The organism is Bradyrhizobium algeriense, from assembly GCF_003062295.1.
Taxonomy (GTDB): Bacteria; Pseudomonadota; Alphaproteobacteria; order Rhizobiales; family Xanthobacteraceae; genus Bradyrhizobium; species Bradyrhizobium algeriense.
The window spans coordinates 1-112301 of the sequence record NZ_PYCN01000018.1; the positions used below are offsets into that span (position 1 = coordinate 1).

Sequence of the window (112301 nt, forward strand, 5' to 3'; positions counted from 1 at the left end):
GCGCCATCCGCTCCCACGCCGCGTCGCTCAAAACCAACCGATCCATCACACCCAAGACTGCCTCCCCAAAAGCAGTCTTGAATCTGATTTGCCCCTAAATGGGAATCCTTAGAGTCCACACCACCTAAGGCTTAGGGCGCCAGGGGAACCGATCGAATGATGACAGAGACGCTCGGCATCCACGAACTATGGCTGTTTATCCTCTCCGGTCTGCTGCTCAACATTACCCCGGGGCCGGATACGGCCTATATTATCGGCCGCAGCATCCAGTTCGGATGGCGCGGCGGGGTGGCCGCGGTGATCGGCATCTGCTGCGGCTGCCTGGTCCATGTCTTCGGCGCCGCCATCGGCCTGTCGGCGCTGTTGATGGCGTCATCGACGGCCTTTGCGGTCCTGAAACTGGCCGGCGCGGCCTATCTCCTGTTAACGGGCATCCAGATGCTGCTGTCGCGGCCGCAGCCGATTGCCGAGGTGCCGGCCGTCACCGAAACGTCACTTTCCCGCGTGTTCTGGCAGGGCGCGCTGACCAACGTGCTCAATCCGAAAGTGGCGCTGTTCTTCCTGGCCTTCCTGCCGCAATTCGTGGCCGCGGACTCCGGCCACAAGACGCTGGCCTTCCTGGCCCTGGGCATGATCTTCATCTCCACCGGCACGCTGTGGTGCCTCGGGATCGCAGCCTTTGCGGCGAGGGCGGCCGGCCGAATCAGGCAATCGGCCAATGTGATGGCCTGGATCAACCGCATGCTCGGCGGGCTGTTCGTCTATCTCGGTATCCGCGTTGCGATGCTGGAGGCGCGCTAGGTTCGTCCGCCCGTCTGTCCAGAGAATTCCTCCGCAAGGAATTCGCGGGGAAGTTACGACATCAGTTTCGCAAGCGCATTGGTGGCGAGGTAGAGGCCGAGAACGATCATGCCGATCTGGAACCAGCGCCGAAAGACATCCGGCTGCAGCCGCGTCCGCACCGCCTGCCCGATGAACATGCCGGCAAAGGACGCTGCCATGGCGACCGCGCCCGGCAGTGCGGTTGCAGCCGTCAGCAGACCGGCGCCGGTGAGGTTGAGGCCAAGCGCCAGGGTCGCGACCGTGAAGAACACGCCCAATGCCTGGATCAGCTCTTCCTTCTCCATGCCGATCGCCTGCAGGAACGGCACCGACGGAATGACCTGCACCCCGGTTGCCGCCGAAATCATGCCGGTGATCAGCCCGACGATGCCGCCGGCCCATTTTTCGTTTCGGCGGGCAATGGTGAAATTGAATTTGCAGAGGCCGATGATGGCATTGATCGCCAGCAACAGGCCGAGCGCGATCGTGGTGTAGCGCGCATAGGGCCCGGTCAGCGACCCCGCGTTCAGCCAGACGCCCGCGGCCGTTCCGGCCAGCAACGGCCATAGCCGCCGGAAAATATCGCGCAAGTACGGACCGCCGAAGGTTTGCCAGATGTTGGTGACGATCGCCGGCACGATGACGATGGCGATCGCCTGGGCCGGCGGCATCGACACCGCAAGCAGGCCCATCGACACCGTCGGCAGGCCGAGCCCGAGCGCGCCCTTCACGAAGCCCGCGAGCAGGAAGGTGGCGGTGACGAGGAGAAGCAGGGAATCGAACATGGGGCGACCTTGACCGATCGACGCATCGGGCACAATCTGGAGGTTCCGGAGATAGCCTTCGGTCTTAGCGAAGGCTATCTGTCTCCTCGTCATTGCGAGCGAAGTCGTAGGAAATCCCGATGCGTTTCGATCTGGTCGATCTTCAGCTCTTCGTCGCGGTGGCCGAGACGCGCAGCATCACCAATGGCGCAGGGCGGGTTCATCTCGCGCTGGCGTCGGCGAGCGAGCGGATCAAGGGACTGGAGGAGGCGCTGGGCGTTGCGCTGCTGACGCGCGGCCGTCGCGGCGTCGAACTGACGCCGGCCGGGGAAAGCCTGCTCGATCACGCCAGGGTCGTGCTCCATAATGTGGAGGCGATGCGCGGCGATCTCTTGGCCTTTGCCCGTGGCGCGAAGGCCACCGTCCGCTTCCTCGCCAACACGTCGGGGCTCTCGGAATATCTGCCGAAGACACTGGCTGCCTTCCTGGCCGCACATCCCAACATTTCGATCGACGTCGAGGAGCGCGAAAGCGCCGAAATCGCCCGAGCGATCGTAACAGGCGCGGCCGATCTCGGGCTCGCCGCCGAGCACGCGCTTGCAGACAATATTGAACGGAGCCCGTTCAGCGAAGACCGTCTGGTGCTGGTCGCCGCGCGGAGCGATGAACTTGCGAACCGGCGGCAGGTCGATTTCAGCGAAGTGGTGGAGCGCGAATTCGTCGGCCTGATCAGCTCGATTGCGCTGCACACCCATATCAGCGGACATGCGGCCCGGCTCGGCGCGCGCCTTCGCTTTCGTGCGCGGCTGAACAGTTTCGATGCGATCGGCCAGATGGTCGCCGCCGGCATCGGGATTGGCGTGATGCCTGAAGTCGCGGCAAAACGATGCGCGCGATCGATGAAGATCAATGTCATCAGGATCAGGGATTCGTGGGCCAACCGGCGGCTTGTGATCTGTGCCCGCAGTTTCAAGTCGCTGCCGAGGCCTGCGCAGCAGTTGGCCGAGCATCTGCGCAAATCGGCGCCGCGTTGAAGAGGCCTGACAGGAAGCCGGACGTTACTTGCCCGTGGCAAGGCCGGCGGCCTTGATGACGCGCGCCCACTTCTGGGTCTCGCTTGCGATGTAGTTGCGAAAATGTCCCGGCGTGTCGCCGGCGACAGTCAGTCCCTGATCGGAGAGCTTCTGCTTCACCTGCGGGTCGTGCATCGCCTCGTTGGCGATGCGATTCAAGGTAGCGACGATCGACTCGGGCGTTCCGGCCGGCGCGACCATGCCGTACCAGTTTTCGATCAGGAGGTCCGGCATGCCGACCTCCGCGGTGGTCGGCACGTCAGGCGAGGTGGGCGCGCGTTTCGGAGCGCCGAGCGCAATCGGGCGCAGGGTGCCGGCCTTGATATGCGGCAGCAGCACCGGCAAATCGAGGAACGCCATCTGCACCTGCTGGCCGAGCAGATCGTTGATGGCGGGCGCAGCGCCCCGATACGGCACGTGCACGATGTTGATGCTGGCCGTCTGCTTGAGCAATTCACCGGCAAGGTGCGGCATACCGCCGACGCCGGCGGATGCGAAATTGAGTTTCCCCGGCTGCGCCTTGGCGAGCGCGACCAGCTCTTTCATATCGCTGGCGGGAACGTTGCTGGCGACGACAAGCATTTCCGGCACCGTCGTTACCAGCGTGACGGGCGCAAAGTCCTTCGTCACGTCGTAGGGCACCTTTTCCATCGTCGGGTTGATGACCAGCGCGCTCGCGCTCACGATCCCGATCGTGTAGCCGTCGGGGGCTGCCTTTGCGATCGCATCGGTGCCGAGCACGCCGGCCTGGCCGCCGCGATTGTCGATCACAACCGGCTGCTTCGTGATCTCGGACATGCGCTGGCCGACCAGGCGCGCGATGATGTCGTTGGGGCCGCCGGCCGGGAATGGCACGATCAGGCGGATCGGTTTGTTGGGAAAATCCTGTGCGGTTGCCGCTACCGGTACCAGCGACAGCGCTAATGCGGCCAACAGCGTGCGTGCCGTTTTCATGCAAGCCCCCCTGATCCGGATCTGTTTTGGCGCGGGGCTCGCAAGAAGCGCCGCGCGTTCGTCCGTGATGGGGCGAGTATGCCGCTTGTTGCGCTTCGGTGCCAGAGGTTGCGGCCGATTCAGCCGGTTGCACCCCGTCCCGCCATGCGTGGATCAAGGCAGCAATTCGTCCGTCGCAGCGACCTTGATGGAGCGCCGGGTGATCAGGTTGCTCCAGACCCAATTGTGATGGCGAATGATGCTGAGGGCATCGAGGTGAGGACGGTCGCTCAGGGTGTGGCCGTCGGCTACCGCCACAACATCGTAATGATGTGCAACCGTCGAACGAACCGTGGAATCAACGCAGAAATCAGTTGCCCATCCGGTGATCAGGACCCGGTCGGGCTGGAACTCCTTCAAACGCGCCTGCAGGTCCGTGCCGGCAAAAGGATCGTTCAGAGTAGTCGGGACGATAATGTCGGCAGCTTCCCGGACAACTTCGGGAAGAAACTGCCATCCCGGCGTTTGCGGCTCAAAGGCGTCTCCCGTGCCGCCGCAATGCTGGATCAAAATTACCTTGCCGGTTTGGGCACGGACCCTGGCGGCCAGCCGGTTGATGCGATCCACGACGCCGTGCAAATCATGTTTGGGCGTGCCGCCGAGGAGCCCGACCTGCATATGGACGACCAACATCGCGTCCATCGAGGCCCCTAGCTGTTCAAGAGCTTCAGCGCCGCCTCGTGCACGCGGGCGTCGCCGGCGGCGACGATGCGGCCGCCGCTCTGGGCCGGCTTGCCTTCCCAGTTGGTGACGATGCCGCCGGCGCCGGTGACGATCGGGATCAAGGCTGCGATGTCATAGGGCTTGAGCTCGGTTTCGACCACGAGGTCAAGATGGCCGGCCGCCAGCATGCAGTAGGAGTAGCAGTCGCCGCCATAGCGCGACAGCTTCACTGCATTCTCGACCCGGCCGAAGATCTCGCGGTCGGCGGCGTTCATCAATAGTGGGCTCGTGGTGAAAGAGGTCGCTTCCTTCAGCGAAGCGCAGCGGCGCGTCGTCAGCCGTCGCTCGCCCGATGGCCCGGAATAATGCGCCGAGCCGCTATCGCCGGAAAAGCGCTCGCCGATATAGGGCTGGTGCATCATGCCGAACACCGGCGTGCCCTTGTGCAGCAGCGCGATCAGGGTGCCCCAGATCGGAAATCCCGCGATGAAGGATTTGGTGCCGTCGATGGGATCGAGCACCCAGACATATTCGGCGTCCTGGCGCTCGTTGCCGAATTCCTCGCCGACGATGCCGTGCTGGGGAAAGTTGGCCTTGATCAGGCGGCGCATGACAGCTTCGGCGGCGCGGTCGGCCTCGGTGACAGGATCGAAATCGCTCGCGCTCTTGTTGTCGATGGAGAGCGAGGTCCGGAAAAACGGCAGGATGGTCTCGCCGGAAGCGGTCGCGAGGCGGCCAATGAAGGCTGTGAAATCGATGACCGTCACGGCTGTCCCTTACCGGAATGAAAATACCGCCTCTTGCCTAGCTCAATCCGCGCTGCCGCGCACCGTCAACGGCGCGTTATCCCATTCGTCTTGAGGTATCGGCTTTCGAATCGGCTTTCGACTAAGCTTCGTTTAAGCGTGGATTTTTGGTTAGTGCCGCCATCACGAAGTTGCGAGTTTTTGGCATACCAGCACTGCGGTGCGGCCGTGGCTCAGTTGGTTTTTGAAGTAACATACTGATTTTATTGCGATAACCATCTTCCCTCGGCCCTGTGACCGAGCCACCAACTTGTTCCACATTGCGCCGGAGAGGCTCCAAAAACCCTTGCGTTTTGTGCAGCGCGGCCGCATATTGTTGCGGTGCGGTAGGGCCTCGCCCTATCGCTGCCCTCCTTGGGCGTTTCCTCCCTAGACTTGGGCCGCTTGTTCATTCAAGCGGCCCTTTTTTCTTTTGTGGAGTCATTCCGGGATGCGCGAAGCGCAGACCCGGAATCTCGAGATTCCGGATTCGCCCGCTTCGCGTGCGCTCCGGAATGACAGTGCTGAAAAAATCTACTCCGCCGCCGCCTGGAACGGCCCGAGATCCCCGAGCGGCACCTGGGCCAGCGCGTCGGCGAGCGCGGCGAAATCGGTGGCCACTTGCGCAAAGCGCGGGCTGCGTTCCCGGCGTCGCTCGTCCATATAGATCGCGCGGTTGAGTTCGAGCTGCACGGTGTGCAGTCCGCTCGCCGGGTTGCCGTAATGCTCGGTGATGAACCCGCCGGCATAGGGCTTGTTGCGGCCGATCGAATAGCCGAGCCCGCTCATGATTTCCTCGACGACATCGGGCAAAAGGCTCGCGCAACTGGTGCCGTAGCGGTCGCCGATCACGATGTCGGGCCGCCGTGGCTCGTCGCGCGAGACGCCGACCGAGGGCATCGAATGGCAATCCACCAGGATCACGGTTCCGAACGCCTGATGGGCCTTGTTGATCAGCCGCCGCAGCGCCCGGTGATACGGCTTGTAGAGCGCCTCGATCCGCCCCAGCGCGTCGTCGACGGAAAGCCGCTCGCGGTAGATCTCCTGCCCGTCACCGACCACGCGCGGGATGGTGCCGAGGCCGCCGGCCACCCGCATCGAGCGGGTATTGGCGAAGCTCGGCAGGCGTCCGGTGAACATCCGTGGATCGAGCTCATAAGGCTCGCGGTTCACGTCGACATAGGAGCGGGGGAAATTGACCCGCACCGTCGGAAAGCCCTGTTCGCTCAGGCCGCCGATCAATTCGTCCATGAACGAATCCTCGGAGCGGCGCAGCGCGGCGAGGTCGATCCGGGAGGCGTTGAGGAATTCGGACGGGTAGACCGAGCCGGAATGGGGCGAGTTGAAGATGATCGGCGCCCGCCAGCTGGCTGGCTCCACGATCTCGAAGGGAGGCGACAGTTCGCCATCAAACTGGGTCATCGTCGGGCGCCGTCCCTTGAATGTCCGCATTTCCCGTCGGCCGGTCGATGAAGCGACCGATTCTACCGGGAGGGGCAGGGGTTTTGTAAGGATGCATTGTCCGTAATCGTAATCATTCTGCCAAGCGAAAAAAGCCGCTGAACTACTGGAAGGCGTCGCAACCGCCCGAAAAGCGCCGCCTTGATCGATCTTGGTACATGCCGCTACAAAAATAGCGCCGCCCGCCATCGCCAAGAAGCCGTTACCTTTTAACTGAAATTTACCCTCTGTCGGGCTTAGTGGGCGGAATGATCCTCCAAGCCGGAAGCGACGACCGACCGCCATGCACAAGATCCTGCTCGCCGAAGACGACAACGACATGCGCCGCTTCCTGGTCAAGGCACTGGAAAACGCGGGGTTTCAGGTCTCGCCCCACGATAACGGCATGTCGGCCTATCAGCGGCTGCGCGAGGAGCCGTTCGAGATGCTGCTGACCGATATCGTGATGCCGGAAATGGACGGCATCGAGCTGGCGCGCCGCGCCTCGGAACTCGACCCCGACATCAAGATCATGTTCATCACCGGCTTTGCGGCCGTCGCACTGAATTCCGATTCGGAAGCGCCCAAGAACGCCAAGGTGCTGGCCAAGCCGGTTCACCTCCGCGAACTGGTCAGTGAAGTGAACAAGATGCTGGCGGCCTGATTCGGCCTCCTTTTTGGTCCGAAAACACTCCGGAAATTACGTCCAAGCATCCTTGCGGGGGCGCTTTGGAGCCGATATACGGACCCCACCCAATACGATTAAAGCTGGAGCGGGATTATCGGTCATCCCATTTCCAGGGCGCGTAGCTCAGCGGGAGAGCACTACCTTGACATGGTAGGGGTCACAGGTTCGATCCCTGTCGCGCCCACCATCCTTCGCTCGCGAAGCGTGCGAAGGATGCCACGCCGAAGCCCAACGGGCGCAGGCGGGCCTGCCGCCGCGAGCTTCGGCTAGGCAAGCCACGATAACTCAGCCAATACGATCGCTCACACCGGCAATCCCGCCTTGAGCAGGCCAGCCTCATGACGCGCGCGGTCGACGTCGTGCTTGTAGTGTTGCGTGGCGAGATAGCTCGTCACCGAGAAGCCCGGTTCGAGCTTCACCACTTCGGCCGCATGCGCCGCGGCCGCAACGCCATTGCCCATCTGCGCGAAGATGGCGGCGAGGAAGGCGTGATGCGTGAAGTCGGGCCGCGTGATCCGCGCGAAGGCTTCGGCGGCCTCCGCGTATTTCTCGGCGCAGTAGAGTGCGCGGCCGAGGTGATTCCAAAAACGCTCTGGGTGGTAGGGGTTGAGGCGCATCGCCTTTCTGATCCAGTCGATGCCTTCCTCGGGCCGGCCCAGCCAGGTCAGAAACTCGCCTTGCTGTACCACCACAAGGTCGTAATTGGGATTGAGGGCCAGCGCGCGCTCCTGATGATATGCGGCGCTGTCGTGATCGTCGCGGGTCAGATTCACCGCGGCCAGGATGCGATGAACATCGCTGTCGTTATCGTCGAGCGCCAGCGCAAGCTGCAACTCGGCGGCCACCTCTTGGAAGGTGGCGTCGCGATCCGCGCACCAGCCATAGACCCATGTCTGGCCCAGCACGCACGCCCTCCAGGCATGGGCGTGCGCATAGTCCGGATCGAGCGCAAGCGCGCGTTCGAGCAGGGCCTGTGCCTCGGCGTTGGCTTCCCGTTGCGAGCGGTGGTGCAGCACCTTGGCAGCCAAGACGTACTCATAGGCCGCCATGTTGTCGGTCCGCTTGCGCTTCGCCCGCTCGTGCGTGGCAGCCTCGACGCGGCCGGGGAGGGTGGCAACGATCGCGCCGGTCACTTCGTCCTGAATGGCGAAGATGTCCTCGAGCTTGCGGTCATAGCGTTCCGCCCAGACGTGCCGGTCGGTTTGTGCGTCGATCAGCTGCACGGTGACACGGACGCGATCGCCGACCTTGCGCACGCTTCCCTCGAGCACGTATTCGACGTCGAGCTCGCGGGCAATTTCCTGCACCTTCACCGCCTTGCCCTTGTGCACGAAGGTCGAGTTGCGCGAGATGACGAGAAGGTCGCGGAAACGCGACAGCTCGGTGATGATGTCCTCGGTGAGGCCGTCGGCAAAGAATTCCTGCTCGGGATCGCCGCTCATGTTGACCAGCGGCAGCACCGCGATGGACGGCTTCCTGGTCGTGATGGTCGCTGCGGCACGGTCCTTGCCGCTCATTGGCGTCTCGGCTGTTTCCGGCTCGAAGCGCACCCGAAAGACGTGGATCGGGCGGGTGATGTTTTTGACGTTCTGGTTGCCGAGATCCTCAAAGGCAATGTCGTCAAGCCGGTCGCCGACCTGATCGCGCACGGCACCCGAGACGCAGATGCCGCCGGGCTCGGCAAGCACCTCAAGACGCGCCGCGACGTTGACGCCGTCGCCGAAGATGTCGTTCTCCTCGATGATGATATCGCCCAGATTGATGCCGATGCGGAACTGGATCCACCGCGCTGGCGACACATCGGCATTGCGCCGCGCCATCCGGCGCTGGATCTCGGCGGCGCATGACACCGCGTCGACGACGCTGTGGAATTCCACCAGCATGCCGTCGCCGGTGGTCTTGATGATGCGGCCGCGGTTCTTGGCAATCGAGGGATCGATGAGCTCAAGCCGATGGGTCTTGAGGCGGGCAAGCGTCCCCGCCTCGTCAACCTCCATCAGCCGGCTGTAGCCGACCATGTCGGCGGCAAGGACCGCAGCGAGTCTTCGCTCGGGCCCAGGCGCGTGCATTTTCGCCTCTCCAGCAACAGTCTAGCAGATTTGCTGCGCTGGCCAAGGTTGCTTATCGGATGGCCGCCGAGCCGCGGCTCAATCTGGAGCAGTAGAAGTCCTGGTCCGGCAACTATACCGTTTCCGGCAGGGCGACCAGCATTGCGAGAACGGCAGGCGAATTGAGTGCCGCGAACTTTTCCCGCGCACTGAGAAAGCCTGTCGCATCCTCGAAAGTCTCCGCATCTTCGATTTTGGCGCGTGCGATTGCCAGATTCGCATCGACCTCGCCGCGCTTTCTGGGTTTTGGGGCGGACAGGTTGTTAAGATGCGCCTCGCGCAAGCCGGCGTCGTGGCGCAATTCGTGCAGCGGACAGGCGAGGGACGAATGCGGCGCACTTGCGAGCTCATTGGCTCTCTGCAGGACGCGCGGCGGCGCAGTCTGCTCGGGCGTTTTGAACAGTCGCGGCGTCCGGTTTGAACCGGTGGACGACGACAGCACGGCCATCGGAACAGCCAGCAACAGGCCAATGATCACCGGCGTCATCCAAAGCAGCAGCGGCAGCGACACGGCATAGGCACTGATGGCCATGACGACGCCGATCAACGTCGGCACCGAATAGGTGCTGACGATGTCGCGGTGCGAGACCGCGCCGTCGTCCCGACGCTGAACCTGCCATCCCGCATCGCGCCCGAACAGGATCTCGGCAACGGCGGACGACTGGAAGATCATCATGATGGGCGCGGTCAGGCCCGAAAGAACCGTCTCGGCGATGATGCCCGTGAACACGAGGAGGCTGCCGCCGAACTTCCTTCGCGCGTCGCTATTCCCAAGCAGCACGATGAAGGCCAGCAGCTTTGGCGCGATCAGCATGCCCATCGTGCCGACGAACACCCACGCCGCCAGGATCGGGTCCTGCGCCGGCCAGGTCGGAAACAGCGAATATCCTTTCGGGAAGTATTCGGGCCTGACGAACTGCGCCTGCAGCGATACCAGGATTCCAAACACCAGAAAGATCAGCCACAGCGGCGCGGTGAGATATGATCCAATTCCGGTCAGCAAATGAAGCCGCGATACCCAGTGAAAGCCGCGCGTCGGCAACAGCGCCAGATGCTGCAGATTGCCCTGGCACCAGCGCCGGTCGCGGGCGGCAAAATCCGAAAGCGTGGGCGGAGATTCCTCGTAGCTGCCTCGAAGCGTCGGCGCCATGTGAATGGCCCAGCCGCCCCGCCGCATCAGCGCGGCCTCGATGAAGTCGTGGCTCAGAACATGCCCGCCGAACGGCTTGCGTCCCCCGAGTTCGGGCAGCCCCGCATACTGCGCAAAGGCCCGGACACGAATGATCGCGTTATGTCCCCAGTAATTGCCTTCGGAGCCGTGCCACCATGCAATCCCTGCGGCCAGCATCGGGCCGTACAGCCTTCCTGCGAACTGCTGCCATCGCGCAAACAGCGACCTTGCATTGACGATAACAGGGAGCGTCTGAATCAGCGCGACCTTGGGATGCGCCTCCATCGCCGCGACGAGCCTGACGATGGTGTCGCCGGTCATCAAGCTGTCAGCGTCGAGGATCAGCATGCTCTCATAGCCGGCGCCGAACCGCTTCACCCAGTCCTCGATATTGCCTGACTTGCGCGCGGTGTTCTCGGGGCGATGGCGATAGAAGATCGCAGCCGCGTGGCCGAGGTCCTGTCGAAGTCCAAGAAAGCATTTCTCCTCGGCGATCCAGATCGCGGGGTCGGTGGTGTCGCTCAGCACGAACCAGTCGAACTGCGAGCTGTATCCGGTTTCCTCGACCGATTCATAAATCGCGCGCAATCTCGCCAGCACGCGATAGGGATCCTCATTGTAGGTCGGCAGGAGCATGGCGGTCCGGCTCTGGATCGCGGGCAGGGGAATGTCGGGGTCGATGCCGAGCTCGTTTTTCTTCCTCGTCAGCAGCACGAAGAAGCCGGCAAGCGCCGACATGAAGGAAAAGGCAATCCAGGCAAACAGCAGCACGAACAGCAAGAGGATGATCGATTCCAGGACCGTGACGCCTCCGACCTGGAGAACCCGGTACATCTCGTAACAGCCCGCCGCAGTCAGGATCGCGGTGCCGGTCAGGATGAAACCGCGCCGGGTCCACATCGGTGCAAAGTCGGGCGCCGGCGGTGGTTCGAACCGCCGCAATGGCTGCACCGCCATATCGATCGGTGCTTCCTTGGGAAGGAATTCGTGCAGCGGGATATCGCCGGGCCCGGACGCTCCACCGGCTTTCGCTAAGGTGTCCATCGGTAAACCCAGATCTCCGATATCGCCTCATTGTCCTGCATGAGCGATGCGCGGAGTTCGACCGGGTTCTTTTCCTTCAACAGTTCGAAGCTCAACCGCCAACCGCCGGTCGCCGGATTTGGTTGGGTGACGATGTTCTGGATCTTGGCCTTCTCGGCCGTCACGTCGCCGCGCAGCTTTTTCGGATCGACGGATTTCAGTTTCTCGCCGGTCACGTCGAGCACGAAGATCGTGGCGTTGTCGCCTCTCGCGCCGATGCCGGTTCGGGAAAACCGCGCCAATGACGTCGGCTTCGGAGTATCCGGTCCCCAGTGCAAACGATAGGTGTAGGTGTGTTCGCCCTTGGCCGGCAACGGCGCTTTGGGAAGCCAGAACGAGGCGATGTTGTCGTGAATCTCTTCCTTGGTCGGGATTTCGAGCAGCTTGACCGCGCCTTCGCCCCAATCGCCGATCGGCTCCACCCACAGGCTCGGCCGCCGTTCGAAATTGGATTCCAGATCCTGAAAGGCGGAAAAATCCTTCTGGCGCTGCATCAGGCCGAAGCCGCGTGGGTTGAGATCGGAAAACGAGGAAACCTGCAGATCGCGCGGATTATGCAGCGGCCGCCACAGCTCCTCGCCGCGGCCGTTGAAGACAGCTAGGCCATCTGAATCGTGGACTGCGGGGCGGAAGTCCTCGACGTCCTTGCGGTCGTTCGGTCCGAAGAAGAACATGCTGGTCATCGGTGCAAGGCCGGCATGATCCAGATCCACGCGCGGATAGATCGCCATCTCCACATCGAACACCGTGGTGCCGCCGGGCCGGATGGTGAAACGATAGGCCGCCGTTGCGCTCTCGCTGTCGAGCAGCGCGTGCACGACAATGGAATTGGCGCCTGCTGCCGGCTTCTCGATCCAGAACGTCTTGAAGAATGGAAACTCTTCGCCCTTGGCTTCGCCGGTGTTGATCGAGAGGCCGCGTGCCGAAAGTCCGTAGAGTTGGCCCTTGGCAACGGCGCGGAAATAGCTCGCACCGAGAAACACGCAGACCTCGTCATAATAGTCGGGCTTGTTGATCGGCGCATGCAGCCGGAAGCCGGCAAAGCCGAGGTCTACCGCCGGGCCCGGCGGCGTGAGTTCGCCGAACGAAAACAGATCGGGCTGGTAGGGGATTTTCGTCGCCTGGCCGTCCTTCACCTCGAAGATGTCGACCCGGTTCTTGTAGAAGAACCCGCGATGGAAGAACTGCGCCTCGAAGGGAAGTTTTTCGCCGCGCCAGAGCGCGCGCTCCGGCAAGAACCGGATCGCGCGATAATGGTCATAGTCGATGTTGGCGAGATTATCGGGCAACTTCTCACTCGGCGCCTTGTACGGCTTGCTGGCGAGATCCCGCGCTATTTGCCGGACGATGGATCGGTCGAACGGCGCCGGCTGGGCATGGGCGGGTGACAAAAACCCCGGCGCCACCCCGGATACCAACGGCAACGCGGAAGCAGCGAGGAAATTCCTGCGATTCACGAAACAACCTCGCGGTTACTAACAACGACCATCGGCAACGCATTGCACACCGGACGGTTCCTCACTTCGGAACAGAACTGCCGTTTTTCCAGGTTGCCTAAAATCCGGTCATGCGGACCGTGCTAGCTTCGCAATGTGTGGCTTATCCGGGTGACCACGCCGTCCCACTGGCGTTTTTCCCCAACGGGATAATTGATCATCACGCAGTCCATGGTGCCGTTGCCGCGGTTGCAGCGGTTGTACCAGATCCGGTCGTTGCGAATGCTGGACACGACAAAAAAATCAGACGTGATCCGTTTGTAGATGATGCCGGCCGGCGGCCGCTTCTTGGCCAGGAACGTGGCGGGCGAATCGTTGTCCGGATTGGGAACGGATTGCACGGTGAGATCCGCGCGATCGTCGTTGGTGAAAAAGCGCCGACCTGTTCCGCCTTCCGGCGCTCCGGCATCCCGGGTGAAGATCGAGACCGGCATGTCGACGCTGGTCCCGGTGCTCGGGATCACGTAGCGCCGCCATTCCGTGTCGCCGAAGGCGAACGGCGGAAGGAGGACCACTAGGACGAGAGCAGCAGACAAGCGCCGTGCATGCATTGAACGATCTCCAGTTCGATTCGAGATAATCGAACCGATCGATGTTCGTTCCAGCTCCGGACATTTCTAGGGCGCAGCTTTGTCGCTGATATGCTTGCCTGCGATATATCCAAATGTCAGCGCGGGCCCCAGCGTGATGCCGGCGCCGGGATAATTGCCGCCCATGATGCTCGCCATGTCGTTGCCGGCGGCATAGAGGCCTGTGATCGGCTGGCCGTGTTCGTCCAGCGCGCGGGCGTGTTCGTCGGTCCTGATGCCGGCATAGGTGCCGAGATCGCCGATCACCATTTTGATCGCGTAGAATGGCCCGTCCTTGATCGGGGCTATGCAGGGGTTCGGGCCGTGCAGCGCATCGCCCTGGTAGCGGTTATAGGCGCGCGAGCCCTTGCCGAAGGCGGGATCGCGGCCTTCCGCGGCTGGGGCATTGAACTCGGCGATCGTCGCCTCGAGCCCTTGCCGGTCGATGCCGGTGCGGTCGGCGAGTTCGGCGAGCGTGGTGCCGCGCTTGAGATAGCCGGTCGCGAGATGATGGCGCAGCGGCATCGGAAACGGTGGCACGCATCCAAGGCCGTACTTTCGGAGCGCGCGGTGATCGCACAGGAGAAACGCCGTGATCTCCTCGCCGGGCTTCGCCGCCTTCACCATCGCCTGCACGAAGTCGTGGTAGGAATTGCCTTCATTGGCAAAGCGCTTGCCGTCGCGCATCACGGCGATGACGCCGGGCTTGGCGCGGTCGATGAAATGCGGCATCACGCCCTTGCTGCCGTCCTTGCGCTCGGTGATCGAGACCGGCACCCAGGCCGCAGCGTTCGGCAAATTGTCCTCGATCCGGCCGCCCGCCGCTTCCGCCAATCGCAAGCCATCACCGGTATTGCCGGCAGGACCCGGCGAGAAATGTTTGGTGCCATCGCCCGCGTGCGGAAACATCGCCTTGCGCCTTGCGACGTCGTGCGGGAAGCCGCCGCAGGCCAGTACGACGCCGCGCTTGGCGTTGATGCGGATCAGCTTGCCACGGCGTTCGACGACCGCGCCGCGCACCGCGCCGTCCTCGACGACCAGTTCGTGCACCGGTGATGACAGCCACAGTGGAATTTTCAGGTCGAACGCCGACTTGGCGAGGCGGCCGGCCAGCGCATTGCCGTTGGTCAGTGTCATGCCGCGGCCGTGGCGCAGCACGTCCATTGCATGCTTCGACAGGCGCTTCGCCACATAGATCGCCGAGGTCAGCGATTTGGTCGCGCGCATGAAGTGGACGATGTCCTTGCCCGATCCCAGCATCATGCCGAACACCGTGAGTTCGGGGAGCGGACTGCCGAGGGTCTTGACGTGCTCGCCCAGTTCACGGCCATCGAACGGCCGCGTCACCATCGAGCGGCCGCCCTGCGCGCCGCCCGGGGCTTCCGCATGATAATCCGGAAAGGTCAGCGGCATGTCGAAGCGCACCGCCGTTTTGCTGGTGAAAAAATCCACCGCCTCGGGACCGGCGGAGAGAAACGCATCGACGCGCGCGGCGTCAAAGCTGTTGCCGGCCTCATGCCGCAAATAGGTCCGCGCCTGGTCCGGGCTTTCCTCGATACCCCAGCCGCGCGCCAGCGAGGTGCCGGGAATCCAGAGCCAGCCGCCGGAGCGCGCGGTGGTGCCGCCAAAGCGCGGCTCCTTCTCGACGATCAGAACATTGAGCCCGTGATGTCCCGCGGTGACCGCCGCCGACATTCCGGCGCAGCCCGAGCCGACCACCAGCACGTCGCATTCGTAAGTTTCTTGTTCGTTGCCTGCCACGCGCTCCGCCTCTGCCGTTGTTCGTTGTCATTTGGATGGGGAAAGATTTACCTGTCAATCGTGCCGTCGGCCATCGGCTGCGCGCTCCAGCGGGACACATAACCCCGACGCGTGCATGGCCAGAGATCGGTTTTAAGTGTTATCATCGCGACGGCATTACCCCGTCGAGAGGTTAGGATTAAGAGCGGCCCGCACCTTTATCAGGAGGTTCGACCATGACACGGCACCTTTTTTTCGCGATCACCCTCATAGGCACCGGAGTGCTCCTCAACTCATCGGCAGAAGCACAGCAATGGCTGTGTGAGGACAGAGCCGCGAATTGCCTGGGCAGGTGTTTCGACAAGACGGGAGGGGCAGGCGACTGGGAGGGCCGTCAGAGCACATGCATGCGCTGCGACCGGCAGCTGATCAGATGTTACATACGGCGGCACCGTACCTAGCGATCCCAGTAACCAAAATACAGAGGCTGCGCCGCCTCATTGCCCCGTCTCGAACGAGCAGCTGGCGCCGCCGCCCGCTTTCTGCCTGATCTCGGCCGGGTCGAGCGTGCAGTTGAGCTTTGAGAGGCTTTCGAACACCGATCCGGCGGCGCCATCAGGGGGAACGCCGGCCATGGCTTCGGTGGCAAATATCTCGCTGGCCCGCCGCCCTGTTACGGTTTGCTTGGCGCCCTTGAAGGTCAGTTCGCAGGAGCGCGCGGCGATGTCGACATTGCTGACACGGCAGACGATCTTGTCCGCGGTGACCGAAATCTTCCTGGCGTAACGCACGCCGCTCTGTCCGACGAAAAATGCGCTGACGGCTTCGCGTTCATCCGCCGTCAGCAGCGGCGAATACAGTGCCACGACGCCGGCCAGCGCCAGTGCTGCCGGTCCGCTGGCCGTTGCCGAGGCGGCGGAGGCGGTGGAAGCGCCGGCGGTAAGAAGCGAGACGACGACAACTGCCAGCCTGCCGGATTTCATTTTCATCTCCTTAGCCGATGCGCGCTCGCATTGCGTACCACAGAAGGCTTGCTTCGCCAGTGGCGAATATTTCGTGTCGCGAACGGCAGGCTCGATGCGCTGTGCAGTTCGGGCAGGGCGGCCCCCAAGTTATGCGCTTGCGCCGCCTTCGCATCGGCGGCACATTTGCGGGCGCGACGCCAAGATCGCTGAGACGAAAACCTTAAGGAAGCTCCATGGCGGCCACGCGGATCGACTGCGATATTCATCCCGCGGTGGGCCGAGGGCATGCTTTGCTTGAAAACGCGATGGCGGCGATCTCAGTGCGAGATTGCACTGAGATCCTTTGACGCCGCCAACACGGCCTCAACCGCAGACCTGAACGGGCTGCCGCCGCCAGCCATGCCTGGTGTGCACGCGGCGTTGAACCACATAGCAGCCGCCGTCATCATTGTAATAGGCGTAGGGGTCGTAGGCGTAATCATTGTAGTAGCCGTACGGGTAGAAGCCGTAGCCTAGCCCCGAGCCGTACACGAAGCGACGTCCATGACCGCCGCGGAATCCGCGACCGAAGCCGCCATTGTGGAAGGCACCGGCGAAACCGCCACCGTGGAAACCTCCACCGTGGAAGCCGCCACCGCCAAAGCCTCCGCCATGGAAGCCGCCGCCACCCATGCCGCCACCATGGAAGCCGCCACCACCACCAAAGCCGCCGCCATGACCGCCTCCACCTCCACCTCCGCCGCCACGCGCCAGCGCCATTGTCGGCGAAACGAGGCCGACTAGCGCAACTGCCGACAACGCGATTACCAGCTTTCGAAACATGATCATTCTCCGTCAGAAAGATCGCTCCCAACCAGGACACTTCGTCAGGTGGCGATGATTGCGAGGAATCACCATTCGCTTGGAGCGATCGGCTATTCAACTCCGTGCGAGACTGGCTAAATTTTGATTCATGAAGCGCGGTGCGCGCGAGCTTCGTCGAAACTCAATCATGCATCGCCGTCAGCCCATCGACCATCGCTCCAACGATGATCGCAATCTCCTCGCGCAACGCCTCGACCGGCACCGCGATCAGCTTCTGTTCGAGGCCGAGCAGCACCATGCCGTGCGCGGCGGAGAAAAGACTGCGCGCCGTCACGCCGAGCTCCGCCGGCGAACGGTTTGGAAACAGCGCGGCGAGCGGCCGATAGATATGGCGGAACAGATCCATCTGCTCGCTGATCGCCCATTCCGGAACAGGTTTGCCCGGCGCCATCCGGTGTTCGAACAGCGCGCGCCATAGTTCGAGATTTTCCGCGGCGAAATTGCAATAGGCGACCGCGATACGCACCAGCGTTTCGCGAGGGGAGGCGGGGCCATCGCTTTCAGCGGCTGTCAGCGCGGCGTCGAGCCGCCCAAGCGTGCGCGACCCCACCCGCAGGATCAGTTCGTCCATATCCTCGACGAGATTGTAGACCGCGCCGTTGGCGACGCCGATTTCCCGCGCCAGCTCCCGCGTCTTCAGGCCGGCCAAACCGCCCGCGGAGATGCTTCGCTCCGCCGCCAGGATCAGTTCCTCTCGGAATTTTGCTCGTCTTTCCATTGCTTTAGACATAATTTACCAATTTCTTGAGCGACGCTCAAAATAGTTCTTGAGCAATGCTCACGTTGGTGCTACAAACTGATTCATGAGCGATGCTCATAACACAGGGAGTTACCAATGTTCAAAACTGTTTTGACGCTCTTCCGGGGCAGCGTGGCTGCCGCGGGAGAAGAACTGGAAGACCGCTCGGCGCTTCTCATTCTCGACCAGCAGATGCGTGACGCGGCCGCGGCCGTCGAGCGTTCCAAGCGCACGCTGGCGCTGGCGATCGCAGGCGACCAGCAGGAAGGCCGCCGTCTCGACGCCACCAACGCCAGGATCGCCGATCTCGAAGTCCGCGCCACCGCAGCGCTCGATGGCGGCCGGGAAGACCTCGCCCGCGAAGCGGCACAGGCGATTGCCAATCTCGAGGCCGACCGCGATGCCGCGATGACTGCGCGAACCCTGTTCGCGTCTGAAATCACGCGCATGAAGCGGCAGGTCGCCAATGCCGAAGCCCGGATCACCGAGCTTGATCGTGGCCGTCGCATCGCCCGTGCGTCGGAAGCGGTTCGCGCGCTTCGCCGGGGCGGCATCGAGGCCGCGCGTCCTTACGAATCCACGCTGCCGGAAGCGGAGAACACGCTGAAGCGGCTGCGTGAACGCCAGATCGAGGCCCAGGCCGCTTCTGACGCCCTGATCGAACTCGATGCCGCGAGCGGTCCGCTGGCGACCGCCGAGAAGCTCGCCGAACAGGGCTTTGGCCCTCGGCTGAAATCAACCGCGGACGACGTACTCGCGCGGCTGAACGCCAAACGCACGCAAGCTGCCTGAAACTGAATTTGATCGATTTAACCTATATCAACAGGAGATTGTCATGAACCAGAACGTCCAACCGCATAGCGGTGCCTGGGTTACCTTCACTTACGCTTCGTTTTCCGCATCGGCCTTCATGGTCGCCGTCGGCGTGTTCTTCCTGCCGCTCGATCTCTGGATCAAGGGCTATCTCGCGATGGGCATCGTCATGCTCGTCCAGTCCTGCGTCACCCTGACCAAGACCGTGCGCGACATGCACGAGAGCGGCAAGATGGTGAACCGCATCGAGGACGCCAAGGCCGAGCGGCTGCTGATGGAAGTTTCCAAGGCTGCCTGATTTCCAAGGCTGCCTGATTTCCGAGGCTGCTTGGTCTCCAAGGCCGCGTAACCTGTGACGCGGTGCTGGCGAAGGCGGACGGCGGATGTTTCGGCATCCGCCGTCCGTCGGCGGCCATGGCCCCGGATGACCGGCATGATCCAGAAATAACTGCTGTCCGGCTTCGCGTCGGAAGACTCAAAGGAAGGATCGACTTCAATGAAACGACCCGTGATGTTTCTTCTGCTGGGGCCCTCGCTGGTCGCGCTTGCGGTGTGGATGGTTGCCGTTGCCATCGCAGGTCGGATCGACGACGCTTTCGTTGCATTATGCACGACAGCGTCCTTTCTGCTCACCTTGCCCGTATCGGCGATTACCGGGCTCGTGGACGGATATCTTGCACCGGCCATGCCGGCGCCCTTGAGGGCGCCTCTGACCGCAGCTATCGGCGCGGCTTTGGCCAGCGGCCTGTTTCTCATCTTGTTCACGATGATGTTCTCAAGGCCAGTGCCGCCAGAGATCATGAACGGCGCACTCTGCGCCGGCCTTTTCCTGCTGCTGCCGATGGGTGTGTGCTCGCTGTTGTCGAACGACGTCGACCGGCAACGGCGTTCGATTGAACCGGCCTGCGCTTGAAGAAGCGATGTGCAGACCGCGTAACCCGACCTGCCGGCCCCGCGCCTGACTATGCAGAGCGACCGGCCTGATTTGCTTCGCATCCGCTGCGTGTCGTTGAAGCCTCGTTTACCCTGCTGCAACCTGAGGGTGATCGGGTCATCGCTCCTTAACCGGCGCGGGCGCAGAAATGCCGGGCGGATCAGGTTGCGGCGCGGCTTCGCGAAGCGCATGCTGCCCGTCTGAGACCGATATTTCATCGCATAATCTCATTTGCAGGATGGCGCCATGAATCAGAATTCCCCGCACCACAGCAACGCCTGGGTCACCTTTACCTACGCCTCGTTCGGCACCTCGGCCTTCCTGGTCGCCATCGGCGTGTACTTTCTGCCGGTCGATCTCTGGATCAAGGGCTATCTCGCGATGGGCATCGTGATGCTCATTCAGTCCTGCGTCACCCTGACCAAGACCGTGCGTGACGTGCATGAGAGCAGCCGCTTTGTGAACCGCATCGAGGATGCCAAGGCCGAACGGCTGCTGATGGAAGTTTCCAAGGGTTCGTAGTTTCCAAGGGTTCTTAATTTCCAAGGCTTTTTGTTTCCAAGGCCGCGTAACCTGTGGCGCGGTGCTGGCGAAGGCAGGCGGCGGATGCTTCGGCATTCGCCGTTTTCCTGCCTTGCAGAATGTTTGACGTCGCCAACACATCGTTTACCCTCCTGCCACAGTAACGTCTCGCACTCATGGCTCCTTAACGGGCCCGGCGCACAAATCCGGACCGAGTGCGGGCATTGACATGGCGTCCTTCTTGAGCGGCAATTCGGCGATCCGTCATGCCTTTGGGCGGACTTTGGGGCAGGTCCGCTCAGCGGCCGCAAGTCTTGGCGGCTATGGCGTCTTCTGGATGAAGGCGCTGCGCCAGCCGACCATCGATCTCACCATCCGCACCCATGCCGGGCTGATCACGCGCATTGTCGAAACTCCCGGCCTGTCGCTTTCGGAAGGCGAACTCGGCGAACTGGTAGCGCAACTGCGCGTTGTGGCCGCCAAAACGCTGCCTGAGGAAAGCCTCACCTACGGCATTTTCTCCGGCGACCGCGAAAGGTTGTCACGCGCCATCGTCACGCTGATCTCCGAGGAAGCGACCGGGCGGCCGATCGCCTTCAACGCGCTGTCGGTGATGGATGTCGAACTCGATGGCGAACCTGCCGAAGTCACCCATCTCGGCCTCGTCATGGTCGATCCCGACGAGCGCGGGCGGGGGCTGTCCTGGGTCCTCTATGGCCTGACGGCGCTGGTTCTCTTTGTCCGTGACGGGCTGCGCCCGAAATGGATATCGAACGTCACCCAGGTGCCGTCAGTCGTCGGCATGGTCAGCCAGACCTTTGTGGACGTTTTTCCGTCGCCGCATCCGGACGCCCGCCAGAGTTTTGCGCATCTGCAACTGGCGCGCGGCATCATGTCGCGTCACCGCGCTGTGTTCGGCGTGGGTGAGGAAGCCGGCTTCGATGAAGCCAGATTCGTCATCACCAATGCCTATACCGGCGGATCGGACGCGCTCAAGAAAACCTTCGAAGCCGCGCCAAAACATCGCGACGAGCAATACAACGCGTTTTGCGCGCGCGAGCTGGACTACGCCAGAGGCGACGACGTCCTGCAGCTCGGCCGCATCGACCTCACGGGCGCGCGCCGCTATCTCCTGAGCGAAGTGCCCTCCGGCTCGCTGCCGGCGCTGCTCGCAACCGGCACCGCGCTGGCCCTGCAGCGGCTCGTGCTTCCCGCCGTTCACTGGATGGACGATACGCGGCCCTTCGGCATCTTGCGGCCGCGGACATCCGGAAATGGGGGCGGCCCATGACGCCGGGAATGATCGCCGATTCCATCGTCAACCTGTGCGGCGCGATTGGCCTTGGCGTCGCCATGGCCACGCTCTACCGGCGTGATCCCAGGAGCCCGCTGACCCGGCGCCTGCTGGTCGCGCTCGGCATCATCGCGTTGCTGTTCCTGGTACGTGGCGTGGCGTGGTGGAGCGGCAGCGGGGCGCTCGACAACCTGTCGATGATCCCGGCCGCGCTGATCCCGCTGGGCGCCTTGATCGTCACCGAAGGGATCCTGCGGCGTCATGCCCCGCGCCCGGCCAAGATCGTCATTCTGGCCGGCGGCATCGCGCTCGGTCTCGCCGGCGCGGTTGGGTCGGAGCGCTTTGCCGCGCCCTTTGCCATCCTGCTTGTGCTGTTCCAGCTTGGCGGCTTTGCAATCTGCGCCTGGCTGCTGGCGACGCGCGACAGGGCCACGCTGATGGCGTCCGAGAATCGCAGCATCGGCCGCCTCGCCGTCGGCGCCGTCCTCGTCATTCCCTTCATCATTACGGACTTCAGGGTGCTGATGCCGGATATCCCGGTCAGGCTCGGGGCATTGGGGGCACTGTTGGTTGTTACCGCGATCCTGATCGCGGAACGCGGCGCGGAGACGCAGCGTCAGGCGCTGCTGATGACGGCGTTGCGACTGTCGAGTTCGGCGCTGCTCGGCATTGCCGCGGCGTTTGTCGCGCCGGAGGTCGATGCGGCGCAGGTCATGCGATTTTGCGCGATTGCGATCGCCGGCGTTCTCACCATCGGATTGATGGTGGACGCGCTGCGCGCCCACTTCGAATCGCAGGTGCCCGGCGTTCTCAATTCCGTCGCGGCGTCGCCGGCCAGAACCCGCGACGCGCTGATCGCGGAACTCGCGCGTCACCCGATCTTCGAAAGCGCCCGGCGCTATCGCGAGGGTGAACTCTTGAGCTACGATCCGCCGCTGCTGCGCGATTTCCTGTCGAGCGTGCGGGTGCTGCGCCGCCCTGACGCGCCGTGGGGCCTGACATTGTCTGATCCGGCCGTCGAACGCGTGATGTCACTGCTGGCCGCCAACAGCGCGACGCATCTCATCGTCCTGTCGCACGACCCGATCGACGTCATCGCCCTTGCGGTTCCCGTGATTTCGGCCGATCCGGCCACGGAAACGGCGCTGGCCCTGGTGCGGCGGCTGCTGGCGCTGACGCCGGAGACCATCTGACATTCTGTCACGCAAATTTTCTTGTCCGGCTTACGAAATGCATCGTGACTGTGATAAGACCGCCGCCGTAACGGTTCATGACAGGGCAGGCCGATGTCGAAGCAAGCGATGCGTGAGGAAGCCGAGCGCCTGATCCGCGAGACGATGGAAAAGAAGGCCCTCGTCGTCAAACAGGGCAACACCCGGATCGAGGCGGTCTGCGGCAAGTGCGGCGCGCCGAACCGCGTTCAGGCGGAAAAGGGCGCAACCCGCGTCAAATACGTCTGCAAGCAATGCGGCGACAAGCAGGTGACGCTGTAGAGGGCACAGCTTTCTTCCTTCTCCCCTTGTGGGAGAAGGTGGCGCGAAGCGCCGGATGAGGGTTTCTCTCAACGAGCAGGAATCGCGGAGACAGACCCCTCACCCGTCTCAATCGCGCTATCGCGCGATTGATCCACCCTCTCCCACAAGGGGAGAGGGGACGAGGGCACGCCGCTCATTCCCCCTTTACAAACCGCGCGAACGCCTCCGCATAATCCGGATGCCAGCGCGACAGCGCGGGACGATTTTCCACGATATCGCCGGCCGCCCACAGCATGCGCCGTTCGTCGAGCGGCCGCGGCACGTCATTGTCCGGGCACAGGATGTAGAAATCGCCGGCCTCGATGCGCGCGATCATGAAGTCGACGGTCTGCTCGGCCGTCCAGGCGCCGGGCGGCTTCTCGGTGCGGCCGCGCGCGGTCAGCGCGGTGAAGACGTGACCGGGGATCATCAGATGGGCAGTGATCCCGCAGCCCGGTATGTTGCGCAACTCGTGCTGCAGCGCCTCCGTCTGTGCCTTCACGCCGGCCTTCGAGACGTTGTAGGCGGGATTGCCGGGCGGCGTCGTGATGCCCTGCTTGGAGCCGGTGTTGATGATGAGACCGGGCCGCCCGCGTTCGACCATGTGAGGGGCAAACGCCTGCGTGCCGTGAATGACGCCCCACAAATTGACCGCGAGAATGCGCTGCCAGTTTTCCAGCGGGCCAAAACTGTTGCTGTCGGGGCCGATGCCGGCATTGTTCATCAGGATATCGGTGCCGCCGAACCGCTTTTGCACTGCGGCTTCCAGGTTAGCCAGGTCGTCGAAGCGGCTGACGTCGACCGAGGCTGTCATGACATCGGCAGCGCCGCCCTTTGCGACGGATGCCAGTTGGGCCGCCGCCTCGGCGAGCCGGTCAGCCCCGATATCCGCGATGCAGACCCTCATGCCGATGGCGGTGAAACGCGTGGCGGCGGCAAGCCCGATGCCGGACGCGCCTCCGGTGATCACGGCAACATTATTCGGCGACATGGCGGGATGGGGCATGCAAAGTTTCCTGGACTGCTTGGGGAGGGGCGACCTCAGCGCGTCCAGTTATCGCATACTTTCCCCCTGTTATCAGCCCGCGCGTTTCTTCGCCCGGCCGATATCGGAACGCAATGCCTGCAATTCCTTGCGCGCCGCGCTTATGGCATTGCGTTCGATCTTGCGGTAGCGCGCGACCAGCGAGAGGCCGAACGGCGTCAGCACCGCGCCGCCGCCGTTCTTGCCGCCGGTTTGCCGTTCCACCGCGGCCTGGCGGCAGATTCGGTTGGTCTCGTCGACCAGATCCCAGGCGCGCTTGTAGGACATATCCATCGCACGGCCGGCGGCCGAGATCGAGCCGCTTCGGTGGATCGTTTCGAGCAACTCGATCTTGCCAGGACCGATACGCCCCCCTGCGTCGATATCGATGCGGACACTGAGTGAGGGAAGCGACTTGCCGCTCGGCTTTTGCATGGAAGATGTGCTCACTCGCTTGGAGGCTACACGTTGCGTCCCAAACCTTTTACGAACAAGCTGAAGCGGTTACATATCCGTACCAACACGGGGTTCTGGAATAGACATGAATTATCCATCGCTGTTTTCGCCGCTCAAGGTCGGCCCCTATCAGCTCAATCATCGTCTCGCGCTGGCGCCGTTGACGCGGATGCGGGCGGCAAAACCCTCGCTCGCGCCGCGGCCGCTGAACGCCGAATATTATGCGCAGCGCGCGACGCCGGGCGGGTTGCTGATCGCCGAAGCCTCGCCGGTGACGGAAACGGGCTTCGGCAGCCCCGGCGTGCCCGGTATCTATACCGAGCAGCAGATTTCCGGCTGGCGCGAGGTGGTCGATGCCGTTCACGCCAGGGGTGGAATCATTTTTCTGCAGCTCTGGCATGTCGGACGCGTCTCGCATTCCTCGTTCCAGCCTGATGGCGTGTTGCCGGTTGCGCCGTCGGCGGTGCCGATCGCGGACCTGAGAACAGCGACCGCGGACGGCAAGGCGGTGCCTTATGAGACGCCGCGCGCGCTCGAGACATCGGAGATTCCTGGCGTGGTCGACGCCTATCGGCAGGCGGCGAAGAATGCGCTTGAGGCCGGCTTCGACGGTGTCGAGGTGCATGGTGCCAACGGCTATTTGATCGAGCAATTCCTGCAGTCGCACACGAACCTGCGCACCGACCGATATGGCGGCTCGATTCCGAACCGCACGCGCTTCCTGATGGAAGTGACGCAGGCGGTGGTGGACGTGTGGGGCGCCGACCGCGTCGGCGTGCGGCTGTCGCCCTATGGCGTCGCCAATGGCAGCGGCGAGTCGGACCCGATGCCGCTCTACACATATGCTGTTGAACAACTCGGCTTGCTTGGCTTGGCCTATTTGCATTTCATCGAGCCGCGCTCCTCCGGCGCCGGCCGCGCCGAGGTCAACCATCAGAACGTGCCGTCGGCGATGGTGTTGTTCCGCCCGATCTGGAAGGGCGTGCTGATCACCGCCGGCGGCTTCACCGGCGAAGCGGCGGATGCGGCGATCCGGGATGGCCATGCCGACGCGGTCGCGTTCGGCCGCATCTTTATTTCCAATCCGGACCTGCCGCGCCGCCTGCAGCGCGGTTTTCCGCTGACGCCCTATAACCGCGCGACCTTCTATGGCGGCGACGTGGCCGGCTATACGGATTATCCGGAACACAACGAACTGGAGCAGGCATAAAAAGATCGTAGCCCGGATGAGCGAAGCGACATCCGGGGCCGGTATCAGCAGCGTTCCCGGATGTCGCTTTCGCTCATCCGGGCTACAAGGGCTCGCCATGTTTCCCGAAGAGGAATTAGAGAAGAAAAAAACCAAGGCCGTCGCGCTCGGCAAGCCTGCCGCCGGCCAATGCCTGTGCGGCAAGGTCACCTTCGAGATCGACGTGCCGGCGCGCTGGGCCTGGCACGATCATTCGCCGGCGAGCCGCCGCGCGCATGGCGCGGCGTATGCGACCTATGTCGGAAGTTGGCGCAAACGCTTCCGCATCACCAAAGGCAAGACCAGCCTTGCACGGTACGAAGACGAGGCCACCAAGACCGTACGCAGCTTCTGCTCGCATTGCGGCACGCCGATCGCCTATGAGCGCCCACGCTCGCCGCATATGGTCAACATCCCCCGTGCGCTGTTTTCGGGCCGCACCGGGCGGCAACCGCTCTATCACATCGCGATCGAGGAATTGCAGGAATGGGCCTACACCGGCGAACCGCTGGTGCCGCTGAAGGGATATCCCGGCGTGGTCTGGCAGCGCTCGAAAAAGAAGAAGCGCGCCGATCGTGAGGGGATGGTCTAGAGCAGGATGAGATCAGGTTGGGCTGTGACGACCGACCATCCCGTGCCCCGGACGCAAGCGGCCTAGTACTGCGAGCTGGGGCCTATTCTACTTTGCATGGGGTTGTTTTCACGATTTTTGTGTCTGGGCCTTGCGGCACACCGCTGCCGCGCTCCACCGCGTCCGGGACACGGAAAACGCATGTGCAGAGCAGCCATGACCGCGATCCATTGCTTACGCGCGCCAAGTTTGGTCATCTGCTTCCACCCCGCAGGTCTTCGAAGCGGCGGGTGGGAGGAACTATGAAAAACAAAATCACCGGCCGCTCTGCATTCCTCGCACTGCTGAAAGACGAAGGCGTTACCCATCTGTTCGGCAATCCCGGCACCACCGAACTGCCGATCATGCATGCGCTGAAGGACCATCCCGACCTCACCTATGTGATGGCGATGCAGGAAAGCCTCGTTGTCGCCATGGCCGACGGTTTCAGCCGCGCCTCGGGCAAGCTCGTCGCCTGCAACGTCCACGTCGCGCCCGGCCTCGGTAACGCGATGGGCTCGCTCTACAACGCGAGCTTTACGGGGACGCCGCTGATCCTGACCGCGGGCCAGCAGGAGCAGGGCCACGGCCTGACCGAGCCGGTGCTTTACGGCCCGCTGGTGCAGATGGCGGCGCCGCTGGTGAAATGGGCCGTCGAGGTGACGCGGCTGGAAGACCTGCCGCGCATCGTGCGCCGCGCCGCCAAGATCGCGACCACGCCGCCGACCGGGCCGGTATTCATCTCCCTGCCGGGCGATATTCTCAATTCCGAGGCCGGCATCGAACTCGGCCGCTCGACCCGGGTCGATACCCGCGTCAAACCGTCGGACGAATCGCTGCAGGCGCTGACCGCACGCATCCTCAAGGCCGAGCGGCCCGTGATCATCGTCGGCGACGAGATCGTGAAAAGCGATGCATTGAGGGAAGCGGCGCAGCTTGCGGAAACGCTGGGCTGCCCGGCGTATCAGTCTTCGACGCCCTATGGCGCGCATTTCCTGTCCGAAAGCCCGTGCTTCATGGGCGCGCTGGCGCGCATCCAGAAGATCGCCCGCGACACGCTCGCGCCTTACGACCTCATCATCGCGCTCGGCGGCGATCCCCTGCGGATGTCGGTTTACAGCGAGACCGATCCGCTGCCGGATGGGCTCTCGATCGTGCAGGTCGGCCTGGTCGATCACGATCTCGCCAGGAATTACGGCGTCGACATCGCGCTCAAGGCCGACGTGCGGGAAACCCTGCGCGCGCTGGTGCCGGCGCTGAAGGCCGCGGGCGGCGGGGCGCTCGAGACGCGGGCGAGACAGGGACTGGACGCGCTGGCGTCGAAGAACTGGACGGCCCGGCGCAAGCCGCTGGTCGAACAGATTTCGAAAGCGGGCAAAACCTCGCCGATCGATCCGGACTGGCTGGCGCTGCAGGTGGTCGAGGCGATGCCTGATAACGCGATCCTGGTCGACGAGGGACTGACGTCATCGCGGCAGATGATCGCGCTGCGGCCGCATCGCGACCGCTACGGCTATCACGCGCTCGCTTCGGGCGGCATCGGCTGGGGATTGCCGGCGTCCGTCGGTGTCAGTCTCGCCAATCCGGAGCGGCCAGTCGTGTGTTACTCCGGCGACGGCAGTTCGATGTATTCGATCCAGTCGCTATGGACGGCGGCTAACCACAAGTTGCCGCTGACATTCGTGATCGTCAACAATGGCGGCTACCGCATCATCAAGCAGCGGCTGCTCGCCTTCCACGGCGACGATCACTATGTCGGCATGGATTTCATCGACCCGCCGGTGGACTTTACGGGAATGGCGAAGTCGCTGGGGTTGGAGGCGACGCGGGTCACCGATCCCGGCCAGTTGAAGTCGGTATTGTCATCGGCTTTCGGCCGCCCCGGTGCAAAGCTGATCGAAGTTGTCGTGAGCAATTCGGTGAATTGATGCACGATCCATCAACGTCATTGCGAGGAGCGTAGCGACGAAGCAATCCATTCTTCCTTTGTGACCCGATGGATTGCTTCGCTGCGCTCGCAATGACGGTTGATAGATCTGTGCTTCTACTCCGCCGCCGCAGCGCGTGGCTTCACGCGATACCTTGCCGCCGGATGCTGCTCCGTTAACCGCGCCCGTCCGGCACCAAACAGCTTCTCCCGCAGCGTTCCTTCCGCATACGCGCTCTTGTAGCGTCCACGCTTCGTCAGCTCCGGCACCAGCATGTCGGCGATATCCTCGAAATCGCCGGGCGAGGTGGCAAACGCGACGTTGAGGCCATCGACGTCGGTCTGCTCGAACCAGGCCTCGATATCGTCGGCGACCTTCTCGGGCGTGCCGACCACGACCGGGCCGGCGCCGCCGATGCCGACATGCTCGACGACCTCGCGCACGGTCCAGACCCTGTCAGGATCCGCCCGCGTGACGTTGTCGAGCGCGGTGCGCCCGGCGTCGTTCTGGACGTGGCGCACCTGCTGGTCGAGGTCGTAGCCCGAGAAATCGACACCCATCCAGCCCGACATCAGCGCCAGCGCGCCCTCGGGCGCGATGTGGCGGCGATAGTCGGCGTATTTTGCTTTCGCCTCGGCCTCGGTGCGGCCGAGAATGATCGTCATCATGGAGAACATCAGGATCTCGGCCGGATTGCGTCCGATTTCCCTCGCAGCCGCGCGGATCGCCGCCACGCGTGGGCCGATGATCTTGGCTGACGGGCCGGACATGAACACGCATTCCGCGTGCTGGGCGGCGAATTGCCGGCCGCGCGGCGAGGTGCCGGCCTGATACAGCACCGGCGTCCGCTGCGGCGACGGCTCGCTGAGATGAATGGCGTTGAGCCGGTAGTTGCTTCCCTCGTGCTCGATGCGGTGCACCTTGGAAGGATCGGCGAAAATGCCGCGCGCGCGGTCGCGCAGCACGGCGTCGTCCTCCCAGCTTCCTTCCCAGAGCTTGTAGACCAGCTCCATATATTCATCCGCGATCTCGTAGCGGTCGTCATGCGCGGTCTGCTTGTCCTTGCCGGCGCCGCGGGCCGCGCTGTCGAGATAGCCGGTCACCACGTTCCAGCCGATCCGCCCTTCGGTCAGATGATCCAGCGTCGACATCCTGCGGGCAAACGGGTACGGCGGCTCGAAGGACAGATTGCTGGTGACGCCAAAACCGAGATTTTGCGTCACCGCCGCCATCGCCGGGATCAGCATCAAGGGCTCGTTCGCCGGCGTCTGCGCGGCATTGCGCAGCGCGGCGTCCGGGCTGTTGCCGAACACGTCGTAGACGCCGAGCACATCGGCGAGAAACAGCCCGTCGAACCGGCCGCGCTCCAGCGTCTTCGCCAGATCGAGCCAATAGGGCAGGCGGTTGTAGCCCAAGGTGCGGTCGCGCGGATGGGTCCAGAGCCCCGGCGATTGATGCGCCACGCAGTTCATGGCGAAGGCATTGAGCCGGATTTGTTTTGTCATGACGCGAACCTCGGTGCGTGCAGGGTCCCCCTGCGCGTTCGCCCGGTTAAACGCCGGGCTGTTGCCCGAAATTGTTGCATCCTCGCTGGTTTTAGCAAGGCCCATTCGGCAGTCCATGCCACTTCCAGCGGGCGGCTTATCCCGATAGGTTGCGCTCCACACATTAGCGAACAAGGGAAAGAAAAATATGGCCGATAGAGCCGACGCGATTGCGCGGGTACGTGAGCATCTGAATTCCGGCGCGTTTCTCGCCGAGCTCGGCCGCAGGGTCGGTTATAGGACCGAAAGCCAGAACCCCGGCAGCGGCGAGGCGTTGCGCGCCTATCTCGTCGATGACCTCCAGCCTGCCTTCGCCGCCCTCGACTTCTCCACCCGCCTGATCGAATCGCCGAGCGGCAAGGGGCCGTATCTGCTGGCCGATTATCGCGAGGATGCCTCGCTGCCGACCGTGCTCACCTACGGCCATGGCGATGTCGTCGACGGCATGGAAGGCGAATGGCGCGACAATCTCGATCCCTGGAAAACCACGACCAAAGGCGAGCGCGTCTATGGCCGCGGCACCGCCGACAACAAGGGGCAGCACAGCATCAATCTCGCGGCATTGCGCGCCGTGCGCGAGACCCGCGGCGGCAAGCTCGGCTTCAACGCCAAATTCATCATCGAAACCGGCGAGGAGATCGGCTCGCCCGATCTGCGGCAGGTGTGCGAAGCCCACCGCGAGGAGCTGAAGGCGGATCTGTTCCTGGCATCCGACGGGCCGCGGTTGTCGGCCGACCGGCCGACCATTTTCCTCGGCTGCCGCGGCGGCAACCGCATTCACCTCGACGTCAACTTGCGCGAGGGCGGAAACCATTCCGGCAACTGGGGCGGCGTGCTCGCCAACCCCGCGACGATCCTTTGCAACGCCATCGCGAGCCTCGTCGACGGCAAGGGGCGGATGAAGCTCGACGCGCTCAAGCCGCCGCGGATCTCGAACGCCGTCCGCGCGGCGCTCGCGGACGTGAAGATCGAGCCGACTGCCGATGAGCCGGCGCTGGCGGCCGACTGGGGCGAGGAGGGATTGTCGCCGGCCGAGCGGCTGTTTGCCTGGAATACGCTGGAAGTTTTGGCGATGTCGTCCGGCAATATCGAGAAGCCGGCCAACGCCATTCCGGGGCGCGCCAACGCCGTGCTGCAGCTCCGTTTCGTCGTCGGCACCAGATATGAAGAGGTCATCGACGCCGTGCGCGCGCACCTGCATGCCAACGGCTTTCCGATGGTGGAGGTCAGCGGCGCGCAGCGTTTCGCGGCCTCGCGCACCGATGTCGACAGCCCCTGGGTGAACTGGACGGCGAACTCGATCCTGAAGACCACCGGCAAGGCGCCGGCGATCCTGCCGAATTTCGGCGGTTCGCTGCCCAATGACGTGTTCGCCGAGGGGTTGGGGCTGCCGACGATCTGGGTGCCGCATTCCTATCCCGGCTGCTCGCAGCATGCGCCGGACGAGCACATCCTCCTGCCGGTGACCGAGGAAGCGCTCGCCATCATGGCGGGGGTGTTCTGGGACCTCGGCGAGATGAAGCGGGCGTTCTAGCTGCGGCTCACACCCCTTCATCGAGCGCGACCAGTTCGCGCTTCTTGCGCAGTGCCGGCAGCAGTGGGCCGACCAGCAGCACGACCGCGAACGCCAGGCAGACGGCCGAGATGGGCCTTTCAATGAAGGTCATCAGATCGCCCTGCGAGAGGATCAGCGACTTGCGCAGATTGTTCTCCAGCATCGGCCCGAGCACGAAGGCCAGAACCAGCGGCGCCGGTTCGTAGCCGAGCTTGCGCATGAAATAGCCGATAATGCCGAATGCGATCATCACATAGACGTCGAACACGTTATTGCTCGAGCAATAGACGCCGATGATGGTGAACAGGATGATCAGCGGGAACAGGATGTTGTAGGGCAATTTGAGGAGCTGCACCCACATGCCGATCATCGGCAGGTTCAGCACGAGCAGCATCAGGTTGCCGATATACATGCTGGCGACGATGCCCCAGAACAGGCCCGGGTTCTGCGTGATCATCAGCGGACCGGGCTGCAGCCCGTGAATGACGAAAGCGCCGAGCAGCAGCGCCATCACCACGTTCGGCGGAATGCCTAATGTCATCAGTGGAATGAAGGCGCCGCCGGCCGCGGCGTTGTTGGCGGCTTCGGGACCTGCAACACCCTCGATCGCGCCGTTGCCGAAACGCTCCGGTGTCTTGGACAGCCGCTTCTCCAGCGCATAGGACGCGAACGACGAGATCACCGCGCCGCCGCCAGGCAGGATGCCGAGGAAAAATCCAAGGACCGTTCCGCGCGACATCGGGCCGGCACTGGCTTTCCAGTCCTCCCTGCTTGGAAGCAGGTGCGTGATCTTGGTGTTGATGACGTCGCGCTTGATGACCTGCTCGGTGTTGAACAGGACTTCGGCGACGCCGAACAGGCCCATGACCACGGGGACGAGACCGATGCCGTCGATCAGTTCGAGGCGGCCGAAGGTCAGGCGCGGTTGCGCGGTAATGCTGTCGAGCCCGATCACGCCGAGCACGACGCCGATGCAGGCCATCAACAGCGCCTTCGCCATCGAGCCCTGCGTCAGGAAGGTCAGCACCACGAGGCCGAGCACCATCAGGCTGAAATATTCGGCCGGGCCGAAAGCGATCGCGACGCTGGCGAGCTTGGGCGCCACCAGCATCAACGCGATCAGCGCGAAGGTGCCGGCGAAGAACGAACCGAATGCCGAGATGCCGAGCGCAGGTCCCGCGCGGCCCTGCTTGGCCATCTGGTGGCCATCGATACAGGTGACGACGGAAGCGGCTTCGCCGGGAATGTTGACCAGGATCGAGGTGGTCGAGCCGCCATACATCGAGCCGTAATAGATGCCGGCCATCATGATGATGCCGGACTCCGGCGTCCCCGACAGCGTGATCGGCAATAGCAGCGACATTGCCGAGATCGGGCCGATGCCTGGCAGCACGCCGACCAGCGTGCCGATGAACACGCCGATGAAGCAGTAGATCAGGTTGACGGGTTGAAGGGCGACGCCGAAGCCATGGGCGACATTGATGAGTGTGTCCATGGTGCGATCAGCCGATTTCGAAAATGCCCGAAGGCAGTTGGATCAGAAGCAGGCGTTTGAGGACCCACCACATGCCGAGTGGAACGAGCACGGCAACCGGAACGGCCAGCGGCCAGCGGACCGGGTCGACCACGCGCAACAGCAGCAACATCAGCGGAATCGAGGACAGCAGAAAGCCGAGCGGGTTAAGGGCGAAGGAAAAAGCGATGAGGCAGACGATCACCAGCAGCGGCTTGGTCCAGCGCGTGTTCACCCAGCGCGAGCCGAAGGTCGGCCCGCCCTCGGTCAATGCGGCGATGGTGACCGAGGCGGCGAACAGGCACATCAGGATGCCGGTATAGAACAGCACGAACCCGGCGCCGGGGTCGTTGACGGTGCCGAGCTTTAGCTTGAGCCCGGACCAGATCACGAAGCCGCCGAGCGCAAACCCGATCAGCCCGCCCCACAATTCGGAATTGTTGAGGCGGAATTTGACGTCGGTGTCGTTACTCATCGATTACTCTTTCAGCCGTTCCCCGGACGGAGCGCAGCCCGGGGTCCATGTGCTTGCAGTTATATGGGTCCCGGCTCTGCGGAGCAGCGCGAGCGCGCTGCGTCGCGCCCGGGACACGGCGATTCAGTTGGTCTTCTTCGCCAGCCCGAGCTTTTCGACCACCTTCCGCTCGGACTCGGTGACCTCGACGACGAACTTCTTGTAGTCCTCGGTGCTCTTGTAGCTGGGCACCATGTCGAATTTGGCCAGCGTGGCGATCACGGCCGGATCGTCCAGCGCCTTCTTGAAGGCGTCGTGCAGCCTGGCGACGATCTTCGGGTCCATGCCCTTGGGGCCGGCGATGCCGAACGGGGAGTCATAGACCATGGGGTAGCCGAGTTCCTTTAACGTCGGCACGTCGGGATAATTCGGCGAGCGCGCCGAGGTCCACACCATCAGAAGCCGCAGCTTGCCGGCGTCGACCAGCGGCCGCCAGCCGGTCGAGTCCGCCTGCAGCATGGTGTGCTGGCCGAGCACTGCGGCATTGGTTTCCGCGCCGCCCTTGAATGGCACCTGCGTCAGCTTGATCCCCGCCATGCCGGCGATCTGCTCCATGCCGATATGCAGCGACGTGCCGGCGCCGGGCGTCGCATAGGTCACCTTGCCGGGATTCTGCTTGGCGTAGTCGACGACGTCCTTCCAGGTCTTGAACGGCGACTCGGCGCTGGTGGTGACGCCGAACGTGTAGCCGGTGAGGTGGACGATATAGGTAAAGTCCTTGTCCGGATTCCAGGAGACTTCCTGCATCAAGGGCAGGCGGAACACCGTGATCGGGATCTGGGCGATGGTGTAGCCGTCGGGCCTGGCGCCTGCCGCCATGGTGGCAGGGCCGACGGTGCCGCTGCCGCCGGCCTTGTTGTCGATGGCGATCGGCTGTCCGAGCACCTTGGAAGCGCTCTCGGCGAGCGCCCGCATCGAGATATCGGTCGAGCCGCCCGCAGGCCACGGGACGATCAGCGTGATCGGCTTGGTGGGATATTCCTGCGCGCCGGCGGCTGCTGAAATCAGCATGCCGACGGCGGCGACGGCGATCGTCAAACGGCGAGCTCTGGACATATTGAACACTCCCTTGCGGCCTCTTTTGTGGGGAGGCGCGCTTATCTTCTTTTTCTGGGTTCGATCTTCCCCGAAATCGCCAGAGAAGAAAAGCGTATTGACCGCAGCGAACACCGCCGAGGCCGTCGCAATCGGGTCGAAATGTGACATGCGACAAATTGGTCTGGCGCGGCCTCCCGAGATACGGAAATATGCCGTGGGCGGCAACCGCGCTTGCTTCACTGGCCTCCGGCTTGCGATCGATCATATCGGCCGTCAGCGATCGTCCGATCGGGCGAAGGGTGTCGCTCGCCAAATCAAGGCCCCCGGACGCCGCCATTGATGCCAGGTCTGCATGATGCAAAATTTGCATAACCTGCTCGCGACGTGGCAGGCTAATGAAGGCGCGACCTCATGGGTGAACGCGGACCGGCTCATATGACTGGCCGAGGAATGATCGGGATTGTCGCACTGATGACGGCACGGTGTGGCGATGCAAAGCTTGCATTGGCCAGCCTGCGGGCCGATCCGCTACGTTTGCCGGCATGGGGCTTCACATTTCGTATCGAGAACCAGCGCCGGTTGGCGTCCGCGGCCTTGCGCTGCCCCGAGGCGGGCTTTGCGGCCGCGCGGCGGGCGCGGCCCGCATCAAAGCGGGGAGCGTGATGGAGCTTCGCTGGCTTCAGGATTTCCTGATGGTGGCCGAGACCGGCAATTTTACACGCGCCGCCGAGAAACGAAATACGTCTCAGGCCGCGTTCAGCCGCCGCATCAAGTCGCTGGAGGCCTGGCTCGGCTTCGACCTGATCGACCGCAGCGTCTACCCGACGCAGCTCACGCCGCAGGGCGAGCGTTTCCGCGAACATGCCGGCGAGTTGCTGCGGCAGATGCTCGACAGCCGTCTCAAGCTTGGCGGCAAGCCGCTTCGCCGCAACGAACATATCCGCATCGCCCTGCCGTTTGCGATGGCGACCGCGCGATTGCCACGTTGGTGGCAGGCCTGGTCACCGGAGCGGCGGCTGAGCTGTTCGGTGGTGGTGGGCAACATCCACGATCTCGTCACCTCGCTGGTGTCAGACAATGTGGACCTGATGATCTGCTACCACCATGCCCAGCAGCCGATCCATCTCGATCCGGATCTTTACGAGTGTGTGACGCTCGGCACAGAATTCCTGCGGCCCTATGCCAGCGAAGCGCTGGTGGCCAAGGGAGGCGCGTCGCTGCCCGGACGGGCGTCGCATCCGGTGCCGCTCCTGATGTATTCGCCCGGCGTCTACTTCGCCCGGCTGGTCGATCTCATCCTCGAGAATGCCCCCATTGCCGGCGTCCGGGTCATCGAAAGCGACATGTCCGACGTGCTGTGCGGGATGGCGCTGAGCGGCCGCGGGGTAGCTTGGTTAACGGAGGGCACCGTGGCGGCTTCGGGCCGGAAGCGGCTGACCCCGATCGGCGGCGACAAATGGGCGTTGCCTTTGTCTTTAGTCGCATTCAGGGGTCGAATGCATGATGGTCAACGGGCACTAAATCTGTTTTGGTCCGAATTGTGCAGGCATAGTGCCGGGCACGCCGGGGGCGGTCTTGCGAAGACAGGTTCGAGACCGCCGGTGAAACCATCTGGCAAATTACTTCGTAAGCTACCCGGCAAGTCGCCAAATTCGGGTGGATGAGCAATCATCTGCAACCCTTCAAAGGAGAAGTTACGTGAAACATCCTCAGATTTTCGGCTATCTGCTCGCGGGCGTCCTGTGCGCCGGGCCGGCAATGGCGCAGGAACTCACCGGGACGCTGAAGAACATCAAGGACACCGGCGCCATCACGCTCGGCTTCCGTGACTCGTCCATTCCGTTCTCCTACCTCGACGACAACCAGAAGCCGATCGGCTACGCCATGGACATCTGTTACAAGATCGTCGATGCCGTGAAGAAGGAGCTCAAGCTCGACAAGCTCGAGGTCAAGCTCAATCCGGTGACGTCGTCGACCCGCATCCCGCTGCTCGCCAACGGCACGATCGATCTCGAATGCGGCTCGACCACCAACAATGCCGAGCGCCAGAAGCAGATCGCCTACACCAACACCCACTTCCTGACCGCGAGCCGCTACGTCACCAAGAAGGCGGCCAAGATCAACTCGATCGACGATCTCAAGGGCAAGTCGGTGGTCTCCACCGCCGGCACCACCAACATCAAGCAGCTCACGGAAGCCAACGGAGCGCGCAGCCTCAACATCAACATCATCCCGGCCAAGGATCACGCGGAAGCGTTCCTGATGGTCGAGACCGACCGCGCGGTGGCGTTCGTGATGGACGACATCCTGCTGGCGAGCCTGATCGCCGGCTCGAAGGCGCCGGCCGACTACGTCATCTCCAAGGATGCGTTCTCCAAGCCCGAGCCCTACGGCATCATGCTGCGCAAGGATGATCCGGCCTTCAAGAAAGTCGTCGATGCCGCGACCGCGGCGATCTACACAGGCGGCGAGGGCCAGAAGATCTACGACAAGTGGTTCACGCAGAAGATCCCGCCCAAGGGGCTGAACCTCAACTCGCCGATCAGCGCCGAACTGAAGAACCAGTTCGCCAAGCCGTCGGATTCGCCAGATCCGGATTCGTATAAGTAAGGGTAGACCCTCATCGTGAGGCGCCGCGCTATGCGCGGCTCCTCCGGCAACAGCGGCGAAGCCGTTATGCAGGGTAAAGGGCAATAGCTGGTCCGGCCATTTTTCAAGCGGAAAATGGCCGGACTTTTGCATAGGCGTAGTGACGGGTAAGCGATAGTGATACATAGGCGTTGATGACCAAGAGCATTATCGGCACTTTCGGGCAGGGTGCAGCGTGAACTACAACTGGAATTGGCACATCTTCTTCGAGCCGAACCCGACCGGGGCCGGCAATTATCTCGACATGTTGGCGGCGGGCCTAGTGCTGACCATCGAGACGGCGCTTCTTGCCTGGGTCATTGCGCTGATCTTCGGCACGATCATCGGCATCCTGCGCTCGCTGCCGTCGAAGACGGCATCCTGGATCGGCTTTGGCTATGTCGAATTCTTCCGCAACATGCCGCTCCTGGTGCAGCTGTTTCTCTGGTTCTTCGTGCTGCCGGAGCTGCTGCCGCGCGCCGCAGGGCTGTGGATGAAGCAGCTCCCCAACGCGCCGTTCTGGACGGCGGCGATCGGGGTAGGGCTGTTCATGTCGGCTCGTGTCGCCGTGCAGCTTGCCGCCGGCATCGCCTCGTTGCCGCGCGGGCAGAAGCAGGCGGCAACGGCGCTCGGGCTGACGACAGGGCAAGGCTATCGCTACGTACTGCTGCCAATCGCGTTCCGCATCATCCTGCCGCCGCTCACGTCCGAATTCCTCAACACCATCAAGAATACCTCGGTCGCGATCACCATCGGCCTGATCGAGCTGACCGGCCAGGCGCGGGCGATGCAGGAATTCTCGTTCCAGGTGTTCGAGGCCTTCACCGCCGCGACCGTGATGTATCTGGCGATCAACATCGTCGTTGTCACCGGCATGCGCTTCCTCGAACGCAGCCTGGCGATCCCCGGCTACATCACGGGGAAATGACGATGTTCGACAATCTCGATTTCGACGTCATCCGCCGCTCGCTGCCGTATCTCTTCCTCGACGGCATGAGTTTCACGCTGATGCTGACCGGGTTGTCGGCGCTGGGCGGCCTGGTCTTCGGCACGCTGATCGCGCTGATGCGGCTGTCGAGCTACAGGCTGCTCGGCCGCATCGCCGGGCTCTATGTCGACTTCATGCGTTCGCTGCCGCTGGTGCTGGTGATCTTCTGGTTCTATTTCCTGGTGCCCTATATCGGGCAATGGGTGACCGGCGCGTCGCGGCCCATTCGCGTCGGCGCGTTCACCTCGTCGTTGGTCACCTTCATCATGTTCGAGGCGGCGTATTTCTCCGAGATCATGCGCGCCGGCATCCAGTCCATTTCCAAGGGACAGCCGGCGGCCGCAAGCGCGCTTGGCCTGACCTACAGCCAGTCCATGCGCTACATCGTGCTGCCGCAAGCGTTCCGGAATATGCTGCCGGTGCTGTTGACGCAGACCATTGTGCTGTTCCAGGACACCTCATTGGTCTATGTGCTGTCGATCCCGGATTTTCTCGGCGCCGCCAGCAAGGTGGCCCAGCGCGACGGCCGGCTGGTCGAGATGTACCTGTTCGCGGCCGCGGTCTATTTCGCGATTTCCTGTTTCGCGTCCTACGGCGTCCGGCGCCTGCAGGCACGCATTGCCATTGTACGGTGAGAGCATGATCGAAATCAGCCATGTCAATAAATGGTACGGGCCGACATTTCAGGTGTTGAAGGACTGCACCACCAATGTCGCCAAGGGCGAGGTCGTGGTGGTGTGCGGCCCGTCGGGTTCGGGCAAGTCGACGCTGATCAAATGCGTCAACGCGCTGGAGCCGTTCCAGGAAGGCCAGATCATCCTCGACGGCATCAAGGTCAACGATCCCAAGACCGATCTGCCGAAACTGCGCGCCCGCGTCGGCATGGTGTTCCAGCATTTCGAGCTGTTCCCGCATTTGCGGATCATCGAAAACCTGTGCCTGGCGCAGGAGAAGGTGCTGGGCCGTTCGCACCAGGAGGCGATGGCCAAGGGCGAGAAGCTGCTCGAGCGCGTCGGGTTGACGGTGCAAGCCAACAAATACCCCGCCGAATTGTCCGGCGGCCAGCAGCAGCGTGTCGCGATCGCCCGGGCGCTGGCGATGGATCCGATCGCGATGCTGTTCGATGAGCCGACCTCGGCGCTCGATCCCGAAATGATCAGCGAGGTGCTCGACGTCATGGTCGATCTCGCCCATGAGGGCATGACCATGATGGTCGTCACCCACGAAATGGGTTTTGCCAGCAAGGTCGCCAATCGCGTGATCTTCATGGACAAGGGCGAGATCGTCGAGGATGCGCTGAAGACCGATTTCTTCGGCAGTCCCCGCAGCGAGCGCGCGCAGCAGTTCCTGTCGAAGATTCTGTCGCACTAGTTTCCCGTCATTCCGGGATGCGCCCATTTTGGGCGCAGGCCCGGAATCCATACTCCCGATCTTGGTTATGGATTCCGGGCTCGCGCCAAATGGCGCGCCCCCGAATGAAAGCACCCGTTCCTCGCCATTAACGAGTTGTATATAACGTCCGCCGCAACGGCGCCACTACCTCCAGGAGAACCTACTTTGGAACAGATCGCTTACGTCAACGGTTCGTACGTGCCACTTTCAGAGGCGAAGGTCTCGATCCTCGACCGCGGATTCCTGTTTGCCGACGGCATCTATGAGGTCGCCGCCGTGCTCGAAGGCAAGCTGATCGACAATGCCTCGCATCTGGCGCGGCTGGAGCGCTCGGTCGGCGAGATCGAGCTGGCGTTGCCGGAGACGACCGCACGCATCCAGGAGATCCAGAAGGAGCTGATCGCGCGCAACAATCTCGTCAACGGCATGGTCTATCTCGAAGTGACCCGCGGCGCCGATACCGGGCGCGACTTTGCGTTTCCCAAGGGCGACGTCAAGCCGACGCTGATCATGTTCACCTCGACCAAGGACATCATCAACGCGCCCTCAGCCAAGACCGGCATCAACGTGATCACGGTGCCCGATCTGCGCTGGGCGCGGCGCGACATCAAGAGCGTGGCGCTGCTGGCGCAGGTGCTGGCCAAGCAGGCTGCGGCGGTGGCCGGCGCCGGCGAGGCCTGGATGATCGAGGACGGCAAGGTGACCGAAGGCGGCTCGTCGTCGTGCTTCATCCTGACCCAGGACGATGTGATCGTGACGCGGCAGAACGGCAGCGCGATCCTGCCCGGCTGCACCCGCAAGGCCGTGGTTGCTTTGGCCGAAGAGCGCCAGCTTCGCGTCGAGGAGCGGGCGTTTTCGGTCGAGGAGGCGCTGGCCGCCAAGGAAGCCTTCGTCACCAGCGCCAGCGTTTTCGTGCAGGGCGTGGTTTCGATCGACGGCAAGAAGATCGCCGACGGCAAGCCCGGCCCGATGACCAACCGCCTGCGCGAGATCTATGTCGAGTTCGCCAAGACGACGGCGGTGTAGCGCGCCGAGACGTCATCGGCCGGCTTGCCGCCTCCGCTAGCTAAAGCTACGGCGAGCCAATGAGGAAGGCCTCGGCGTAGCCTTGGCGTAGCCGGGACCGGGCGATCCAGTATTCCAGAGACGATTGTGCTTGAACCGAGATGCGCGGCGTACTGGATGCCCCGCATGCGCGGGGCATGACAGCGAAACTTAAGCCACCGCAGCCTTGGCCTTCACGGGATGCACCGCGCGAAAAGCGATGGCGAGCCTGTTCCAGGCATTGATGGCCCCGATCAGCATGGTCAGATTGACCGTCTCCGTCTCCGAGAAGTGGGCGCGCACGTCTGCGTAGAGATCGTCGGGCGCGTGGGTTTCGGCGATCAGCGTCAATGCCTCGGTCCATGCCAAGGCGGCGCGTTCGCGGTCGGTGTACAGCGGCGACTCGTGCCAGGCGTTCAACAGATACAGCCGCTGCTCGGTCTCGCCCAGCTTGCGGGCGTCCTGAGTGTGCATGTTGATGCAATAAGCGCAGCCGTTGATCTGCGAGGCACGCGTCTTTACCAGTTCGATCAGCGATTTTTCGAGGCCGGACGCGACGATCTGGGCCTCCAGCGCGACGAGCGCTTTGATGGTATCGGGGGCGGCCTGGTAGTAGTTCATCCGGGGTTTCATGGTCGTTCTCCTCTGAACGTTTTCAATTTGAACGATTGTCGGAGTGTATCTAATCGAGAAGATGGTCGCCATCTGGATCGATGCTTGTCGATCTAATAAGGTCGTTACCTGCAATGGGGAAAATCGCGGATGCCTACGCACAAGCCGGTGTCATCAAGTCATCATGCGTCGCTGCTGGCAGTGGTCGTCGCGCTGGCCTGGCTGGGCGCCTTGCTTCCCGTCGTGGCATTCGGTCCGCCGCCGAACGCGCAATTGTCGCTGGAGAAGCTTTCACGGATCGACGCGTTCCTCAACGACCAGGTCGCACAAGGGGAAATTCCGGGCGCCATCGTCCTGATCCAGCGCCACGGCAAGCCGGTCTATTTCAGGTGGTTCGGCAAGCGCGATGTCGATGCCGGAATCGATATGACGAGGGATACGATCTTTCCGCTGCATTCGCTCACCAAAACGGTCACCAGTTTTGCCGCGATGATGCTGATCGATCGCGGCAAGATCAAACTCGACGATCCCGTCGCCAAGTACATTCCCTCTTTCGCCGGCATGAAGGTCGGCGTCGAGCGCAAGGATGAGTCCGGCAAGGCCGTGCTCGATCTCGCGCCATTGCGCCGGCCGGTCACGATCGAGGACCTGCTGCTGCATACATCGGGGATCACTTATGGCTTCTACGGGCCGCGAGGGCCGGTGAAGGCGGCGTATGACGGCATTTATCTCGGCGACTTCGACAATGCCGAATTTGCCGAGCGGATCGCCAAACTGCCGCTGGCGGAGCAGCCGCGCACGCTGTGGGATTACGGGCATTCGATCGACGTGCTCGGCCGCGTGATCGAGGTCGTGTCCGGGCAGTCGCTGTACCAGTTTGAAAAGACGGAACTGTTCGATCCCCTGGGGATGACGACGACCAAATTCTTTTTGACCGATCCGGCTGAGCGGAGCCGCTATGCCCGGCCGCTGCGCAAGGATCAGCATGTTGAGCGGACTTCGCTCGATGTTACGCGATGGGAATCCGGCGGCGGCGGATTGGTCTCGACGGTTGCCGATCTCGCGCGCTACGGGCAAATGCTCCTCAATGGCGGCACGCTCGACGGCAGGACCTATCTCAGTACCGCTACGTTTGCGGCGATGACGACTGACCATATCGGCCCGGGCTCGGGCGTCGAACGCAATTACTTTTATTACCCCGGCGACGGCTTTGGGTTTGGCTACGGTTTTGGTGTCCGCACCAATCCCGGCAATGCCGTCCCGCCGCCACCGGGCTCGCTCGGCGAAATCAAATGGGACGGCGCCACCGGCGCCTACCTCGTGGTCGACCACGCGCAGGACATGTTCTTCGTCGTGCTGGAAAATGCGCCGTCGGCCCGCCAGCATGTGCAGGTGAACGTCAAGAAGCTGATTTACGACGCGTTCGAGAAATGACCGGGCGCAGGCTCGATGGGAAATAGCGAGATGCTGCGCAAGACCGATCGGAGCGACAGGACCGTCAAGGTGAGGGGGCGCATCGTTGCGCTGGACCGCGCCCGCACCTTCATCACGCTGTTGGTGCTGATCCATCACTCCGTGGTCAACTACACCCATTTCGGCAGCGGCGATAAAATGCGCTGGCTGGGGTTCGACCTCGTCGTGCTGTTCAACGACAGCTTCTTCATGGCCTGCATGTTCCTGATCTCGGGCCTGTTCGTTCACGACAGCCTGATGCGTAGAGGCGCCGCGGATTTCCTGCGCCATCGGGCGTGGCGGCTCGGCATTCCCTTTCTGGTGTCGATCTTCGTGCTGATGCCGATTGCGTACTATCCGACCTTCCTGCGCTATCATCTGCCCGGCACTACCGACTTCAACTTCTTTCATTTCTGGTGGCGCACGCTGACGGTCGGCCCCTGGCCGTCGGGTCCGGCATGGTTCCTGTGGGTGCTGCTGGCGCTCGACATCGTTGCCGCGGCGCTGCTCGCAGTCGCGCCGCGCCTGCGGAAGATGTCTGGCCTGCTGATCTTTTCGCTGCGCGACCGGCCGTGGACGGCGTTTGCGGCGTTCCTCGCCGTCTCGGCCGTCGTCTACGTGCCGATGCGGCTGATATCAGGCGATGCGAGTTGGCTGGAGCCGGGCGGCTATCCGCTGCCGATCCAGACCAGCCGGATTCTGCTCTATGCCGGCTATTTCCTGACCGGTGTCGGCATCGGCGTGGTTAGCCTTCGCGCGGGAATCCTGAGCGAGGAAGGTGCGTTGGTCAGGCGCTGGCCGCTTTGGCTTGCCTTTGCGTCGTTGTTCTACGGCGCCATCCTGCTGCTGGTCTATGCCCATCACAACTGGCTCGCGGATCTCGATTCGCCTCCGCTGTCCTGGCAGGCCGGCTACGGCCTTGCCTTTGCGCTGTTCAGCGCAGCGATGACGTTCACGGTGCTGACCGTGTCGCTGGCTTTTGCCTCATCGCGCATGAAGCTGCTCGATGCCATGCGGCCATCGGCCTATGGCATCTTCCTCACGCACTACATCTTCATCCTCTGGCTGCAATACGCCGTTTACGATTATTCATGGCCGGCCTTCGTCAAATTTGCTGTCGTTTTCATCGGCACGCTGGTGCTGAGCTGGGGAGCCACGGCGCTGTTGCGGAAAGTTCCGATTGTGTCGAGAATGATCTAGGTTCAACTGAGGAGCCGCAGCCGTCATTATTTTTGAGGACGTCAAACTTTCTCCCTCGCGAACCTGTTGCGCAACGTCCCGATCCCGGTGATGTCGATCTCAACGACATCGCCGGCTTTCAGGTTAGGTGAGGTGCCGTCGGTGCCCATCCAGATCACGTCGCCCGGCCACAGCGTGAAATATTTGGTCAACTCGACGAGGAACGGCACGACGCCGAAGATCATGTCGTTGGTATGGAAGCGGCCGGTCTCCTTGCCGTTGACCCGGATCACGGTTTCCATCTTGTCGAGATCGACTGATGTTTCGATCCACGGCCCCATCGGCTTGAAGGTGTCGGCGTTCTTGGAGCGCCACAGGCTGCGGTCGGCCTTCTGCCAGGTGCGCTCGCTGACATCGTTGCCGATGGTGTAGCCGAACACACAATCCATCGCGTTGGCTTCGCTCAAGTGTTTTGCCTTCTTGCCGATGACAACCACGAGTTCGCCCTCGTAGTGGATCTTCTCGGTCGCGCTCGCCGGGATCACCACATCCTCGTCATGGGCGATCAGCGCGTTCTGCGCGCGATAGCCGATCTCGGGTCGATCGGGCACGTTGGGCACCGTGCCGGCCTTGTCGGCGGCTTCCTTGAGATGCTTGAGGTAATTCAGCCCGACGCAATAGAAGGTGCGCGGGATCAGCGGCAGCTCGATCTTGACGTCTTTCAGCGCATGCGACTGCGTTCCGCGCTGCCATTCGCCGAGCGGATCGCCGTTGACGGCGATCACGTTGTCGCCCTCGACAATGCCCCAGGATGTCTTGCCGGCGGTGGTGAATTTGAGCCAACGCATGGTTCTTCCTCTTGTTCTTATTCGGCCGCGGCCCGCGGCGTGGTTTTCCAGGCGCCGGCGGCAGGACGCGTCAGGCCGAGATTCTCGCGCAGCGTCTTGCCGGCGTAATCCCTGTGAAACAGCCCGCGACGCTGCAGTTCCGGCACGATGTGCCGGACGAAATCGGCATAGGAGCCCGGCACGATGGTGGCTGCGATGACAAAGCCGTCGCAGCCGCGCTCGACGAACATCTCCTCTAACTTGTCGGCGATCTCCTTCGGGCCGCCGACAATCGCGTCATGCACCTGGCCGCGGCCGGAGAAGGTGACGAAGTCGCGCGCGCTGGGATTGGTCTTGCCCGAGTTCTTGAGCACGCCGTCGCGAATGCCCAGGATACCCTGCATGCTCTTGAGCTCATCTGTTGTCAGCGGCTCGTCGAGCGGCTTGGAGGCGAAGTCGTAGTTCAGTGCCTCCGCGAGCAGCGACAGCGCATCGATCTGCAGCGGCAGCTTGTTGATGAGCGCCATCTTGTCCTCGGCCTCAGTCTTGGTTGCGCCACAGACGGGTGTGGTGAGGTTGCAGAGGCGCATCTGGTCGGGATCGCGGCCGGCTTTTGCCGCTTCGTTGCGGACCGCGGCATAGCCTTCCTTGGCGGCGGCCACGTTGCGGGCGGCGGTGAAGATCACCTCGCCCCATCGCCCCGCAAAGCGCTGGCCGCGGCCGGACGCGCCGGCCTGGATGATGACGGGATGGCCCTGTGCCGAGCGCGGCACGGTGAACGGACCGCGCGACTTGAAGAACTCGCCCTTGTGGTCGAGCCGCTTCACCTTGGCCGGATCGGCGAAGCGGCCGCTCTTCTTGTCCATGATCAACGCGTCGTCTGCCCAGGTGTCCCAATGGCCGAGCACGACTTCCATGAATTCGTCGGCGCGATCGTAGCGGTGGTCATGTTCGAGATGGGCGTCCTTGCCCATGTTGTGGGCCTCGCCGTCATTGAGCGAGGTGACGACGTTCCAGCCTGCGCGTCCGCCCGACATCAGATCGAGGGTGGCGAAGCGGCGTGCGACGTCGAACGGCTCGTAATAGGTAGTCGAGCAGGTCGACCCCAGCCCGAGCTTCGTCGTCACCATGCCCATCGTGGTCAGCACGATCAGCGGGTCCATCTTCACGCAGCGGATGCCGTATTCGACGGTGTGGGCGTGGTCGTTACCGTAACGGTCGGGCATCGCCAGGCGGTCGTCGAAGAACGCCATGTGGAATTTGCCGGCTTCGAGGATCCGGGCGATTTCCTGGTAGTAATCGGCCGACATCGAATCGTCGCGCGATTCCGGATGCCGCCACGAACTCGGCAGATTGGTGCAGTTCTGCGCCTGCAGGAATCCCACCAGCGCCATTTGCCGTGTCATGCGGTTCTCCTTGTGCGGGCGGAATTCATTTCAGGTCGAGTTCGGTGGTCAGCTTGTAGTCTGCGGCCAGCGCCTTCAATTTGTCCCAGGTCGCGTCCTCGACCTCGATGCCGTCGCGCCTGCGCTGCTGCTCGCGGATATGTTCGACCTCGCCGGGATAGAACACGCCGGGGGAGCCTTCCGATGGCGGCGTCGATTTCAGATAGCGCGCGAACTCGCCGACTTCCTTCTCGAAATCCTTCAGGGGGCGGAAGGCGGCGACATTGAACACCGCCATGAAGCATCCGTCATTGTGACGGCCGGTCGGCTCGACGCCAAAGCCCAAGCCCTTGAGCAGGCCGCACAGCACTTCGACCATCGCGGCGAGGCCGCTGCCCTTGTAGCCCTCGCTGCCGCCGAGCGGCAGCAGTGCACCGCCCTTGCGATACTGGGTGGGATCGGTGGTGTGCCGTCCCTCGGCGTCGATGATCCAGCCCTGCGGGATCTGTTCGCCGCGCGCCACCGACAACGCGATCTTGCCGGCCGCGACCGCCGAGGTCGCCATGTCAAGATAGAACGGCGCCTCGAGGTCGGACGGCACCGCAATCGAGATCGGATTGGTGCCGAGCCTTGCCTCGCGGCCGCCGAATGGCGCGACATGCTTCGGCGAGCGGCCGGAGTCGGCGGTCGCAATGCCGATCATGCCCTCGCGCATCGCCATCAGGGGATAGGCGGCGAGCCGCCCGACGTGGCTTTGGCGGAACACCGTGCAGGCGGCGACGTTGGCGGTCTTCGCCTTCTCGATCGTCAGCGCCATCGCCTTGGCGTTGACGTGAAAGCCAAAACCCCAATGGCCGTCGATCACGGTCGTGGTCGGCGATTCCTGGACGATGGTCCATTTGGCGCCGGGCACGATATGGCCGGCCTTGATGCGGTCGATATAGGTCGGGATCGCGATCACGCCGTGCGAGTCGTGACCGGCGAGATTGGCGTTGACGCAGCCGGCCGCGACGGCGCGAGCCTCCTCCTCCGACGCGCCGGCGGCCTTGAGCAGCGCCGCGCCGATATGCGTGAGACGGTCGGCCTGGAGCATCGGCATGGGAATTTCCTCTACCTCTTAACGCCCGCGCGATCGGCGGGTCTTGCTTGTTGCCGCGGCCGGCATGGTCTCAAAGCGGCGGCGGCAGGGCAAGCGTGGAAATATCCTGTTAGCCATGCTGCCGGCACGGTTCTCGATGGCTTTCGAATTTCATCCTGCAAAATTCGAATTGCGCTGACAAATCGTGAATGAGCCCGTAGTTCTCCTGAGCGACGTCGCGGTTCGTTGGTCCGACATTTACTCTGAATCGCAACTCCGGGTCGCCGATAACGAGCATTTAGGCCCCTGCACGCATAAAATCCGCGGGGGCAGCGGTGCTTCCGGCAGGGAGCTTGGGGACGGTGAGGACCGATATCGCGCGCACGTTTGCGGCGTTGAATGCGACCAACGAAGCGATTCTGTACGCCAAATCACCTGAAGAGCTGTACGCGAAGGTCTGCGAAGCCGCGTTCTCGGTCGGGGACTTCCTGGCCGTGGCGATCTTCCTGCTGGAGCCGGAAACCAATCTCCTGCGCTTCGCCGCCGGCTGTGGCGACGACGTCGCGCGCCTGCGCAGCATCGACATCTCGATCGTGGCCGGTACGCCCGAAGGGTCCGGGGTCTCCGGGCAGGCCTTCCGCGACCGGAAGATATGCGTCAGCAACGATTTCCTGAATGATCCGCGCTCGCTGCCCTGGCGCGAGGGAGCCACGGCCGGCCAGGTGGGCACGGCGGCAGCGCTGCCGCTGACCTGCAATGGCGAGGGCGTTGGCGTGCTTCTCGTTTCGCGGCGGGAACCCCACTCGATCGACGGGCAAATCGTCTCGATGCTGGAGCGCGTGTCGGCGAACATTTCGTTTGCGCTCGACAATTTCGAACATGAGGCCGCGCGCAAGAACGGCGAGCGCACCATGCGGCGGTTGAACCGGATGTTCGGCGCCATCAGCGCGACCAACGAAGCGATTCTGCGCGCCAAGACCGAACAGGATCTCTATCAGCGCGTTTGCGATGCCGCGGTATACAGCGGAAAATCCGCGGCTACCGTGGTGCTGCTTGCGGAGCCGGACTCGATCTGGTTGAAGCCGGCCGCCGGGACTGGCGCGATCGTCGAACAGATCATGCGGGCGCTGTTCTCGATCGATGCCGGCAACCCGTATGGAACGGGCGTCTGCGGCAGGGCATTCCGGACGCAGCTGCCAGCCGTCAACAACGATATCCTCAACTCGACACAGGGCCAGCTCTGGCATCAGGCCGCACGCGAAACGGGCGTCACCGCCTGCGTCGCTGTCCCCCTGATCAAGGCCGACGAGAGCATTGGCGTGTTGCTGTTCTTTGTCGGGAAACTGTGGGCGGAGGACGAGGAGATCGTCGCCCTGATGGCGCGGATCGCGGAGAACGTCTCGTTCGCGCTGGACAATTTCGAGCGCGCCGGCGAAAAGGCGAGAGCCGACGCCCAGAAGGAACGTCTGGGGCGCATGCTGGCGGCGCTCAGTGCGACCAACGAAGCGATCGTTCGTGCAACGTCGCGGACGGAGCTGTTCGAACTGGTGTGCGAAGCTGCCGCGACGGGCGGCCGGTTCAACTCGACCAGCATCATGCTGGCCAGATCCGACAGCGACTACACCGACATGGTGGCCGTGGCGGGACCAACGGCCGGCAACATGCGCCGGGTGAAGGTTTCGATCAACGCGGATCATCCGGAAGGACGCGGGCTGTGCGGCAACGCTTTCCGCTCCCGCCAGGCCTGCATTGCCAACGATTTGCGCGCCGATTCCCGTGGATCGGCGTTTCACCAGTTCATTCACAGCGACGGCGCGATGTCGGGCGCGGCGTTCCCGCTGCTGGTTTCCGGCCAGGCGGTCGGCGTGATGTTTTTCATCTCTTCGGAGATCGATACGTTCACGCCCGAATTCGCCGAACTGTTGCAGAGACTCACCGACAACGTGTCGTTCGTGATCGGGACCTTCGATCGGGCCGACGAGAAGGCGAGGACCGAGGTCCAGAAGGAGCGCCTGACACGCATGCTGGCGGCGTTGAGCGCAACCAACGAGGCGATCATCCGTGCGGCATCCCGGGCGGAACTGTTCGAGCTGGTGTGCGAGGCCGCGGCCAACGGCGGCAAGTTCACCTTGACCTCCATCGCGCTGATAAAGCCGGACAGCGAGTATCTCGACGTCGTGGCTGCCGCCGGTCCGACCGGCTCCAGCGCGCGCCAGGCGAAACTATCAACTAGCGAGGCGCATCCGGAGGGGCGTGGGCTCTGTGGTTCGGCGATACGTTCGCAGCAGGCCTGCATCATCAACGATTACCTCGGCGATCCGCGCGCCGAAGCGTTTCACGCCACCGCGCGCAACGACGGCACGAATTCCGGCGGTTCATTTCCCCTGTGGGTGCATGGGCAAGTCGTCGGCGTGATGTCTTTCATGTCGATGGAGAAAGACACGTTCACGCCCGAATTCGCCGAATTATTGCAACGGCTCGTCGACAACGTATCTTTCGCATTAGAGAATTTCGACCGCGCCGATGAAAAGACCAAGGCCGACGAGCGGATCGAGTATCTGGCGTCGCACGACAGCCTGACCAATCTGCCGAACCGGGAAATGTTCAACGGTATGCTCCGCCGTGCGATCGATGCGGCCGCACGCTATCAGCGGCAGTTTGCCCTTCTGTTCATCGACCTCGACAGGTTCAAGGTCATCAACGATTCGCTGGGGCACGACGCCGGCGATATGCTGCTGGTGGAGATCGGCGGCAGGCTGCGGCGCGCACTGCGTTCGAGCGATGTCGTGGCGCGGCTGGGTGGCGACGAGTTCGTGGTCATTCTGGAGGAGACCGCCGAGCGCCACGAGGTCGAGCGCATCGCCGGAGAGCTTCTGTCCGTGCTCAGCCAGCCGCTGCAGCTCAGCGGTCACGAATGCCACACCACCGCCTCGATCGGCATTGCGATGTACCCCTCTGACGGCGCCGACATGCTGACGCTGACCAAGAACGCCGACATGGCGATGTATCTCGCCAAGGAGGACGGCAAGAACGCCTTCCGCTTCTTCACCAAGGAGATCAAGACGCAGTCGATCGAGCGCCTGACGCTGGAGAGTGCCTTGCGCCGCGCGCTGGAGCGCGACCAGTTCTGTCTGCACTATCAGCCCAAGATCGACATGGCGAGCGGCCAGATCACCGGTGTCGAGGCGCTGCTGCGCTGGATCCATCCCCAACTCGGTACCGTATCGCCGGGGCAGTTCATTCCGCTGGCCGAGGAAATCGGGCTGATCGTTCCGATCGGCCGCTGGGTGCTCAAGGAAGCCTGCGCGCAAAACATGACCTGGCAGCGACGCGGCCTGCGGCCGGTGACGATGGCGGTCAACCTGTCGCCGCGGCAATTCGCGGACCCGAATCTGCTGTACGATGTCGACGAGGCGCTGCTGGCAAGCGGCATGTCGCCGGTGCTGCTGCAGCTCGAAGTCACCGAAAGCATGGTGATGCGGAACGTGTCGCGCGCGATCAAGGTGCTGGATGCGATCCAGAGCCGTGGCATTCGCCTCGCGATCGACGATTTCGGAACCGGCTATTCGTCGATGTCGCTGATGAAACAGTTCCCGATCGATACCATCAAGATCGATCGCTCCTTCGTTCGCGACCTTCCCGTCGATTCCGAAGACCAGGCCATCGCGCAGGCGATCATCAGCATGGGCAAGGCGCTCGGCATGACCGTCATTGCGGAGGGCGTCGAGACCCTGGAGCAGGAGGCTTTCTTGCGCAGCCACGCCTGCGACGAAATGCAGGGCTTCCTGTTCTCCAAGCCGCTGCCCGCCAGGCAGATGGCCGATCTGCTTCGCGCCGAACCGCAGCTCGCCTCGCCGCCGTTGCAGCCGGAAGCCGGCTCAGGGTTGGAAGGCGCTGTCGTCTGACGGTTGCGGATGCAACTCGCGGACCGCCACCGCCGGGTCCGGAATTTCGGTTTTGCAGGGGAAGTCGTAAGGCCAAGGCAGCGACGTCTGCCCTGCGAAGGTCCCAAGGAAGATGTCTGCGGCGGAAGCATATGTCGCCCGGTCTGGCAATCCGAGCTCGGCGCACCATTCGGCCGGCAGCGGCTGGGAGGAGGCGCACAACTCCATAGCGGGTCCCCACCACCACGCCGGGGCGGGCGAGCGTTCCGTTTCCGGAACGGCACGCCACGTGTTGTATTCGCCGATCATACGTTCGAATTGCAGTACCGCCGCCGGATGCATTCAATCTCCTGAAGCCTGATGATATCCGCATCCACGGGCGGCGCAATGCATGTTGCCGGTTATTGCCGGCCGTGCTGCCAGTGCGAGGTCACATCCGCGCCTGATTTGTTGAGATGGACATGCTGATCGACGTGATCGACCCACGACACCGGAATGAAGTGGTGGTGCTGCCCGTCGGGCGAACTCTGTTTGGTCAGCTTGATCTTGTCGGTTCCTTCCATATGGTCGACTTTTCCGACCGTCTTCTTGTCCGATGAGATGACGTCCATATGTTCCCGGATCTGTGAAGCAGAAGCCATGTCTCATATCCCTGATTTGGTTGGGGACATAAAACGTGCCGTTGCCGGAATGGTTGCTGGGCCGTTGATCTCGAAGCCGGTCCCGTTCCGCCAGCGGTTACTTCTCCTCCGCCGCCGTTGAGGTCGCCGGACCTTCGCCCATGATCAGGAGAACGGCGTCTTCATCCTTGGCGCCGTCCCAATGCACCTGCTTGGCGAAATGGGTGACAAAGCTGCCGGCCGGCATCGGCGTCGTGTTGGCGGGATCGAATTTCGGCCCCGAGCCAACCCACCACGTGCCCTGCAGCACGACGATGTAGCGATCATTGGGGTGGAAGTGCGGGCGGCTGAAATGATTGCCCTTCGTCCACTTGTTGTAGACCATATAGAAGCCGGGTTTGGCGGGATCGCCTACGACAACAGCGCTTTGCGCACCGGCTGCATTGACCGGGCCCCAGGGAATCTGGTCCGGCAATTTGTAGATGACGGCGGCCGGATTGAGTTCTGCAGCGGAGCTGATGCTCAACATGCCGGCGAAAGCCAGCGGCGTCATGAGGTATCGCCAGGACCAGGGTATCTCCTTCATGATTTCCTCCCTTGCCGTTTCGTCAGCTGAGATGCGCTCATCTCTGTTGTCGCGATGCTAGCTGGTCTCGTTCCAGCGGAGCAAGGCACGCGGGTGCATGCGTGATAGGCAACAGCAGCAAGCGAAATGTCGCACAACGCAATTGCAGCATGAAAAACGGATTTACGCCGCGCGTCGCGGTGATAGGTTGCCGCCCAACCAAAAGCAGCCACGGGAGGGTTACGTTCATGAAGCGTTTGTCGATACTTGCCGCCGGTCTGTTGATCGGCGCCGCCGCACTTCAATTTTCCGGCGTGGCGTCCGGCCAGAGCGATGGCTGGGTGACGCTCGTCGACGGCACCAAGATGGGCGACTGGACCGAGGTCGGCAAAGCCAATTGGGCGATGAAGGACGGTGCGCTGGTCGCAGACAAGATCACGGAGGGCAAGGATCCCTCCTATCTCGTCAGCAAGGAATCCTACAAGGACTTCGAGATGAAGGTCGAGTTCTGGGCCGACGATGACGCCAACAGCGGAGTTTTCATTCGCTGCGACCAGTCGGCCAAGATCGACTCCAAGATCTGCTACGAGATCAATATTTTCGACAAGCGGCCCGATCCGACCTACGGCACCGGCGCGATCGTCGATGTGGCCAAGGTCGACCCGATGCCGAAGGCGGGCGGCAAATGGAACACCTACGAGATCACGGCCAAGGGCCCTCAGCTCGTCGTCGTGTTCAACGGCCAGAAAACCGTCGATGTCCAGGATTCAAAACACGCCAGCGGTCCGTTCGCGCTGCAATACGGCTCGGGCGTGATCAAGTGGCGCAAGGTGCAGATCAAGCCGCTGTAGGCCGCTGAGAGGTCTCTTGCGAGGTTGTGCCGGCTCACTCGCGAACCGACGCGCCCGTCTTCAGCGGGTGCGCCTTCCTGTGCCACGCCCAGGCGGTGCGGATAATCGTGGCCAGATCCGAATAAGCGGGACGGAAGTTCAATGTCGCGCGTGCGGCGGAGGGATCGGCGACCAGATAGGTCGGATCGCCCGATCGCCGCGGCTTGACGACATGCGGGACTTCGCGGCCGGTCTCGGTCGCGATCGCCGCGAGTATTTCGCGCACTGAAAAACCGTTGCCGGTGCCGAGATTGAATGCGCCGCCTGAATGTCCCTCCAGCAGCAGCTTGAGCGCCAGCACGTGGGCAGCCGCGAGGTCCGTCACATGGATGTAATCGCGGATCGCCGTCCCGTCCGGCGTGTCGTAATCGTCGCCGAACACGGCAAAGTCCGGCACATGCCCCTGCAGCGCCATCATGGCGCGGGGGATGAGGTGTGTCTCGACCTCACGCAGCTCGCCGATGCCGCCGGCGGGATCGGCGCCAGCGGCGTTGAAGTAGCGCAGCGCGAACGAGCCGAAGCCGTAGGCTGTGCGATAATCCGCCAGCACACGCTCGATCATCCATTTCGAGGCGCCATAGGGGTTGATCGGTGCGCAGGGATAGTCTTCGCGTAGCGCCTTGCTGTCGGCATTGCCATAGACCGCGCCGGTTGACGAAAACACCAGGCGATTGCAGCCGGCCTCGCGCATGGCCGCCAGCAGCGACAGCGTTCCGGCGAGGTTATTGACGTAATATTTCTGCGGATCGGCAACGGATTCGCCGACCAGGCTCGACGCTGCGAAGTGCATCACAGCCACGATGTCGTGCTCGGCAAAGGTCCGCGCCAGCGTGGCCTTGTCGGCGATGTTGCCGACCACCAGCGCGCCGGCGGCGAAGCTGCGGTGGCCGGTTGAAAGGTTGTCGTAGGTGACGGGCTGGTAACCCGCCGCATCCAGCGCCCTGCAGCAGTGCGAACCGATATAGCCGGCACCGCCGGTGACGAGAATGGCTGGACGGCTGTTCATTGATTGTGTGTCCCGCCGATGTCAGTCGATCGGCCCCTGTTCAGCAACAAATAGAGCGCGCGCGGGTTGGTCGTCAAATAGCGCCAGAACAGGCGGCGCGGTTCCAGCCAGATGCGCCACGCCCATTCGAGGCCCGCATGCTGCATCCACCGAGGCGCGCGGACGCGGCTGCCCGACAGGAAGTTAAACAGCCCGCCTGACGTCTTGATGACGCCGACATTGGAGAGGTTGGGTGTGTATTCCTCGACGAAAGCCTGTTCATAGGGAACGCCGAGCGCAACCCAGAGATAGTCCGGTGCCAGCGCGTTGATTTCCGCGACCTTGGCACGCAGCGCTTCGCCGCGCAGAAAGCCGTGGCAACGGCCGACGATCTTGAGATCGGGATATTGCTCGCGAACGCTGGCGACCGCGGCGGCGTTCTCCGCGTCGTCCGCGCCCAGCATGTAGAAGGTCAGGCCGGCCGCCTGTGCCTTGCGGGCAACGACGTGAAACAGGTCGGTGGTCGCGACGCGTTCGGGCAGCGGCGTCTTTGATCTGAACCGCGATACGGTCACCAGCGGCTGGCCGTCGGCATTGATCAGATCGGCGGCCCGAAACAGCCGGTCGGTCATCGGTTCGGTCGAGCAGCGCGCCAGCACCTCGCCATTGGCCGAGGTCAGGTAGAGCGGGCGATTGAGGCGGCGTTGCGGGAACACCATGTCGATCATGAAGTTCGCGGTCTGCTCGAGATCCAGCACGGCAAGCCGCAACCCGCCCAGCGTGATGCGAGGCACGCTGGCCGTGGCCGCTCTGCCGACGGGATTTACGCGACGCTCAAGCATATTGCTTGTCCCGCTGCGGGCTCGCGGCCGTTGGGTTGACTTCGCTGAGGACGACACCGACCAGCTTGCGCTCGGCCCCGCCGAGGGCTGCGATGATGTCTTCCATGCTGTCGTTGATGTCGAGATGCACCGGGAGGATCGCAACGAGTCCCTCGGCGATGTCGAGCAGTTTGCCGTCGGCCGGGCTCCACGGCATCGCCGGCCCGTCGAGAATCACGAGGTCATAGCCGCTAGCGGAACGGGCGCGCGCAATCGCCTTTCGGATGGCGTCGCCGGCTTTCGCGTCGGCGGCGTTGACAGCCGGCAGGATCGAAATTCCGTTGGCGGTCGGAATCGCGCGGGCGGCCCTGGCGCCGATGCCAAGCCAGCCGAAACGGCTGGGCTCGCTCTTCGCCAGATGGCTCACCTTGCTCGATAGCGCGCGCTCCTTAAGGTCGGCATCGATCAGCAGCACCTTGGCGCCGTCACGCGCCGCGGCGAGCGCAATGTTCAGCGCGGCGATGCTGCGGTCCTGATCCACTCCAGCGCCGATCACAGCCATCACGGGCGGGGTTTCCCCGCCGGCGCGTCTGGCCAGCGCCGCGCGCATCTCGCGCAGGGCATTGAGGACAGTCATTAGCGGAAAGCCCGCGCGCAGCGTCGGCCAGCCCAGCCGCGTGACGTCAGCGGTGCTATCGGTTGCAAGGATGCCGCCGAGCGTACGCATCACGTCGGCTTCCTGCAGCCGTGCGATCAGCGGCTTTTCGATCAGGCTGACCGCGGGTTGCGGCTGGGGTGGCGCGGCAGGCGGCTGCTTCTCGGCCGCCGGAGCGGGCGGTTGCTTCGGCGTTTCTGCCGGCGCTTTGTCCCGTGGCTGAACCGGGTTCGTGCCCGGCATCAACTGGTTCAGTGCGATGAACCAGCCGGAGGCAGCGAGCCCGCCAAAGACAAAACCGATCATCGCGAGCAGGCTCATGGCCGGCGGGAAGGTACGCCGTTGCGGCACGGTGGCCTCGCCGATGATGCGTGCATTCGAGGTGTTCAGGCTTTCCTGCTCCTCGGTTTCGCGCGATCGCTTCAGGAACGACTGATAGACGTCGCGGCTTGCTTCCACGTCGCGTTCGAGTTCGCGCAGGCGCACCGAGGCCTGGCTCATCTGGACGCTCTGGCGCTTCTGGGTTTCCAGCGCCTTGCCGAGCGAGGCTTCATAGTCGCGGGCGCGGATCAGGTCGTTCTTCGCAGACTGCGCGAAGCGCTCGACCTCCTCGTTGATGGCGCGGCGCAGGTCCTGCACCTGCTGCTCCATCTGGCGCAGCGCCGGATGACGCGGCCCCAGTTCGCTGTGCAACTCCGCCTGGCGCTTCCGCGCTTCGGCATATTGCGCGCGGAGATTGGCGATGGTCTGCGACTGCAGCGCCTCGGGGATGGCGCCGGCGTCGGAGGATGCCTTGCGGCTGGCTTCGATCTGGTCGAGTTTGGCCTGCGCGTCCAGCGTCAGCGCGCGGGCGGCGGCGAGCCGCTGGTTGCTGGCGGCGAGCTGCTGGTCGCTGATCAGCGTGTCCTGGCTGCCAACGAAATTGTTCTGCGCCTTGTAGACCGCGAGCGCGTTCTCGGCATTGCGAAGCCGTTCCTGCAATTCCTTCAAGCGGCCGGAAAGGTCGCTGGTCGCGCGCCGCGCGGCGGCGGCCTGCGACTGCTTGGATTCGGCGAGATAGGCTTTCGAGATCGCATTGGCCAGCATCGCCGCCTTGGCCGGTTCATACGACCAGACGTCGATATCGACGATGAAGGTGCGGTCGGTCTTCTTGACGTTGATGTGGCGATTGAGCGCTTCCAGCGCGCCCATCTGGATCTGCTTCTGCTGCTCGGCGGTGGGGTGCATCTCGATCCCGAACAGGCCGAGCAGCGATCCCAGGATGCCCTTCGAATCGCCGCCGCCGAACTCCGGGTCCTTTTCCAGATGGGTGTCGCGGATCACCTGCAGCAGCACGTTGTTCGAGGTGATGACGCGCGCCTGGCTTTCCACCACCATCGCGAGGCCGGAAATATCCTGGGCGCGCGGCGTCAGCTCGCGATCGACCAGTTGCAGTTCGCGGGGATCGACGTAGAGCTGGGCAGACGCCGTGTATTTCGGTGTCAGGCTCTTGCCGACCGCAACCGCGACGCAGGCGGAAATCAGCGCTGCCGAGACGATCGCGACCTTGCGCTGCCACAGGAGCTGGGCCAGATCGAGCACGCTGAAGCCCGCCGGCGCGGCTGTCGCCGCGGGGCCGATCTCAGGCGTTGCCCGGTCTATCGGCTGGTCATAGATAAGCATCGCCCCCAGCTTTCATTCGAACTGCCGCACGCATCGGCTGAGGGGTTACTCTTCGGGTCACGCCACGGGCGCTGAAATAAAGCGCTGAACAAACGCAACAGGGAAAATTAACCATACTCACTGAGGGACTATTCCCCGAATTGGCAAACAAAGCGTTTAAGCGCGGGCGCATCGCATCGCCTCCGCCATGGTCAGGGCCGGAATCTTCCGCTTCGCTGCCGCGCGGAGCGCATGGGCGAGCAAAGCGGGCGAACAGCCATAGGGGCTCGGCCGGTCGGTGACGTCGTGGCCGTAGAAAATTAACCATCCATTATTGGTTTGGGCTTCGTCGAACGCGCGGTCGATCCGGTCGAAATCCATCTCGCGATCGATCAGCGGCATGGCGCGCAGGAACTGCAAGTCGACGCTGCCGGCGTTGACGCCCTGCACGATGCTACGGCAGGTCTGGAATTCCTTCCTGAGCTGATACTTGCGGGCGTAGGAGCCGTATCCGAACGGATAGGCGAAACTGTCCACCCGTATCGAAGGATCGAGCGCGCGAAGGTAAGCGCTGTTGCGCTTGATTTCCTGCCGCATCGTCGCTTCGTCGAGGTCGCAGGCGCGCTGATGCGAGAACGTGTGGCAGCCGATCTCGTGACCCCTGCGGTGAAGCGAGACCACGTCGTCGGCCTCGCACGCCACCCAGTCCGGCGCGTCGGCGCCGACCAGGCTGCCCGAGACATAGAACGTCCCGCGCGCGCCATGCGCTTCGAGCATCTCGGCACCGGTCGTCGCCGCGCTCTTTGGCAGATCGTCGAAGGTGAAGCTGACCATCGGCGTACTGTTGCGCAGCCGGAACAGGTCGACGCGCAGATGCATCGCCAGCCGGTGGCCGACCTTCGCTCTTGCCTCTGACAACATCGCGTTCATGGTCTCAACGCTTTCGCAGGATCACGTGGTAGTCGCCGTGCCGCACGTCGGTGCGGCCAGGCAGCAAGAAGTTCATCGCGCGCGCGGCGGCATCGACGAGCGCCGCGAACGCGGGCATGCGCAGTCGCATCTCGGGATAGCGCGGGCTCTCATACTGTTTGCGATAGATCATCTGCAGGCCGTGCTGCTCGGCGAACGCTTCAAGGTTCGTAAGCGTGACCAGCGGGTGGAACAGCGTCGGGAACGGCGCGTGGCCGGGCAGGCCGGCTTTCTTGTCGCCGCGGACGTGACGGTAGAACCAGACATGGAACCAGTGCGGCGAATATTTGGTAACGACACCCGACAGCGACCGCGGATTGGGCGCGCCGATCAGGATCATGCCGTTCGGCTTCAGCGACTCGTAGAAGTGCAGCAGGGCTGCTTCGACGTCGGGCACGTGTTCGATCACGTTGTAGCAGAGCACGAGATCGAAGCTGTTGGGCTTGAAGCGATGGGTCTGGATGTCGCCGAGGATCGCTTCCTGCGCATAGTCGTTGTTGCGGATCTGGTCCTCGTCGATGTCGACCACAGTGACGTGGGCGCGATGCAGCACCTTGAGCGGCAGGAAGCTGGTCGAGCCGCCGCCGGCTTCGTAGATCCTGAGTTCGCCCTCAGGCAGTCTCGCTTCGAGAATGCCGTGAACGGTCAAGAGGCTCTGCCGCGCTTCGCCATGTGCCAGCTCGAGCAGCGCCTGCGGATGCTGCACGGGTTCAGTCGCCTGAGTGTGGTCGATCGTGACTGCCTTGGTCATCGGCTTCATCCATTCTGACGCGAGGGCTGCCTTGTTCATTCTAGTTGTCCCAATCGACGCGCTTAAAAGCGTCCATCAATGCTCGGTCTTCCCTGTGAACCTGCGGATCGAACGGCACACGGTTGGTGCGCTGGTATTTCCAGTTGCTGCCGATCTCGCGGAAGTGCCGAAACGAAAAATCCCTGGTGCAGAAATAAGACGCCCACCAGGAGAAGATCGAATGGACGTGCCATTGCGCATGCGTGGGGCACCGGGCGGGAACCACCGTCCATTTCGGCAGGCACTCGTTTGCGTCGCGCCGCATCACGAGCCTTGAGAACTGATATTCCGGCGGCATCAGAATCGAGAAGTCGGCGTGCCGATGCGGAGCCTTGTGCATGTTGTCGCGGATGCCGTCATCGATGCCGATGATCCATCGCCCGCGATATCGGACAAGCCCGGTCCAGGATTGCTCGGCGGCCTCAAACACTGATTTTCCCGACTTCGACAGCACCAGCTCGTCGATGTCGGAGTTCATGGCGCTTCGGGCATTCTGCAGGAAGCGCCATCTTGCGTGCTCCCAGGCTCCCAGTTGGCAGAAATCGGAATCCCAGTGGTCCCAGCTGTTCGCGCCCTGCGGACCGTATTTGAAAGGCCACTCCATCACGACCGAGCATCGGATGCCTTCGACTGAACGGAGCGCGGCGCTCAGCGTGCTGCTGTCGTAGGCGCTGGAGCCGTTGTCATAGATGAGAACGGCGTCCGCGCCGTGAATGTCCCGGTTGAACCGCACCCAGTCGAGGATCCATTCGATCGGATTGTCCTTCGACATCGTGAAGATGACGCGGCGATCCCGGAACATCTCCGACTCGTTCGGCGACACCGGGAATGCAAAACTCCCCAGTTCGCCCAATGCCTGGATCGGGCCGGCATGCTCGGGAATGTCCAGCCACAATTGGGCGTGGCGGTCGAGGTGCCTTGTCCGCGCCTTGCGGGTCCCCGCGCCGCTGATGAAATTTGTCGTCGCGACGTCGCGCGCGAGGTTGAAGAATGGCGGCGCAAACAGCGCAACCTTTGATTTGCTGACCTGCACCGCGTCGTAGAACAGCGTATTGCTATCGAAGTCGCGCTCGAAATTCTCGCCCCGAAACGCGGGCGGACGCGTCGCCTCGCGCCGCTTGTCGGTGAAGTCCGACAGCGACGCTGAATTGGTTCGACAGATGACATGTCGATTGTCGGCTGCAACGACCGCATTTTTGCTGGCGAGCCGCATCATGGTTCTCTTGTCGACATGCTGGGTAGTCCGGTGGACGGGGCGGCGATGGACGGGGCCGGGAGATTGCGCCGCGTGGCATAGGCGATCACGGCTTTACGCAAGCCGGCGATGTCGAATGCAAAGGCTGCGGCGACGTAGACGACGCAGCCGGTTGCGGCCAGCACGCCAAACGAGACGATGCCGATCGGAAGCAGCGGTTTTGCGAATGTCAGCACCAGCGCCATGATCGCCGTCGCAGCGACGATCCGCATGACCTGGAATGCGTTGAAGGGGAGCGGAAAGGCTTTCCGCGTGAGATACCAGCCGAAGCCTGCGCCGAAGGCTTCCACGATGACGAGGCTAGCCGCCGCGCCGGCCAGGCCAAATCTGGCGAGCAGGACCGGCATGACCAGCAGGTTCGCGATCAGCATCGCGATGCTTTGCGTCGTCATCATGAACGGCGTCTTGGCGAGATGAAAGCTCGCGTGGATGTAGGATTGGGAGATCGACTGAAACAGCCAGGCAAAGGCCAGGATCGGCATGATCTGCGCCGCGGTCTCCCTGAACTCGCTGCCAAGGATCACGCCGGCGATGTAGCTGCTCGTCAGAGCCACGCCGGCGACGGCCGGAAGGACGGCGGCCAGCAGAATTTCGAGGCTGAATTCCAGATGCGGCCGCGCCTCGGCGCCGCCGCCGGTGGCATAGGCGCGTACCGCCAGCGGGATCGTCGCGGATGCGATGCTCACCGCCGGAATTAGGATGATCTGCCGGACGAGATCGGCCGACGCGCCGTACTGGCCGGCCGCATGGTCGCCCATGAAGTGAAACACCAGCATCCGGTCGAGCGCAGCGTGGAGCGCAAAAACGATGCCCGACAGCGTGATCGGAATGCCGAAGCCTGCGAACGTCCGCAATTCGGAAATCTTCGGTCCGGCGACGGGGGATCGCAGGATCGTGCTGGCAAACAGCATGGTCGTGACGAAGTAGGTGATGGTCACCATCGCGAGCTGGCATAGTCCGCCGCCGCCCAATAGCGCCGCGGCCAGGCACAGCGTGAACGCCAGGCAGGCGCGAATGATCGATGCCGACATGAAGGCGAAGGATTGCAGGCGCGCCTTGAGCAGTTCCTGCCCGAGCTCAAAGAGACCGAGCCCCAGCGCGAAAAAGACCGCTGCGAGATTTCGTTCCAGCGATACCGACGTCGTCAGCGTGGCAACAAGGAGTGCGATCGGCGCGGCGAGGGCGGAAATGAGATAGGCGACGAAAATGGTCTTCCTGACGTCGACCGCATCGCCTTCCGACTGAAAACGAAGAGCAGAAACGCGAACCCAGGTGAACAGCAGCGCCGAAACGATGCCCGCCGTGCTCAGACCGACGACGTAGACTCCATACTCCTCCGGCGAGAGCAGCCGCGTGAACACGACCGCGCTCAGCAAGCCGATTGCGGCCGATACGACGCTCGCGACCGAGTAATGGAACGTTTGGCTGAGCATTATGCTTTCGGCCTATGAAGCGCGGAGCTTCGCTTCGGCAATGGGGTGAGGGTTAACGACACGTTGCAATTCATCTCAAACAATCTGCCGGAGGCCGCCGTTTGTCAGGCTCAATTCTCCCGCGGTACCCATTGAGCAAGATCGGTGCCGAACCGGCGCAACGCACCATGTCGCTCGGCGGCGTGGTTAATCTGCCGGTTTTCCCGCGTATCTCACGGCTGGAGCGCCGCGGCCCCACGAGGCCAGCAATTTCCGGTACATCCGCCCCGTCCCACGGCGTCCACATTTGCGACAGGCCGAGGCCGCTCCAGCACTGCGATAACCATGGCGAACGCGCCATTCGTGCGCGTGCCCGTACTGGACTCGATATTGCAAAGCCGCTGATCTGAATCGTCGATCGCGTCGACGAATGGATTGCCGATGTTGGATTTTCGACGAAAACCCTTTTCGCAAGAAGCGGGCTGTGAGCCTCCTGTTCTTTTTGATACAGCCACCCTGTCCGGCCTGTATCCTTTTGCTACGGCGAGCGCTCATTGTCGCGACGGCTTCTTGCTGTCGGCCGGCTTTGCCAGAAAGCACGCAAGGACAGCCGATGTTTCGAACTGATCCGAGGCGGCGCAAAGGGCACAGCGTGAAGCGGCTGGTGCTGTTTCTGGCAGCCTTTGTGCTGACCGTGCTGCTTTTGGCTCATGTCGACAGCAACGCCGCCTCGCGCGCCGTTTCCACCCCGTCGAAATTCGCGGGCGCCTTCGTCAATTGGGGTCCGATAGGTCGCGAGCATACGCTGCAGGCGTGGGAAAAATGGCTGAAGCAGAAGCCGTCCTCGGTGCTCGGCGTCGACTTCTATGGCGGGACGACCTGGGAGGATTTCTCCAAAGTGAGCTGGGTTCCGGGTGTCTGGAAGAAGCTCAATCCCGCGCGCAATGTGGTCTGGTCGATCCCGCTGACCATGAAAGGAACGCCTCTCGCCGACGTGGCCGACGGGCTTCACGATGCCGAATTCGAGGCTGCCGCCCGGGCAATTTCAGAAGCGCATCCGCAGGCGATCATTCGGCTCGGCTGGGAGATGAACCTGTCCGAAATGGCGTGGTTCGCCAAAGGGCATGAAGCCGATTACATCAAGGCGTTCCGGCGCGTCGTGGAAATATTCAGGCGCCACTCCGCTACCTTCAAGTTCGACTGGTGTCCGGGGTGGGGGCCGCAGGAAATGCCGGCGGACGCGAGCTATCCCGGCGACGACGTCGTCGACTACATCGGCCTCGATGTCTACGACTTCAAGCATGAAGGTTCTGCGGAAGAGCGCTGGAACACCTTCTACGTCAAGGCGCCGTTCGGCCTGGAGTGGCACCGCGATTTTGCGCGCCGGCACGGCAAGCGGATGAGCTATCCCGAATGGGGCGTCGGCAATTTCGGCGACAACCCGTTCTTCATTCAGCAGATGCACGACTGGTTCATGAAGAACGAGGACAGCATTGCCTACGCCGCCTATTTCGACGTCGACGGGGCGTGGCCCACCCAGATCGATAACGGTCAGTTTCCGAACTCGCAACGCTTGTTCCGAAAGCTGTTCAGCCGCTGATCTGCGGTCAGCGTTCGGCGGATTAACCCCATCCGTTAACCGTCGCCGGAGATCGGTGCTTCGCGTCCCGCCGCCGGATCGAATATTGCACCACTGCGCACGTAGCGTTCGCCAACGCCGGATCGATCCGGAACGAACGATCTTATCGAGACGGAAATGTCCCGGAATAACGCCGGCCATCCCGTTTCGGGACGATGAGATTTATTTGTGAACGACGTGAACGTCATGGCACAGCCTTCGACCAGCGATCTCCGGATGGACGGGTCTGATCCGTCGGTCAGGGCGTTGCGCGCGCTGGTGGCGGTTTCGCCGGCGCTCGATCCCGGAATCGAAGTCGTCGTTTGCGTCCCCTGTTTCCGCCGGCCTCGATACCTGCGCCGGACGCTGGAATCGCTCGTTGCTCAGCGCACTCACCGTCGCTTCGCCGTCGTCATGGTGGAGAACGATGCCTCGAAGAGCGAGAGCGTTCCGGTTGCGGCCGAGTACCTCGCATCGGGGAAATTCGCAGGCGTGTGCGTGATCGAGCCACGGCAGGGCAATTGCCATGCGATCAACGCCGCCTTTGAGACGGCGCTGCAGATGTTCCCGGCGGCAACCAGTTTCCTGATGATCGACGATGACGAAATCGCGTCGCCGGACTGGCTGGAGCTGATGGTCAGGACTGCCGGTGCGACCGGTGCCGACATCGTCGGCGGACCGGTATTCCCAGAATTCGAGGACGAACGGAAGCGCGGGTTGCGGCGCCACCCGGCTTTTGCGCCGGCCTATGAGGCCTCAGGCCCGGTGCCGGTGATCTATGGCTGCGGCAATTGCCTGATCCGGCGCTCGGTGTTTACGCGGTTGGGCATGCCGGCGTTCGACCTTCGTTTCAATTTTCTGGGCGGCGGAGATACCGATTTCTTCTACCGCTGCATGAGGCTCGGTTTGCGCTTTCACTGGGTGGCTGAAGCCGTGATCAGCGAGACCGTGCCGCAAAGCCGCACCAGCCTGAGATGGCTGGTGACGCGCGGCCTGCGGATCGGCGCAATCAATTATCACGTCCAGCGCAAGGCGACGACTACGATCTGGCTGCGGGCGAAGTTGACCGCCAAATTGCTGGCGGCCTTGCCGCTTTCGCTTGTTTATGCCGTGCGCGCCATCCTGACCGAGCGTGAGCGGACCATTGCCATGCATCCCGTGACGGTGGCGATCGGCAGCGCGCTGGCGGCGTTCGGCCTCGAACCGCAGCCCTACAAGGCCTCGAAGATCATCTCATGAGTGAGCTCGTCGACGCATCCGAAATCCGCAGCCTTGCCGCCGGGATAGAGCGGCAGCAGGTGATGGACATCGTCCGCGGCGCGACATTCGTTGGAACGCTGCTGCTGGGCTGGATATCGCTGCATCCGTTCGTCAGTCTCGGCGATCTGCAGATCGGCGACGTCGGCACTGGAAACGAGCTGGCGACCTATGCGGTGTTCGGCGCCCTGAGCGTGCTGACGGTTGCATTGGCATTGCGAAACGACGCGCGGGGCCTGGCGACGCTGTTGTCGCCGGCGTTTGTCCTGTTCGGCGCCTGGCTCACGGTGACCGTCGTGTTGTCGCTCGACCCGACAACGTCGATCAAGCGCCTTTCCCTGACAATCTGCGTCGTCGCGGTGACCGCCGCGCTGATGCTGCTGCCGAAGTCGCAGCAGGAATTGATGCACTGGTTCACGATCGCGGCGCTGGCATTGCTGGCGATCTGCTATCTCGGAATATTGCTGGCCCCCGATCTTTCGATTCACCTGGCGACCGATCCGCAGGAGCCTGGCCTCGCCGGCAACTGGCGCGGCGCGTTCGGCCACAAGAACCAGGCCGCGTCCATCATGGTGGTGGTGCTGTTTCTCGGCGTCTACGTCCTCCGCTCCGGCCTGTGGCTATCCGGTGCCGCCATCATCGCGCTCGCCTCGTTGTTTCTGCTGTATTCGGCCGGAAAGAGCTCGCTGACCCTGTGCTTTGTGGTGCTGCTGCTGACGTCGACAATCTCTTTCATCCGCGCGCTCTGGCTTCGCGCGATCATCTTGCTCACGCCGCTGGTATTGCTGAACCTGCTTAGCATCGGCGCGGTGATGTCTGAGGGCCTCGCCGGGATTTCCAGGTTGCTGCCGTTCGATTCGACATTTACCGGCCGCACCGACATCTGGGCGTTTGCATTGCAGTCGCTCCATGCGCGGCTGCTCACCGGCTATGGCTTTGCGTCCTTCTGGGGCAGCAGCGCCATTCAAAATCTGCCGGAAGGCAAGGAGTGGGCTGGCTTTGCCGCGCACAGCCACAATGGCTATCTCGACACTGCGCTGGGCACGGGCCTGCCCGGGCTCGCCTTGCTCATCCTGGTGCTGGTGATCCTTCCTTTAAGGAATTTTCAGCGGGCGGATGAGGGCGGCAACAACGGTCCGCTCGCCATGATGCTGCTGCGGATCTGGCTGTTCGGGCTCTATCTGTCGGCGATGGAAAGCTTCTTCCTCGACCGTTCCGAGCCCTCGTGGTTCACGTTCCTGTTGGCGGTATTCGGCCTGCACTATCTCGCGCGGTTCCGGGCGAAAGCCTGAGGTTCAAAGCTGCGCCCGCACCGCTTCGGCGATATCCTTCCACCAGCCGTCGAAATCGAACGGCCAGTGCACCGGTGGCCGTTTGACCACCGAGGCGATCCGGTCGGCATAGGTCTCGTTGTCAGCGCCGCGCGCGACCAGCACGACGGCGCCACGCGCGATCAATTCCTTGAAGCGCGGATGGTGGTCGAATTCTTCAGGCAGCACGGGACCAGCGACGATCAGCGGACGGCCGGACTGCACGCAGGTGAGAATGCTGGAGCGCCGCGCGGTGAGCCCCTCATCGAGCGGATAACAGAATGCGTCGATCTCGCTGAACAGGCCGAACACCTCGTGATCGGAGGCGACGAATCCGGAGACGATCACATCGTCGGCGATGCCAAGTTCTCTGGCGCGAGCATGAAACTCCTGCTCGACCTTGTCGACGCCGCGAATGAAGGAGCCGATGTAGACGATCAGCGGCTGGAGCCCGCGCTGCTTCAGGATCGCGCCGATCTCGAGCAGCGCATTGGGTTGCTTGCCCGGATAGATCGATCCAAAGTGACCAATCAGCAGCCGTCCGTCGCGCTTTGCGGCGATGAGGCGGTGCCGCAATTTCGAATCCTGAATTCCCACAGGGGCTTCGATGTTCGGCGGCAGCGGCGCCAGCACGCTCTTTCTGGCGGTCCAGCCGAGCAGGGGATCGTCCGCGAGCTCACGCCGCACCAGCGGCGAGAACATGACGATGGTGTCGGCAAGCAGCAGCGCCGGCACATAGGTGATGCGGCGCAGCCAATGCAGCCCGGTCCATTCGTGCTGGATCAGGACGACCTTGCGCCGGCGCAGCCGGGCTATCGCCATTGCCAAAAGCGGCGTGAACATCACGCGCTTCCAGGCCACGATCGGGAAGTTGCAGACCACGCTTTGCGTCGCGCCGACCGCGCGCCAGATATCGGCAAGCGAGCCTTCACTGCGCGTTAGCGTTAATGTCGTGCTGGTGCCGGGCTCGAGCTTTTCGATCGTCTCCTGCAACAGGCGGGTGAACTGGCCGACGCCGCAATGCATCTGCGGCCCTGCGCCGAGAAACAGCGCCCGATATCGGGTTTCTCCAGTCATCGTGCGGCGGGTTTCCAGGAGCGGTCGGCGTTAGCCATACATCCCAGACATTAGCTTCCGGTAAGCGGCAGCGTCCGCCCGGCACCGTTCTTGCCAATTCGATCATGAAGAGCGTCCGGCCGTCTCATTACGGGACATCGGGCGGTGACGGCAATGGCGGCAGGGCGCGATTTCGGGACAGCCGGAATACGGCGCAGGCAACGGAAGTCAGCAGGAGCGCGGCGATGACGGGCAAGATCTTCAGCAGATGGGATGAGACCCATTCCGAGCTTTGGAGCCACCAGCCGATCCGGCTCGAACACGAGATGCACAAATCGCCGGCGTTCTCGATGGACGAACTCGCGCAGTTGATCGAGAGCTATCCGCGCGAGCACTACAGCCTGGTCAAGACGGGCGCCAGGGGATCCAGCCGCGTGTGGCGCGAGGGCGATATCGGCAACCTCTCCGGCCGGCAGGTCATCGAAGCGATTTCCCGCGGCGGGCTCTGGCTCAATATGCGCGACGTCGGCTCCGTCGATAGCCGTTACCGCAAGCTGGTCGACCGGATGTTCGAGGAGATCGCGGCCAAGGTTCCGGGGTTCGTGGTGCCGAACCACCAGGCCGGCATTCTGATCTCCTCGCCGGACGCGCAGGTCTATTATCACGCCGATCTGCCGGGGCAGGGCCTGATCCAGATCGCCGGCCGCAAGCGGGTCTACGTCTATCCAAACACCGCGCCCTTCATCAAGCCGCAACACCTCGAGGACATCGCGCTGTTCGATGTCGAGGTCGACCTGCCTTACGCGCCCTGGTACGACGCCCATGCGCAGGTGTTTGATCTCGAACCCGGCCAGATGCTGAACTGGCCGCTGAACGCGCCGCACCGCGTCGAGAATCTCGGCACCGTCAATATCTCCATGACGGTATCCTACGGCAACGACGAGATCCGCCGCGCCCAGATCGTCCATCTCGCCAACGGCCTGCTGCGTCATCGCTTCGGCTATACGCCGAAGACCAGCAATCTGCGCGGGCCGTCGTTTTTCGCCAAGAAGGTGCTGCAAAAACTCGTGCGCGACAGCAAGTGGGTCAAGCGCGAGCGCAAGGCCCGTCGCGGGATCGATTTCCGCCTCGACGCCACTGAGCCCGGCAAGATCGTCGATCTGCCGAAGGCGGCATAGATCGCAACGCCGATGACGGTGCTGACGACCAGTGCGGGGCAATTGGCGGCGCGGCCGAAAAGCCGTGCGGCCGGATTCCGCGTCGAATTGCTGCGCGACTGGCAACAGGCCCTCGCGCGCTGGCACGACATCAGCCCGTCGACGCCGTTCCAGCATCCGCAGTGGTATGACGCGTGGTACGCCGCTTTCGACGGTACCGAGGGCGTGGCGCCTTTAATCGCTGTTGTCACCGATGCATCGACCCATGAGCCGGCGATGCTGCTGCCGCTGATCCGCCGCCGACAAGACAAGATCACAACGATCGAATTCGCCGATCTCAATCTGACCGACTACAACGCGCCGATCCTGGGCAGCGCAGCGCCGCGTGATGCCAAAGCGATGCGCGCGCTGTGGCGCAGCCTGCTGTCGGCGCTGCGCCGCATGCCTGAGGCGGCCGATCTCATCCGCATTCGCAAGGTGCCCATCGATCTCGATGGCAGGCCCAATCCGCTCGCCTTGCTCGATACCGGCGGTCCGTGCTTGCTCAACGGCAATCTCGTCACCACCGGCGAGGATTACGACGCCTGGCGCTACACGCTGCAAAAAGTCGTGCGCACAGAGCTGCAACGGTGCTGGCGCGTCTTCACGCGCGATCCCGCCGCTTCCTTTGCGATCGTCACCGATACCAGTGAAGCGTTGCGGATTCTCGCGACCACCGAGGTTCAGCAAGGCGCGCGGATGAAGAGCCTCGGGCGGAACTACGTCCTCAATGACGAGACCTGCGCGGCGTTCTACCGCAACCTGGTGCGCGATGGTGTCGGCAATGGCTATGCGCTGGTCTCGGTGCTCACGGCCGCCGGCGACGAGATCGTGGCGACGCTGCTCGGCATCAGGACCGGCTCACGCTACGTGATGGTCCGCATCAGCAACGCCGGCGAGAAATGGTCGAACTGTTCGCCGGGCCGGCTGATCATCGAGCGCACCATGGCTGCCCTTCACAAGGACGGCGTGCGCGAGTTCGACTTCTCCGTCGGCAATTACGCCTACAAGCGCCGCTTCGGCGTGACGCCCGTGTCCTTGATCGACATCAGCGCCGCCTTGAGCTGGCGCGGATGGCCCTCCGCACAGCGCGACCATATGGTGCGCGCAGTGCGTAACTATCCGCGGCTCGACGCCTGGCTGAGGCGCACGCTCGGTAAGTCGCTGTCACGCGAAGAGAATTGACGCGCTGGGACGGCGCGGCCACGGTTGTGCAAATATGCCACACATATCAGGATTATGTGGACGTTCTGCCTGTGTTCGCGAGAGTTCATGATCGCTTGCACGCCAGAGGCGTATGATTCGCCTCGGGTCAGGGATTACTGGTGAATGCCTTCTTGGGTGTCTTCTTGGGGAGAGCCGACATGCCAGCCTACATCCATCATCACGACGATACGGAACCCGCCTTTGTCATCTGTCCGAGCTGCGTCGGAATTCCGATGTATGTGCGCGACGTCGAGCCGCATTGGAGCATGGCGAAGATCGACTTCACCTTTGAGTGCGCCGACTGCGGCGCCCAGGTTCGCCAGACCATTGTGAAGCCGGAAGTGCGGCATTAGGTGACGGATCCGTAGGCTGGGCAAAGGCGCGTTTGCGCCGTGCCCACCATGTTTTCCGCAAGCCGAAGATGGTGGGCACGCTGCGCCTTGCCCACCCTACGCAGCATCAAACCTGCCGCACCACGCCCGGCTTGCCCGGATCGCATTCCAGCGCGTCGCGATCCCACTTCGCTGCGATCGCTGCGGCCTCATAGGTGCTTTGCAGGAAATCGAGCAGCGCCTTGTCAGGATCAGCCGCCGTTCGCACCGCGTCGTAGGGCAGAATGAATTCGCCGAGCGCTTCGCTGAAGAACGCCGCGTCGGGGCGCGCCTTCGTCGCGCGGAAGCCTGATGGCTCGGGATAGGCATAGGAATAGAACGCGGGATAATCGATCGCGCCGCCGCCTGGCCAGAAGCCGGCGCTGCTCACTTCATGCGAATAGGCTTCATGAGCGACCGCATCGGGTAAATGCGGCACGCCGCCGGGATGGCGCGGCGCGCGACGGCCCGAGAAGCGCGTCACCGCGAGATCGAAACTGCCCCAGAAGAAATGCACCGGGCTTGCCTTGCCGAGAAAGCCGGTGCGGAATTGCTTGAAGACGCGGTCGCAGCTGACGAGGATTTGCAGGAAGCGCCCGACGGCATGGGGGTCGTAGGAGGCGTGCGCGGTGTCTTCGGAGAATTTTATCGGGTCGGGCAATTCGTTCGGCATCTCGTCGATCGCAACGGCAATGCCGAGTTCGGCAAGCGCCGCCATGACGGCGGCGTAGAAGCTGGCGACCGAATGTCCTGCTAGCGTAAATTGCTCCAGCGAGCCGTCGCTGGTCGAGATGCGCAGCGTGTGGTCAATGAAATCGAAATCGATCTGGAACGTTCGCGCGCCGTCGGGGACCGGCGACGTCGTCAATCCGCGCGGCGTGACATAGAGCGTCACGTGCCAGGAATGATTGAGCCAGGGCGATTTGGTCAGCCGGATCTTGCCGATGATCTGGGTCCAGAGCTGCAGCGTCGCACAGGTGTCACGCCACGCTGCGGTCGGCAGTTCCGGCCACGGGGTCTGCGAATTACTGCTCATGCCAGAACCTTGTGCGTGCCTGCCCCGGAACGCGTAGCACGAATTCACGAGGGCCTTAAAACCGGCGGCTCACTATTTCGTGCATTCCGGGCAGCGCCGCTGTCCGCGCGAGGCGCGGTAGAGGCTCCTGCACCACCAGCGTCGCGCCATGGCCTGCAGCGGCCGGCGTGCCAGTTGAGCGATAAAGAGAAATTCGACCATCATTGCTTCAGTCGTCCCACGAGGGACGAGATAGGGCGGCATTCCCGAATGAGAATGCCGCCCACCTCGCATCAGCCATGCAATTTGCTGGCGGTCTCCGCGATGACGCGTCCTTGATAGCGCGCGCCGGCGAGTTCGTTTTCGCTCGGCTGGCGGCTGCCGTCGCCGCCGGTGATCGTGGTGGCGCCATAGGGCGCGCCGCCGGTGACTTCGTCGAGCTTCATCTGGCCGGCGAAGCCGTAGTTCAGGCCGACGATGGTCATGCCGAAGTGCAGCAGGTTGGTGATGATCGAGAACAGTGTGGTTTCCTGTCCGCCGTGCTGGGTCGCCGTTGAAGTAAAGGCGCCGCCGACCTTGCCGTGCAGTGCGCCCTTGGCCCAGAGGCCGCCGGCCTGGTCGAGGAAGTTCGCCATCTGCGACGTCATCCGGCCAAAGCGCGTGCCGGTGCCGATGACGATCGCGTCGTAATTGGCGAGATCCTCGATCTTGGCCATGGGGGCGGCCTGATCGAGCTTGTAATACGACGCCTTGGCGACCGCTTCGGGCACCAGCTCCGGCACGCGCTTGATGTCGACGGTGGCGCCGGCCTTGCGCGCGCCTTCCGCGACGGCATTCGCCATCGCCTCGATGTGACCGTAGGCGGAATAATAGAGCACGAGTACTTTGGCCATGATGGCTTTCCTTTGGGTTGATGTGAGAGACAAAATTCCGTCGTCATGCCCGGCCTTGTGCCGGGCATCCACGTCTTCCTTCGGCGTAGATGGCCGGGACAAGCCCGGCCATGACGGGGAGGGTGAGCGCTACGCCGCGTCGACCAGCACCAGTTCGGAATCTTCCAGCGCGGTAATCGTCAGCTTCGCCTCGTTGCGGATCGCGGCGCCGTCGCGGGCATTGACGCGCACGCCGTTGACTTCGACGCTGCCGACCGCCGGCACCAGATAGAGGTGACGCGCCTTGTGCGGTTCGTATTCCGCGCTCTCGCCGGCCTTCAGCGTGGTGGCGAGCACCCGCGCGTCGGCCCGGATCGGCAGCGCGTCCTTGTCGCCTTCAATGCCGCTGGCGATGGTGACGAGCTTGCCGGAGCGATCCGACTTCGGAAACGGTTTTGCGCCCCAGGTCGGCTGGCCGCCTTTCGTCGTCGGCTCGATCCAGATCTGGAATATCTTGGTCTTCGCAGGTTCCAGGTTGTACTCGGAATGACGAATGCCGCTTCCTGCGCTCATCACCTGCACGTCGCCGGCTTCCGTGCGGCCCTTGTTGCCGAGCGAGTCCTGGTGCGTGATCGCGCCTTCACGGACATAGGTGATGATTTCCATGTTGGCGTGGGGATGGGCGGGAAAGCCGGTGTTCGGCGCAATCTCGTCATCGTTCCACACCCGCAAGGAGCCGTGGCCCATATTATCAGGGTCGTAGTGGCTGCCGAACGAGAAGTGATGTTTTGCCTTCAGCCAGCCGTGGTCGGCGCCACCGAGTTTTGCAAATGGTCTGAGTTCGATCATGGGATATTCCTTCGTTGAAAGTTTTTTGAACTAAGCGGCCGGGCAGCATGCGCCCGACCTCGCTGGATTTGAGTTACGCGCCGAAGCCGCCGTCGACGTTGAGCACCGTGCCGGTCACGAACGAGGCTTCGGGGCTCGCGAGGAACAGCACGCCGGCCGCGATTTCTTCCGGCTTGCCAAAACGCTGCAGCGCGTGCTGCTTGCGCTGAAGGTCGGCGAAGTCGCGGTCGTCATCCGGGTTCATGTCGGTGTCGATCGAGCCCGGCTGCAGCACGTTGACGGTGATGCCGCGGGGACCGAGGTCGCGCGCCGCGCCCTTGGTGTAGCCGACGACGGCGGCCTTGGTGGCAGCGTAGTCGGCAAGGCCGGGGAACGAAGCGCGGGTTGCGATATCGGAGCCGATCGTGACGATGCGGCCGCCTTCGCCCATCAGCTTCGCCGCCGCGCGGATCGCCGTGATGACGCCGTGGACATTGACAGCGTCCTGACGGGCCAATGCAGCGGTGTCGGCGTCGGGATCGTCAACCGCGCCGCCAACGGCAACGCCGGCATTGTTGACGAGGATGTCGAGCCGGCCGAAATCCTTGGCGACGTTCTTCACCAATTGGTCGACATCGACGGAGGAGGCTTGGTCGGCCTTGTAGGCGCGGGCGTTGACGCCCTTGGCCTTCAGTTCGGCGACGACGGCCTCGGCCTTGTCGGGGGAGGCGACATAACTGATCGCGACGTTGGCGCCTTCTGCTGCGAGGGCGCGGGCAGAAGCCGCGCCGATGCCGCGCGAACCGCCGGTGACGAGGGCTACCTTGCCTGAGAGCTTCTTGGTCATGGGATTACTCCGTTGCTTGAATTCCGATGGCCATTGGATATGCCGCCCGACGTGGTATAGAAATAGAAACTATTGAAACTTATTGTTTCCAAAATTGAGCCTTGGAGGCGATCCGAATGTCAAAGCTCCCGGATTTCGAGGCGCTGGCGATTTTCGCAAAAGTCGTGGAGTTAAGGTCGTTTGCGGCCGCCGCGACCGAACTGGCGCTGTCCAAGGCCACGGTGTCCAAGGCGGTCAGCCGGCTCGAGCAGCGGCTCGGCGCGCGGCTGTTCAACCGCACTTCGCGGCGGCTGGCGCTGACCGATGCCGGGCAAAAGCTCGCCGAGCGCGCCGCGCGCCTGCTCGCCGATGGCGAGGACGCCGAGAACGAGGCGCTGTCGCAATCGATGGCGCCGCGCGGGCTGGTGCGGCTCGCGGTGCCGATGACGTTCGGGGTGAAGGCCGTCGCGCCGATCCTGCCGGAATTTCTCGCGGCTTACCCGGAAGTCTCGATCGACCTTCATCTGAGCGACGCAACCGTGGACCTGATCGGCGAAGGGTTCGACGCAGGCCTGCGCATCGCACGGCTGCCGGATTCTTCGCTGATCGCACGGCGGCTCTGCGCGATGCCGCGCTACACGGTGGCAGCGCCGTCGTACTTGAAGCGCCACGGCAGGCCGACGCATCCGATGCATCTCGCTGAGCATAAATGTTTCGGCTACGCCTATCTCTCCACACCCGGCGTCTGGCACTACACCAACGCATCAGGCGAGCAGGCCAGCGTCCGTCCCGCAGGCCAGCTTCGCGTCAACAACGGCGAGGCACTGTTGCCGTCGGTCATCGCAGGCCTCGGCATCGCCGACCTGCCGGACTTCATCGTCGGCGACGCCATCGCCTCCGGCCAAGTCGAGGTAATCCTGAAAGGCTGGCACCAGCCGGAAGGCGCCGTGCATCTGGTAACCCCACCCGGCGGCCCGCGGCCCGCGCGCGTGGAAGTGCTGGCGGAGTTTCTGGCAAAGCATTTTTCCAAAGCAAAGAAGCGGAAGTAGCCGGTTCACCCTCCCCTGGAGGGGGAGGGTCGCCGCGTGGCGGCGGGGCGGGGTGACGGTCTCTCCACGTCTAACAGTGCCCGAGTGGAGAGATCACCCCACCCCGTCTCACATTCCGCTGCGCTACACGTGAGCCGACCCAAGAGCGAGCTACGCTCGTCTCGACCCCTCCAGGGGAGCGTAAGCGTGCAGCTATCGCAATGTCAGCGGTTTCGGTTAGGCTGCTTTCAAAACAAGACAACCGGGGAGAAACCACCAATGAACCGCCGCGAACTCCTGAAGGCAGCCGCCGCGCTGCCGCTGGCACAAGCCGCGCTCTCCAACGCCGCCTTCGCGCAAACCCCATACCCCTCGCGCAACATCACCATGATCGTGCCGTTCCCGCCCGGCGGCCAGGCCGATCTCGCCGCGCGACCGATCGCGCAGGCGCTGGAGCGGATCCTCGGCAAGCCCGTGATCGTCGACAACCGCGCCGGCGGTGGTGGCGGCTCGGTCGGCAATGCGGCGGCGGCGCGCGCCGAGCCCGATGGCCACACGCTGCTGATGACGCTGTCCTCGCTGGCCGTGCTGCCGGAAGCCGACCGGCTGTTCGATCGGCCGGTGGCGTATGAAGTCTCGCAGTTCGCGCCGATCGCGCGGGTGCTCGCCGATCCCACGTTGCTCGCCGTGCCGGCCTCGGCGCCGTGGAAGACGCTGCAGGAATTCGTCGACGATGCGAAGAAGCGTCCCGGGCAGATTCCATATGGCTCGTCCGGTCCGTACGGCACGCTGCATGTGGCGATGGAAATGTTCGCGGCGAGTGCCGGCATCAAGCTGCTGCACGTGCCGTTCCGCGGCGCAGGCCCCGCGCTGGCCGCGCTGTTGGGCGGCACTGTGCAGGCGATGGCGTCAGCACCGGGTACGCTGAAGCAGCAGGTCGATGACGGCAAGATGCGCGTGCTCGCCAACTGGGGCGCCGTGCGCGTCAAGAGTTTCCCCGACCTGCCGACTTTTCGCGAACTCGGTTACAAGGATGTCGAGTTCTACATCTGGGCTGGACTATTCGCGCAGAGCGCGTTGCCGGCGCCCATCATGACACGGCTGCGCGAGGCGATGGCGGAAGCCGTGAAAGCGCCCGAGGTGGTCAAGACGTTCGAAACCGCCGGCAGTCCCGTCGCCTATCAGGACGCGCCGGAATTCTCAAAGTTCGTCGCCGAAGACAGCGCGCGGCTGGTCGCGGCGGTGAAGAAGATCGGTAAGGTGGAATAGCGGAACCCACTTCACATTTTTTTGTTCGCACCAACGTCGCGTGGCCGCATTCATTCGTCAGGCTGAACGCCGCCGCCGCGTGGAGTTCCGCGCCAACTTGAAAATCGAAAAGAAAGGACTTGATCCATGCAAACGCAACGGATTGTCCTGGGCCTTGCCGTTGCGATCGCCGGCATCGGCGCTATCGCCCCCGCATCTGCGCAGGAATATCGCGGAACCTGGGAACAGCAGATGGCCTGCACGCCCGACGTCTGGCGCCTCTGCGGCGATCAGATCCCCGATGTCAGCCGGATCGTGGCCTGCTTGCGGCAGAACACGCCGCAGCTCTCCAGTGGTTGCCGCGCGGTATTCGAATCGCAGGCCAATGCGCAGCAGCCAACACAGCGTGTGCCACAGCAGACGGTGCCTCGTTCGCGCGCGCCGCAACAAGTGCAGCCGCAGGCCGTGCGGCCCCAGCCGCGACCGTTCTATGAGGAGGATGAATAGGCTGGCGCTTCCTGCGCGGGCCTGATCTCGCAGACATCGACCCACTCGGCCGACGTCAGTTCCGCCATGCGCGCCGGCGTGATTTTCACCGCGCTATGCGTTGAGCCTGCGGCCGGCACCACGACGTCGAACGCCTTCAGCGACACGTCGCAATAGACCGGCAGCGGCGTCTTCAATCCGAACGGGCAGACGCCGCCGACTTCATGGCCGGTGATTTCGGCGACTTCCTCAAGGCCGAGCATCTTCGGCTTGCCCCCGAACAGCGCCTTCACCTTCTTGTTGTCCATCCGCGACGTGCCGGCGGCTACGATCAGCACCACGCGGTCGCCGACGCGCAAGCTCAGCGTTTTTGCGATCCGCGCCGGCTCGACGCCATAGGCTTCGGCGGCCAGTGCCACGGTGGCGGAGCTCATGCTGGATTCGATCACGGAGATATCGGGCGCCTTCTCGGCGAAGAAGGCGCGGACGGACTCAAGACTCATTTCAGGACCTTTGGGCAGACACCAGGGCGGGGAGCTCGGCGAGGCCGTGGATGCGGTGATCGGGCACGACGCCGAGTTCATCCATCTGGGTACGCAACGCCCAAAACATCGTCAATGGCGGCAGCGTCTCGCTTTCGAGGCAGGCCAGCGCCATCGCTTCCGGCGTCACCCGCTCGATCCAGGCGACGTTGAGCCCGAACGCCTTGGCGCCGCAGGCGTCCCATGGATTGGCTGATATGAACAGCACCTCGGCCGGCGGCACGTGCAGTACTTCCTCGATCAGCGCGTAGGCTTCGGGGCTTGGCTTGAAGATCTTTTTCGCGTCGACGCTGATGACCGCATCGAGCACGCGGTCGAGTCCGCTGCTCTGCACCAGCGCGTTGAGCATGCCGGGGCTGCCGTTGGACAGGATCGCAAGCTTGCGATTCTTCATCGCCGAAAGCGCCGCGAGCGCATCCGGATAGAGATCGAGATGCAGATATTTGTCGATGATGCGCGTGAACGTATCGTGGTCATATTCGAGCCCGAGGCTATCGAGCGTGTAGGCCAGCGAGTCGCGCGTCACCTCGGAGAAATCCCGGTAATGCCGCATCAGCGAGCGCAGCCAGGTATATTCGAGCTGCTTGATGCGCCAGACCTGAGTGATGATCCCGCCATAGCCGGGAAACGCATCCTCGGTAACGTCAGCCACCGACTGGACGTCGTAGAGCGTTCCATAGGCGTCGAATACAACGGCTTTGATGGTCATGGCATCACCCTCCGAAGCGGGTAAAGCTATATACCCAAAATCCTCCGCGCGTTGGCCTTCAATACCTTGGGCCGGATCTCCTCGCGGATGTCGAGTTTTGCAAAATCCGCCAGCCAGCGGTCGGGCGTGATCACCGGCCAGTCCGAGCCGAACAGCATCTTGTCCTGCAAAATGGAGTTGATGTAGCGCACCAGAATCGGCGGAAAATATTTCGGCGACCAGCCGGAGAGGTCGATATAGACGTTCGGCTTGTGGGTCGCGACCGACAACGCTTCTTCCTGCCAGGGGAAGGAAGGATGCGCGAGGATGATCTTCAGGTCGGGGAAATCCGCAGCCACATCGTCCATATACATCGGGTTAGAATATTTTAAGCGCATCCCCATGCCGCCGGGCATGCCCGAGCCGACGCCGGTTTGGCCGGTGTGGAACAGCGCGATCGCGCCGCCGTCATTGATCGCCTCGTAAAGCGGATAGGCCATGCGGTCGTTGGCGTAAAAGCCCTGCATGGTCGGATGGAATTTGAAGCCGCGGACGCCGTATTCCTCCATCAGCTTCCTCGCCTCGCGCACGCCAAGCTTGCCCTTGTGCGGATCGATCGAGACGAAGGGGATCAGGACGTCGAGATTATCGGACGCGACTTCCAGCATCTCGTAATTGTTGTAGCGGCGGAAACCGGTCTCGCGCTCGGCGTCGACCGGGAAGATCACGGCCGCGATGTTCTTGGAGCGGTAATAGGCCGCGGTCTCCGGCACGGTCGGCGGATGCTTGTGCGGCGACTTGAAATAGTCCGCCATGCGCTCCTGGAAATCGTCGTAGCCGTCGTCGCCGTGCATGCCGCAAGGCTCTTCCGCATGGGTGTGGATGTCGATCGCGACGACTTTCTCGATATCGGGCAGTTTGAGCTTGGGCATCTGGGTTTCCCGCCGGCTTGATTTTTGGGTCTGGAAAATTGATTATACTATATAACGAATTCCGCAAGGCGGCAGAAACAAAAGGCGGAAAATAGGGAGCGCAAGATGTCCCAGGCCGAGGCCTTTGAGACCGATTTCTGGAAAGACGCCAATTTGCGGAAGGTCTGGGACGACATCGTCCCCGGCGAGCCGCGCAAGACCGTTCCCTACACGCTGACCAGGGAAGCCATCGAGCTCTACTGCAAATCCGTCGGCGAGGATCACCCGATCTATTTCGACGAGGCCTATGCCAGGACCACCCGCTATGGCGGGCTGATCGCGCCGCCCTCGATCCATATCCTCCTGATGTTTTCCTGCACGCCGGCCGACGACTGGATGCGCTCGCCCGGCACCGTCAATGCCGGGCAGTCCTGGAGCTACAACATTCCGGCACGGCCCAATGACGTCATCACCTTGCAGGCCCGCGCGCTCGACAAGTTCATCAAGCGCGAGCGGCTGTTCGTGGTGCACGACAATGTCTTCTTCAACCAGAAGGGCGATGTAATCTGTTCCGGCCGCGGCTGGACGATTCGGCCGATGTGAGAGGGGAGCGATCAATGACTGCTACGTTCGACAATCTCTCCGCCGGCGACGTCATCGACGGCCCGAAATTCGCGGTCTCACGCGAATCCATCCGCCTGTTCTGCGATGCCTCGCTCGACTACAACCCGCTGCATCTCGATGACGACTACATGAAGGGCAATTTCGGCAAGACCAATTTCGGCGGCATCATCATGCACGGCATGAACAATTTCGGGCTGATCTCCCGAATGCTCACCGATTGGGCCTGCCCCGCCGGCGCGGTCCACCGGCGGTTGGAGACGCGGTGGGTCAAGCCGGTCCGGCCCGGCGATACCATCCAGCCCACGGGGATCATCAAGGCCAAGCAGACGACTGAAAAATCCCGCTGGGTTTTGATCGACGTGGTGGTGAAGAACCAGGCGGGCGAAAAGGTCGCCACCGGCGAGGCCCTGGTCGAATTCCCGCGCGATCTGTTTTGCCAGTGATTCCGAAGAGTTCTACGGACAACTATCAACCCACCCGGCGTTAGGTCCGGAACGGGACAGATGGGCCCGAAAACGGGCCCATTCGGATTGACATCCGGTCCCGCCATGGCTTAGAAACCGCCCCGTCCCGGGCGGTTGGCCGCTTTCGGGAAAAATCCCATTTTGCCACTTTCGGGTAGCTCAGGTTCGGCCTTCAACACGGCCTTTCAAAGCATCAGGATTGTCCCATGAAGGTCCGTAACTCGTTGAAATCGCTGCGTGGTCGCCACCGCAACAACCGTCTGGTCCGCCGCAAGGGCCGGGTTTACGTGATCAACAAGGTGCAGCGCCGCTTCAAGGCCCGCCAGGGCTAAGCCGCCAAGGGTAAGCCGCCACGGCAAAGCCCTGGGCGCTGGAGCCGGCTTTTTCTTCCTCGTTTCACAGGTCTTTGACGACGTACCGCTTTGCGGCGCGATTTTGCACGTCTAGACTTGGCCCATGGTTTTGAGATTCCCGGGCGCTCGCAACTGCCGGATCGTGGTCCTCGCCGCTGTCATCACAGCCGTGCCGTTGACCGCTTTTGCCCAGAACAACACCCAGGTTGTTCCCCCGCCGAAAGCCCAGAAGAAATTGCCGGAAGCGCCGAGCAAGCTTCCCAAGGTCGGGGCCGATCGCACCCGCGGGCTGGATTTCCTGTTCGGCGCGCTGAAGGCCGCCCCCGATGAAGCCAGCGCCAAGCATGTCGAGGCGCGGATCTGGGCGCTGTGGCTGCAGACCCCGAGCGACACGGCTGCGCTGTTGATGCTGCGCGCCAAGGCCGCGATGGAAGCGCAGAAGGTCGACGTTGCGCTGAAACTGCTCGATGCCGTCATCAAGCTGCGTCCCGACTATGTTGAGGCATGGAACCGGCGGGCGACGCTGCATTACCTGAAGAACGATTACACCCATTCGCTGGAGGACATCCGGCAGGTGCTGATTCGCGAGCCCCGGCATTTCGGCGCGCTGGCGGGCCTTGGCATGATCATGCAGGACCTCGGTGACGAAAGGCGCGCGCTCGAGGCGTTTCGCAAGGCGCTGGCTGTCAATCCGCATCTCGAAAAGGTGCCGGAATTGGTCAAGACCCTCACCGAAAAGGTCGAAGGCCGCGATATCTGATGTTTCGCGGTTAACCCTGATCCCTGACGATTTATGCCAGGCAGGAACGGCGCGTCGCTAACGCGTATTATCGGCTGACTGCGTGACAGGAGCGAGCCGTGAAATCATTGCTGCTGGCCGGCGCAATGACCGTTGCGACCGGAACCTGCGCTTTGGCGCAAAGCGGCTATTGGGTGGTCGACAACCGTGCCACCGCCAAATGCGAGATTGTCACCAGCAATCCCGTCATCAACGCCCAGGTCGGCGGAAAGATCTGGTTTGGATCCGGACCCTACCGGTCGATCGACGACGCCAAGCTCGCCCGTTCGACCATCAGCCAGTGCCCGGCGGTGGAAGAACCGCCCGCAAAGACGCTGGGTGACGAGGACAAATCCAACTAGAGCGCTTTTCGAGCCGTTTCGCGTCAGGAAACGCCGCGACCCAAAGGCGCTCATGTACCGCGTTAATGTATCGCGTTGCTGCCGCGCGCCATGCCGTCCAGGCCAACCGCTGCGTAGAACTGCGCCAGTTCCGCCTCAAGCTGCTCGTTGACCCGCAACAACGCCTTGAGGGCGCCGCGGATGTCGCCATTGCAACTCGCTACGATCTGATCGATGGCGGCTTCGCTTGCGTCGGAAATCATGGGGCATTCCTCCGATGATACGCTGGAACAATTTGTAGTGAGCGCCCTTGTTCCTGTGGATGTTGGGTACAATGCATGCGCCCGGCTACCCCCTAATCAGGCACGCGCACACATGGCGAAAGTGTCAGCGTCACTGTACAAATTTGCCGATGACGGCAGTATGACCCCGCTATCCACAGGTTCGGGGCCCTGTGGACAATCCCGAAACCCGCAACCGATCCGGGCCGTAGCTCGCCGGTGCAGAAAATCAGCCGGAAATTCTCGATGGCGCTAGTGATTGTAGTCGCGGCGCTGGCGGTGCTGCTGGCGCTGGTCACGCAAGTCGGCGTTTTTCTCAGCGAACGGGCCCATCCGGCCCAGGGCAGGATGGTCGAGGTGGCGGGCGGAACCCTGCACATCCTCGATCTCGGTCCGCGCGATGCGGCCGGCACGCCGATTGTGATGCTCCATGGCGCGAGTTCCAATCTCGAGGTGATGCGGCGGCCGGTCGGGGAACGGCTTGCCAGTAAGCACCGCGTGATCCTGATCGACCGTCCCGGGCATGGCTGGAGCACCCGCCTCCGGCTGGAGGATTCGACGCCCGAAATTCAGGGCCGGATGATCGGGGAGGCTTTGGCAAAGCTCGGCGTCGGCAAGGCGATCTTCGTGGTGCATTCCTGGGCGGGCGCCCTCGGCCTGCGCATGGCGCTGGATCAGCCGCAAACTGTGGCGGGTCTCGTGATGCTGGCGCCGGTCGCCTATCCCTGGCCGGGCGGCGTCGGTCGATACAACAAGATCATCGCGACACCGGTGATCGGCCCGCTGCTCGCCTATACAATCACGCTGCCGCTCGGCCATTTACTGGCCGAACGCGGCGCGCGCGTCGTCTTCCTGCCGCAAACCATGCCGGACGACTTTGTCAGGGACACTGCGACGCCGCTGCTGCTGCGGCCGCGCGAATTTATCGCCAATGCGCGTGACTTCGTGACGTTAAAGGCGGCAGTGGCCGAGCAAGCGCCGCGCTACGCCGAGATCACGGCGCCGATCACGATCATCACGGGCGATGAATCCGACAAAACGGTCTCGACCCGCATCCATTCGCGACCGCTCGCCGCCACTGCGCCGAATGCAAGGCTGATCGTGCTGCCCGGCGTCGGCCACATGATTCAGCAAGCGGCGCCCGATCTTGCGATCGCAGAAGTGGAGGCGATGATGGGCGCGATGACGCTGAGGGCGGCAGCGGCCGCCGATTGATGGGTATGGGAGCCCGGGATCTATCGACCCTGAGTTTTTCTCGCGATCAGGGACGGCCGTGACACCGCACGTGGCCTGACGGCTCCGGATGGGATACGATCGGCACGCGCGGGATTCCGCTGCTCGTCCCGCCGGGGATGAATCTGAGAGTTGCGATATCGGGCAGCCGACCTTCGAAGGAGAGCGCCATGTACGCCGCCATTCGTCAGGGCAAGGCCAAGGCCGGCAAGGCCGAAGAGCTCACGCGCAGGATCAAGGAAGGCGCGATTCCCGTCATCAGCGGGGTCGAGGGATTCATGGCCTATTACGTGGTCTATGCGCCTGACGACACGGTGATCGCGATCAGCCTGTTCAACAACTTTGCGGCCGCCGAGGAATCCAACAAGCGCGCGCTGGCATGGATCGAGCACGATCTGGCGCCGCTGTTGACCGGGCCGGCCACCGCGATGGCCGGACCCGTGATCGTGCATACGCTGGCTTGATGAGTGCTCGCGTCGTCTCACCCTCCAGGGGAGGGTGAAGAAACGCTGCTCTCACTTCGTCTTGCCGTCCTTGTCGAACGAGGCGACATAGGCCCAGAGATCGCCGGCCTCTTTCTCGTTCTTGATGCCGGCGAAGACCATCTTGGTGGCGGGAATCTTCGCCTTCGGGTCCTTGATGTATTCGAGGAATACGTCCTTGTTCCAGGTGATGCCGGAATTCTTGTTGGCGTCGGAATAATTATAGCCCTCGACGGTGCCGGACTTGCGGCCGTCGAGCCCGTTCAGCACCGGGCCGACCTTGTTCTTGGCGCCTTCGCCGATTGCGTGGCAGGCCAGGCATTTGTTGAACGAGGACTTGCCGGCGGCAGCGTCCTGCGCCAGCGTGCCCGTTGCTGTGGCCAAAGAGGTAACGACAACCAGCGCGCTCAAAGTCGATGTTTTCATGTGGTGCTCTTTATTTCTTCCCGGGTAGAGAGGCGGATTTCTTGTGGCAGGACCGCTTGAATTGGACAAGCCACGAAACTTTGACAGTTTTGCCCATGGCCGGCTTGTCCCAGAGAGAACTCATCGTTCGGAGGGACGGCAATCCAACTTTCGGATGGCCTACCCAAACCTTGGTAGACGTGCTTGATTTGGCATCACAAATTCATTCGCGAGGCTTTGAGGATACGCATGGCCATCATGATGCCGGCTTCCGATCAGGCGGTCCTGGATCGCCGTGACGCCATCGTCACAGCGCTCCGCGCGATCGTGCCGGGCGAGGGCGTGATCGACAGCGCGGCCGAAATGCTGCCCTACGAGTCCGACGGCCTGATGGCGTACCGGCAGCCGCCGATGGTTGTGGTGCTGCCGGACACCACGGAACAGGTCTCCAAAGTCCTGAAATACTGCTTCGAGCAGGGCATCAAGGTGGTGCCGCGCGGCTCCGGCACTTCGCTGTCCGGCGGCGCGCTGCCGCTGGCCGACGGCGTGCTGCTGGGGCTCGGCAAGTTCAAGCGCATCCGCGAGATCGATTTCGACAACCGCGTGGTGGTGACCGAGCCCGGTGTCACCAACCTCGCCATCAGCCAGGCGGTGGCGCATGCCGGCTTCTATTATGCGCCCGATCCGTCATCGCAGATCGCCTGCTCGATCGGCGGCAATGTCGCGGAAAATTCCGGCGGGGTGCATTGCCTGAAATACGGCATGACCACCAACAACGTGCTGGGCTGCGAGATCGTGCTGATGTCCGGCGAGATCCTGCGCATCGGCGGCAAGGCGGCGGAGAACTCAGGCTACGACCTGATGGGCATCATCACCGGCTCGGAAGGGCTGCTCGGCGTCATCACCGAGATCACGGTGCGGATCCTGCAGAAATCGGAGACGGCCCGCGCCCTGATGGTGGGTTTCGCCGAGGTCGAGGCCGCCGGCGAATGCGTGGCTGCCATCATCGGCGCCGGCATCATTCCAGGCGGCATGGAGATGATGGACAAGCCCGCGATCCACGCCGCCGAAGCCTTCGTCCATGCCGGCTATCCGCTCGACGTCGAGGCGCTTTTGATCATCGAACTCGACGGCCCGAGCGTCGAGGTCGACGAGCTGATCAAGCGGGTCGAGGCGATCGCGCAAGCCTGCGGCTCGACGACCTGCCAGATCTCCACCAGCGAGGCCGAACGCAATTTGTTCTGGGCCGGCCGCAAGGCGGCATTCCCGGCAGTGGGCCGGATCTCGCCCGACTATCTCTGCATGGACGGCACCATTCCGCGCGGCGCGCTGCCGAAGGCGCTCGCGCGCATCCGCGACCTCTCGGCCAAATACGATCTGCGCGTCGCCAACGTGTTTCACGCCGGCGACGGCAATCTGCACCCTTTGATTCTCTATGATGCCAACCAGCCCGGGGAGATCGAGCGGGCGGAAGCCTTCGGCGCCGACATCCTGCGCGCCTGCGTCGAGTTCGGCGGCGTGCTCACCGGCGAGCACGGCGTCGGCATCGAGAAGCGCGACCTGATGGGCGAAATGTTTTCGGAAGTAGACCTCAACCAGCAGCAGCGGCTGAAATGCGCCTTCGACGCGCAGGGTCTGCTCAACCCAGGAAAAGTGTTTCCGACGCTGCACCGCTGCGCCGAACTCGGCCGCATGCATGTGCACGGGGGCAAGCTCGCGTTTCCGGATATTCCGAGATTTTGATGATGGCCTTCTCCAATTTTTCAATCGTCATACCCCGCGAAGGCGAGATGTCCAGTACGCCGCGCCGCCGAAATCTATCGCCGGCCGCTGCGATTACTGGATCGTCCGCCCCAGTGCGCAATTGCGCACAAGGCGGACGATGACGGCAACGGGCAGGCGTAACGCCGTGGATACCCTGAAAGTACGTGACGCCAGGGACGTCGAAGAGGTGGTGCGGGCGGCGATCGCCAGCGACCAGCCCCTGGAGATCATTGGCCATGGCACCAGGCGGCTGATCGGCCATCCTATGGCGACCAATGCCGTGCTCGACCTCTCAGGCCTGAACGCGGTCTCCGCCTACGAGCCGAACGAGTTGATCATCACGGTGCAGGCGGGTGCCCCGCTCGCCGACGTGCAGTCGCTGATCGATTCCAAGAACCAGCAATTCGCCTTCGAGCCGATGGACACTTCCGCGCTGCTGGGCGTGTCCGGCAACGGCACCATCGGCGGCATGATCGGGGCGGGGCTCGCCGGTCCCCGCCGTATCAAGGCCGGCGGCGCGCGCGATCATCTGCTCGGCGCGCATGCGGTGTCCGGCTTCGGCGACAGTTTTAAAACCGGGGGTAAGGTGGTGAAGAACGTCACCGGCTATGATCTCTGCAAACTGTTGGCGGGGTCGTGGGGCACGCTGGCTGTCATGACAGAAGTGACGCTGAAGGTGATGCCGAAGCACGAGAGCGAGCGCACGTTGGTGCTAAGCGGGCTGGACGATGTCACCGCAAACCGGGCGATGACCACGGCGCTCGGCTCGCCATTCGACGTCTCGGGCGCAGCGCATTTGCCGAATTCGGCGTTCCGGCCCGCGGCGGGTGCGGCGGCGGGCCTGTCGTCTCAAGGTCGGGCGATAACCCTGCTGCGGCTGGAGGGCATCGCCGCGTCAGTGGCCGATCGCGCTAATTCGCTCGGCAAGACGCTGTCGCCGTTCGGGCCCGTGGAAACGCTGCAGGATGCTGCCTCGGCGGCGGCGTGGGGCGCTATCCGCGACGTCGAACCCTTTGCCGCCAGCGGCGCGCTCGGCGCCTGGCCGGTGTGGCGGATCGTCTGTCCGCCGGCTTCCGGCGGCGCGCTCGGTCAGGCTCTGGCGCGCGATAGCGGGGGCGATGTGATCTACGACTGGGGCGGCGGCCTGATCTGGGCGGCATTGCCGCCCAAGCCGGACGCACAAGCGGCTTTGGTGCGTCAGCGCGTCGAGGCGGTCGGCGGCCACGCCTCGCTGATCCGGGCGTCCGAAGAGACCAGGCGAAATGTCGACGTCTTCCATCCGCAGGCTGCCGGCCTCGCCGCGCTGAGCCAGCGCGTGCGCAACAGTTTCGATCCCAAGATCATCCTCAACCGCGGCCGGATGCTGCTGATGACAGCGACATGAAAACCGAATTCTCGCTCGCCCAGCTCGCCGATCCTGATATCGCCGAAGCCGACAAGATCCTGCGCGCCTGCGTGCATTGCGGCTTCTGCACCGCGACCTGCCCGACCTATGTGCTGCTCGGCGACGAGCTCGATAGCCCGCGCGGGCGCATCTACCTGATCAAGGAGATGCTGGAAAAGGACAAGCCGCCGACCGCGGAGGTGGTCAAGCATATCGACCGCTGCCTGTCCTGCCTTGCCTGCATGACGACCTGTCCGTCGGGCGTGCACTACATGCACCTGGTCGATCAGGCGCGGGTCCGGATCGAGAGGGACTATTCGCGGCCGCTGGCCGAGCGGGCCTTGCGCGCGGTGCTGGCGCTGGTGCTGCCGCGGCCAAAGCTGTTTCGCGCCAGCATGATCATGGCGCGGCTCGCCCGGCCGTTTGCGGCCCTGCTGCCGGCGTCAAAGGCGGCCGCGACACCCGGCCTGTTGCGGCGGATCAAGGCGATGCTCGCGCTCGCGCCGAACGGCCTCCCGGCGCCGGGACCCTCGGGCGGCAGCGTCTTTCCGGCCATCGGCGAGCGACGCGGACGGGTCGCGCTGCTGCAGGGCTGCGCCCAGCAGGTGCTGGCGCCGCGCATCAACCAGGCCGCCATCAGTCTCCTGACGCGCCATGGCATCGAGGTCGTCCTCGTCCGGGACGAGCAATGCTGCGGCGCGCTCACCCATCACCTCGGGCAGGACGGCGACGCGCTGGCGCGGGCCCGCGCCAACGTCAACGTGTGGAAAAAGGAGGCGGAACAAGGCGGCCTCGACGCCATCCTGATCACGGCATCGGGCTGCGGCACGGTCATCAAGGACTATGGTTTCATGCTGCGCGAGGACCGCGATTTCGCTAGCCCCGCAGCGCAAATCTCCGCGCTGGCAAAGGATATCACGGAGTTTCTCGGCGGCATTGAACTCGCGCCAACGACGCAAAAAGGCGACGTCACAATCGCGTATCACTCGGCTTGTTCGCTGCAGCACGGACAGAAAATCACAGGCCTTCCGAAAGAATTGCTTTCCAAGAATGGATTCGTGGTGAAAGATGTGCCCGAGAGCCATTTGTGTTGCGGTTCGGCGGGGACCTACAACATTCTCCAGCCCGACATTGCGAGCAGATTGCGCGATCGGAAGATCGCCAATATTGCGACAGTCAAACCGGACATGATCGCTGCAGGCAATATTGGATGCATGGTTCAGATTGCCGGCGGTACATCAGTTCCTGTGGTGCACACGATTGAGCTTCTCGATTGGGCGACAGGAGGTCCAAAGCCTGGATCGATCGGCCAGGGATTGAATTGATCGATCGGCCTACGGGCAAGATCCGGAACGTCTGCCCCCCGCGTGTGGATGGCGGGATCGGCATCCGGCTTCCTCGGGACAGACGCGAAGCGTTTGCCCGGAGATCGCGCCCGGACAAGGGATAGAGTAGGAGGGCACTTCGAAGAAGTGTCGTCCCGGTCTGGCCCACGGACTATTCGAAGCGCTCGACAGACATGGACAGCGGCAACAGGAGGACCAGATGGCGAAGAAGAGTAAGAAGGGCAAGAAGGCTAAGAAGGCTAAGAAGGCCAAGAAGGCCGTAGTGGCGAAGAAGAAGTCCGCCAAGAAGGCGTCAAAGAAGGCCGCGAAGAAATCGGCGAAGAAGGCTGCCAAGAAGGGCGCAAAGAAATCCGCCAAGAAGGCCGCCAAGAAGTCAAAGGCTGCCGCACCGAAGAAGGCTGCAAAGAGCCCGGCGAAGAAAAAGAAGGCTGCCAAGCCCGCCGCGCCCAAGGCGGAGCCCGCGATGGCCGCGCAAGAGCCGGAGCCCGCGCCTGCACCGGCGCCGAGCTGGGCTACCCCGGAACCGTCCGCACCCTCATGGGGGTCCGGCTCGTCCAACGGCGGCGACCACAACTAGACGGTCGCCTGCTGGAATAACGTTTCTAGAGGCCGCAGCGTCCAGCGCTGCGGCCTTTTTCGTGCGGGCTGTTTCGTGAGGCTGTCCCGAGCGACCGGAGCCGTATTTTCACGGGAAGGTTGATTCGCAAAAAAGCGTCCTCCGGTATTTCGCCGCTGCTGCTTTTTTCAGTTCCGCATGTCGCCCTGACAGCACGAAACCCTAAAAATTGTTGTGAGAATGCAACACACGCGGAGAAGATTTATCGAAATGGTCAGAACGCCTAAAAAGGCGGCACATGCTTGCCTTTTTTGCTTCACGATCGTGATGCCGCAGACCACTGTGTGACCACGTTAAGACATTTGGCCGCAGTCGGTTGTCGTTTGCCCTGGGGGGCCGGAACGGGACTGTCAAGAAGGGTGGATGGGGATCGTCATGAAGAAACTGGTTTTGTTAGCAACGGCGCTGGCAATGGTATCGGGTTCGGCTCTCGCTGCGGATCTGCGGGTAAAGGCCGTCAAGGCGCCGCCGCCGCCGGCCTTCGATCCCTGGGATTTCGCCTTCGGCGGCGGCATCACCAATGACTACATTTTCCGCGGCATCACCCAGTCCAATCACAAGCCCTCGGTCAACGTTTATTTCGAGCCGCGCTACAACGTCACCAAGGACTTCCAGCTCTATGTCGGCGTGGGCGGCGCGAGCATCTCGTTCCCGAACCGCGCGGCGGCTGAAGTCGACGCTTACGGCGGTGCCCGCCTGACCGTTGGGCAATTCGCCTTCGACGTCGGCGCTTGGGGCTACATGTATCCGGGTGGCACTTGCTATTATGGTGGCGGCGCTACCACCGATTTCGCCGGAGTTCCGCTCAGCCTCGAATGCCAGGCGAACACGCTGCTCAACCTCAACGTCATCAAGAAGGACCTCAGCTTCTTCGAGGTCTACGGCAAGGTGAACTACACCTTCAACGACAACTTCTCGCTGGGCGGCAACGTCTATTATACGCCGAGCTTCCTCAACAGCGGCGCCGAAGGCACCTACGCTTCGATCGTCGGCAAGGCGATCGCGCCGAGCGCCTGGTTCGGCGCCAGCGGCATCGGCATGTACGTGTCGGGTGAGTTCGGCCGTCAGTGGCTGGGTACATCAGACTCGTTCTACGGGACGGCGCTCTTCCCCAACGGCATCAACTACGCCGACTACAACACCTGGAACGTCGGCATCGGCTTCACCTACAAGGTGTTCACGCTGGACTTCCGTTACTCCGACACCAACCTGTCGAAGGGCGATTGCAACGCCTTCACCAGCGACTTCTCGGCTCGCGGCAACCTCACGGTATCGTCGGGTACTTTCGTGACCCCGATCAATCCGTCGGGCGTGGGTTCGAACTGGTGCGGCGCGGCCGGTATCGTCAAGCTGTCGGCTGACCTGACCGCGATGACCAACCTGAAGTAAGATCTTCCTGTCGAAGGCGAGGGGGCGGCAGAGCGATCTGCCGCCCCTTTTCTTTTGGGTGGAGCCGATGAAACGGGATTGGCGGCGCGCGGTTCGGAAAGCGATCTCCCGCAACGATGACCGCAGCGTCGTGGCGGGCGCGGTCGCTGGCCTCGGCGGCGCGATCGCCATCGGCGTCATGGAATTGTTCTCGTTCGCCGCGCATTACCCGCTCGCGGTTATCCCGTTCGCCACCTCGATCGTGCTGGTGATCGGCTCGCCGGACGTCGAGCCGGCGCAGCCGCGCGCTTTGATCGGCGGCCACGTGATATCGGCGCTGGTCGGCCTCGCCGTGCTGAAGCTGACCGGGCCGCAGGCCTGGGCCGCGGCCGCAGCCGTCGGCCTTGCCATTCTGGCGATGTACGTGACCGGGACGTTTCACCCGCCGGCCGGCATCAACCCGCTGCTGGTGGTATCAGGCAATCTGCCCTCGACGTTCCTGCTGGCGCCGGTGCTTGCCGGCGCGCTGCTTTTGACCGCGTTCTGCTATCTCTGGCACCGCGGGGTACGCCGCCAGCCATGGCCGCGGCGCTGGTGGTAGAGAAGATCGTAGCCTGGAGTAGCCAACGGGTCGCGCGAATGCGCGCCCAGCGACGAGCGCAATTGCGCTCGCGCAGGGATGACAGGCTCCGCGAAATCCGGGGCCACTCGCAAGCGGATGTACTTTCCCGGATTGCGCTTCGCTCCATCCGGGCTACGGGTCTATGTCGTTCGTGCGGTCGGCTTTTCGTCCCGTAGCGCAAACCGTTCGCCATCGCGCACCAGGCTGACATTGCGCTGATGGAAGGCATCCAGTGTCGAGCGATGGCCGATCGAGACGATGGTGGTCGCCGGCAATTTCTTCTCGAGCAGTTGATACAGTGCTGCTTCCGAAGGTTCGTCGAGCGACGCCGTCGCTTCGTCCAGGAACAAATACTGCGGCGTGTGTAGCAGCGCGCGGGTCAGTCCAAGGCGCTGCTGTTCTCCGAGCGAGAGCGTCCGGTTCCAGTGCCCATGTTCGCCGAGTTGCGATGCGAGCTTCGGCAGTCCGGCCTGCTCCAGCGCGTCGGCGATTTGAGCGTCGGTGAATGTCCCTTCCTTGGCAGGGTACTCGATCGCGCCTCGCAACGATCCGGTCGGGAAATACGGTCGCTGCGGCAGCATCATCATTGTTGCCCCGGCCGGAATCGAAATCGAGCCGGTCCCGAACGGCCAGATGCCGGCAATGGCACGGAACAGCGTGGATTTGCCGGAGCCCGAGGGCCCGGTCACCAGCGTGCGCTCGCCCTTGCGCAAACTCAGTCCGCTCGCGTTCACCAGCGGCGTTCCGTTCGGCAGCCGCAGCGCCAGCTCCTTGAGGTCGACGGCGCCGTCGCCTGCCTCGGTAACGTGAATTCGGTCATCGCGGGTGGCGAGTTCTCCTGCCGATGTGATTCCTGCCTCGAACCCGTCGAGGCGGTTGACCACGGCCTGCCACTCCGCCAGTTGGCGGTAGATGGTGATGAAGAACGAAAGCGCGCCCTGCACGTTCGAAAACGCCGATGCGGTTTGCATCATGCCGCCTAGCTGGATCTTCTCGGCGAAATAGGCCGGTGCCACCAGCACGTAGGGGAAGACCACTGAAGCCTGATTGTAGCTCGCCGTGAATGCCGTAATCTTCTTGGTCCGGCTCATGATGGCGAGCCAGTTCTCCACCACGCGTCCGAAGCGAACGAGCAGGCGCTCACGCTCGGCCTGCTCACCGTGCAGCAGCGCGATCTGCTCGGAATTTTCGCGCACGCGCACCAGGTTGAACCGAAAATCCGCTTCATATTGCTGCTGCCGGAAATCGAGGCCCACCAGCGGCCAGCCGATCAGATGCGTCAGGATGGTGCCGAGCACCGAATAGATCAACGCGCCCCAGACCAAGTAGCCTGGGATCGCAAAGTCCTGACCAAACAGATGCAGCGGCGCGGCGTTCGAAAGCCCCCATAGGATGCCGACAAAGGATGCCAGCGTAACGATCGAGTTCAGCAATCCCAAGCCAATGTTGAGCGTGCGATCGACGAACAGCTTGACGTCGTCGGTCATGCGCTGGTCGGGGTTGTCGGCCGCGTCGCCCTGAAGCTGCATCCGATAATGATTGGCCTGATGCAGCCACTCACCGAGATATTGCGCGGTCATCCAGCGCCGCCAGCGGATCTGCAGCCATTGATTGAGATAGAGCTGATAGACCGCCAGCACGACAAAGATGCTGACAACGACGCAGAAATAGATGATCTCGCTGACGAAGGAGTCCCAGTTGCGATCCCCCAGCGCGTTGTAGAAGCGGGCGTTCCATTGGTTGATCAGGACGTTGATGCCGACGATCGCAAGCTCGATAGCGATAACCGCGGCCAGCAATCCGCGGCCGGCCCATTTGTCTTCGGAGCGGAAATAGGGGGCGGAGATGCGCCACACCGTGGCGAGCGTTGGGCGGAGGTTGTTCACAGATCACCGTCTCCGGAAATGGGGCTTAAAGCCCTGAAGGGATGGAGGAATCAGGTTCTACTACTAAGGTTATGGAATTGGCTGCCTGCGGCGACTTGTCGCGGCTTCCGGCCAGACCCTAGCATGGCTGTGACGGCGAGGGGCGGCGGCCATCGAACTTCGCGAGGTTGTGAGCGTTGGCGATGCCAAGGCGGCTCAACCCCGCTTTTCCACGGTTGTTCCCGCGAATCGCTCAACTCGTGTCTGGCCATCCACGCTGGCGGGCGCGCCAATAACAATGTGGGAGAACCGCAATGTGGGACCAGCACTATAATCCGCTTGGCAACGCTGCGCTGTCGACGATCGCTGCCGCCGTGCCTGTGGTCACGCTGCTGGTGCTGATCGCCAGCGGCAAGGTCAAGGCGCACCTCGCGGCCATCATCGCGCTGGTCGTTGCCAACGTCATCACCATCGCCATCTTCACCATGCCCGCCGGCATGTCGATCCGCGCCTCGCTGCTCGGCGTCGTCATCGGCTTCTTTCCGATCGGCTGGATCGTGCTCAACGTCATCTTTCTCTACCGCATCACGGTCGAGACCGGCCGGTTTGAGCTGCTGCAGCGGGCGATCGGCGGCGTCACCACCGATCGCCGGCTGCAACTGCTTTTGATCGCGTTCGCGTTCGGTGCGTTCTTCGAAGGCGCGTCCGGCTTCGGCACGCCGGTCGCGATCACGGGCGCCGTCCTGATCGGCCTCGGCTTCTCGCCGCTGGCAGCCTCCGGACTTTCGCTGATCGCCAACACCGCGCCCGTCGCCTATGGCGCGCTCGGCACGCCGATCCAGGGGCTGGCGTCGGTGACTGGCCTCGATCCCTATGTGCTCGGCGCGATGGTCGGACGGCAATTGCCGTTCTTCTCGCTGATCGTGCCGTTCTGGCTGATCTGGGCGTTCGCCGGTTTTCGCGGCATGATCACGATCTGGCCGGCCATCCTCGTCACCGGCGTATCCTTCGCGGTCCCGCAATTCGTGATCTCGAACTTCATCAATCCGTGGATCGTCGATATCGGCGCGTCGCTGATCTCGATGGGCTGCCTGATCTTGTTCCTCAAGGTGTGGCAGCCGCGTGAACTCTGGACCTCTCCGGCGCTGCGCGGAAAAGATGAATCGGCTGCGACCATGAAGCCCGCCAAGCCGCTGGATACGAAGAAGCTCAGCCAGGCGCAGCTCTGGAGCGCGTTGCTGCCGTGGATCATCGTCTGCGTCGTGATGCTGATCTGGGGCACTGGCGCGTTCAAGAACTGGGCGAATTCGATCTTCGTCTGGAAGTATCAGGTGCCCGAGCTGCACAACATGATCAACAAGGTGCCGCCGGTAGCCGCGAAGCCGACGCCCGAGGCCGCGCTGTTCGACTTCACCTATCTGTCCTTCACCGGGACCGGCATGCTGATCGCCGCTGTTATTTCCGGTTTCCTGATGGGCTTCTCGCCCGCGAAGATGATCGGCGAATATGGCCGCACCATCCGCCTGTGCGCGATCTCGCTGATCACGATCTCGGCGATGCTCGCGATCGGCACGCTGACGCGGCTCTCCGGTGTCGACGCCACGCTCGGCCTCGCCTTTGCCGCCACCGGCGTGCTGTATCCCTTCTTCGGCACGCTGCTCGGCTGGCTCGGCGTGGCGCTGACGGGATCGGACACCGCGTCCAACGTGCTGTTCGGCAATCTGCAAAGGATCACCGCCGAACAGCTCGGCCTGTCGCCGGTGCTGATGGCCGCCGCCAACTCTTCCGGCGGCGTCATGGGCAAGATGATCGACGCGCAATCCATCGTCGTCGCCTCGACCGCAACCAACTGGTACGGCCACGAGGGCTCGATCCTGCGTTATGTGTTTCTGCATTCGATCGTGCTGGCCTGCCTCGTCGGCGTGCTGGTGACGCTGCAGGCCTACGTCCATCCGTTCACGATGATGGTGCTGAAGTAGGCGCTATCGACGGTCAGCCAAAAATCCCTGCGGCCCGCCGCCGGGATTTTTTGTCGGTGCGGCCTTTGTGCTTCTAGCCAACGGCGGACTTGTCCAATAGAACGGCGCGCGGCGGTGGGGTCTGGTATTTTTCGAGAGGTTGCATGATTTCATTCGCAGGTATGGCGCGGGCAGGCATTGCTTCGCTCTTGCTGATCGGGGCGGCCTTGCCGTTCAGCCCGGCCTTCGCCGATGACGGCTTTCCGTTCGGAACGGAAATGCAGCTCGACGTGGATCGTCAGCGCGGGTCGAAGCGGATTCCCAATCTCGATATCGGCGACAAGGGCGAGGTGATCCTCGAACTTTGGTGCAAGGGCGGCAAGGGCCAGTTCTCGGTCGCGGGCAATACCGTGATCTTCGTTCCCGGCGCGATGGAGAACCGCACTTGTCCGTCGGATCGCGCGCAACAGGATGAAGAACTGATTGCTGCGCTGGCCGAAGCGGGCACCTGGAAGCGGCAGGGTGATTTCGTGTCGTTCATCGGCGCGAAGACGCTGCGGTTTCGCATCAATACGAACTAGGTCGGAAGCTCGTTTACTGCGTCGCGATCAATCCGCTGGCGGTGGCAATGACCCAGCGGTTGCCCCAGCGCACGATGGACTCCACGCGTCCTAGCCCGGGAATGGTGTCGCCGCGTGCGGCCATCCGGATTCCGTCAGGACCTTCGAGAACAGCGGTGCCGTCCCGAACATCAACAACCGTCCAGCCGGGAATCGTCGCCGGCTTGGTTTCCGGTGTCGCCACCAAGGGCTGCCGCATCGCGATCGCGGCGGCCGAAGGGCCCGCATTTGCCTGGGAGGCCGGGCCCGCAGACGGGCGTGCACCGCCCTGCAACAGGGCGGACGGTTTTGGAATGCTTCCGACAATGACGGGCGAATCCGACGCGGAGGCCGTCTTTCGAGCGCCTTCAATCCTGCCGCTCGATCGTGCCTCGGAAATTCGCGGCGCGGGCGTTTCTTTCTGCGCTAGTTCCACAAGACCGAGCTCGCTTGCGAACTCGGGCCAGTTCAGGCCGCCGGCCCATCCCAGTCCAAAGCTTGCCACCAGTGCGACAGTGACCAGCACAGCGGCGCGTGCCCGATCGCCAAACGGCTCCCGTACCACCAATACGTCGTCGCGATCGGATTTCAGGAAATTCCACCGGCTCGCGGGTTGCTCCGGCCGCCGGCCGTCAAGCACATTCCCCGACCAAATTTCAAAGGTACTCGGCTCGCGGTCTTGCATGGCGTGACCCAATTTTCGGTGAACCGATGATGTTCCCGGAAGCTGAATCGAATCTTAACAATCAAAGCCCGGGACCAGATCATTTGCACACTGGTCCGCGATGAGGGCATTGATACGCGCGCAGCCTGCCAGCCGCCCTATCGTGCCGGCCTGCGGATCACTTCCACACCGACTTGTCCGCGTCCCAGCGCTGGCCCTTGAACTCTTTTGCCAGCGCCTCGACCGAACCATTGTCATCCTTCGGTTCGCCGCCTTCCTCGTCGCCGGTGGACTCTTCCGACAGGTTCAGCTTGGGGCCGGTGCCTTCATCTGCGGTGGTGATCACCGGGCTCGAGATCCACAGCATCAGCCTGTCGGACGCGCCCGGTTTGTCCGGCGAGACCAGCGCGGTGACTTCGATACTTTCGGTCAGCGCGAGCGGCGGATAGACCGGGCTCGGCCGCTTCAAGGTCAATGTCAGTTTTCCGGTATTGGCGTCCCAGTCGGCGCCCGCCGCCTTGGCAGCCAGCGTTTTGGCCAGCACGCCCGATATCGCCGACGCGATCTTGTCCTTGTTGATCTTGTCGCCGTCGCGCCATTCGGCCGCCGCAAAACGGATGGTGCGGTCCATCTCGACGCTGCCGCTGGTCCATCCCGCCGCGACCACGCCCGGCATCGATTTGGCCTTCGCAATCAGCGCGGCCGTGCGCTCCGGATCGGCCGTGAGGTTGATGGTCTGCTCGCCGGCGCGCAGCGCATCGCAGGAGATCGAAAGGCTCGAGAGTCCGACCTCGACGGCTTCGCCCTTCAGGCTTTTGAGGAAATCCAGCGCGGCGTCGAGCTTGACCCGCACGCCGAACGCCTCCGGCGAAACGTCGGTAAAATCCTTCGGCGCCGGCGTGATGCCGTCGTCGCTGGTCTGGTTGTCGAGGAATTCCTTCTCGCTGAGATCGGAATTATCCGTCGAGGTCACTTCGGTCACGGTCTGGCCAATCGAGATCTGGCCGCGGAATTCGAAGGTGTCGCCGACAGGCTTACGCGACAGCTTGACGATGACCGGCTGCTTGTCACCGAGGCTCTGCGTGGTGCCCGTCAGGTTATGCCCGTTGAGGACGGCGAGATTGGCGACGAAGCGGTCCTTGCGGTCGGAGCCCTTCGCGACGGGGTAGCAGACGTCGAGGGTAGCTGCGATGACGTTCTTGCCCTGCCGGGTTTCCTTCAGGATGACGTCGGCATTGCCGTCCATCAGGCCGTCGATCGCGGTGAAATAGCGCGTTTCGGTCGCGCCCGGCGCTGTCTTGGAGGGAAGTTTCATCTGGGCGAAAGCGAGGCCCGGGGAGACCGTGACCAGACCGAGCAGGAGAAGGAACCGCGCGCGCATATGAAATTCCCTGAAACGATGGAATTGGCAGGGGTCGTAAGTAGCAAACCCCGGCGGCGTTTTCGAGCCAAGCACGTCCGGAACCGATCGGGCGCGCTTCATTGCCAAAAAAGCCAAAAAAGAAGGCCGCCCGGAGGCGGCCTTCGATCTGTTTACTCGGGAAAGCCGGGCCTTAAAAGCCCATGCCGCCCATTCCGCCCATGCCGCCGCCACCGCCGGGCATCGCCGGCGCCGGCTCTCTCGGCAGTTCGGCGACCATGGCTTCCGTGGTCACCAGCAAGCCCGCGACCGACGAAGCGTCCTGCAGCGCGGTGCGGACCACCTTGGCCGGGTCGATGATGCCCTTGTCGACCATGTCGACATATTCCTCGGTCTGGGCGTCGAAGCCGAAGGTCTCGGACTTGTTCTCGAGGATCTTGCCGACCACGATCGAGCCTTCGACACCGGCGTTTTCCGAGATCTGGCGAACCGGAGCTTCCAGCGCCTTCAGCACGATATTGATACCGGCCTGGACGTCGGAATTGTCGTGGTTGATGCGGCCGACGGCCTTCTTGGCGCGCAGCAGCGCCACGCCGCCGCCCGGCACGATGCCTTCCTGGACGGCCGCACGGGTCGCGTTGAGGGCGTCCTCGACGCGGTCCTTCTTTTCCTTGACCTCGACTTCGGTCGCGCCGCCGACGCGGATCACGGCTACGCCGCCCGCCAGTTTCGCAAGGCGCTCCTGCAGCTTCTCGCGGTCGTAGTCCGAGGTGGTTTCCTCGATCTGCGCCTTGATCTGCGTGACGCGGGCTTCGATGTCCTTCTTCTTGCCGGCGCCCTTGACGATCGTGGTGTTTTCCTTGTCGATCACCACCTTGCCGGCGCGGCCGAGCATGTTGATGGTGACGCTTTCGAGCTTCATGCCGAGTTCATCCGAGATCAGCTGACCGCCGGTCAGGATCGCGATGTCTTCCAGCATCGCCTTGCGGCGATCGCCGAAGCCCGGCGCCTTGACGGCGGCGACCTTCAGGCCGCCGCGCAGGCGGTTGACGACGAGTGTCGCCAGTGCCTCGCCCTCGACGTCCTCGGCGATGATCAAAAGCGGACGGCCGGACTGCACCACGGCTTCCAGCACCGGCAGCATCGACTGCAGGCCGGAGAGCTTCTTCTCGTGCAGCAGCACGTAGACGTCTTCGAGTTCGGCCGTCATCTTTTCGGCGTTGGTGATGAAGTAGGGCGACAGGTAGCCGCGGTCGAACTTCATGCCCTCGACGATGTCGACTTCGGTCTCGAGCGACTTGTTCTCCTCGACCGTGATGACGCCTTCATTGCCGACCTTCTGCATCGCCTGCGCGATCATCTTGCCGATGGCCGCGTCGCCGTTGGCCGAGATGGTCCCGATCTGGGCGACTTCGGACGAAGAGGCGACCGGCTTGGCGCGCTTCTCGATGTCCTTGACGACGGCGTGGACCGCGATGTCGATGCCGCGCTTGAGGTCCATCGGGTTCATGCCGGCGGCGACCGACTTGGCGCCTTCGCGCACGATCGCCTGCGCCAGCACGGTCGCGGTGGTGGTGCCGTCGCCGGCGGTGTCGTTGGTCTTGGAGGCGACTTCGCGCAGCATCTGCGCGCCCATGTTCTCGAACTTGTCCTCGAGTTCGATTTCCTTGGCGACGGTGACGCCGTCCTTGGTGATGCGGGGTGCGCCAAAACTCTTCTCGATCACGACGTTGCGGCCCTTCGGACCGAGCGTCACCTTCACCGCGTTGGCGAGAACGTCGACACCGCGCAGCATGCGGTCGCGGGCGTCGCCGGAAAATTTAACGTCTTTGGCAGCCATTTGAATTGCTCCTGATTGATTGAATACGGTTGCGTGCCGCTTGTCGTCGCCGGGTCATTTTTCCCCCTCTCCCCTTGTGGGAGAGGGTGGACGCGATGCGAAGCATCGCGGACGGGTGAGGGGTCTGTCTCCGCGGATAGAGACCCCTCATCCGGCGCGCTTTGCGCGCCACCTTCTCCCACAAGGGGAGAAGGGAAGAAGAGAGTGCGCCGGCGAGCAGTGTTCGACGGCTATTGGTTCGTCAGCTCAGCACGCCCATGATGTCGCTCTCCTTCATGATCAGGAGTTCCTCGCCGTCGAGCTTGACCTCGGTGCCCGACCATTTGCCGAACAGCACGCGGTCGCCGACCTTGAGGTCGATCGGAATCAGCTTGCCGGCCTCGTCGCGGCCGCCCGGGCCCACGGCGGTGACTTCGCCCTGCGACGGCTTTTCCTTGGCGCTATCGGGAATGATGATGCCACCCTTGGTCTTCTCTTCGGCATCGATGCGCTTGACCACGACGCGGTCGTGCAGCGGACGGAATTTGGATTTGGCCATGACGTCTCCTCTTGAAGTTCCATGGAAGGCGTGGTTTCAGGTCTGTGCCACGAAAATGGCTGATAATGCCGCGTATTCGACGCCGCCCCGGGGCGGGACAGCATGACCCTTAGCAATCGTCGGATTTGAGTGCTAAACGTGGGGCCGGGGAATATGGCTTGGCGCTGATCCTGTCAAGCAAACAAGGGGGTTAAGGCCTTCTTGAGGCCAATATAGGATGGTCCCACAGAAACCAAATCGGCGCAGCGGCGTAATTTAACGGACGTCATTGCTCCAGCAGGCTTTTTACGATTGGCTGCTTGACGGGAGCGGCCAAGAATTGCTCGGGGGAATACGATGATCAGCTCACGTAATGCGCGTACGATTGCCAATCTGGCGATCGCGTCGGCGCTGACGATCTTGCTGGCAGCGTGCAGCAGCATGAGCCTGCCGTCGCTGTCGTCCAGTTCGGCACCCCAGGCCGAACCCGGCGAGGCGCCCGAAATGCCGGCGACCATCCGCTCCGACGAGATCGTCGGCCGCTGGGGCCTCGCCTCGTTCCAGAATCCCAACGACCGCGCCCGCACCGAAGCGGCGGCGCGAGGGCAGTGCAAGCAACCCTATGTGATCGGCGCCGGCACCTCCGGCGGTGTTGTCATGCATCTGGCCGACCAGGCCACCCCGCAGGAACTGCGCCTCAAGGGCAGCCCGAGCGGCAAGAACTATATCGGTCCGCCCGGCCCGACGCCCGGCGAGCAGGACCGCGAGATCGTCTCGTTCGACGGCCGCGTGCTCGTGACCCGTTTCATCGAAAAGGATGCCGCGGTCCGTTACGGCAACATGGTCTATGTCCGCTGCGCGCCGCGGGCGTGATTAGACGCCGTCATTCCGGGGCGATGCGAAGCATCGAACTATGGTGCGCAATTGCGCACCTGAGAATCTCGAGATTCCCCGATGCGCAATTGCGCATCTGAGGTCTGGTGCTTGCGCACCATCCCGGAATGACAGCGCAAGAAACAAAAAAACGCCGGCGTCTAGCCGGCGTTTTTATTTAGTCTGCGTTAACCAGTCCGATCAATCGAACAGCGCGTCGATGTCGTTCTGCGAGGCGTGACCGTCGTCGCCGTCCAGCTTCGGGCCGTTCAGCAGCTTGGCATCGCCTTCGCGGGTATCGACGATCGGGGGGGCATGCGCCCTGATGGCATCGACGCCGCCCCAGATGTCCATCATCGCATTGATGTGCTGCTCGATGAACTTCATCGTGCTCATCACCTTGCTGATGCGCTGGCCCGTCAAGTCCTGGAAATTGCAGGCCTCGAAGATCGCGACGACGCGTTCCTGGATTTCCTCGCTGAGCAGCTTTTGCTGGTCGGGCGAGATGTTCTTGGACAATGCGGTGGCGGCCTGGTCGATCGCCTCGACGGCCTCGAGAATCTGCTGGGTGGCCTGTTCGGTGCCGCCGACGACGGCGCCGAGCTCGCCATTGACCTTGGCCATTTCCTGGCCGTCAAAGCTGTTGCCGTGCAGGGTGGCGATTTCGCGCTTGGTGCGGTTGATGGCGTCGTGAATGAGATCGAGCTCGACTTTCAGCTTCGCGCACTGCTCGATCTGGGCGCGGTAGGTTTCCAGCAACGCGTGGGCATCGGCGGTCTCGCGTGCGATATCCGTGGCGACAGTCGAACCGTCGCGGGTGTGGCCGAAGCCCGCCATCTGTGCGCGGATCGCGCGCAGCTCGGCCATGATCTCACGATGCATCGGGCCGATCTCGCCGCCTTCGGCGGCAGGCATCATAATTGGCGCGTCGCCCAGAAGAGCTTGTTCGATACGAAAACGTTTGCGATTGACCGACATGAGTTTTTCCCACCCCTTCACTTCCGTAAGTGTTCTAAACCGATGCGATTTAACGTGAGGTTCACGCCGGAACGCGTCATGGTAGCGGTTTGTCCGCGGCCGCATACCAACGATTAACCATGACGGGCGGTGTTCATGCAAAATAAACGCTACCGGGAAAATCAGCGCGCGATTGCCGAAATGGTGAATCGAAACGGCTGGTCTGTTTACCAAACCGATTAGGTTTTGATTTGTATTGATCGCGTGCAGCGGTGCACGTCGCGCCGCTGCCGCCAACCCGCAATGACGATCAGTACAGAGTACGTCGATGTCCGGAAAAATCTCCCTTGCGCTCCTTGCGAGCGCGTCTTGCCTTTGCTTCTCCAGTGAGGCTTTTGCGATCGACGCCTCGCCAATTGCCGAACCTGCCGTGATCTACGCCCGCGAGCCCGCGCAGCCGGCGCCGGTGCGCATGGCCGCTGCCGAACGCTCGCGGATGGGCGGCGGCTTCATCGAATTCCTGTTCGGCGACCTGCCGCAAGGCGGACGCTATCAGCAACAGCCGGCCTATCAGACGCAGCCTGACTACGGATATGGCGGGCGGCGTGCGCTGCTGCCGCCGATGGATCCGCAGCAGTCGATGCGCGGGGAGGAGGAGATCGACCCCGCACAACGTCCGCTCGATCCGAAATACGAAAAGCAGGTAGTCGAGTATCACGGCAAGGAAAGCGCAGGGACCATCGTGATCGACACCCCGAACAAGTTCCTGTTCCTGGTGCAGAGCGACGGCAAGGCGCTGCGCTACGGCGTCGGCGTCGGCCGCCCCGGCTTCACCTGGTCAGGCGTCAAGACCGTCTCCGCGAAGAAGGAATGGCCAGCCTGGACGCCGCCGCCGGAAATGCTGGCGCGGCGCCCCGATTTGCCGCGGTACATGGAAGGCGGCCCGCAAAATCCGCTCGGCGCGCGCGCGATGTATCTGGGTTCGTCGCTCTATCGCATCCACGGCTCCAACGAGCCCTGGACTATCGGCACCAACGTGTCGTCCGGCTGCATCCGTATGCGCAATGAGGATGTGATCGATCTCTACGGCCGCGTCGGCGTCGGCGCCAGGGTCGTGGTGATTTGATTGTTTCAAGATGGCCACGAAAACGGTGTCGTCCCTGCGAACGCAGGGACCCATAACCACCGATCTACGTCGCTGAAGAAGGTCGTCGACCAACGAGCTCAACACCTACGGCCGCGGAGTATGGGTCCCTGCGTTCGCAGGGACGACGGCAAGGTGGAATCAAAACGGCCGCCTGATCGGGCGGCCGTTTCTCTTTTTCAACTCAGACACCGTTCACGCGTAATCGCCATCACCACCGCCATCGTCGCCGTCGAAGCCGTCGGCATCGTGGTCCATGTCGTTATCATCGTCATGCGAGGCCTGATCGAAGAAGCCCTGCCGCGAACCGGAATCGTTGTCGTTGTTGTCGGCGCGCTGGCTGGACGAGCCGCGCGAACCGATGTCGTTAATTCCGGCGTCGCGCGCCAGGTCGCCGCCGGACTGGTCGCCCCACGGCCTGCGGTCTTCGATTCCGCCGCTATGGTTGGCCGTGTCGCCGAAGCTTTGGTGGTTGCCGCCACCGCCCGTCATCGAACGGAGGCTGCCAGCCAGCAACGAGCCGCCGACCACGCCGACCGCGGCCGCCGCTGCGGTGCCGAGGAACGAGCCGCCACCGCCGCCGAACGGCGACTGCTGCGGCGGCTGCGCGCCATAGGGCTGAGGCTGGGCATAGGCCGGCTGATTATATTGTCCGGGCGGCTGGCTCTGCTGCAAGACCTGGCCCGTGTTCCACGCCGGACGGCTGCCGCCAGAATCGCCGCCCATCTCGGGCGCACGAACGTTGGGCACCGAACCATGTGACGAACCTTGCGGCTGGTTCTGCCCGAAGATCGCATCGCGCATCGAATCGAGGAAGCCGCCGGATTGATTTTGCTGACCTGCTGCCGCTTCCAATTCCTGGATGCGCATGTCGGCGCGCTTCAGCGCTTCGTCCTGCACCAGCGTCGTTTGCACCAGCGCATAGACCGCATTGGGCGCGTTGCGCAGGCCCTGCATGATCGCTGACATCGCCTCCGCATCGCGCGGGGCGTTCTCCAGCTTGGCGAGCCGGTCGAAAAGACCGTCAATCAGTTGGCGTTCTTGCGGTGTCATGGCCCTCTCCCTCGCGTCGGATCGTCGTCAACGCGCCGGGAAGATGTAGGACGGGGTTTGTGTCGCAAGTAGTGGGTGGCCGAATTAAATTTTGGTATGCGACAAAACGCCGGGATTTGTTGAGTCTTATCAACTCAATGTAACTTTATTCGCCGCCAGCAATGCCGGGAATCGATCGCTTGCGAGATACGCATGTTCCGCCTCGCGCTGGGTGGTGAGGGGGTCGAGGCTTTCGAGCGTTTGGTCGACGAATCCAGGGTGGCACATCACGAGCGCGCCATCCGGCAATTCGGCAAGGAACTCACCCATCAGCACCGCGAAATCGGGTTCTTTTGAAAAATCATAGGCGCCGGCGAAGGCGGGATTGAACGGGATGCCGGCACGGGCGGCGCGCTTGCGGAATTGCGCGCTGAGAACGTCGAGCAGCAGCGCCTTGGGCGCGCCGAGCAGCCCGGCCAGTGGCTTGAGGCGTCCGCCCTGGCGGACCCAGGCGCCGGGGGCGGCTTCCTTCACCGCGCGCAGGAAGGCGTCGCGCACCTGCGGAAAGAGTTGCGCGTGCTGATGGCCGTCGACGAAATCGGGCGCGCGGCCGAACAGCTCCTTGAACGCCGCGAGCTGGGCCAGAAGTTCGTCTTCGATCATTTCAGGGTCGAGCCGCCGCAGCAGGCCCGCGCGCAAGAGTTTTGGAAACGGCAGGAATAGACCGCCATTGAGCGGCCGGAAGTGCATCGTCAGCGGACGAAACGGCGCGGTCAGCGTCGCATGCAGCCCGATCGCGCAGCGCGGGCTGTTCGCCGCGAGATCCTGCAGCGCGGCGACCTCGCTGCGTCCGATCGCTGAGCCTACCACCATCACCGAGGTGGCATTGAGACGGCCGCGGGAGATCAAATCGCGAATGGCGCGGTTGACGCCCTCGGCCAGTCCGTAATCGTCGGCGCACAGCCAGATCCGGCGCAGCGCAGCGTCGTTCATTCGGCGGCGGTCCGTTCGACGCTGGCCGTGGTCTCGCCATCGGCGCGCTTTTCGGAATGCTCGGCGACGAAGTAGATCGGCCGCGCCTTCAACTCGGAGAGGATCTTGCCGATATATTCGCCGACGATGCCGATCATGATGAGCTGCACGCCGCCGATCGTCATCAGGCCGATCACCAGCGAGGGATAGCCGGGGACCTGCTTGCCGGTGGTCCAGACTTCCCAGAGAATAGTCAGGCCGAACAGGAAGGCGCCGACGGCAAGCAGCACGCCGAACAGGCTCGCAAAGCGCAGCGGCGCCACCGAGAACGACGTCAATCCCTCGATCGACAGTCCCACCAGCCGGCCGGGGCTGAAGGTGGTGACGCCGTGCGCGCGCGGCGCCGGTTCATAATCGACGCGGATCTGGCGGAAGCCGATCCAGCTCGCCAGTCCCTTGAAGAAGCGGTTGCGCTCGGGAAGCTGCCGCAGTGCGGCGGCGGCGCGCGGCGACAGCAGGCGGAAATCGCCGGCGTCCTCGGGGATCTTCTGCCGTGCGCCCCAGTTGATCAGCGCGTAGAAGCCGTGCACCGCCTGGCGGCGCAGGAACGATTCATTGTCGCGATTCGCCTTCGCCGTATAGACGACGTCGTAGCCGTCATCGATCCAGTGCGCGACCAGCTTTTCGACCAGGCTCGGTGGATGCTGGCCGTCACCGTCCATGAACAGGACAGCGCCGCGGCGGGCATGGTCCAGCCCCGCCATCAGCGCCGCTTCCTTGCCGAAATTGCGCGACAGCGACACCACCTGGATGTCGAGCGCATCAGCGTTAAGCGTGCGCGCGATTGCAAGCGTATTGTCGGCGCTGCCGTCGTCGACATAGACCACTTCGCTGGCAAGGCCGAAACGTGCCTTCAGCGTGCGGGCGAGGTTGACCAGCCGCCCGTGCAGCAAAGCGAGCCCTGCCGCCTCGTTGTACAGCGGCACGACAATCGACAGGCCTTGCGCCGCGGCGCTGGCTGCGGTCGTCGACAGGCGGGAAACGTCAGAGCCCAGCGTCATCGATCAGGTCCCAGATCATCCAATCGTATATGTTACCTGCCAGAGTCTGTCGCAACGATGAACGAAACGGCAGCCTCATTGCCGCAAGAACGCCTCGAGCCTGGCAAATAGCGGGTTTTCCCGGTCGAGCACGTAGTCGAGCGAGGCGATCGACACCGTGTCGGCGCCATGCTCACGCAGGAAACTGCCGAGCGCGTAAAGCTGCATCGGCGGGCAGTGCAGCGTGATCATGCCCGACGAGGTCGGTCCGCCGAACGGCGCCACCACGCCAAAACGATTATGCGCCTCCGTCAGCAACGCATCGTTGCAGCCGGCGAAGCGCGTTCGCACCTCGCGATATTTGCTGGCCCGGGCGCGTGCGGCGATGTGGTCAAGGATGACGCGCGCGGTCTCGCGGGCGTCAGCCGACCAGTCGGCATCCTTTGACGCCACGAGGTTGGCCTGGCTGCGCAGGATCACGCCGTCGTCCAGCACCTTGAGCCCATTGGCGGCGAGCGTCGCGCCCGTGGTGGTGATGTCGACGATCATCTCGGCGGTGCCGACCGCGGGCGCGCCCTCGGTGGCGCCGGCGCTTTCAACGATGCGGTAATCGACCACGCCGTGGGCGGCGAAGAAGTTGCGCGTCAGGTTGATGTATTTGGTTGCGACCCGCATCCGCCGGTTATGCTTCGCGCGGAAACCGGTCGTGACGTCGTCGAGGTCGGCCATGGTGCGGACGTCGATCCAGGCCTGCGGCACCGCGACCACGACATTGGCGCTGCCGAAGCCGAGATTGTCGATCAGCAGCACGCGCCTGTCGGCATCCGTAATGCTTTCGCGCAACAGGTCCTCGCCGGTGACGCCGAGATGCACCATGCCGCGCGCCAGCTGCGAGGCGATTTCGCTCGCGGAGAGATAGGCGATCTCGACATTGTCGAGGCCGGAAATCGTGCCGCGATAATCGCGCGCGCCGCGTGGTTTCGCCAGCGAGAGCCCCGCGCGCGTGAAAAACGCCTCGGCGTTCTCCTGCAGACGGCCCTTGGACGGAACGGCGAGAACGAAGGGGGCGGTCATGCGGCGCTCCCCAGCTTCGTCAAGGCCTCGATCCATACCGAGAAGCCGACCGCCGGGATCGGTGCGGGCGAACCGAGCTGCGTCATCAGGCCATCATAGCGACCGCCGGCCACCAGCGGCTCGACGCTGTTGCCTTTGGTATTTCCTTTGCCGTGCAGTTCGAATTCGAAGCCGGTGTAGTAGTCGAGCCCGCGGCCGAACGAGGTGGAAAACCGCGTCAGCTTGGTGTCGATGCCGCGCGCGGCCATGAAGCCGACGCGGCTTTCGAGCTGGTCGATGGCGGCGGCGAGATCGAGCTTGGCGTCAGCGGCGAGCGCGCGCAGTTGCGCCACCGATTCATCGGGATCACCCGCGATCGCGAGGAAGCGCTTGATGATGGCAAGCGCATCGCGCGGCAACGCACCGCCCTTCAGCGTCGATTGTTCGAGGAAGCGGTCGGCGATTTCGGCGACCGTTCGTCCGCCGACATTGGTGGTGCCGGCGATCGACATCAAATCGGTGACCAGCGCCAGCGCCGCCTTGCGGTCGGAGCCGGCAAGCGCCGCCAGCACGCCCTCATATTCGTTGCGGCCGGGCGCGGTCGCAAGCGTCAGCCGCTCGATGTCCTCGGCGAGGCTGACCTTGCGGTTGAAGTCCTTGATCAACCGCCGCCGCCACACCGGATAGAGATTAAGCGCGTCGATCAGCGCCGTGAAAAGCGCGACGTCGCCGGTGCGGATGTCGACATCCTTCAATCCGAAAGCTGTGGTCGCTTCCAGCGCCAGCGCCAGCATTTCCGCATCCGCCGCGGCGCGGTCCTGCCGGCCAAAGGATTCGATGCCGGCCTGCAGGAATTCGCTGGGCTGGCCGCCGCGATAGCGGAACACCGGCCCGAGATAGCTGAAGCCCGCGGGCTTTCCGGCGCTGGCGGAGGCGAGATAATCGCGCGCCACCGGAATGGTGAGGTCGGGGCGCAGGCAGAGTTCCTCGCCGGACGCGTCGGTGGTCAGGTAAAGGCTCTTGCGGATGTCCTCGCCGGAAAGGTCGAGGAACGGCTCCGCCGGCTGCAGGATGCCGGGGTGGGCCTGGACGTAGCCGCCTTGTGCAAACGACAATAGCAGGGCGTCCGCCCAGGCGGCGGATCCGGCAGCACCTCTGATGGCGGCGGTCGCGGTCATTTCAGGTCCAAATATCCGGAAAAACCGGGTTCCAGGCTCGTTTGGGCTCGTTGGCGCAGCCCTTACCACGGCCGAACCAGGGTTTCGACAGGGATTGGCGAAGTGGCTTAACGATTGGGAGCGTTAACGATTTCAAGACGACTTGGCTAGCAGGAGCGTCGGACGCTGGAACCGCGTTGGTTTGATGGCAAAGATTGCTAAAGTCTGTGGTCGCATCCATATTTGGGGAAGAGGTCCCCGCCATGAATATGAATGTCTCGCTGACTGAAGAACTGAGTGAGTTCGTCAAAGCCAAGGTTTCGAGCGGCCGTTACACCTCGGCAAGCGAGGTTGTGCGCGAGGCGCTGCGGATCATGGAGCAGACGGAAGAAGCCCGGTTGGCCTTCCTGCGGAATGCCTGGGCGGCAGGCCAGGCGAGCGGCGACGCAGGCCCGGCCGACTTTGCTGATATCAAGGCACAAGGTCGGGCGCTGTTGAAGGCGGCGGGCAAGTAGCTTGGGAGAGGTTCGCCTTTCCAAGCTCTCGCAACGTGATCTCCTGGAAATCTGGATTCACATCGCGGCGGACAAAGGTCCTGATGCGGCTGACCATTGGATTGATCGTATTGAAGCGCGGTGCCGTCAGTTGGCGGAATTTCCCGAGTCGGGACCGCTTCGCCCCGACATTGCCGACGGTGCGCGAATGCTGGTGATTGTGCGCTGGCTGGCGCTTTACGAGATCACGACGGGCGGCGTCCGCATCATGCGCATCGTCGATGCCGCGCGCAATCTGGGCGAACTGGACTTATCCGGCGAGTGAGAGCGTGGCGCTACGCTCCGTCTCGGAGTGGCGGCAACTCCTTCGGCAAACGGATACGGACATCATCCTCTGCCTGAACTCCGCCAGTCCCCGAGCGCGGCCTGCACCAGCGCCAGCACGGCGACGCCGGCGGTATCCGCGCGCAGGATGCGGGGGCCCAAAGACAGCCGCAGCGTCCTCGGCTGCCGCAGCAGCAGCTTCCGTTCTTCCTCGGCAAATCCGCCCTCGGGGCCGATCAGGATGTCGATGCCGCTAGCTGCGGTTAACCCGTTTTGCAGGGCCTGCAGTGGCGAGGTGATTTCCGCCGCCTCGTCGCAGAACACCAGCAGGCGGCTGGTTTCGCGCTTTTCGAGAAAACGATCGAGCGCAACGGGCTCAGCGACCGCGGCAAGGCTCAGGATGCCGCACTGCTCGGCGGCCTCGATGACGTTGGCACGCATCCGCTCTACGTTGACCCGCGAAACCTGGGTGTGCCGCGTCAACACCGGCTGCAGCCTTGAGACCCCCATCTCGACCGCCTTCTGCACCATGTAGTCGAGGCGAGCGTGCTTCAGCGGCGCAAAGACATAGGCGATATCGGGCAGGCGATCCTGCGGCCGCGTCCGCGCGACGATGGTCAGGCTGTCCGGCCGCTTGCGGCCCTCGATCTGCGCCCGCCATTCGCCGTCGCGGCCGTTGAACACCAGGATGGTTTCGCCGGCGGAAAGCCGCAGCACATTGCCCAGATAATTGCTCTGGTTGCGCTCCAGCGCGATTCGTTCGCCCTCACGCAAGGGGGCATCGACGAACAGGCGAGGGGCGCGAAAGTCGAATTCAGGCATCTGAAATGTTCCGTTTCCGGGCGCTTTTAGCCCAAAGCGCTAGAATTCGGAGGCTATTTTTGGCTTTCCGGGGTCCCTGCGCCGCGCTGCTGCCCCAATCAACGGGTTGTTAAGGGCCGGCAGGAATCGTAAAAAGCCCATCGCAAATCTGCGTCGTTCGGAAGACGTTGGGGCTGCCTGACCTTGCCGGAGAACAAACCCTTGATGATCCGCCGCCTGATTGTGCCGCTGACCGCTGCCATCGTGACCGTTCACGCCGGGCATGTGTTTGCGCAGAGCGCGTTTCCGGCGCCATTGCCCAACCAGCGCGCCGCGCCCGCGAATGCCTCACCGTTTCCGCCGGTGAATGGCGCGGCGCCATCGGCCTCGGTGGGCGCCCCGTCGCCATTTCCGACGCAAGGTGCCGCCCCGGTCGGCGGCGGTTTCGGAGGCGCAGCGCCGCCGCCACAGGCCGGCGGTGGGGCAGACGCCTGCATGAAGGGTTTCGTTCCCCTGCGCGAGGAAGCCGAGAAGCGCGGCAAGATGATCAAGGCCGCGAGCGACCGCAAGGCGCCGCCGGACGAGGCCTGCAAGCTGATCGGCAATTTCGGCAAGGCCGAACTGAACATGATCAAATATGTCGAGACCAACTCGGCCAAATGCGGAATTCCGCCGCAGATCGCCGACCAGCTCAAGAACGGCCACAAGAACACCGAGAAGATGCAGAAGCAGGTCTGTGCCGTCGCGCAGCAGGCGCAGGCGCGGGGACCGGCCGGTCCCAGTCTCAGCGAAGTGCTCGGCTCCTCGGCGGCGCTCCCCGAGGCGCAGGCCGTGAAGAAGGGCGGCAGCACCTTCGATACGCTGAACGGCAACGTTCTCGCGCGATGATCCCGATCCGATGAGCGACGCGACCACCCGCGTTGCCGACGCCACCGGCAACTGGGTCGATACGCGCGCGCCGTCCTGGTCGCGGCCTTATTTGCGGCTTTCCCGTTTCGACCGTCCGATCGGATCGTGGCTGCTGCTGATGCCGTGCTGGTGGTCGGCGGCGCTGGCCGCCGGCATTGCCCGCGACGTCTCGCAATTGCCGCTCGTGATCGTGCTGTTCTTGATCGGCGCCTTTGTCATGCGCGGAGCAGGGTGCGCCTGGAACGACATCACCGACCGCGATCTCGACGCGCGCGTCGAGCGGACGCGGTCGCGGCCGCTGCCCGCCGGGCAGATCAGCGTGGCGCAGGCGTTTGCCTTCCTTGTCCTGCAGGCGCTGATCGGGCTTCTGGTGCTGCTGCAGTTCAACTGGTTTGCGATCATGACCGGCATCGCCTCGCTCGTCATCGTCGCGATCTATCCCTTCATGAAGCGCATCACCTGGTGGCCGCAGGTCGTGCTCGGCCTGGCGTTCTCATGGGGCGCGCTGATGGGATTCGCCGTCATGCTCGGGCGGATCGATCTGACGGCGCTCGCGCTCTATGCCGGCTCGATCGCCTGGGTGATCGGCTACGACACGATCTACGCCCATCAGGACACCGAGGACGACGCGCTGATCGGCATCAAGTCCACTGCACGCCTGTTCGGCGCGCGCACCCATCGCGCGCTGATGGTGTTTTATTCCCTTGCGGTGATACTGATCGGCGTGGCGCTGGTGCTGGGCGGCGTACGCTGGCCGGCCTGGATCGGGTTGATCGCGTTTGCCGCGCATCTCGCCTGGCAGATCAGGCGGTTGGACATAAGCGATCCCGCGCTGTGCCGGCGCATATTCTATTCCAACCGCGACGCAGGGCTGCTGCTGTTCGCGGGCTTGCTCGCGGACGCGGTGATGCGTTCGGTCTCGTAGGGTGGGCAAAGGAGCGTTAGCGACGTGCCCACCATCTATCACCGAGCGTGCTGTTTGATGGTGGGCACGCTTCCGCCTTCGCTCGTTGAGCTACGGCGGACAAGTCGCTTTGCCCACCCTACGGACCGGCACGAAGAACGACTTCGCGGCACATCTTGGTTGCAGCCACAGACATTCTGAAGGGAGAACTCGGCATCGTCATGGTTTTGCCGTGAGCGCTGCAATAACCGCGACCAACAGAAGTCCGGCGACACTCCAGACGACCAGACCAATCAGCAATTCGATAAAGGGATTCGACTTGCGGCCCCAAAGAGACAGAGCTTTCTTGCCCGTATGCTGGACGAGCAGCTCAAACGCCGCCTGGATCAATGCGCCGATAAAACGAACAATGGTCTCTGCCATCTAGCCTCCGCTCGTAGGATGGGTAGAGCGAAGCGAAACCCATCGCCACGCTCACCGGCATTGATGGGTATCGCTTCGCTCCACCCATCCTACATGACTGTCATCGTCCGCCTTGTGCGCAATTGCGCACTGGGGCGGACGATCCAGTATTCCAGAGACGCCAATGATTGAATGAGAAGCCGCAGCGTACTGGATGCCCCGCCTTCGCGGGGCATGACGGTCTTTGTACGGCGAAGACCCGGAGCCTCAATCCCGCGCGATGATCTCGCGCTCGTCCCGGTGAATGGTCTCGGTATTGGTTAGGTTACCACCCCGGCGGCGCACCAGAAATTTCGGGCGGCGGGCGCGGATCGCGTTGTGGCGGCGGCGGCGGGCGGCCGGTTCGCTGTTGTCATCTTCTTCCGCCAACAGCGGCAGCGCGAGGATGTCGCTCCACATTTGCCAGGCGGTGGCGATCTCCTCGGGATCGGAGCTCACACACAAGGGAATGTTCAGGGAAGGGTCGCGATGCGCCAGCACCAGCATCTGCGCGTCGTCGAGACCACGCAGCGCGACGCCGAGAAAATCGCTGACGCGGACGTTGATCGCCATCCGCATGCCCTTGACGGCACGGTGCAGCACGACACGCTCGCGATGAAGTTCTACCCTCCGCACGCCACCGTCTGCGCGGGTATCGTGCGCATGGAAGCTAAGCGGCAGAGAAAGAGGGTCGAGCCGCATGACACGGCTCGACCCGGCGGGATTGATCCCGCTTATTGCTGTTTGACGCCTCACGGCTCTCATCTCCCCGCCGGGATTATGTTCCCGGTCGATACGTGAGACCTTAGCGGAAGCGTTTCCGTTTCGCCTTAAAAAGCCTGGTTAAGGAGACGTCACCCGCCCTGGATCTTCCCGCATGATTGACAAGACCTTGGCACGCATGATTGACGAGACCTTGCCAAAATGCCGAAATTGTTTGGCATTTGGCAGCGCAAAATGCTTGAAATCCCCGTGAATCAGGCACATCTGAGGGCCTTGTCGATTTGCGTTCCCGCCCTCTTCAATGTCAGGGATTTTGTTTGTGAACTCTTCACCATCCACCGCTTCGCCGCTTTCGAAGACTTCCGACATGACCTCCGGTCTGTTCGACCAATCGGCGCTCTCGACGCTGGCGCAGCGGCTGGTCGAGGCCGCCAAGCGCGCGGGCGCGGATGCCGCAGACGCGGTTGCGGTCCGCGGCGTCTCGCAGGGCGTCGAAGTGCGTGAGGGCCGGGTCGAGGAATCCGAGCGCTCCGAAGGCGACGATGTCGGATTGCGTGTATTGGTCGGCCAGCGCCAGGCCGTAGTCTCCACCAACGATATTTCCGGCGATGGCGTCGCAAAACTCGCCGAGCG

The 112301-nt window shown here is 63.1% G+C and carries 114 protein-coding genes and 1 tRNA gene (1 of these 115 running past the window's edge); 56 read left to right on the forward strand and 59 right to left on the reverse strand.

What is annotated here, in order from left to right:
• Positions 1–156: 156 nt before the first annotated feature.
• Positions 157–801, forward strand: a complete 645-nt coding sequence (locus tag C7G61_RS27645; protein WP_244608492.1) for a LysE family translocator — start codon at positions 157–159, stop codon at positions 799–801.
• A gap of 53 nt (positions 802–854) precedes the next feature.
• Here C7G61_RS27645 and C7G61_RS27650 read toward each other — a convergent pair whose 3' ends face one another.
• Positions 855–1607, reverse strand: a complete 753-nt coding sequence (locus tag C7G61_RS27650) for a sulfite exporter TauE/SafE family protein (RefSeq protein ID WP_108519993.1) — start codon at positions 1605–1607, stop codon at positions 855–857.
• Between the two features lie 119 nt (positions 1608–1726).
• Between C7G61_RS27650 and C7G61_RS27655 the strand changes: the two genes are divergently transcribed.
• Positions 1727–2620: a LysR family transcriptional regulator gene (locus tag C7G61_RS27655; RefSeq protein ID WP_108519855.1), complete on the forward strand. Its 894-nt coding sequence runs from the start codon at positions 1727–1729 to the stop codon at positions 2618–2620.
• Between the two features lie 24 nt (positions 2621–2644).
• On the opposite strand, the gene C7G61_RS27660 is transcribed toward C7G61_RS27655, so the two are convergent.
• The 4 genes from C7G61_RS27660 to C7G61_RS27675 all read right to left on the reverse strand — a co-directional run bounded on the left by C7G61_RS27660 (position 2645) and on the right by C7G61_RS27675 (position 6522).
• Positions 2645–3613, reverse strand: coding sequence for a Bug family tripartite tricarboxylate transporter substrate binding protein (locus tag C7G61_RS27660; RefSeq protein ID WP_108519856.1), 969 nt, complete (start codon positions 3611–3613; stop codon positions 2645–2647).
• A 153-nt stretch (positions 3614–3766) separates the two neighbouring features.
• Positions 3767–4294 (reverse strand): isochorismatase family protein, encoded by a 528-nt coding sequence (locus C7G61_RS27665; protein WP_108519857.1) that lies wholly within the window; start codon positions 4292–4294, stop codon positions 3767–3769.
• Between the two features lie 8 nt (positions 4295–4302).
• Positions 4303–5082, reverse strand: a complete 780-nt coding sequence (gene hisN / locus C7G61_RS27670; RefSeq protein WP_108519858.1) for a histidinol-phosphatase — start codon at positions 5080–5082, stop codon at positions 4303–4305.
• Between the two features lie 552 nt (positions 5083–5634).
• A complete protein-coding gene (locus tag C7G61_RS27675) occupies positions 5635–6522 on the reverse strand; it encodes an N-formylglutamate amidohydrolase (protein WP_108519859.1) in 888 nt (295 codons plus the stop codon).
• A gap of 322 nt (positions 6523–6844) precedes the next feature.
• Here C7G61_RS27675 and cpdR point away from each other — a divergent pair, with 322 nt between their 5' ends.
• Together cpdR and C7G61_RS27685 are read left to right on the forward strand one after the other, a co-directional pair.
• Entirely contained in the window at positions 6845–7204 is a 360-nt protein-coding gene (gene cpdR, locus C7G61_RS27680) for a cell cycle two-component system response regulator CpdR (protein WP_027539837.1), read from the forward strand.
• 136 nt (positions 7205–7340) lie between these two features.
• Positions 7341–7415 (forward strand) — tRNA-Val (locus tag C7G61_RS27685).
• Positions 7416–7530: 115 nt separating this feature from the next.
• On the opposite strand, the gene C7G61_RS27690 is transcribed toward C7G61_RS27685, so the two are convergent.
• The 8 genes from C7G61_RS27690 to C7G61_RS27725 all read right to left on the reverse strand — a co-directional run bounded on the left by C7G61_RS27690 (position 7531) and on the right by C7G61_RS27725 (position 17954).
• Positions 7531–9297, reverse strand: a complete 1767-nt coding sequence (locus C7G61_RS27690) for an adenylate/guanylate cyclase domain-containing protein (protein ID WP_108519860.1) — start codon at positions 9295–9297, stop codon at positions 7531–7533.
• A gap of 112 nt (positions 9298–9409) precedes the next feature.
• On the reverse strand, positions 9410–11551 hold the full coding sequence (mdoH, locus tag C7G61_RS27695) for a glucans biosynthesis glucosyltransferase MdoH (protein WP_108519861.1): 2142 nt from the start codon (positions 11549–11551) through the stop codon (positions 9410–9412).
• Positions 11539–13047 carry a glucan biosynthesis protein G gene (locus C7G61_RS27700; protein ID WP_108519862.1) on the reverse strand — a complete coding sequence of 503 codons (1509 nt, stop codon included), beginning with the start codon at positions 13045–13047 and terminating at the stop codon, positions 11539–11541. The genes mdoH and C7G61_RS27700 overlap by 13 nt, the downstream gene beginning before the upstream one ends.
• A gap of 122 nt (positions 13048–13169) precedes the next feature.
• Positions 13170–13637 carry a hypothetical protein gene (locus tag C7G61_RS27705; RefSeq protein ID WP_108519863.1) on the reverse strand — a complete coding sequence of 156 codons (468 nt, stop codon included), beginning with the start codon at positions 13635–13637 and terminating at the stop codon, positions 13170–13172.
• Positions 13638–13703: 66 nt separating this feature from the next.
• Positions 13704–15416, reverse strand: a complete 1713-nt coding sequence (locus tag C7G61_RS27710; RefSeq protein ID WP_108519864.1) for an FAD-dependent oxidoreductase — start codon at positions 15414–15416, stop codon at positions 13704–13706.
• A gap of 476 nt (positions 15417–15892) precedes the next feature.
• Positions 15893–16378: a hypothetical protein gene (locus tag C7G61_RS27715; RefSeq protein ID WP_108519865.1), complete on the reverse strand. Its 486-nt coding sequence runs from the start codon at positions 16376–16378 to the stop codon at positions 15893–15895.
• A gap of 345 nt (positions 16379–16723) precedes the next feature.
• Complete coding sequence (locus C7G61_RS44900) at positions 16724–17182, reverse strand: hypothetical protein (protein ID WP_190242007.1); 459 nt, start codon at positions 17180–17182, stop codon at positions 16724–16726.
• A gap of 163 nt (positions 17183–17345) precedes the next feature.
• Complete coding sequence (locus tag C7G61_RS27725) at positions 17346–17954, reverse strand: TetR/AcrR family transcriptional regulator (protein WP_108519866.1); 609 nt, start codon at positions 17952–17954, stop codon at positions 17346–17348.
• A 105-nt stretch (positions 17955–18059) separates the two neighbouring features.
• Between C7G61_RS27725 and C7G61_RS27730 the strand changes: the two genes are divergently transcribed.
• The 7 genes from C7G61_RS27730 to C7G61_RS27760 all read left to right on the forward strand — a co-directional run bounded on the left by C7G61_RS27730 (position 18060) and on the right by C7G61_RS27760 (position 23019).
• On the forward strand, positions 18060–18755 hold the full coding sequence (locus tag C7G61_RS27730) for a PspA/IM30 family protein (RefSeq protein ID WP_108519867.1): 696 nt from the start codon (positions 18060–18062) through the stop codon (positions 18753–18755).
• Positions 18756–18798: 43 nt separating this feature from the next.
• Positions 18799–19074 carry a YiaA/YiaB family inner membrane protein gene (locus C7G61_RS27735; RefSeq protein WP_108519868.1) on the forward strand — a complete coding sequence of 92 codons (276 nt, stop codon included), beginning with the start codon at positions 18799–18801 and terminating at the stop codon, positions 19072–19074.
• 198 nt (positions 19075–19272) lie between these two features.
• Entirely contained in the window at positions 19273–19689 is a 417-nt protein-coding gene (locus tag C7G61_RS27740; RefSeq protein ID WP_145963698.1) for a hypothetical protein, read from the forward strand.
• A 267-nt stretch (positions 19690–19956) separates the two neighbouring features.
• Entirely contained in the window at positions 19957–20232 is a 276-nt protein-coding gene (locus C7G61_RS27745) for a YiaA/YiaB family inner membrane protein (protein ID WP_108519870.1), read from the forward strand.
• A gap of 337 nt (positions 20233–20569) precedes the next feature.
• Entirely contained in the window at positions 20570–21523 is a 954-nt protein-coding gene (locus tag C7G61_RS27750) for a hypothetical protein (RefSeq protein ID WP_108519994.1), read from the forward strand.
• Positions 21520–22719, forward strand: a complete 1200-nt coding sequence (locus tag C7G61_RS27755) for a hypothetical protein (RefSeq protein WP_108519871.1) — start codon at positions 21520–21522, stop codon at positions 22717–22719. The genes C7G61_RS27750 and C7G61_RS27755 overlap by 4 nt, the downstream gene beginning before the upstream one ends.
• A gap of 93 nt (positions 22720–22812) precedes the next feature.
• Positions 22813–23019 (forward strand): hypothetical protein, encoded by a 207-nt coding sequence (locus C7G61_RS27760; protein WP_108519872.1) that lies wholly within the window; start codon positions 22813–22815, stop codon positions 23017–23019.
• A 175-nt stretch (positions 23020–23194) separates the two neighbouring features.
• Here C7G61_RS27760 and C7G61_RS27765 read toward each other — a convergent pair whose 3' ends face one another.
• Entirely contained in the window at positions 23195–24046 is an 852-nt protein-coding gene (locus C7G61_RS27765) for an SDR family NAD(P)-dependent oxidoreductase (RefSeq protein ID WP_108519873.1), read from the reverse strand.
• Positions 24047–24118: 72 nt separating this feature from the next.
• A complete protein-coding gene (locus C7G61_RS27770; protein WP_108519874.1) occupies positions 24119–24499 on the reverse strand; it encodes a winged helix-turn-helix domain-containing protein in 381 nt (126 codons plus the stop codon).
• A 106-nt stretch (positions 24500–24605) separates the two neighbouring features.
• Between C7G61_RS27770 and C7G61_RS27775 the strand changes: the two genes are divergently transcribed.
• The 3 genes from C7G61_RS27775 (at position 24606) to C7G61_RS27785 (ending at position 28286) form a co-directional block, all read left to right on the forward strand.
• Entirely contained in the window at positions 24606–25730 is a 1125-nt protein-coding gene (locus C7G61_RS27775) for an alkene reductase (RefSeq protein WP_108519875.1), read from the forward strand.
• A gap of 97 nt (positions 25731–25827) precedes the next feature.
• Complete coding sequence (locus C7G61_RS27780; RefSeq protein ID WP_244608493.1) at positions 25828–26340, forward strand: GFA family protein; 513 nt, start codon at positions 25828–25830, stop codon at positions 26338–26340.
• Positions 26341–26621: 281 nt separating this feature from the next.
• Complete coding sequence (locus C7G61_RS27785; protein WP_108519876.1) at positions 26622–28286, forward strand: thiamine pyrophosphate-binding protein; 1665 nt, start codon at positions 26622–26624, stop codon at positions 28284–28286.
• 116 nt (positions 28287–28402) lie between these two features.
• Here C7G61_RS27785 and C7G61_RS27790 read toward each other — a convergent pair whose 3' ends face one another.
• Entirely contained in the window at positions 28403–29791 is a 1389-nt protein-coding gene (locus C7G61_RS27790) for an LLM class flavin-dependent oxidoreductase (RefSeq protein ID WP_108519996.1), read from the reverse strand.
• 187 nt (positions 29792–29978) lie between these two features.
• Here C7G61_RS27790 and C7G61_RS27795 point away from each other — a divergent pair, with 187 nt between their 5' ends.
• Entirely contained in the window at positions 29979–31364 is a 1386-nt protein-coding gene (locus tag C7G61_RS27795; protein ID WP_108519877.1) for a M20 family metallopeptidase, read from the forward strand.
• Between the two features lie 7 nt (positions 31365–31371).
• On the opposite strand, the gene C7G61_RS27800 is transcribed toward C7G61_RS27795, so the two are convergent.
• The 3 genes from C7G61_RS27800 to C7G61_RS27810 form a co-directional block, all read right to left on the reverse strand.
• On the reverse strand, positions 31372–32880 hold the full coding sequence (locus tag C7G61_RS27800) for a tripartite tricarboxylate transporter permease (protein ID WP_108519878.1): 1509 nt from the start codon (positions 32878–32880) through the stop codon (positions 31372–31374).
• Between the two features lie 7 nt (positions 32881–32887).
• Complete coding sequence (locus C7G61_RS27805) at positions 32888–33373, reverse strand: tripartite tricarboxylate transporter TctB family protein (protein ID WP_108519879.1); 486 nt, start codon at positions 33371–33373, stop codon at positions 32888–32890.
• A gap of 123 nt (positions 33374–33496) precedes the next feature.
• Positions 33497–34468: a Bug family tripartite tricarboxylate transporter substrate binding protein gene (locus C7G61_RS27810; RefSeq protein ID WP_108519997.1), complete on the reverse strand. Its 972-nt coding sequence runs from the start codon at positions 34466–34468 to the stop codon at positions 33497–33499.
• A 674-nt stretch (positions 34469–35142) separates the two neighbouring features.
• On the opposite strand from C7G61_RS27810, the gene C7G61_RS27815 reads away from it, so the two are divergent.
• From C7G61_RS27815 to C7G61_RS27840, 6 genes are all read left to right on the forward strand, one after another.
• The gene (locus C7G61_RS27815) at positions 35143–36114 is read left to right on the forward strand and encodes a LysR family transcriptional regulator (protein WP_244608504.1); all 972 of its coding nucleotides are present in this window, start codon (positions 35143–35145) and stop codon (positions 36112–36114) included.
• A 94-nt stretch (positions 36115–36208) separates the two neighbouring features.
• Entirely contained in the window at positions 36209–37060 is an 852-nt protein-coding gene (locus C7G61_RS27820) for an amino acid ABC transporter substrate-binding protein (protein ID WP_108519998.1), read from the forward strand.
• Positions 37061–37274: 214 nt separating this feature from the next.
• Positions 37275–38006: an amino acid ABC transporter permease gene (locus C7G61_RS27825; RefSeq protein ID WP_108519881.1), complete on the forward strand. Its 732-nt coding sequence runs from the start codon at positions 37275–37277 to the stop codon at positions 38004–38006.
• A gap of 2 nt (positions 38007–38008) precedes the next feature.
• Positions 38009–38701 carry an amino acid ABC transporter permease gene (locus tag C7G61_RS27830; protein WP_108519882.1) on the forward strand — a complete coding sequence of 231 codons (693 nt, stop codon included), beginning with the start codon at positions 38009–38011 and terminating at the stop codon, positions 38699–38701.
• 4 nt (positions 38702–38705) lie between these two features.
• Positions 38706–39437 carry an amino acid ABC transporter ATP-binding protein gene (locus tag C7G61_RS27835; protein WP_108519883.1) on the forward strand — a complete coding sequence of 244 codons (732 nt, stop codon included), beginning with the start codon at positions 38706–38708 and terminating at the stop codon, positions 39435–39437.
• Between the two features lie 186 nt (positions 39438–39623).
• On the forward strand, positions 39624–40484 hold the full coding sequence (locus tag C7G61_RS27840) for a D-amino-acid transaminase (protein ID WP_108519884.1): 861 nt from the start codon (positions 39624–39626) through the stop codon (positions 40482–40484).
• A gap of 189 nt (positions 40485–40673) precedes the next feature.
• Here C7G61_RS27840 and C7G61_RS27845 read toward each other — a convergent pair whose 3' ends face one another.
• On the reverse strand, positions 40674–41135 hold the full coding sequence (locus C7G61_RS27845) for a carboxymuconolactone decarboxylase family protein (RefSeq protein WP_108519885.1): 462 nt from the start codon (positions 41133–41135) through the stop codon (positions 40674–40676).
• A gap of 129 nt (positions 41136–41264) precedes the next feature.
• Between C7G61_RS27845 and C7G61_RS27850 the strand changes: the two genes are divergently transcribed.
• The gene (locus C7G61_RS27850; RefSeq protein ID WP_108519886.1) at positions 41265–42548 is read left to right on the forward strand and encodes a serine hydrolase domain-containing protein; all 1284 of its coding nucleotides are present in this window, start codon (positions 41265–41267) and stop codon (positions 42546–42548) included.
• Positions 42549–42578: 30 nt separating this feature from the next.
• Positions 42579–43766 (forward strand): acyltransferase family protein, encoded by a 1188-nt coding sequence (locus tag C7G61_RS27855; protein ID WP_108519887.1) that lies wholly within the window; start codon positions 42579–42581, stop codon positions 43764–43766.
• Between the two features lie 41 nt (positions 43767–43807).
• On the opposite strand, the gene C7G61_RS27860 is transcribed toward C7G61_RS27855, so the two are convergent.
• The 3 genes from C7G61_RS27860 to C7G61_RS27870 are packed head-to-tail and all read right to left on the reverse strand — an operon-like array spanning position 43808 to position 47056.
• Positions 43808–44593, reverse strand: coding sequence for a fumarylacetoacetate hydrolase family protein (locus C7G61_RS27860; protein ID WP_108519888.1), 786 nt, complete (start codon positions 44591–44593; stop codon positions 43808–43810).
• A gap of 17 nt (positions 44594–44610) precedes the next feature.
• A complete protein-coding gene (locus C7G61_RS27865; RefSeq protein ID WP_108519889.1) occupies positions 44611–45978 on the reverse strand; it encodes an LLM class flavin-dependent oxidoreductase in 1368 nt (455 codons plus the stop codon).
• A gap of 25 nt (positions 45979–46003) precedes the next feature.
• Positions 46004–47056, reverse strand: coding sequence for an Ldh family oxidoreductase (locus C7G61_RS27870; protein WP_108519890.1), 1053 nt, complete (start codon positions 47054–47056; stop codon positions 46004–46006).
• Positions 47057–47397: 341 nt separating this feature from the next.
• Here C7G61_RS27870 and C7G61_RS27875 point away from each other — a divergent pair, with 341 nt between their 5' ends.
• Positions 47398–50940, forward strand: a complete 3543-nt coding sequence (locus tag C7G61_RS27875; RefSeq protein WP_108519891.1) for a sensor domain-containing phosphodiesterase — start codon at positions 47398–47400, stop codon at positions 50938–50940.
• Here the strand turns inward: C7G61_RS27875 and C7G61_RS27880 are convergent.
• From C7G61_RS27880 to C7G61_RS27890, 3 genes are all read right to left on the reverse strand, one after another.
• Positions 50914–51261, reverse strand: a complete 348-nt coding sequence (locus C7G61_RS27880) for a hypothetical protein (RefSeq protein ID WP_108519892.1) — start codon at positions 51259–51261, stop codon at positions 50914–50916. The two genes, C7G61_RS27875 and C7G61_RS27880, sit on opposite strands and share 27 nt — an antisense overlap.
• Before the next feature lie 59 nt (positions 51262–51320).
• On the reverse strand, positions 51321–51560 hold the full coding sequence (locus tag C7G61_RS27885) for a DUF2171 domain-containing protein (RefSeq protein WP_108519893.1): 240 nt from the start codon (positions 51558–51560) through the stop codon (positions 51321–51323).
• Positions 51561–51657: 97 nt separating this feature from the next.
• Complete coding sequence (locus C7G61_RS27890; protein ID WP_244608494.1) at positions 51658–52125, reverse strand: cupin domain-containing protein; 468 nt, start codon at positions 52123–52125, stop codon at positions 51658–51660.
• Positions 52126–52352: 227 nt separating this feature from the next.
• Here C7G61_RS27890 and C7G61_RS27895 point away from each other — a divergent pair, with 227 nt between their 5' ends.
• Positions 52353–52955, forward strand: a complete 603-nt coding sequence (locus tag C7G61_RS27895; protein WP_108519895.1) for a 3-keto-disaccharide hydrolase — start codon at positions 52353–52355, stop codon at positions 52953–52955.
• Between the two features lie 34 nt (positions 52956–52989).
• Here C7G61_RS27895 and galE read toward each other — a convergent pair whose 3' ends face one another.
• The 7 genes from galE to C7G61_RS27930 form a co-directional block, all read right to left on the reverse strand.
• Complete coding sequence (galE, locus tag C7G61_RS27900) at positions 52990–54000, reverse strand: UDP-glucose 4-epimerase GalE (protein ID WP_108519896.1); 1011 nt, start codon at positions 53998–54000, stop codon at positions 52990–52992.
• The gene (locus tag C7G61_RS27905) at positions 53997–54821 is read right to left on the reverse strand and encodes a WecB/TagA/CpsF family glycosyltransferase (RefSeq protein WP_108519897.1); all 825 of its coding nucleotides are present in this window, start codon (positions 54819–54821) and stop codon (positions 53997–53999) included. Before C7G61_RS27905 ends, galE begins: the two co-directional genes overlap by 4 nt.
• Positions 54814–57117 carry a GumC family protein gene (locus tag C7G61_RS27910; RefSeq protein ID WP_108519898.1) on the reverse strand — a complete coding sequence of 768 codons (2304 nt, stop codon included), beginning with the start codon at positions 57115–57117 and terminating at the stop codon, positions 54814–54816. The genes C7G61_RS27905 and C7G61_RS27910 overlap by 8 nt, the downstream gene beginning before the upstream one ends.
• 156 nt (positions 57118–57273) lie before the next feature.
• Entirely contained in the window at positions 57274–58026 is a 753-nt protein-coding gene (locus tag C7G61_RS27915) for a polysaccharide deacetylase family protein (RefSeq protein ID WP_244608495.1), read from the reverse strand.
• Positions 58027–58030: 4 nt separating this feature from the next.
• The gene (locus C7G61_RS27920) at positions 58031–58855 is read right to left on the reverse strand and encodes a class I SAM-dependent methyltransferase (RefSeq protein WP_244608496.1); all 825 of its coding nucleotides are present in this window, start codon (positions 58853–58855) and stop codon (positions 58031–58033) included.
• Between the two features lies 1 nt (position 58856).
• Complete coding sequence (locus C7G61_RS27925) at positions 58857–60068, reverse strand: hypothetical protein (RefSeq protein WP_108519899.1); 1212 nt, start codon at positions 60066–60068, stop codon at positions 58857–58859.
• Positions 60068–61543 carry a lipopolysaccharide biosynthesis protein gene (locus C7G61_RS27930; protein ID WP_108519900.1) on the reverse strand — a complete coding sequence of 492 codons (1476 nt, stop codon included), beginning with the start codon at positions 61541–61543 and terminating at the stop codon, positions 60068–60070. The genes C7G61_RS27925 and C7G61_RS27930 overlap by 1 nt, the downstream gene beginning before the upstream one ends.
• 592 nt (positions 61544–62135) lie before the next feature.
• Between C7G61_RS27930 and C7G61_RS27935 the strand changes: the two genes are divergently transcribed.
• The 3 genes from C7G61_RS27935 to C7G61_RS27945 all read left to right on the forward strand — a co-directional run bounded on the left by C7G61_RS27935 (position 62136) and on the right by C7G61_RS27945 (position 65689).
• A complete protein-coding gene (locus tag C7G61_RS27935; RefSeq protein ID WP_190242008.1) occupies positions 62136–63122 on the forward strand; it encodes a glycoside hydrolase family 26 protein in 987 nt (328 codons plus the stop codon).
• A gap of 255 nt (positions 63123–63377) precedes the next feature.
• Positions 63378–64379 carry a glycosyltransferase family 2 protein gene (locus C7G61_RS27940; protein ID WP_244608505.1) on the forward strand — a complete coding sequence of 334 codons (1002 nt, stop codon included), beginning with the start codon at positions 63378–63380 and terminating at the stop codon, positions 64377–64379.
• A complete protein-coding gene (locus C7G61_RS27945) occupies positions 64376–65689 on the forward strand; it encodes an O-antigen ligase family protein (protein WP_108519902.1) in 1314 nt (437 codons plus the stop codon). The genes C7G61_RS27940 and C7G61_RS27945 overlap by 4 nt, the downstream gene beginning before the upstream one ends.
• A gap of 3 nt (positions 65690–65692) precedes the next feature.
• On the opposite strand, the gene C7G61_RS27950 is transcribed toward C7G61_RS27945, so the two are convergent.
• On the reverse strand, positions 65693–66784 hold the full coding sequence (locus tag C7G61_RS27950; RefSeq protein ID WP_108519903.1) for a glycosyltransferase family protein: 1092 nt from the start codon (positions 66782–66784) through the stop codon (positions 65693–65695).
• A 224-nt stretch (positions 66785–67008) separates the two neighbouring features.
• On the opposite strand from C7G61_RS27950, the gene C7G61_RS27955 reads away from it, so the two are divergent.
• The 3 genes from C7G61_RS27955 to C7G61_RS27965 all read left to right on the forward strand — a co-directional run bounded on the left by C7G61_RS27955 (position 67009) and on the right by C7G61_RS27965 (position 69518).
• The gene (locus C7G61_RS27955; protein ID WP_108519904.1) at positions 67009–67941 is read left to right on the forward strand and encodes a cupin-like domain-containing protein; all 933 of its coding nucleotides are present in this window, start codon (positions 67009–67011) and stop codon (positions 67939–67941) included.
• Positions 67942–67953: 12 nt separating this feature from the next.
• Positions 67954–69144 carry a GNAT family N-acetyltransferase gene (locus C7G61_RS27960; RefSeq protein WP_108519905.1) on the forward strand — a complete coding sequence of 397 codons (1191 nt, stop codon included), beginning with the start codon at positions 67954–67956 and terminating at the stop codon, positions 69142–69144.
• Between the two features lie 179 nt (positions 69145–69323).
• Complete coding sequence (locus C7G61_RS27965) at positions 69324–69518, forward strand: hypothetical protein (RefSeq protein WP_108519906.1); 195 nt, start codon at positions 69324–69326, stop codon at positions 69516–69518.
• Positions 69519–69624: 106 nt separating this feature from the next.
• Here C7G61_RS27965 and C7G61_RS27970 read toward each other — a convergent pair whose 3' ends face one another.
• The 4 genes from C7G61_RS27970 to C7G61_RS27985 form a co-directional block, all read right to left on the reverse strand.
• Positions 69625–70572, reverse strand: a complete 948-nt coding sequence (locus C7G61_RS27970; RefSeq protein WP_108519907.1) for a DUF5996 family protein — start codon at positions 70570–70572, stop codon at positions 69625–69627.
• A gap of 272 nt (positions 70573–70844) precedes the next feature.
• Complete coding sequence (wrbA, locus tag C7G61_RS27975; RefSeq protein WP_108519908.1) at positions 70845–71444, reverse strand: NAD(P)H:quinone oxidoreductase; 600 nt, start codon at positions 71442–71444, stop codon at positions 70845–70847.
• Positions 71445–71573: 129 nt separating this feature from the next.
• A complete protein-coding gene (locus C7G61_RS27980) occupies positions 71574–72272 on the reverse strand; it encodes a pirin family protein (RefSeq protein WP_108519909.1) in 699 nt (232 codons plus the stop codon).
• Between the two features lie 73 nt (positions 72273–72345).
• Positions 72346–73098, reverse strand: coding sequence for an SDR family oxidoreductase (locus tag C7G61_RS27985; protein ID WP_108519910.1), 753 nt, complete (start codon positions 73096–73098; stop codon positions 72346–72348).
• Between the two features lie 116 nt (positions 73099–73214).
• Here C7G61_RS27985 and C7G61_RS27990 point away from each other — a divergent pair, with 116 nt between their 5' ends.
• From C7G61_RS27990 to C7G61_RS28000, 3 genes are all read left to right on the forward strand, one after another.
• Positions 73215–74126 (forward strand): LysR family transcriptional regulator, encoded by a 912-nt coding sequence (locus C7G61_RS27990; protein ID WP_108519911.1) that lies wholly within the window; start codon positions 73215–73217, stop codon positions 74124–74126.
• Between the two features lie 258 nt (positions 74127–74384).
• Complete coding sequence (locus C7G61_RS27995; RefSeq protein WP_108519912.1) at positions 74385–75374, forward strand: tripartite tricarboxylate transporter substrate binding protein; 990 nt, start codon at positions 74385–74387, stop codon at positions 75372–75374.
• A 126-nt stretch (positions 75375–75500) separates the two neighbouring features.
• A complete protein-coding gene (locus tag C7G61_RS28000; protein WP_108519913.1) occupies positions 75501–75860 on the forward strand; it encodes a hypothetical protein in 360 nt (119 codons plus the stop codon).
• On the opposite strand, the gene C7G61_RS28005 is transcribed toward C7G61_RS28000, so the two are convergent.
• The 3 genes from C7G61_RS28005 to C7G61_RS28015 are packed head-to-tail and all read right to left on the reverse strand — an operon-like array spanning position 75842 to position 78001.
• Positions 75842–76342, reverse strand: coding sequence for a YbaK/EbsC family protein (locus C7G61_RS28005; RefSeq protein WP_108519914.1), 501 nt, complete (start codon positions 76340–76342; stop codon positions 75842–75844). The two genes, C7G61_RS28000 and C7G61_RS28005, sit on opposite strands and share 19 nt — an antisense overlap.
• A gap of 1 nt (position 76343) precedes the next feature.
• Positions 76344–77090, reverse strand: a complete 747-nt coding sequence (locus C7G61_RS28010) for a haloacid dehalogenase type II (RefSeq protein WP_108519915.1) — start codon at positions 77088–77090, stop codon at positions 76344–76346.
• A gap of 26 nt (positions 77091–77116) precedes the next feature.
• Positions 77117–78001 (reverse strand): amidohydrolase family protein, encoded by an 885-nt coding sequence (locus C7G61_RS28015; protein ID WP_108519916.1) that lies wholly within the window; start codon positions 77999–78001, stop codon positions 77117–77119.
• Between the two features lie 105 nt (positions 78002–78106).
• Here C7G61_RS28015 and C7G61_RS28020 point away from each other — a divergent pair, with 105 nt between their 5' ends.
• The 5 genes from C7G61_RS28020 to C7G61_RS28040 all read left to right on the forward strand — a co-directional run bounded on the left by C7G61_RS28020 (position 78107) and on the right by C7G61_RS28040 (position 80561).
• Positions 78107–78583 (forward strand): MaoC family dehydratase, encoded by a 477-nt coding sequence (locus tag C7G61_RS28020; RefSeq protein WP_108519917.1) that lies wholly within the window; start codon positions 78107–78109, stop codon positions 78581–78583.
• 14 nt (positions 78584–78597) lie between these two features.
• Positions 78598–79047, forward strand: a complete 450-nt coding sequence (locus C7G61_RS28025) for a MaoC family dehydratase (protein ID WP_108519918.1) — start codon at positions 78598–78600, stop codon at positions 79045–79047.
• Positions 79048–79274: 227 nt separating this feature from the next.
• Complete coding sequence (gene ykgO / locus C7G61_RS28030) at positions 79275–79400, forward strand: type B 50S ribosomal protein L36 (RefSeq protein ID WP_002718645.1); 126 nt, start codon at positions 79275–79277, stop codon at positions 79398–79400.
• A gap of 124 nt (positions 79401–79524) precedes the next feature.
• A complete protein-coding gene (locus C7G61_RS28035) occupies positions 79525–80181 on the forward strand; it encodes a tetratricopeptide repeat protein (protein WP_108519919.1) in 657 nt (218 codons plus the stop codon).
• Between the two features lie 98 nt (positions 80182–80279).
• Positions 80280–80561: a hypothetical protein gene (locus C7G61_RS28040; protein WP_108519920.1), complete on the forward strand. Its 282-nt coding sequence runs from the start codon at positions 80280–80282 to the stop codon at positions 80559–80561.
• 62 nt (positions 80562–80623) lie between these two features.
• Here the strand turns inward: C7G61_RS28040 and C7G61_RS28045 are convergent, their stop codons facing one another.
• A complete protein-coding gene (locus tag C7G61_RS28045) occupies positions 80624–80803 on the reverse strand; it encodes a hypothetical protein (protein ID WP_108519921.1) in 180 nt (59 codons plus the stop codon).
• Positions 80804–81067: 264 nt separating this feature from the next.
• On the opposite strand from C7G61_RS28045, the gene C7G61_RS28050 reads away from it, so the two are divergent.
• Positions 81068–82036, forward strand: a complete 969-nt coding sequence (locus C7G61_RS28050) for an alpha/beta fold hydrolase (protein WP_108519922.1) — start codon at positions 81068–81070, stop codon at positions 82034–82036.
• A gap of 188 nt (positions 82037–82224) precedes the next feature.
• Positions 82225–82518, forward strand: coding sequence for an antibiotic biosynthesis monooxygenase (locus tag C7G61_RS28055; RefSeq protein ID WP_108519923.1), 294 nt, complete (start codon positions 82225–82227; stop codon positions 82516–82518).
• A 51-nt stretch (positions 82519–82569) separates the two neighbouring features.
• Here the strand turns inward: C7G61_RS28055 and cycA are convergent, their stop codons facing one another.
• On the reverse strand, positions 82570–82962 hold the full coding sequence (gene cycA / locus C7G61_RS28060) for a cytochrome c-550 CycA (protein WP_108519924.1): 393 nt from the start codon (positions 82960–82962) through the stop codon (positions 82570–82572).
• Positions 82963–83190: 228 nt separating this feature from the next.
• On the opposite strand from cycA, the gene C7G61_RS28065 reads away from it, so the two are divergent.
• From C7G61_RS28065 to C7G61_RS28090, 6 genes are all read left to right on the forward strand, one after another.
• A complete protein-coding gene (locus C7G61_RS28065; RefSeq protein WP_108519925.1) occupies positions 83191–84684 on the forward strand; it encodes an FAD-linked oxidase C-terminal domain-containing protein in 1494 nt (497 codons plus the stop codon).
• Positions 84685–84850: 166 nt separating this feature from the next.
• Complete coding sequence (locus C7G61_RS28070) at positions 84851–86089, forward strand: FAD-binding protein (protein WP_108519926.1); 1239 nt, start codon at positions 84851–84853, stop codon at positions 86087–86089.
• A complete protein-coding gene (gene glcF, locus C7G61_RS28075; RefSeq protein WP_108519927.1) occupies positions 86086–87414 on the forward strand; it encodes a glycolate oxidase subunit GlcF in 1329 nt (442 codons plus the stop codon). The genes C7G61_RS28070 and glcF overlap by 4 nt, the downstream gene beginning before the upstream one ends.
• Positions 87415–87634: 220 nt before the next feature.
• A complete protein-coding gene (locus C7G61_RS28080; RefSeq protein ID WP_108519928.1) occupies positions 87635–88012 on the forward strand; it encodes a histone in 378 nt (125 codons plus the stop codon).
• 414 nt (positions 88013–88426) lie between these two features.
• A complete protein-coding gene (locus tag C7G61_RS28085; RefSeq protein WP_108520002.1) occupies positions 88427–89440 on the forward strand; it encodes a TorF family putative porin in 1014 nt (337 codons plus the stop codon).
• Positions 89441–89507: 67 nt separating this feature from the next.
• Positions 89508–90020: an HPP family protein gene (locus C7G61_RS28090; RefSeq protein ID WP_108519929.1), complete on the forward strand. Its 513-nt coding sequence runs from the start codon at positions 89508–89510 to the stop codon at positions 90018–90020.
• A 161-nt stretch (positions 90021–90181) separates the two neighbouring features.
• Here the strand turns inward: C7G61_RS28090 and C7G61_RS28095 are convergent, their stop codons facing one another.
• Positions 90182–91927 (reverse strand): ABC transporter ATP-binding protein/permease, encoded by a 1746-nt coding sequence (locus tag C7G61_RS28095; RefSeq protein ID WP_108519930.1) that lies wholly within the window; start codon positions 91925–91927, stop codon positions 90182–90184.
• Between the two features lie 293 nt (positions 91928–92220).
• On the opposite strand from C7G61_RS28095, the gene C7G61_RS28100 reads away from it, so the two are divergent.
• Both C7G61_RS28100 and C7G61_RS28105 read left to right on the forward strand, forming a co-directional pair.
• Complete coding sequence (locus C7G61_RS28100; protein WP_108519931.1) at positions 92221–93885, forward strand: L-lactate permease; 1665 nt, start codon at positions 92221–92223, stop codon at positions 93883–93885.
• Positions 93886–94028: 143 nt separating this feature from the next.
• On the forward strand, positions 94029–94445 hold the full coding sequence (locus C7G61_RS28105) for an META domain-containing protein (protein ID WP_108519932.1): 417 nt from the start codon (positions 94029–94031) through the stop codon (positions 94443–94445).
• 13 nt (positions 94446–94458) lie between these two features.
• On the opposite strand, the gene C7G61_RS28110 is transcribed toward C7G61_RS28105, so the two are convergent.
• The 5 genes from C7G61_RS28110 to C7G61_RS46175 form a co-directional block, all read right to left on the reverse strand.
• Positions 94459–95148: a hypothetical protein gene (locus C7G61_RS28110; protein ID WP_108519933.1), complete on the reverse strand. Its 690-nt coding sequence runs from the start codon at positions 95146–95148 to the stop codon at positions 94459–94461.
• A 157-nt stretch (positions 95149–95305) separates the two neighbouring features.
• The gene (locus tag C7G61_RS28115; RefSeq protein ID WP_108519934.1) at positions 95306–96508 is read right to left on the reverse strand and encodes a hypothetical protein; all 1203 of its coding nucleotides are present in this window, start codon (positions 96506–96508) and stop codon (positions 95306–95308) included.
• A 172-nt stretch (positions 96509–96680) separates the two neighbouring features.
• Positions 96681–98327: a chaperonin GroEL gene (gene groL / locus C7G61_RS28120; protein ID WP_108519935.1), complete on the reverse strand. Its 1647-nt coding sequence runs from the start codon at positions 98325–98327 to the stop codon at positions 96681–96683.
• Between the two features lie 241 nt (positions 98328–98568).
• Positions 98569–98865: a co-chaperone GroES gene (locus C7G61_RS28125; RefSeq protein WP_057853021.1), complete on the reverse strand. Its 297-nt coding sequence runs from the start codon at positions 98863–98865 to the stop codon at positions 98569–98571.
• A 173-nt stretch (positions 98866–99038) separates the two neighbouring features.
• A complete protein-coding gene (locus C7G61_RS46175) occupies positions 99039–99362 on the reverse strand; it encodes a hypothetical protein (protein WP_244608509.1) in 324 nt (107 codons plus the stop codon).
• Between C7G61_RS46175 and C7G61_RS28130 the strand changes: the two genes are divergently transcribed.
• Entirely contained in the window at positions 99286–99717 is a 432-nt protein-coding gene (locus C7G61_RS28130) for a hypothetical protein (RefSeq protein ID WP_244608507.1), read from the forward strand. The genes C7G61_RS46175 and C7G61_RS28130 overlap by 77 nt on opposite strands.
• A gap of 201 nt (positions 99718–99918) precedes the next feature.
• Here C7G61_RS28130 and C7G61_RS28140 read toward each other — a convergent pair whose 3' ends face one another.
• A complete protein-coding gene (locus tag C7G61_RS28140; RefSeq protein WP_108519937.1) occupies positions 99919–100695 on the reverse strand; it encodes a protein phosphatase CheZ in 777 nt (258 codons plus the stop codon).
• Positions 100696–101002: 307 nt separating this feature from the next.
• Between C7G61_RS28140 and C7G61_RS28145 the strand changes: the two genes are divergently transcribed.
• Positions 101003–101800 carry a L,D-transpeptidase gene (locus tag C7G61_RS28145; protein ID WP_108519938.1) on the forward strand — a complete coding sequence of 266 codons (798 nt, stop codon included), beginning with the start codon at positions 101003–101005 and terminating at the stop codon, positions 101798–101800.
• Positions 101801–102013: 213 nt separating this feature from the next.
• Here the strand turns inward: C7G61_RS28145 and C7G61_RS28150 are convergent, their stop codons facing one another.
• The 5 genes from C7G61_RS28150 to C7G61_RS28170 form a co-directional block, all read right to left on the reverse strand.
• A complete protein-coding gene (locus C7G61_RS28150; RefSeq protein WP_108519939.1) occupies positions 102014–102871 on the reverse strand; it encodes a DUF2076 domain-containing protein in 858 nt (285 codons plus the stop codon).
• Positions 102872–103000: 129 nt separating this feature from the next.
• Complete coding sequence (locus C7G61_RS28155; RefSeq protein ID WP_108519940.1) at positions 103001–103843, reverse strand: ChbG/HpnK family deacetylase; 843 nt, start codon at positions 103841–103843, stop codon at positions 103001–103003.
• Positions 103840–104883, reverse strand: coding sequence for a glycosyltransferase family 2 protein (locus C7G61_RS28160; protein ID WP_108519941.1), 1044 nt, complete (start codon positions 104881–104883; stop codon positions 103840–103842). Before C7G61_RS28160 ends, C7G61_RS28155 begins: the two co-directional genes overlap by 4 nt.
• Positions 104884–104958: 75 nt before the next feature.
• A complete protein-coding gene (gene hisG / locus C7G61_RS28165) occupies positions 104959–105936 on the reverse strand; it encodes an ATP phosphoribosyltransferase (RefSeq protein WP_108519942.1) in 978 nt (325 codons plus the stop codon).
• Positions 105933–107093 (reverse strand): ATP phosphoribosyltransferase regulatory subunit, encoded by a 1161-nt coding sequence (locus C7G61_RS28170; RefSeq protein ID WP_108519943.1) that lies wholly within the window; start codon positions 107091–107093, stop codon positions 105933–105935. Before C7G61_RS28170 ends, hisG begins: the two co-directional genes overlap by 4 nt.
• 248 nt (positions 107094–107341) lie before the next feature.
• On the opposite strand from C7G61_RS28170, the gene C7G61_RS28175 reads away from it, so the two are divergent.
• Both C7G61_RS28175 and C7G61_RS28180 read left to right on the forward strand, forming a co-directional pair.
• Positions 107342–107587 carry a type II toxin-antitoxin system ParD family antitoxin gene (locus tag C7G61_RS28175; protein WP_338026123.1) on the forward strand — a complete coding sequence of 82 codons (246 nt, stop codon included), beginning with the start codon at positions 107342–107344 and terminating at the stop codon, positions 107585–107587.
• 1 nt (position 107588) lies between these two features.
• Positions 107589–107891 carry a type II toxin-antitoxin system RelE/ParE family toxin gene (locus C7G61_RS28180; protein WP_108519945.1) on the forward strand — a complete coding sequence of 101 codons (303 nt, stop codon included), beginning with the start codon at positions 107589–107591 and terminating at the stop codon, positions 107889–107891.
• Between the two features lie 62 nt (positions 107892–107953).
• Here C7G61_RS28180 and C7G61_RS28185 read toward each other — a convergent pair whose 3' ends face one another.
• Entirely contained in the window at positions 107954–108712 is a 759-nt protein-coding gene (locus C7G61_RS28185; RefSeq protein WP_108519946.1) for a 16S rRNA (uracil(1498)-N(3))-methyltransferase, read from the reverse strand.
• A 204-nt stretch (positions 108713–108916) separates the two neighbouring features.
• Here C7G61_RS28185 and C7G61_RS28190 point away from each other — a divergent pair, with 204 nt between their 5' ends.
• Both C7G61_RS28190 and ubiA read left to right on the forward strand, forming a co-directional pair.
• Positions 108917–109579: a hypothetical protein gene (locus C7G61_RS28190; protein WP_108519947.1), complete on the forward strand. Its 663-nt coding sequence runs from the start codon at positions 108917–108919 to the stop codon at positions 109577–109579.
• A gap of 10 nt (positions 109580–109589) precedes the next feature.
• The gene (ubiA, locus tag C7G61_RS28195) at positions 109590–110525 is read left to right on the forward strand and encodes a 4-hydroxybenzoate octaprenyltransferase (protein ID WP_108519948.1); all 936 of its coding nucleotides are present in this window, start codon (positions 109590–109592) and stop codon (positions 110523–110525) included.
• 198 nt (positions 110526–110723) lie between these two features.
• Here ubiA and C7G61_RS28200 read toward each other — a convergent pair whose 3' ends face one another.
• The 3 genes from C7G61_RS28200 to C7G61_RS44905 all read right to left on the reverse strand — a co-directional run bounded on the left by C7G61_RS28200 (position 110724) and on the right by C7G61_RS44905 (position 112037).
• The gene (locus C7G61_RS28200) at positions 110724–110927 is read right to left on the reverse strand and encodes a hypothetical protein (RefSeq protein ID WP_108519949.1); all 204 of its coding nucleotides are present in this window, start codon (positions 110925–110927) and stop codon (positions 110724–110726) included.
• Positions 110928–111173: 246 nt separating this feature from the next.
• Positions 111174–111701: a DUF6101 family protein gene (locus tag C7G61_RS28205; protein WP_108519950.1), complete on the reverse strand. Its 528-nt coding sequence runs from the start codon at positions 111699–111701 to the stop codon at positions 111174–111176.
• An 87-nt stretch (positions 111702–111788) separates the two neighbouring features.
• A complete protein-coding gene (locus tag C7G61_RS44905) occupies positions 111789–112037 on the reverse strand; it encodes a hypothetical protein (RefSeq protein WP_190242009.1) in 249 nt (82 codons plus the stop codon).
• On the opposite strand from C7G61_RS44905, the gene C7G61_RS28210 reads away from it, so the two are divergent.
• Positions 111988–112301, forward strand: the 5' portion of a protein-coding gene (locus tag C7G61_RS28210) for a TldD/PmbA family protein (protein WP_244608497.1). The gene runs 1090 nt beyond the window's last position; the window shows 314 of its 1404 coding nt (coding positions 1–314); its start codon is at positions 111988–111990; its stop codon lies off the right edge, out of view. The genes C7G61_RS44905 and C7G61_RS28210 overlap by 50 nt on opposite strands.

Coding starts and splice junctions, on each gene's coding strand:
- C7G61_RS28200 (WP_108519949.1), bottom strand. CDS start 110,927: ATGGCAGAGACCATTGTTCGTTTTATCGGCGCATTGATCCAGGCGGCG.
- C7G61_RS28115 (WP_108519934.1), bottom strand. CDS start 96,508: ATGCGCGCGCGGTTCCTTCTCCTGCTCGGTCTGGTCACGGTCTCCCCG.
- C7G61_RS27985 (WP_108519910.1), bottom strand. CDS start 73,098: ATGACCAAGAAGCTCTCAGGCAAGGTAGCCCTCGTCACCGGCGGTTCG.
- C7G61_RS28035 (WP_108519919.1), top strand. CDS start 79,525: ATGGTTTTGAGATTCCCGGGCGCTCGCAACTGCCGGATCGTGGTCCTC.
- C7G61_RS28155 (WP_108519940.1), bottom strand. CDS start 103,843: ATGAACGACGCTGCGCTGCGCCGGATCTGGCTGTGCGCCGACGATTAC.
- C7G61_RS28110 (WP_108519933.1), bottom strand. CDS start 95,148: ATGCAAGACCGCGAGCCGAGTACCTTTGAAATTTGGTCGGGGAATGTG.
- C7G61_RS27835 (WP_108519883.1), top strand. CDS start 38,706: ATGATCGAAATCAGCCATGTCAATAAATGGTACGGGCCGACATTTCAG.
- C7G61_RS27880 (WP_108519892.1), bottom strand. CDS start 51,261: ATGCATCCGGCGGCGGTACTGCAATTCGAACGTATGATCGGCGAATAC.
- cpdR (WP_027539837.1), top strand. CDS start 6,845: ATGCACAAGATCCTGCTCGCCGAAGACGACAACGACATGCGCCGCTTC.
- C7G61_RS27925 (WP_108519899.1), bottom strand. CDS start 60,068: ATGCGGCTCGCCAGCAAAAATGCGGTCGTTGCAGCCGACAATCGACAT.
- C7G61_RS27845 (WP_108519885.1), bottom strand. CDS start 41,135: ATGAAACCCCGGATGAACTACTACCAGGCCGCCCCCGATACCATCAAA.
- C7G61_RS28080 (WP_108519928.1), top strand. CDS start 87,635: ATGGCGAAGAAGAGTAAGAAGGGCAAGAAGGCTAAGAAGGCTAAGAAG.
- C7G61_RS27755 (WP_108519871.1), top strand. CDS start 21,520: ATGACGCCGGGAATGATCGCCGATTCCATCGTCAACCTGTGCGGCGCG.
- C7G61_RS27980 (WP_108519909.1), bottom strand. CDS start 72,272: ATGATCGAACTCAGACCATTTGCAAAACTCGGTGGCGCCGACCACGGC.
- C7G61_RS27795 (WP_108519877.1), top strand. CDS start 29,979: ATGGCCGATAGAGCCGACGCGATTGCGCGGGTACGTGAGCATCTGAAT.
- C7G61_RS27960 (WP_108519905.1), top strand. CDS start 67,954: ATGACGGTGCTGACGACCAGTGCGGGGCAATTGGCGGCGCGGCCGAAA.
- C7G61_RS44900 (WP_190242007.1), bottom strand. CDS start 17,182: ATGTTTCGAAAGCTGGTAATCGCGTTGTCGGCAGTTGCGCTAGTCGGC.
- C7G61_RS44905 (WP_190242009.1), bottom strand. CDS start 112,037: ATGTCGGAAGTCTTCGAAAGCGGCGAAGCGGTGGATGGTGAAGAGTTC.
- C7G61_RS28050 (WP_108519922.1), top strand. CDS start 81,068: ATGGCGCTAGTGATTGTAGTCGCGGCGCTGGCGGTGCTGCTGGCGCTG.
- C7G61_RS27965 (WP_108519906.1), top strand. CDS start 69,324: ATGCCAGCCTACATCCATCATCACGACGATACGGAACCCGCCTTTGTC.
- C7G61_RS27870 (WP_108519890.1), bottom strand. CDS start 47,056: ATGCCGATGCTCCAGGCCGACCGTCTCACGCATATCGGCGCGGCGCTG.
- C7G61_RS28125 (WP_057853021.1), bottom strand. CDS start 98,865: ATGGCCAAATCCAAATTCCGTCCGCTGCACGACCGCGTCGTGGTCAAG.
- C7G61_RS27905 (WP_108519897.1), bottom strand. CDS start 54,821: ATGCTTGAGCGTCGCGTAAATCCCGTCGGCAGAGCGGCCACGGCCAGC.
- C7G61_RS28015 (WP_108519916.1), bottom strand. CDS start 78,001: ATGCCCAAGCTCAAACTGCCCGATATCGAGAAAGTCGTCGCGATCGAC.
- C7G61_RS28085 (WP_108520002.1), top strand. CDS start 88,427: ATGAAGAAACTGGTTTTGTTAGCAACGGCGCTGGCAATGGTATCGGGT.
- C7G61_RS28145 (WP_108519938.1), top strand. CDS start 101,003: ATGTCCGGAAAAATCTCCCTTGCGCTCCTTGCGAGCGCGTCTTGCCTT.
- hisG (WP_108519942.1), bottom strand. CDS start 105,936: ATGACCGCCCCCTTCGTTCTCGCCGTTCCGTCCAAGGGCCGTCTGCAG.
- C7G61_RS27850 (WP_108519886.1), top strand. CDS start 41,265: ATGCCTACGCACAAGCCGGTGTCATCAAGTCATCATGCGTCGCTGCTG.
- C7G61_RS27655 (WP_108519855.1), top strand. CDS start 1,727: ATGCGTTTCGATCTGGTCGATCTTCAGCTCTTCGTCGCGGTGGCCGAG.
- C7G61_RS28185 (WP_108519946.1), bottom strand. CDS start 108,712: ATGCCTGAATTCGACTTTCGCGCCCCTCGCCTGTTCGTCGATGCCCCC.
- C7G61_RS27915 (WP_244608495.1), bottom strand. CDS start 58,026: ATGAACGCGATGTTGTCAGAGGCAAGAGCGAAGGTCGGCCACCGGCTG.
- glcF (WP_108519927.1), top strand. CDS start 86,086: ATGAAAACCGAATTCTCGCTCGCCCAGCTCGCCGATCCTGATATCGCC.
- C7G61_RS27745 (WP_108519870.1), top strand. CDS start 19,957: ATGAATCAGAATTCCCCGCACCACAGCAACGCCTGGGTCACCTTTACC.
- C7G61_RS27650 (WP_108519993.1), bottom strand. CDS start 1,607: ATGTTCGATTCCCTGCTTCTCCTCGTCACCGCCACCTTCCTGCTCGCG.
- C7G61_RS28065 (WP_108519925.1), top strand. CDS start 83,191: ATGGCCATCATGATGCCGGCTTCCGATCAGGCGGTCCTGGATCGCCGT.
- wrbA (WP_108519908.1), bottom strand. CDS start 71,444: ATGGCCAAAGTACTCGTGCTCTATTATTCCGCCTACGGTCACATCGAG.
- C7G61_RS28150 (WP_108519939.1), bottom strand. CDS start 102,871: ATGACACCGCAAGAACGCCAACTGATTGACGGTCTTTTCGACCGGCTC.
- C7G61_RS27725 (WP_108519866.1), bottom strand. CDS start 17,954: ATGTCTAAAGCAATGGAAAGACGAGCAAAATTCCGAGAGGAACTGATC.
- C7G61_RS27970 (WP_108519907.1), bottom strand. CDS start 70,572: ATGAGCAGTAATTCGCAGACCCCGTGGCCGGAACTGCCGACCGCAGCG.
- C7G61_RS28190 (WP_108519947.1), top strand. CDS start 108,917: ATGATCCGCCGCCTGATTGTGCCGCTGACCGCTGCCATCGTGACCGTT.
- C7G61_RS27810 (WP_108519997.1), bottom strand. CDS start 34,468: ATGTCCAGAGCTCGCCGTTTGACGATCGCCGTCGCCGCCGTCGGCATG.
- C7G61_RS27660 (WP_108519856.1), bottom strand. CDS start 3,613: ATGAAAACGGCACGCACGCTGTTGGCCGCATTAGCGCTGTCGCTGGTA.
- C7G61_RS27935 (WP_190242008.1), top strand. CDS start 62,136: ATGTTTCGAACTGATCCGAGGCGGCGCAAAGGGCACAGCGTGAAGCGG.
- C7G61_RS27895 (WP_108519895.1), top strand. CDS start 52,353: ATGAAGCGTTTGTCGATACTTGCCGCCGGTCTGTTGATCGGCGCCGCC.
- C7G61_RS27775 (WP_108519875.1), top strand. CDS start 24,606: ATGAATTATCCATCGCTGTTTTCGCCGCTCAAGGTCGGCCCCTATCAG.
- C7G61_RS27760 (WP_108519872.1), top strand. CDS start 22,813: ATGTCGAAGCAAGCGATGCGTGAGGAAGCCGAGCGCCTGATCCGCGAG.
- C7G61_RS27785 (WP_108519876.1), top strand. CDS start 26,622: ATGAAAAACAAAATCACCGGCCGCTCTGCATTCCTCGCACTGCTGAAA.
- C7G61_RS27945 (WP_108519902.1), top strand. CDS start 64,376: ATGAGTGAGCTCGTCGACGCATCCGAAATCCGCAGCCTTGCCGCCGGG.
- C7G61_RS27990 (WP_108519911.1), top strand. CDS start 73,215: ATGTCAAAGCTCCCGGATTTCGAGGCGCTGGCGATTTTCGCAAAAGTC.
- C7G61_RS27865 (WP_108519889.1), bottom strand. CDS start 45,978: ATGACACGGCAAATGGCGCTGGTGGGATTCCTGCAGGCGCAGAACTGC.
- C7G61_RS27855 (WP_108519887.1), top strand. CDS start 42,579: ATGCTGCGCAAGACCGATCGGAGCGACAGGACCGTCAAGGTGAGGGGG.
- C7G61_RS28140 (WP_108519937.1), bottom strand. CDS start 100,695: ATGTCGGTCAATCGCAAACGTTTTCGTATCGAACAAGCTCTTCTGGGC.
- C7G61_RS27920 (WP_244608496.1), bottom strand. CDS start 58,855: ATGAACAAGGCAGCCCTCGCGTCAGAATGGATGAAGCCGATGACCAAG.
- galE (WP_108519896.1), bottom strand. CDS start 54,000: ATGAACAGCCGTCCAGCCATTCTCGTCACCGGCGGTGCCGGCTATATC.
- C7G61_RS27805 (WP_108519879.1), bottom strand. CDS start 33,373: ATGAGTAACGACACCGACGTCAAATTCCGCCTCAACAATTCCGAATTG.
- groL (WP_108519935.1), bottom strand. CDS start 98,327: ATGGCTGCCAAAGACGTTAAATTTTCCGGCGACGCCCGCGACCGCATG.
- C7G61_RS27885 (WP_108519893.1), bottom strand. CDS start 51,560: ATGGCTTCTGCTTCACAGATCCGGGAACATATGGACGTCATCTCATCG.
- C7G61_RS27750 (WP_108519994.1), top strand. CDS start 20,570: ATGAAGGCGCTGCGCCAGCCGACCATCGATCTCACCATCCGCACCCAT.
- C7G61_RS27950 (WP_108519903.1), bottom strand. CDS start 66,784: ATGACTGGAGAAACCCGATATCGGGCGCTGTTTCTCGGCGCAGGGCCG.
- C7G61_RS28175 (WP_338026123.1), top strand. CDS start 107,342: ATGAATGTCTCGCTGACTGAAGAACTGAGTGAGTTCGTCAAAGCCAAG.
- C7G61_RS27675 (WP_108519859.1), bottom strand. CDS start 6,522: ATGACCCAGTTTGATGGCGAACTGTCGCCTCCCTTCGAGATCGTGGAG.
- C7G61_RS27715 (WP_108519865.1), bottom strand. CDS start 16,378: ATGAAATCCGGCAGGCTGGCAGTTGTCGTCGTCTCGCTTCTTACCGCC.
- C7G61_RS27765 (WP_108519873.1), bottom strand. CDS start 24,046: ATGCCCCATCCCGCCATGTCGCCGAATAATGTTGCCGTGATCACCGGA.
- cycA (WP_108519924.1), bottom strand. CDS start 82,962: ATGAAAACATCGACTTTGAGCGCGCTGGTTGTCGTTACCTCTTTGGCC.
- C7G61_RS28100 (WP_108519931.1), top strand. CDS start 92,221: ATGTGGGACCAGCACTATAATCCGCTTGGCAACGCTGCGCTGTCGACG.
- C7G61_RS27940 (WP_244608505.1), top strand. CDS start 63,378: ATGGACGGGTCTGATCCGTCGGTCAGGGCGTTGCGCGCGCTGGTGGCG.
- C7G61_RS27790 (WP_108519996.1), bottom strand. CDS start 29,791: ATGACAAAACAAATCCGGCTCAATGCCTTCGCCATGAACTGCGTGGCG.
- C7G61_RS27735 (WP_108519868.1), top strand. CDS start 18,799: ATGAACCAGAACGTCCAACCGCATAGCGGTGCCTGGGTTACCTTCACT.
- C7G61_RS28000 (WP_108519913.1), top strand. CDS start 75,501: ATGCAAACGCAACGGATTGTCCTGGGCCTTGCCGTTGCGATCGCCGGC.
- C7G61_RS27690 (WP_108519860.1), bottom strand. CDS start 9,297: ATGCACGCGCCTGGGCCCGAGCGAAGACTCGCTGCGGTCCTTGCCGCC.
- C7G61_RS28010 (WP_108519915.1), bottom strand. CDS start 77,090: ATGACCATCAAAGCCGTTGTATTCGACGCCTATGGAACGCTCTACGAC.
- C7G61_RS28005 (WP_108519914.1), bottom strand. CDS start 76,342: ATGAGTCTTGAGTCCGTCCGCGCCTTCTTCGCCGAGAAGGCGCCCGAT.
- C7G61_RS27830 (WP_108519882.1), top strand. CDS start 38,009: ATGTTCGACAATCTCGATTTCGACGTCATCCGCCGCTCGCTGCCGTAT.
- C7G61_RS27910 (WP_108519898.1), bottom strand. CDS start 57,117: ATGCTTATCTATGACCAGCCGATAGACCGGGCAACGCCTGAGATCGGC.
- C7G61_RS27770 (WP_108519874.1), bottom strand. CDS start 24,499: ATGCAAAAGCCGAGCGGCAAGTCGCTTCCCTCACTCAGTGTCCGCATC.
- C7G61_RS46175 (WP_244608509.1), bottom strand. CDS start 99,362: ATGGTCGCCGGCATTTCGGGCGCCTCGCCGGGTTCGGCCTGGGGTGCC.
- ykgO (WP_002718645.1), top strand. CDS start 79,275: ATGAAGGTCCGTAACTCGTTGAAATCGCTGCGTGGTCGCCACCGCAAC.
- C7G61_RS28055 (WP_108519923.1), top strand. CDS start 82,225: ATGTACGCCGCCATTCGTCAGGGCAAGGCCAAGGCCGGCAAGGCCGAA.
- C7G61_RS27740 (WP_145963698.1), top strand. CDS start 19,273: ATGAAACGACCCGTGATGTTTCTTCTGCTGGGGCCCTCGCTGGTCGCG.
- ubiA (WP_108519948.1), top strand. CDS start 109,590: ATGAGCGACGCGACCACCCGCGTTGCCGACGCCACCGGCAACTGGGTC.
- C7G61_RS27860 (WP_108519888.1), bottom strand. CDS start 44,593: ATGCGTTGGCTCAAATTCACCACCGCCGGCAAGACATCCTGGGGCATT.
- C7G61_RS28020 (WP_108519917.1), top strand. CDS start 78,107: ATGTCCCAGGCCGAGGCCTTTGAGACCGATTTCTGGAAAGACGCCAAT.
- C7G61_RS28105 (WP_108519932.1), top strand. CDS start 94,029: ATGATTTCATTCGCAGGTATGGCGCGGGCAGGCATTGCTTCGCTCTTG.
- C7G61_RS28130 (WP_244608507.1), top strand. CDS start 99,286: ATGAGCCTGCCGTCGCTGTCGTCCAGTTCGGCACCCCAGGCCGAACCC.
- C7G61_RS27665 (WP_108519857.1), bottom strand. CDS start 4,294: ATGGACGCGATGTTGGTCGTCCATATGCAGGTCGGGCTCCTCGGCGGC.
- C7G61_RS28170 (WP_108519943.1), bottom strand. CDS start 107,093: ATGACCGCGACCGCCGCCATCAGAGGTGCTGCCGGATCCGCCGCCTGG.
- C7G61_RS27995 (WP_108519912.1), top strand. CDS start 74,385: ATGAACCGCCGCGAACTCCTGAAGGCAGCCGCCGCGCTGCCGCTGGCA.
- C7G61_RS28090 (WP_108519929.1), top strand. CDS start 89,508: ATGAAACGGGATTGGCGGCGCGCGGTTCGGAAAGCGATCTCCCGCAAC.
- C7G61_RS27705 (WP_108519863.1), bottom strand. CDS start 13,637: ATGCATGCACGGCGCTTGTCTGCTGCTCTCGTCCTAGTGGTCCTCCTT.
- C7G61_RS27730 (WP_108519867.1), top strand. CDS start 18,060: ATGTTCAAAACTGTTTTGACGCTCTTCCGGGGCAGCGTGGCTGCCGCG.
- C7G61_RS27955 (WP_108519904.1), top strand. CDS start 67,009: ATGACGGGCAAGATCTTCAGCAGATGGGATGAGACCCATTCCGAGCTT.
- mdoH (WP_108519861.1), bottom strand. CDS start 11,551: ATGGACACCTTAGCGAAAGCCGGTGGAGCGTCCGGGCCCGGCGATATC.
- C7G61_RS27780 (WP_244608493.1), top strand. CDS start 25,828: ATGTTTCCCGAAGAGGAATTAGAGAAGAAAAAAACCAAGGCCGTCGCG.
- C7G61_RS28025 (WP_108519918.1), top strand. CDS start 78,598: ATGACTGCTACGTTCGACAATCTCTCCGCCGGCGACGTCATCGACGGC.
- C7G61_RS27645 (WP_244608492.1), top strand. CDS start 157: ATGATGACAGAGACGCTCGGCATCCACGAACTATGGCTGTTTATCCTC.
- C7G61_RS28160 (WP_108519941.1), bottom strand. CDS start 104,883: ATGACGCTGGGCTCTGACGTTTCCCGCCTGTCGACGACCGCAGCCAGC.
- C7G61_RS27890 (WP_244608494.1), bottom strand. CDS start 52,125: ATGAAGGAGATACCCTGGTCCTGGCGATACCTCATGACGCCGCTGGCT.
- C7G61_RS27800 (WP_108519878.1), bottom strand. CDS start 32,880: ATGGACACACTCATCAATGTCGCCCATGGCTTCGGCGTCGCCCTTCAA.
- C7G61_RS27930 (WP_108519900.1), bottom strand. CDS start 61,543: ATGCTCAGCCAAACGTTCCATTACTCGGTCGCGAGCGTCGTATCGGCC.
- C7G61_RS28045 (WP_108519921.1), bottom strand. CDS start 80,803: ATGATTTCCGACGCAAGCGAAGCCGCCATCGATCAGATCGTAGCGAGT.
- C7G61_RS27820 (WP_108519998.1), top strand. CDS start 36,209: ATGGCGCAGGAACTCACCGGGACGCTGAAGAACATCAAGGACACCGGC.
- C7G61_RS27815 (WP_244608504.1), top strand. CDS start 35,143: ATGGTGGCCGAGACCGGCAATTTTACACGCGCCGCCGAGAAACGAAAT.